The organism is Rhodococcus sp. DK176 (genome assembly GCF_038447315.2).
In the GTDB taxonomy this organism is placed as follows: Bacteria; Actinomycetota; Actinomycetes; order Mycobacteriales; family Mycobacteriaceae; genus Rhodococcus_F; species Rhodococcus_F jostii_A.
Genome location: NZ_CP118321.2, coordinates 2,342,541 through 2,457,883, shown reverse-complemented (window position 1 = coordinate 2,457,883; position 115,343 = coordinate 2,342,541). Strand labels below are relative to the sequence as shown.

General features: G+C 68.7%; 104 protein-coding genes, 1 tRNA gene and 2 riboswitches (2 of these 107 cut by a window edge). Of the genes, 68 read left to right on the top strand and 37 right to left on the bottom strand.

Annotated features, from left to right (window positions below):
* The 3 genes from PSR88_RS11655 to PSR88_RS11645 all read left to right on the top strand — a co-directional run.
* Positions 1-60 carry the final stretch of an enoyl-CoA hydratase gene (locus PSR88_RS11655; RefSeq protein ID WP_011595083.1) on the top strand. It extends 723 nt beyond the left edge of the window, so only the last 60 of its 783 coding nucleotides appear in the window; the start codon falls outside the window, past its left edge; the stop codon is at positions 58-60.
* A gap of 162 nt (positions 61-222) precedes the next feature.
* The gene (locus tag PSR88_RS11650) at positions 223-831 is read left to right on the top strand and encodes a hypothetical protein (RefSeq protein WP_009474975.1); all 609 of its coding nucleotides are present in this window, start codon (positions 223-225) and stop codon (positions 829-831) included.
* Between the two features lie 46 nt (positions 832-877).
* Positions 878-2,401 (top strand): acyl-CoA synthetase, encoded by a 1,524-nt coding sequence (locus PSR88_RS11645; protein ID WP_011595082.1) that lies wholly within the window; start codon positions 878-880, stop codon positions 2,399-2,401.
* On the opposite strand, the gene PSR88_RS11640 is transcribed toward PSR88_RS11645, so the two are convergent.
* Complete coding sequence (locus tag PSR88_RS11640; RefSeq protein ID WP_016882653.1) at positions 2,402-3,436, bottom strand: LacI family DNA-binding transcriptional regulator; 1,035 nt, start codon at positions 3,434-3,436, stop codon at positions 2,402-2,404.
* Positions 3,437-3,582: 146 nt separating this feature from the next.
* On the opposite strand from PSR88_RS11640, the gene PSR88_RS11635 reads away from it, so the two are divergent.
* The 6 genes from PSR88_RS11635 (at position 3,583) to PSR88_RS11610 (ending at position 10,442) form a co-directional block, all read left to right on the top strand.
* Entirely contained in the window at positions 3,583-4,755 is a 1,173-nt protein-coding gene (locus PSR88_RS11635; RefSeq protein ID WP_016882654.1) for an acyl-CoA dehydrogenase family protein, read from the top strand.
* A complete protein-coding gene (locus tag PSR88_RS11630; protein WP_009474971.1) occupies positions 4,752-5,906 on the top strand; it encodes a CaiB/BaiF CoA transferase family protein in 1,155 nt (384 codons plus the stop codon). The genes PSR88_RS11635 and PSR88_RS11630 overlap by 4 nt, the downstream gene beginning before the upstream one ends.
* A gap of 138 nt (positions 5,907-6,044) precedes the next feature.
* Entirely contained in the window at positions 6,045-7,412 is a 1,368-nt protein-coding gene (locus tag PSR88_RS11625; RefSeq protein WP_011595079.1) for an MFS transporter, read from the top strand.
* Positions 7,413-7,427: 15 nt separating this feature from the next.
* A complete protein-coding gene (locus PSR88_RS11620) occupies positions 7,428-8,087 on the top strand; it encodes a response regulator transcription factor (protein WP_016882655.1) in 660 nt (219 codons plus the stop codon).
* A 1-nt stretch (position 8,088) separates the two neighbouring features.
* Entirely contained in the window at positions 8,089-9,504 is a 1,416-nt protein-coding gene (locus tag PSR88_RS11615; RefSeq protein ID WP_016882656.1) for a sensor histidine kinase, read from the top strand.
* The gene (locus PSR88_RS11610; protein ID WP_011595077.1) at positions 9,501-10,442 is read left to right on the top strand and encodes a TAXI family TRAP transporter solute-binding subunit; all 942 of its coding nucleotides are present in this window, start codon (positions 9,501-9,503) and stop codon (positions 10,440-10,442) included. The genes PSR88_RS11615 and PSR88_RS11610 overlap by 4 nt, the downstream gene beginning before the upstream one ends.
* 43 nt (positions 10,443-10,485) lie before the next feature.
* On the opposite strand, the gene PSR88_RS11605 is transcribed toward PSR88_RS11610, so the two are convergent.
* Positions 10,486-11,250 carry a trans-aconitate 2-methyltransferase gene (locus PSR88_RS11605; protein ID WP_016882657.1) on the bottom strand — a complete coding sequence of 255 codons (765 nt, stop codon included), beginning with the start codon at positions 11,248-11,250 and terminating at the stop codon, positions 10,486-10,488.
* A gap of 49 nt (positions 11,251-11,299) precedes the next feature.
* Complete coding sequence (locus PSR88_RS11600) at positions 11,300-12,457, bottom strand: acyl-CoA dehydrogenase family protein (protein WP_011595075.1); 1,158 nt, start codon at positions 12,455-12,457, stop codon at positions 11,300-11,302.
* 331 nt (positions 12,458-12,788) lie between these two features.
* On the opposite strand from PSR88_RS11600, the gene PSR88_RS11595 reads away from it, so the two are divergent.
* From PSR88_RS11595 to PSR88_RS11570, 6 genes are all read left to right on the top strand, one after another.
* Positions 12,789-14,117 carry an MFS transporter gene (locus PSR88_RS11595; protein ID WP_009474963.1) on the top strand — a complete coding sequence of 443 codons (1,329 nt, stop codon included), beginning with the start codon at positions 12,789-12,791 and terminating at the stop codon, positions 14,115-14,117.
* Between the two features lie 84 nt (positions 14,118-14,201).
* The gene (locus tag PSR88_RS11590) at positions 14,202-15,335 is read left to right on the top strand and encodes a thiolase family protein (RefSeq protein WP_016882658.1); all 1,134 of its coding nucleotides are present in this window, start codon (positions 14,202-14,204) and stop codon (positions 15,333-15,335) included.
* Between the two features lie 34 nt (positions 15,336-15,369).
* Positions 15,370-16,134, top strand: a complete 765-nt coding sequence (locus PSR88_RS11585) for an SDR family NAD(P)-dependent oxidoreductase (RefSeq protein WP_016882659.1) — start codon at positions 15,370-15,372, stop codon at positions 16,132-16,134.
* Positions 16,135-16,151: 17 nt separating this feature from the next.
* Entirely contained in the window at positions 16,152-17,801 is a 1,650-nt protein-coding gene (locus tag PSR88_RS11580; protein ID WP_016882660.1) for a class I adenylate-forming enzyme family protein, read from the top strand.
* An 87-nt stretch (positions 17,802-17,888) separates the two neighbouring features.
* Positions 17,889-18,242, top strand: coding sequence for a hypothetical protein (locus tag PSR88_RS11575; RefSeq protein WP_016882661.1), 354 nt, complete (start codon positions 17,889-17,891; stop codon positions 18,240-18,242).
* A complete protein-coding gene (locus PSR88_RS11570) occupies positions 18,235-18,894 on the top strand; it encodes a Dabb family protein (RefSeq protein ID WP_029539253.1) in 660 nt (219 codons plus the stop codon). Before PSR88_RS11575 ends, PSR88_RS11570 begins: the two co-directional genes overlap by 8 nt.
* Here PSR88_RS11570 and PSR88_RS11565 read toward each other — a convergent pair.
* From PSR88_RS11565 to PSR88_RS11540, 6 genes are all read right to left on the bottom strand, one after another.
* On the bottom strand, positions 18,860-19,687 hold the full coding sequence (locus PSR88_RS11565) for an enoyl-CoA hydratase/isomerase family protein (protein WP_016882663.1): 828 nt from the start codon (positions 19,685-19,687) through the stop codon (positions 18,860-18,862). The genes PSR88_RS11570 and PSR88_RS11565 overlap by 35 nt on opposite strands.
* 141 nt (positions 19,688-19,828) lie before the next feature.
* Positions 19,829-20,707 (bottom strand): LysR family transcriptional regulator, encoded by an 879-nt coding sequence (locus PSR88_RS11560; protein ID WP_009474956.1) that lies wholly within the window; start codon positions 20,705-20,707, stop codon positions 19,829-19,831.
* A 12-nt stretch (positions 20,708-20,719) separates the two neighbouring features.
* Entirely contained in the window at positions 20,720-21,598 is an 879-nt protein-coding gene (locus PSR88_RS11555) for a LysR family transcriptional regulator (protein ID WP_009474955.1), read from the bottom strand.
* A 47-nt stretch (positions 21,599-21,645) separates the two neighbouring features.
* Positions 21,646-22,407: a crotonase/enoyl-CoA hydratase family protein gene (locus PSR88_RS11550; protein ID WP_009474954.1), complete on the bottom strand. Its 762-nt coding sequence runs from the start codon at positions 22,405-22,407 to the stop codon at positions 21,646-21,648.
* Between the two features lie 12 nt (positions 22,408-22,419).
* Complete coding sequence (locus PSR88_RS11545; protein WP_016882664.1) at positions 22,420-23,463, bottom strand: MBL fold metallo-hydrolase; 1,044 nt, start codon at positions 23,461-23,463, stop codon at positions 22,420-22,422.
* Positions 23,460-25,028 (bottom strand): long-chain-fatty-acid--CoA ligase, encoded by a 1,569-nt coding sequence (locus PSR88_RS11540; protein ID WP_016882665.1) that lies wholly within the window; start codon positions 25,026-25,028, stop codon positions 23,460-23,462. The genes PSR88_RS11545 and PSR88_RS11540 overlap by 4 nt, the downstream gene beginning before the upstream one ends.
* Before the next feature lie 168 nt (positions 25,029-25,196).
* Between PSR88_RS11540 and PSR88_RS11535 the strand changes: the two genes are divergently transcribed.
* Positions 25,197-25,562 (top strand): ArsR/SmtB family transcription factor, encoded by a 366-nt coding sequence (locus tag PSR88_RS11535; RefSeq protein WP_005251569.1) that lies wholly within the window; start codon positions 25,197-25,199, stop codon positions 25,560-25,562.
* Between the two features lie 8 nt (positions 25,563-25,570).
* Positions 25,571-26,767 (top strand): CaiB/BaiF CoA transferase family protein, encoded by a 1,197-nt coding sequence (locus tag PSR88_RS11530; RefSeq protein WP_037197026.1) that lies wholly within the window; start codon positions 25,571-25,573, stop codon positions 26,765-26,767.
* A gap of 54 nt (positions 26,768-26,821) precedes the next feature.
* Here the strand turns inward: PSR88_RS11530 and PSR88_RS11525 are convergent, their stop codons facing one another.
* The 8 genes from PSR88_RS11525 to PSR88_RS11490 form a co-directional block, all read right to left on the bottom strand.
* Entirely contained in the window at positions 26,822-27,250 is a 429-nt protein-coding gene (locus PSR88_RS11525; RefSeq protein ID WP_011595064.1) for a hypothetical protein, read from the bottom strand.
* A gap of 191 nt (positions 27,251-27,441) precedes the next feature.
* Positions 27,442-28,044, bottom strand: a complete 603-nt coding sequence (locus tag PSR88_RS11520; RefSeq protein WP_009474949.1) for a hypothetical protein — start codon at positions 28,042-28,044, stop codon at positions 27,442-27,444.
* Between the two features lie 182 nt (positions 28,045-28,226).
* A complete protein-coding gene (locus PSR88_RS11515; protein WP_009474948.1) occupies positions 28,227-29,297 on the bottom strand; it encodes a methyltransferase domain-containing protein in 1,071 nt (356 codons plus the stop codon).
* A gap of 51 nt (positions 29,298-29,348) precedes the next feature.
* Entirely contained in the window at positions 29,349-30,143 is a 795-nt protein-coding gene (locus tag PSR88_RS11510) for an energy-coupling factor ABC transporter ATP-binding protein (RefSeq protein ID WP_029539254.1), read from the bottom strand.
* Positions 30,140-30,904: a cobalt ECF transporter T component CbiQ gene (cbiQ, locus tag PSR88_RS11505; RefSeq protein WP_016882669.1), complete on the bottom strand. Its 765-nt coding sequence runs from the start codon at positions 30,902-30,904 to the stop codon at positions 30,140-30,142. The genes PSR88_RS11510 and cbiQ overlap by 4 nt, the downstream gene beginning before the upstream one ends.
* Positions 30,905-30,906: 2 nt before the next feature.
* A complete protein-coding gene (locus PSR88_RS11500; protein ID WP_016882670.1) occupies positions 30,907-31,269 on the bottom strand; it encodes a PDGLE domain-containing protein in 363 nt (120 codons plus the stop codon).
* Positions 31,266-31,961, bottom strand: a complete 696-nt coding sequence (locus PSR88_RS11495; protein WP_037197029.1) for an energy-coupling factor ABC transporter permease — start codon at positions 31,959-31,961, stop codon at positions 31,266-31,268. Before PSR88_RS11495 ends, PSR88_RS11500 begins: the two co-directional genes overlap by 4 nt.
* A gap of 129 nt (positions 31,962-32,090) precedes the next feature.
* On the bottom strand, positions 32,091-33,017 hold the full coding sequence (locus PSR88_RS11490) for a DNA-3-methyladenine glycosylase family protein (protein ID WP_011595060.1): 927 nt from the start codon (positions 33,015-33,017) through the stop codon (positions 32,091-32,093).
* Between the two features lie 72 nt (positions 33,018-33,089).
* On the opposite strand from PSR88_RS11490, the gene PSR88_RS11485 reads away from it, so the two are divergent.
* Together PSR88_RS11485 and PSR88_RS11480 are read left to right on the top strand one after the other, a co-directional pair.
* Positions 33,090-33,623, top strand: a complete 534-nt coding sequence (locus PSR88_RS11485; protein WP_016882671.1) for a ribonuclease H — start codon at positions 33,090-33,092, stop codon at positions 33,621-33,623.
* A gap of 61 nt (positions 33,624-33,684) precedes the next feature.
* Complete coding sequence (locus PSR88_RS11480; protein ID WP_016882672.1) at positions 33,685-34,560, top strand: amidohydrolase family protein; 876 nt, start codon at positions 33,685-33,687, stop codon at positions 34,558-34,560.
* 767 nt (positions 34,561-35,327) lie between these two features.
* Here PSR88_RS11480 and PSR88_RS11475 read toward each other — a convergent pair.
* Positions 35,328-35,400, bottom strand: a tRNA-Arg gene (locus tag PSR88_RS11475).
* A gap of 71 nt (positions 35,401-35,471) precedes the next feature.
* On the opposite strand from PSR88_RS11475, the gene PSR88_RS11470 reads away from it, so the two are divergent.
* Entirely contained in the window at positions 35,472-36,242 is a 771-nt protein-coding gene (locus tag PSR88_RS11470) for a dienelactone hydrolase family protein (RefSeq protein ID WP_011595057.1), read from the top strand.
* Here the strand turns inward: PSR88_RS11470 and PSR88_RS11465 are convergent, their stop codons facing one another.
* Entirely contained in the window at positions 36,243-36,500 is a 258-nt protein-coding gene (locus PSR88_RS11465) for a hypothetical protein (protein ID WP_016882675.1), read from the bottom strand.
* A 176-nt stretch (positions 36,501-36,676) separates the two neighbouring features.
* Here PSR88_RS11465 and cycA point away from each other — a divergent pair, with 176 nt between their 5' ends.
* Together cycA and PSR88_RS11455 are read left to right on the top strand one after the other, a co-directional pair.
* Complete coding sequence (gene cycA, locus PSR88_RS11460; protein WP_016882676.1) at positions 36,677-38,155, top strand: D-serine/D-alanine/glycine transporter; 1,479 nt, start codon at positions 36,677-36,679, stop codon at positions 38,153-38,155.
* A gap of 113 nt (positions 38,156-38,268) precedes the next feature.
* On the top strand, positions 38,269-39,057 hold the full coding sequence (locus PSR88_RS11455) for a M23 family metallopeptidase (protein WP_011595054.1): 789 nt from the start codon (positions 38,269-38,271) through the stop codon (positions 39,055-39,057).
* Between the two features lie 4 nt (positions 39,058-39,061).
* Here the strand turns inward: PSR88_RS11455 and PSR88_RS11450 are convergent, their stop codons facing one another.
* Positions 39,062-39,322, bottom strand: coding sequence for a hypothetical protein (locus PSR88_RS11450; protein ID WP_005251602.1), 261 nt, complete (start codon positions 39,320-39,322; stop codon positions 39,062-39,064).
* A gap of 118 nt (positions 39,323-39,440) precedes the next feature.
* On the opposite strand from PSR88_RS11450, the gene PSR88_RS11445 reads away from it, so the two are divergent.
* Positions 39,441-40,949 carry a glutamate-cysteine ligase family protein gene (locus tag PSR88_RS11445; RefSeq protein ID WP_016882677.1) on the top strand — a complete coding sequence of 503 codons (1,509 nt, stop codon included), beginning with the start codon at positions 39,441-39,443 and terminating at the stop codon, positions 40,947-40,949.
* A gap of 18 nt (positions 40,950-40,967) precedes the next feature.
* Here the strand turns inward: PSR88_RS11445 and PSR88_RS11440 are convergent, their stop codons facing one another.
* Both PSR88_RS11440 and PSR88_RS11435 read right to left on the bottom strand, forming a co-directional pair.
* Complete coding sequence (locus PSR88_RS11440; protein WP_011595052.1) at positions 40,968-42,149, bottom strand: globin domain-containing protein; 1,182 nt, start codon at positions 42,147-42,149, stop codon at positions 40,968-40,970.
* A gap of 1 nt (position 42,150) precedes the next feature.
* On the bottom strand, positions 42,151-42,627 hold the full coding sequence (locus PSR88_RS11435; protein WP_011595051.1) for an RrF2 family transcriptional regulator: 477 nt from the start codon (positions 42,625-42,627) through the stop codon (positions 42,151-42,153).
* Positions 42,628-42,876: 249 nt separating this feature from the next.
* Here PSR88_RS11435 and PSR88_RS11430 point away from each other — a divergent pair, with 249 nt between their 5' ends.
* The 5 genes from PSR88_RS11430 to PSR88_RS11410 all read left to right on the top strand — a co-directional run bounded on the left by PSR88_RS11430 (position 42,877) and on the right by PSR88_RS11410 (position 48,085).
* Positions 42,877-43,761 carry a universal stress protein gene (locus PSR88_RS11430; RefSeq protein ID WP_016882678.1) on the top strand — a complete coding sequence of 295 codons (885 nt, stop codon included), beginning with the start codon at positions 42,877-42,879 and terminating at the stop codon, positions 43,759-43,761.
* Between the two features lie 72 nt (positions 43,762-43,833).
* Complete coding sequence (locus PSR88_RS11425) at positions 43,834-44,874, top strand: LLM class F420-dependent oxidoreductase (RefSeq protein ID WP_011595049.1); 1,041 nt, start codon at positions 43,834-43,836, stop codon at positions 44,872-44,874.
* A gap of 48 nt (positions 44,875-44,922) precedes the next feature.
* Positions 44,923-45,813 carry a universal stress protein gene (locus PSR88_RS11420; protein ID WP_009474929.1) on the top strand — a complete coding sequence of 297 codons (891 nt, stop codon included), beginning with the start codon at positions 44,923-44,925 and terminating at the stop codon, positions 45,811-45,813.
* A 120-nt stretch (positions 45,814-45,933) separates the two neighbouring features.
* Positions 45,934-47,328, top strand: a complete 1,395-nt coding sequence (locus PSR88_RS11415) for an IS1380 family transposase (RefSeq protein WP_342338071.1) — start codon at positions 45,934-45,936, stop codon at positions 47,326-47,328.
* A gap of 589 nt (positions 47,329-47,917) precedes the next feature.
* Entirely contained in the window at positions 47,918-48,085 is a 168-nt protein-coding gene (locus PSR88_RS11410; RefSeq protein WP_016882679.1) for a hypothetical protein, read from the top strand.
* Here the strand turns inward: PSR88_RS11410 and PSR88_RS11405 are convergent.
* The gene (locus PSR88_RS11405) at positions 48,082-49,032 is read right to left on the bottom strand and encodes an acyl-ACP desaturase (RefSeq protein WP_016882680.1); all 951 of its coding nucleotides are present in this window, start codon (positions 49,030-49,032) and stop codon (positions 48,082-48,084) included. The genes PSR88_RS11410 and PSR88_RS11405 overlap by 4 nt on opposite strands.
* A gap of 23 nt (positions 49,033-49,055) precedes the next feature.
* The gene (locus tag PSR88_RS11400) at positions 49,056-49,919 is read right to left on the bottom strand and encodes a nitroreductase family protein (RefSeq protein WP_037197031.1); all 864 of its coding nucleotides are present in this window, start codon (positions 49,917-49,919) and stop codon (positions 49,056-49,058) included.
* Between the two features lie 172 nt (positions 49,920-50,091).
* Between PSR88_RS11400 and PSR88_RS11395 the strand changes: the two genes are divergently transcribed.
* Positions 50,092-50,727, top strand: coding sequence for a response regulator transcription factor (locus tag PSR88_RS11395; RefSeq protein WP_009474923.1), 636 nt, complete (start codon positions 50,092-50,094; stop codon positions 50,725-50,727).
* 8 nt (positions 50,728-50,735) lie between these two features.
* Here the strand turns inward: PSR88_RS11395 and PSR88_RS11390 are convergent, their stop codons facing one another.
* A complete protein-coding gene (locus tag PSR88_RS11390) occupies positions 50,736-52,382 on the bottom strand; it encodes a GAF domain-containing sensor histidine kinase (RefSeq protein WP_016882682.1) in 1,647 nt (548 codons plus the stop codon).
* Positions 52,383-52,499: 117 nt separating this feature from the next.
* Here PSR88_RS11390 and PSR88_RS11385 point away from each other — a divergent pair, with 117 nt between their 5' ends.
* Complete coding sequence (locus PSR88_RS11385; protein WP_011595042.1) at positions 52,500-53,123, top strand: hypothetical protein; 624 nt, start codon at positions 52,500-52,502, stop codon at positions 53,121-53,123.
* 13 nt (positions 53,124-53,136) lie between these two features.
* Here the strand turns inward: PSR88_RS11385 and PSR88_RS11380 are convergent, their stop codons facing one another.
* The 7 genes from PSR88_RS11380 to PSR88_RS11350 all read right to left on the bottom strand — a co-directional run bounded on the left by PSR88_RS11380 (position 53,137) and on the right by PSR88_RS11350 (position 56,386).
* Positions 53,137-53,862 (bottom strand): SRPBCC domain-containing protein, encoded by a 726-nt coding sequence (locus tag PSR88_RS11380; protein WP_016882683.1) that lies wholly within the window; start codon positions 53,860-53,862, stop codon positions 53,137-53,139.
* Positions 53,859-54,125, bottom strand: coding sequence for a C4-dicarboxylate ABC transporter (locus tag PSR88_RS11375; RefSeq protein WP_029539259.1), 267 nt, complete (start codon positions 54,123-54,125; stop codon positions 53,859-53,861). Before PSR88_RS11375 ends, PSR88_RS11380 begins: the two co-directional genes overlap by 4 nt.
* The gene (locus PSR88_RS11370) at positions 54,122-54,253 is read right to left on the bottom strand and encodes a hypothetical protein (protein WP_272942755.1); all 132 of its coding nucleotides are present in this window, start codon (positions 54,251-54,253) and stop codon (positions 54,122-54,124) included. The genes PSR88_RS11375 and PSR88_RS11370 overlap by 4 nt, the downstream gene beginning before the upstream one ends.
* Entirely contained in the window at positions 54,250-54,576 is a 327-nt protein-coding gene (locus tag PSR88_RS11365) for a cupin domain-containing protein (protein WP_005254209.1), read from the bottom strand. The genes PSR88_RS11370 and PSR88_RS11365 overlap by 4 nt, the downstream gene beginning before the upstream one ends.
* Positions 54,577-54,650: 74 nt before the next feature.
* Positions 54,651-55,049 carry a hypothetical protein gene (locus PSR88_RS11360; RefSeq protein WP_011595039.1) on the bottom strand — a complete coding sequence of 133 codons (399 nt, stop codon included), beginning with the start codon at positions 55,047-55,049 and terminating at the stop codon, positions 54,651-54,653.
* Positions 55,050-55,121: 72 nt separating this feature from the next.
* Positions 55,122-55,628, bottom strand: a complete 507-nt coding sequence (locus PSR88_RS11355) for a dihydrofolate reductase (protein WP_009474916.1) — start codon at positions 55,626-55,628, stop codon at positions 55,122-55,124.
* Positions 55,628-56,386: a thymidylate synthase gene (locus PSR88_RS11350; RefSeq protein ID WP_237724091.1), complete on the bottom strand. Its 759-nt coding sequence runs from the start codon at positions 56,384-56,386 to the stop codon at positions 55,628-55,630. The genes PSR88_RS11355 and PSR88_RS11350 overlap by 1 nt, the downstream gene beginning before the upstream one ends.
* Positions 56,387-56,515: 129 nt before the next feature.
* Between PSR88_RS11350 and cobF the strand changes: the two genes are divergently transcribed.
* The 5 genes from cobF (at position 56,516) to PSR88_RS11325 (ending at position 60,767) form a co-directional block, all read left to right on the top strand.
* Positions 56,516-57,256, top strand: coding sequence for a precorrin-6A synthase (deacetylating) (gene cobF, locus PSR88_RS11345; protein ID WP_011595037.1), 741 nt, complete (start codon positions 56,516-56,518; stop codon positions 57,254-57,256).
* A 55-nt stretch (positions 57,257-57,311) separates the two neighbouring features.
* Positions 57,312-58,178: an Fpg/Nei family DNA glycosylase gene (locus PSR88_RS11340; RefSeq protein ID WP_009474913.1), complete on the top strand. Its 867-nt coding sequence runs from the start codon at positions 57,312-57,314 to the stop codon at positions 58,176-58,178.
* A gap of 38 nt (positions 58,179-58,216) precedes the next feature.
* On the top strand, positions 58,217-59,428 hold the full coding sequence (gene purT / locus PSR88_RS11335) for a formate-dependent phosphoribosylglycinamide formyltransferase (RefSeq protein ID WP_011595036.1): 1,212 nt from the start codon (positions 58,217-58,219) through the stop codon (positions 59,426-59,428).
* Positions 59,425-59,907 carry a DUF456 domain-containing protein gene (locus PSR88_RS11330; protein ID WP_016882686.1) on the top strand — a complete coding sequence of 161 codons (483 nt, stop codon included), beginning with the start codon at positions 59,425-59,427 and terminating at the stop codon, positions 59,905-59,907. Before purT ends, PSR88_RS11330 begins: the two co-directional genes overlap by 4 nt.
* A 98-nt stretch (positions 59,908-60,005) precedes the next feature.
* Positions 60,006-60,767, top strand: a complete 762-nt coding sequence (locus PSR88_RS11325) for a hypothetical protein (RefSeq protein WP_016882687.1) — start codon at positions 60,006-60,008, stop codon at positions 60,765-60,767.
* A 15-nt stretch (positions 60,768-60,782) separates the two neighbouring features.
* Here PSR88_RS11325 and PSR88_RS11320 read toward each other — a convergent pair whose 3' ends face one another.
* A complete protein-coding gene (locus PSR88_RS11320; protein WP_011595033.1) occupies positions 60,783-61,538 on the bottom strand; it encodes an amidohydrolase family protein in 756 nt (251 codons plus the stop codon).
* 106 nt (positions 61,539-61,644) lie between these two features.
* Here PSR88_RS11320 and PSR88_RS11315 point away from each other — a divergent pair, with 106 nt between their 5' ends.
* Complete coding sequence (locus PSR88_RS11315) at positions 61,645-62,214, top strand: TetR/AcrR family transcriptional regulator (RefSeq protein WP_016882688.1); 570 nt, start codon at positions 61,645-61,647, stop codon at positions 62,212-62,214.
* Between the two features lie 52 nt (positions 62,215-62,266).
* Here PSR88_RS11315 and PSR88_RS11310 read toward each other — a convergent pair whose 3' ends face one another.
* Positions 62,267-63,658, bottom strand: coding sequence for an FAD-dependent oxidoreductase (locus PSR88_RS11310; RefSeq protein ID WP_009474907.1), 1,392 nt, complete (start codon positions 63,656-63,658; stop codon positions 62,267-62,269).
* Between the two features lie 214 nt (positions 63,659-63,872).
* Here PSR88_RS11310 and PSR88_RS11305 point away from each other — a divergent pair, with 214 nt between their 5' ends.
* Genes PSR88_RS11305 through PSR88_RS11295 form a run of 3 tightly spaced genes read left to right on the top strand, consistent with a single transcriptional unit; the run spans position 63,873 to position 66,013 of the window.
* Positions 63,873-64,325 carry a hypothetical protein gene (locus PSR88_RS11305; RefSeq protein ID WP_009474906.1) on the top strand — a complete coding sequence of 151 codons (453 nt, stop codon included), beginning with the start codon at positions 63,873-63,875 and terminating at the stop codon, positions 64,323-64,325.
* A gap of 48 nt (positions 64,326-64,373) precedes the next feature.
* Complete coding sequence (locus PSR88_RS11300; RefSeq protein ID WP_005562410.1) at positions 64,374-64,793, top strand: rhodanese-like domain-containing protein; 420 nt, start codon at positions 64,374-64,376, stop codon at positions 64,791-64,793.
* A complete protein-coding gene (locus tag PSR88_RS11295; protein ID WP_009474904.1) occupies positions 64,790-66,013 on the top strand; it encodes an O-succinylhomoserine sulfhydrylase in 1,224 nt (407 codons plus the stop codon). Before PSR88_RS11300 ends, PSR88_RS11295 begins: the two co-directional genes overlap by 4 nt.
* 5 nt (positions 66,014-66,018) lie before the next feature.
* Here the strand turns inward: PSR88_RS11295 and PSR88_RS11290 are convergent, their stop codons facing one another.
* Positions 66,019-66,339: a type VII secretion target gene (locus PSR88_RS11290; protein ID WP_011595030.1), complete on the bottom strand. Its 321-nt coding sequence runs from the start codon at positions 66,337-66,339 to the stop codon at positions 66,019-66,021.
* 93 nt (positions 66,340-66,432) lie between these two features.
* On the opposite strand from PSR88_RS11290, the gene PSR88_RS11285 reads away from it, so the two are divergent.
* Both PSR88_RS11285 and PSR88_RS11280 read left to right on the top strand, forming a co-directional pair.
* On the top strand, positions 66,433-68,100 hold the full coding sequence (locus tag PSR88_RS11285; RefSeq protein ID WP_016882689.1) for an alpha/beta hydrolase: 1,668 nt from the start codon (positions 66,433-66,435) through the stop codon (positions 68,098-68,100).
* The gene (locus PSR88_RS11280) at positions 68,097-68,636 is read left to right on the top strand and encodes an LppA family lipoprotein (RefSeq protein ID WP_016882690.1); all 540 of its coding nucleotides are present in this window, start codon (positions 68,097-68,099) and stop codon (positions 68,634-68,636) included. Before PSR88_RS11285 ends, PSR88_RS11280 begins: the two co-directional genes overlap by 4 nt.
* Before the next feature lie 21 nt (positions 68,637-68,657).
* Here the strand turns inward: PSR88_RS11280 and PSR88_RS11275 are convergent, their stop codons facing one another.
* Entirely contained in the window at positions 68,658-69,449 is a 792-nt protein-coding gene (locus tag PSR88_RS11275) for an HAD-IIA family hydrolase (protein ID WP_051004170.1), read from the bottom strand.
* 76 nt (positions 69,450-69,525) lie between these two features.
* The gene (locus PSR88_RS11270; protein ID WP_009474899.1) at positions 69,526-70,293 is read right to left on the bottom strand and encodes a sulfite exporter TauE/SafE family protein; all 768 of its coding nucleotides are present in this window, start codon (positions 70,291-70,293) and stop codon (positions 69,526-69,528) included.
* 212 nt (positions 70,294-70,505) lie between these two features.
* Positions 70,506-70,602, top strand: a riboswitch (SAM riboswitch).
* Positions 70,603-70,609: 7 nt separating this feature from the next.
* Between PSR88_RS11270 and PSR88_RS11265 the strand changes: the two genes are divergently transcribed.
* From PSR88_RS11265 to PSR88_RS11135, 27 genes are all read left to right on the top strand, one after another.
* Complete coding sequence (locus PSR88_RS11265; RefSeq protein WP_368681154.1) at positions 70,610-70,684, top strand: putative leader peptide; 75 nt, start codon at positions 70,610-70,612, stop codon at positions 70,682-70,684.
* A 146-nt stretch (positions 70,685-70,830) separates the two neighbouring features.
* Positions 70,831-71,811: an amino acid ABC transporter permease gene (locus PSR88_RS11260; protein WP_029539262.1), complete on the top strand. Its 981-nt coding sequence runs from the start codon at positions 70,831-70,833 to the stop codon at positions 71,809-71,811.
* Positions 71,808-72,590: an amino acid ABC transporter ATP-binding protein gene (locus PSR88_RS11255; RefSeq protein ID WP_011595024.1), complete on the top strand. Its 783-nt coding sequence runs from the start codon at positions 71,808-71,810 to the stop codon at positions 72,588-72,590. The genes PSR88_RS11260 and PSR88_RS11255 overlap by 4 nt, the downstream gene beginning before the upstream one ends.
* A 37-nt stretch (positions 72,591-72,627) precedes the next feature.
* Positions 72,628-73,599: an ABC transporter substrate-binding protein gene (locus PSR88_RS11250; RefSeq protein WP_009474896.1), complete on the top strand. Its 972-nt coding sequence runs from the start codon at positions 72,628-72,630 to the stop codon at positions 73,597-73,599.
* 11 nt (positions 73,600-73,610) lie between these two features.
* Positions 73,611-74,153 carry a GNAT family N-acetyltransferase gene (locus tag PSR88_RS11245; protein WP_009474895.1) on the top strand — a complete coding sequence of 181 codons (543 nt, stop codon included), beginning with the start codon at positions 73,611-73,613 and terminating at the stop codon, positions 74,151-74,153.
* Entirely contained in the window at positions 74,150-75,211 is a 1,062-nt protein-coding gene (locus PSR88_RS11240) for an LLM class flavin-dependent oxidoreductase (protein ID WP_011595021.1), read from the top strand. The genes PSR88_RS11245 and PSR88_RS11240 overlap by 4 nt, the downstream gene beginning before the upstream one ends.
* A complete protein-coding gene (locus tag PSR88_RS11235) occupies positions 75,208-76,266 on the top strand; it encodes an LLM class flavin-dependent oxidoreductase (RefSeq protein WP_011595020.1) in 1,059 nt (352 codons plus the stop codon). The genes PSR88_RS11240 and PSR88_RS11235 overlap by 4 nt, the downstream gene beginning before the upstream one ends.
* 15 nt (positions 76,267-76,281) lie before the next feature.
* Positions 76,282-77,676: an NtaA/DmoA family FMN-dependent monooxygenase gene (locus PSR88_RS11230; protein WP_011595019.1), complete on the top strand. Its 1,395-nt coding sequence runs from the start codon at positions 76,282-76,284 to the stop codon at positions 77,674-77,676.
* Positions 77,677-77,723: 47 nt separating this feature from the next.
* Positions 77,724-77,817, top strand: a riboswitch (SAM riboswitch).
* 4 nt (positions 77,818-77,821) lie between these two features.
* Positions 77,822-77,905, top strand: a complete 84-nt coding sequence (locus PSR88_RS11225; protein WP_310794466.1) for a putative leader peptide — start codon at positions 77,822-77,824, stop codon at positions 77,903-77,905.
* A gap of 152 nt (positions 77,906-78,057) precedes the next feature.
* Positions 78,058-79,692: an ABC transporter substrate-binding protein gene (locus tag PSR88_RS11220; RefSeq protein WP_011595018.1), complete on the top strand. Its 1,635-nt coding sequence runs from the start codon at positions 78,058-78,060 to the stop codon at positions 79,690-79,692.
* A 3-nt stretch (positions 79,693-79,695) separates the two neighbouring features.
* Positions 79,696-80,688, top strand: coding sequence for an ABC transporter permease (locus tag PSR88_RS11215; protein WP_016882692.1), 993 nt, complete (start codon positions 79,696-79,698; stop codon positions 80,686-80,688).
* Positions 80,681-81,601 carry an ABC transporter permease gene (locus PSR88_RS11210; protein ID WP_011595016.1) on the top strand — a complete coding sequence of 307 codons (921 nt, stop codon included), beginning with the start codon at positions 80,681-80,683 and terminating at the stop codon, positions 81,599-81,601. Before PSR88_RS11215 ends, PSR88_RS11210 begins: the two co-directional genes overlap by 8 nt.
* The gene (locus PSR88_RS11205) at positions 81,598-83,274 is read left to right on the top strand and encodes a dipeptide ABC transporter ATP-binding protein (protein WP_011595015.1); all 1,677 of its coding nucleotides are present in this window, start codon (positions 81,598-81,600) and stop codon (positions 83,272-83,274) included. The genes PSR88_RS11210 and PSR88_RS11205 overlap by 4 nt, the downstream gene beginning before the upstream one ends.
* On the top strand, positions 83,267-84,403 hold the full coding sequence (locus PSR88_RS11200; RefSeq protein WP_016882693.1) for an LLM class flavin-dependent oxidoreductase: 1,137 nt from the start codon (positions 83,267-83,269) through the stop codon (positions 84,401-84,403). The genes PSR88_RS11205 and PSR88_RS11200 overlap by 8 nt, the downstream gene beginning before the upstream one ends.
* A 4-nt stretch (positions 84,404-84,407) precedes the next feature.
* Positions 84,408-85,772: an NtaA/DmoA family FMN-dependent monooxygenase gene (locus tag PSR88_RS11195; RefSeq protein ID WP_009474885.1), complete on the top strand. Its 1,365-nt coding sequence runs from the start codon at positions 84,408-84,410 to the stop codon at positions 85,770-85,772.
* Entirely contained in the window at positions 85,769-86,566 is a 798-nt protein-coding gene (locus tag PSR88_RS11190; protein WP_009474884.1) for a DUF1684 domain-containing protein, read from the top strand. The genes PSR88_RS11195 and PSR88_RS11190 overlap by 4 nt, the downstream gene beginning before the upstream one ends.
* A 2-nt stretch (positions 86,567-86,568) precedes the next feature.
* Positions 86,569-87,483, top strand: a complete 915-nt coding sequence (locus PSR88_RS11185) for an LLM class flavin-dependent oxidoreductase (RefSeq protein ID WP_016882694.1) — start codon at positions 86,569-86,571, stop codon at positions 87,481-87,483.
* Positions 87,480-88,622 (top strand): LLM class flavin-dependent oxidoreductase, encoded by a 1,143-nt coding sequence (locus PSR88_RS11180; protein ID WP_009474882.1) that lies wholly within the window; start codon positions 87,480-87,482, stop codon positions 88,620-88,622. The genes PSR88_RS11185 and PSR88_RS11180 overlap by 4 nt, the downstream gene beginning before the upstream one ends.
* A gap of 44 nt (positions 88,623-88,666) precedes the next feature.
* On the top strand, positions 88,667-88,966 hold the full coding sequence (locus PSR88_RS11175) for an acyl carrier protein (RefSeq protein WP_009474881.1): 300 nt from the start codon (positions 88,667-88,669) through the stop codon (positions 88,964-88,966).
* Complete coding sequence (locus tag PSR88_RS11170; RefSeq protein WP_009474880.1) at positions 88,963-90,060, top strand: acyl-CoA dehydrogenase family protein; 1,098 nt, start codon at positions 88,963-88,965, stop codon at positions 90,058-90,060. Before PSR88_RS11175 ends, PSR88_RS11170 begins: the two co-directional genes overlap by 4 nt.
* Positions 90,057-91,067, top strand: coding sequence for a 3-oxoacyl-ACP synthase (locus tag PSR88_RS11165; RefSeq protein WP_016882695.1), 1,011 nt, complete (start codon positions 90,057-90,059; stop codon positions 91,065-91,067). The genes PSR88_RS11170 and PSR88_RS11165 overlap by 4 nt, the downstream gene beginning before the upstream one ends.
* On the top strand, positions 91,064-92,116 hold the full coding sequence (locus PSR88_RS11160) for an HAD-IIIC family phosphatase (RefSeq protein ID WP_016882696.1): 1,053 nt from the start codon (positions 91,064-91,066) through the stop codon (positions 92,114-92,116). Before PSR88_RS11165 ends, PSR88_RS11160 begins: the two co-directional genes overlap by 4 nt.
* Positions 92,113-93,684, top strand: a complete 1,572-nt coding sequence (locus tag PSR88_RS11155; RefSeq protein WP_016882697.1) for an amino acid adenylation domain-containing protein — start codon at positions 92,113-92,115, stop codon at positions 93,682-93,684. Before PSR88_RS11160 ends, PSR88_RS11155 begins: the two co-directional genes overlap by 4 nt.
* Complete coding sequence (locus PSR88_RS11150; RefSeq protein ID WP_037197033.1) at positions 93,671-102,817, top strand: non-ribosomal peptide synthetase; 9,147 nt, start codon at positions 93,671-93,673, stop codon at positions 102,815-102,817. The genes PSR88_RS11155 and PSR88_RS11150 overlap by 14 nt, the downstream gene beginning before the upstream one ends.
* Positions 102,818-102,837: 20 nt before the next feature.
* Positions 102,838-107,268, top strand: a complete 4,431-nt coding sequence (locus tag PSR88_RS11145; protein WP_016882698.1) for a condensation domain-containing protein — start codon at positions 102,838-102,840, stop codon at positions 107,266-107,268.
* A complete protein-coding gene (locus tag PSR88_RS11140; RefSeq protein ID WP_016882699.1) occupies positions 107,265-108,125 on the top strand; it encodes a 3-hydroxyacyl-CoA dehydrogenase family protein in 861 nt (286 codons plus the stop codon). The genes PSR88_RS11145 and PSR88_RS11140 overlap by 4 nt, the downstream gene beginning before the upstream one ends.
* A protein-coding gene (locus tag PSR88_RS11135) for an amino acid adenylation domain-containing protein (RefSeq protein WP_342338134.1) crosses the window boundary here: on the top strand, positions 108,112-115,343 show its 5' portion. 4,306 nt of this gene lie beyond the right edge of the window; 7,232 of the gene's 11,538 nt are visible here — the first part of the coding sequence; the start codon lies at positions 108,112-108,114; its stop codon lies beyond the right edge, outside the window. The genes PSR88_RS11140 and PSR88_RS11135 overlap by 14 nt, the downstream gene beginning before the upstream one ends.

Here is a 115,343-nt window from a genome sequence, read left to right as displayed (position 1 = left end):
GCCCAGGAGGGCATGCAGGCGTTCGTCGAGAAGCGCACTCCGCAATGGCAGGGAAAATAGCGCACGCTGTCTGCATTGCGCGGTCCAGCGAACCGGCGAAGGATCAAGTGTGCAGTGGCTGCGGCCGCGGGCCGTCGGTGCCCGCTGACGGTGGACCGCGACGGGTCGGTCACCGAGATCGTTCTCACTGCGGGGCGACCGTCCCGCGGGAGGTGACTATCGATGTTCATCCAGGTTATTCAAGGAAAGGTGTCCGACGAGGCCGGCCTACGCCGGTGCATGGACCGCTGGACGGAGGACGTGCGCCCGGGAGCGACCGGCTTCCTGGGCTGCACCCAGGGATTGTGCGACGACGGAACGTTCATCGCACTCGCGCGGTTCGAATCGGCCGAAGCCGCCCGGCGTAACAGCGAGCGTCCGGAGCAGGGCGCGTGGTGGGCGGAAACCGAGAGGTGCTTCGAGGGAGCCGTGTCGTTCATGGACTGCCCGGACGTGATGGAGTGGATGGGTGGCGGCTCGGACGACGCGACATTCGTTCAGGTCATGGAGGGGCACACCGCCGACGCGAGTCGGATGCGGGAGCTGCTGGAACAGGCCGAACCCCAGGTTCATCAGCTGCGCCCGGAGATCCTCGGTGGAACGTTGTGCACGTACGGCGACGGCGGGTATGTCGAGGCGGTGTACTTCACCTCGGAATCGGAGGCCCGCGAGCACGAGAAGGTCGAGATCCCGGACGACCTGAGGTCGTTGTTCGAGGAAGAGGGGCGGTTGATGGGGGACGTGGCGTACTACGACTTGCATTCGCCGATGCTGGTGCCTGCAGGGCGGTAGCACGAAACCTCTGGCAAGGTACTTGGACGTCCTATAACCTTCGTGCATGAGTCTGGATGCGCGTACCGACACCGTCGACGGAGTGCTGCGGCGCTCGGCCGCCAAGTTCCCCGACCGCAGGGCGCTGACCTTCGAGGACCGCGCGTGGACGTACCGTGAACTCGACGACGCGGTGAGCCGGGCGGCCGCCTACCTGCGGTCGCTCGGACTGTCGGCCGGTGAGCGCGTCGCCGCGTACGGCACCAACTCGGACGCGTACACGATCGGGTTCCTGGCCTGCGCGCGTGCGGGTCTCGTGCACGTGCCCGTCAACTATGCGCTCGAGGGCGACGAGCTGACCTATCTGGTGTCGCAGTCCGGGAGCGCCGCCGTGCTGGTCGATCCGGCGCTGACGGGCACGCTCGACTCGGTCCGCGGCGCCCTCGATCTGCGCCACGTGGTTCCCCTGCGCGACGCCGAGGATTCGCTGCTCGCCCACAGCGGCTCCGGCGACGTCCCCGTGCTCGCGGAGCCGGTCGCAGCCACCGACCTGGCACAGTTGCTGTACACGTCCGGGACGACGTCGAAGCCGAAGGGCGCCATGATGACTCACGGCGGGCTCGTGCACGAGTACGTGTCTTCCGTGATCGCCCTCGCACTGAGCGACGGCGACAATCCGCTGATCTGCATGCCCCTGTACCACTCGGCGGGCATGCACGTCTTCATGATGCCGTACCTGTCGGTGGGCGCCTCGGTGAATCTGATGCAGACCCCGGACATTCCGGAGATTCTGCGCCGCATCGAGGCGGATCGCATCGGCTCGCTGTTCCTGGCGCCGACGGTGTGGGTGCCGCTCGCCGGACATCCGGATCTCGAGACCCGCGACCTGTCGTCGCTGAAGAAGGCGCAGTACGGCGCGTCGATCATGCCGGTGACGGTGCTGAACAGGTTGCGCGAACGCTACCCCGACCTCGGCTTCTACAACTGCTTCGGACAGTCCGAGATCGGTCCGCTCGCGACGGTGCTGCAGCCCGAGGAACACGAGGACCGGCCGTCGTCGTGTGGCAAGGCCGTGTTCTTCGTCGAGACGCGGGTGGTGGACCCGGACGGCAACGACGTTCCGGACGGCACGCCCGGTGAGGTGCTCTACCGTTCACCCCAGCTGTGCCTGGGGTACTGGGACAATCCCGACGCCACCGCGGAGGCGTTCCGCGACGGGTGGTTCCACTCGGGTGATCTGGTGACGCGGGACCCGGAGGGGTACATCACCGTCGTCGACCGCATCAAGGACGTCATCAACACCGGCGGCATCCTGGTGGCGTCGCGCGAGGTCGAGGACGCGGTCTACACGCATCCGGACGTGGCCGAGGTCGCGGTCATCGGGACGCCGGACGACAAGTGGATCGAGGCGATCACCGCCGTGGTGGTGCTGCGGGAGGACGCGGCCGGCGTGACACCGGACGGGTTGATCGCCCACGTCAAGGAGCGCATCGCGCCGTTCAAGGTGCCCAAGCAGGTGGTGTTCGTGGACGAACTGCCCCGCAACCAGAGCGGGAAACTGCTCAAACGGGAACTGCGGGCAACGCTCTGATTACTTTCCGGTCGATGCCCGCTCGATCAGCTCGACCGGGAGCTTCACCGATTCCACGTCGTTGCCCGCGATGATCGACAGGAGATGACGCACACCCGTCGCGCCGATCAGGCGCGCGGGTGACCGGACGGTCGTCAGCGGCACCGGAAGTTGGGCGACCACCGGAATGTCGTTGTATCCGACGAGTGCGAGGTCGTCGGGGATCCGCAGTCCGAGGTCCCGGGCGACGCCGAGGACGCCGATCGCGATGGTGTCGCTGACGGTGAAGATCGCCTCGGGAGGCGAATCCGACTCGAGGAGAACGGTTGCCGCGGCGACACCGCCGGACACGTCGAAGTCGGAGCGGACGACGCGATCCGGGCGGAGTTCGATGCCGTTCTCGGCCAGTGCGGCGCGGAATCCGGCGAGGCGGTCGCGGGAGGTGCTCGCATGGTCGGGCCCTGTGATGACGGCGAGCTCGGTGAACCCGTGGTCGAGGAGATGGCGTCCGGCGAGGTAGCCGCCCCGGTGGTCGTCGCCCGACACGAACGGCAGACCGACGTCGGCGTGCCGGTTGAGCTGCAGCATCGGCAAAGCCCCCACCGACAGTGAGTCGACGAATTCGCGGCCGGGACTGTGCAGGCTGCTGAGCAGCAGGCCGTCCACCTGCCTGCTGACGAGGAACTCGATGGCGCGGCGCTGGGCGTCGAGGTCGTCGGGTGGGCTCGACAGCAGCACCGAGTAGCCGGCCTGCGTGGCCGTCTCCTCGATGCCCTGGAACATCGTCGCGACCACGCCGTCGGTGAGTCGCGGCATTACCACGCCGAGGGTGGTGGTCTTGCGTGTCCGCAGGCTCGCGGCCCACAGGTTGGGCTGGTAGCCGAGTTCCACCGCCACCTCGCGCACCCGCAGCGCGGCCTCGGACCAGCCGTCGGCGGGTTCGGGCTGGCGGAGCACCCGGGATGCCGTCGACACGTGGACGCCGGCGCGTTCGGCGATCTCGCGGAGGGTAGGCGGACGCCCGGAGGTGCGTGTCGGGCGGTCCGGCTGGTTCACGGGCAATCCTCGCGCTCGGGGACGGGGGCCGGTGGTGTCGTGGTTGACGGCCGCCGGAATGCGCCTTAGTCTACGTGACGAAATCGTTCGTGCAATCGTTCTCGCGAACGTTTGCACACCAGCCCCACCGGCCTCGTGGAGGAACAATGTCCGACCCGCAGTCCCTGACCCAGCTGTTCGCCCTCGACTCGCTGCTCGACACCGAGGAGATCGCGATCCGCGACACCGTGCGCCGATTCTCGGACGAGAAGATCCGGCCCCACATCGGCGAATGGTTCGAAGCAGCGGCACTGCCGGTGCGTGAGCTGGCGGAAGGACTGGGCGAACTCGGCGTGCTCGGCATGCACCTCGAGGGATACGGCTGCGCCGGCATGAGCGCCACCGCCTACGGCCTGGCCTGCCTCGAACTCGAGGCCGTCGACTCCGGAATCCGCAGCCTCGTGTCCGTCCAGGGTTCGCTGGCCATGTACGCGATCCACCACTACGGCAGCGAAGACCAGAAGCAGGAATGGCTGCCCCGCATGGCCGCCGGCAAGGCGATCGGCTGCTTCGGACTGACCGAGCCCGACTTCGGCTCCAACCCCGCAGGCATGCGCACGGGCGCCAAGCGGGACGGTGACGACTGGATCCTCAACGGCACCAAGATGTGGATCACCAACGGATCCGTCGCCGACGTCGCGGTCGTGTGGGCCCGCACCGACGACGGCATCCGCGGATTCGTCGTGCCCACCGCCACCCCCGGCTTCTCGGCGCCCGAGATCAAGCACAAGATGTCGCTGCGGGCGTCCGTCACCTCGGAGCTCGTGCTCGAGGACGTGAGGCTGCCCGAATCCGCGATGCTGCCGGAGGCCAAGGGACTGTCCGGTCCGCTCGGCTGCCTCAACGAGGCCCGGTTCGGCATCATCTTCGGTGCGATGGGCGCCGCCCGCGACTGCCTGGAATCCGCAATCTCCTACGCGCAGGACCGTCAGGTCTTCGACAAGTCGCTCGCCGCCTACCAGATCACGCAGGTCAAGATCGCCGACATGGCCCTCGAGGTCGGCAAGGGCCACCTGCTGGCGTACCACCTCGGACGTCTCAAGGATCGCGGCGTGGCACGTCCCGAGCAGGTCAGCACGGGCAAGCTGAACAACGTCCGCGAGGCCATCGCCATCGCCCGCGAGTGCCGCACCATCCTCGGTGCCAACGGAATCACGCTGGAATACCCCGTGATCCGCCACGCCAACAACCTCGAGTCCGTGCTCACCTACGAGGGAACGTCCGAGGTCCACCAGCTCGTGATCGGCAAGGCGCTGACGGGCGAGGCAGCATTCCGGTGAGCAGGTCACTCGAGTCGGCCGGGAGTGCATCCCTGGACGGCCTGCTGATCGCCGACTTCGGACGGGTGCTCGCCGGGCCGTACGCCACGATGCTGCTCGCCGACCTCGGTGCCGACGTCGTCAAGATCGAGCGCGCCGGCGTCGGCGACGACACCCGGCAGTGGGGGCCGCCGTGGGTGGGCGACGAATCCACCTACTTCCAGTCCGTCAACCGCAACAAGCGGTCCTTCGCCTGGGATCTGCGCGACCCCGCCGACCTGCAGCAGGCGCGGGAACTGGCCGCCCGGGCGGACGTGGTGGTGGAGAACTTCCTTCCCGGCACGATGGACCGGCTCGGGCTCGGCTACGACGCCGTGCGGGAGATCAATCCCGACGTCGTCTACTGCTCCGTGACCGGGTTCGGCGGCGAGAACAACCTGCCCGGGTACGACCTGCTCATCCAGGCCGTCGGCGGGTTGATGAGCATCACCGGTCCCGAACCCGGCGTTCCGACGAAGGTCGGGGTGGCCGTCGTCGACATCATCACCGGACTGCACGCCGCGGTCGGGATCCTGGCGGCGCTGCGCCACCGCGATCGCACCGGGGAGGGGCAGCGGGTCGAGGTGAACCTGCTGTCGTCGCTGCTGTCCGCCCTCGCGAACCAGACGTCGGGGTACGTGGGCGCCGGTGTCGTCCCGCAGGCGATGGGCAACCGGCACCCCAGCATCGCGCCGTACGAGGTCTTCCGGACCGGCGACCGGCCGCTGGTGCTGGCGGTGGGCAACAACCGTCAGTTCGCCTCTCTCGTCGAGGTTCTCGGTGTGCCCGAACTCGCCGACGACGAGCGGTACGCGACCAACACGCAACGGGTGGCGCACCGCGAGCAACTGGTCCGGGACATCACCGCGGCGCTGTCCGCGGGCTCGGCGGACGAGTGGTTCGAGAAGCTGACCGCACAGGGTGTCCCGTGCGGTCCGCTCAACGACATCGCCGACGCGGTGGCGCTCGCCGAGCGCCTCGGGCTGAATCCGGTGGTCGAGATCGACGATCCCCGCAGGGACCGGCCCGTGCGTCAGGTGGCGAATCCGATCCGGCTCAGCGCCACCCCGGCGAGCTACCGCAGCGCGCCGCCGCGGCTCGGCGAGGACACCCCAGCCGTGAGTACTTGTTAACCGCCCGAGGTTGACAAGTACTCACGGGGGCTCTTCCCTAAGGGAGTGTTAGGAAGGCTCCGCGGCCCTTCCGTATCGATGTGACGTGACCCACTGTGGTGTGAACGCAGAGATCCAGGGCATCGAGAGGAGTCCCGCGTGAGCACGACATCGACGGGTGAGCGCCGAGTCATCGGCAATGTTTTGAAAGGTTCGGTCGGCAACCTGATCGAATGGTACGACTGGTACGTCTACGCGGCGTTCAGTGTGTACTTCGCGAAGGAGTTCTTCCCGGAAGGCGACACCACCGCCCAGCTGCTTTCCACGGCAGCCGTTTTCGCGGTCGGATTCCTCATGCGGCCGATCGGCGGTTGGATCATGGGACGGTACGCCGACCGCCGCGGTCGCCGATCGGCGCTCACCCTGTCGGTGACCGTGATGGCGGCGGGTTCGCTCGTCATCGCGGTCACGCCGTCCTACGCGAGCATCGGGCTAGTGGCACCGGTCCTGCTGGTGATCGCCCGGATGCTGCAGGGACTGTCGGTCGGCGGCGAGTACGCCACCAGCGCCACGTACCTGGCCGAGGTCGCGTCGCCGGGCAGGCGCGGGTTCTACTCGAGCTTCCAGTACGTCACGCTCGTCGCCGGACAGCTGATTGCACTGGGTGTGCAGATCATCCTGCAGCTGACGCTGCCTGCGGAGGCCATGCAGGCGTGGGGCTGGCGGATTCCGTTCCTGATCGGCGCGGCCGGTGCCGTCGCGGTGATGTGGCTCCGTCGCACGATGGACGAGTCGGAGGCGTTCACCGACGAGGTGGAGGCGAAGCGTGACGCAGACACTTCGGACGGTGGGCCGAAGGAAGGTTCGCTCCGGATGCTGCTGCAGTACCCCCGCGAGTGCCTGCTGGTGTGCGCCCTGACGCTCGGTGGTTGCGTGGCGTTCTACACGTACACCACGTACATGCAGAAGTACATGATCAATACGTCCGGCATCTCCAAGGACACGGTGGCGTGGATCAACTTCGCGGCCCTGCTGGTGTTCATCGTGTTGCAGCCGATCGGCGGCGCACTGTCCGACCGCATCGGTCGCCGGAAGCTGCTCATCTTCTTCGGGATCGGCGGAACCGTCCTCACCGTGCCCCTGATGACGGTGCTCGGGACCACGACGAACCCCCTGGTGGCCTTCGCGCTGATGATGCTGGGACTGATCGTCGTCACCGGGTACACGTCGGTGAACGCGATCGTGAAGACCGAGCTGTTCCCGACGAAGGTTCGCGCACTCGGCGTCGGGCTGCCGTACGCCCTCACGCTGGCGATCTTCGGCGGAACGGTCGAGACCGTCGCCCTCGCCCTGAAGCGGGCCGGCCACGAATCGCTATTCTTCTACTACGTGACCGGATGTATCGCCATCTCGCTCGTCGTCTACTTCTTCATGCGTGAGACGTCGGACGGTTCGCCGCTCGACCGGACGACCAGCCGGGAGGACACCCCGGACGACGACGTCGAACTGGTCGACTCACGGAGCTGATCGAAGGGAAGAGAAGTGCAGATCGCGGTGGTCGAGGACGACGACGGAGTCGGCGACGCACTCGTGGAAGCACTGGCCACCCACGGCCACGAGGCGGTGCGCATGCGGCGCGGTTCCGATCTCCTTCTCGGCCATCGCGGTATGGACGCGGTGATCCTCGACCTCGGTCTCCCCGACGCGGACGGCCTGCAGGTGCTCCGGCAGCTGCGGGCCGTCAGCGACGTTCCGGTGGTGATCCTCACCGCCCGCGACGACGAACGGTCGGTGGTGCGGGGACTGCGGGGCGGGGCGGATGACTACCTCGTCAAGCCGGCGCGGCTCGCGGAATTGCTGGCGCGGCTCGACGTCGTGACCCAGCGTCGCCGCGCGACCGCGGCCTCGGCCACGCAGACGGTCACCGAAGGTGATGTGGTGGTCGATCTGGCGGCACGCGAAGTGGAGGTCGGCGGAGCTCCAGTGGCGTTGACAGCCAAGGAGTTCGAGCTTCTCGAGGTGCTCGTCACCCGTCCCGGCGCCGCCGTGAGTCGCCAGCAACTGATGGATGCCGTGTGGGGTGACGCGTACGTGGCCATCTCACGCACCCTCGACGTCCATATGACCGGGTTGCGCGCGAAACTCGGCCGGCCGGGGCTCATCTCGACCATCCGCGGGTACGGCTACCGCTGGGGCACTTGACGTGCGCCGCCGTGTGCTCGCCGTTCTGCTGGTGTTCGCGGCCGTCGCGGTGGTGGCCTTCGCCGTCCCGCTGGCGCTGGCCACCAGCGCCGGGAGAACCCAGGCTCTGCGGCTGAGCCGGGAGGCGGATGCGACGCATTTCGCCAGCCTCGCCGGACAGACCCAGGCCCCGGGAAGTACCACGCTGCTGCGGGAGGAGGTGGCCCGCTACCACGAGTTGTACGGCGAGGGCGTCCTCATCGTCGACGCACGAGGCAACCTCCGCGCGGGCGCCGGACTGTCGCCGGACGACGCCGACGTGGCCGCGGCGATCACGGCGGGACTGCGCAACCAGAAGCAGGGGATCAGCGGTTCGCTGACACCGTGGTCGGCGGACCGTGTCCTGTCGGCCGTACCCGTCGGCACCGGAGCGCAGGTGGACGGTGCCGTGGTCCTGGACGTGTCCACCCGCGCCGCACGGGAATCCATCCGGACGTCGTGGCTGGTGATCGTCGCGGGGGCGCTCGTCGCGCTGGCGGCGGTCACTGCGGTCGCGATCGCGCTGTCCCGGTGGACCGTTCGTCCGCTCGGGGCGCTCACCGCCAGGGTCGGCGCACTCACCGACGCCGTCCCGTCGCCGCGTCCGCGGGTGCGTCGCAGCACCGGTCGGCCGTCCGGCAGCTACAGCGGGCCACCGGAGGTCCAGGAACTCGCGAAAGCGTTCGACACCATGTCGGGCGCAGTCCAGGCGTCCGGTCAGGCGCAGCGGCAGCTGATCGCCGACACTGCCCATCAGCTCCGAAACCCTCTCGCGGCCCTGCACATCCGGTTGGACTCCCTCGGCCCACACGTCTCCGAAACCGGGGCCGAAACCTACCGCCGCACGGGGATGGAGGTCGATCGGCTCGGCGGGATCCTCGACGGACTGCTGGCGCTGGCCGTCGCCGAATCGCCCGCGGACTCCGCCGACGACGAGACCGCGCACGGCGGATGCGACGTCGGTGCCGTCCTCGCGGACCGTGCCGACGCCTGGACGGAGGCTCTCGCGGAATCGGGGATGGACCTCGTGCTCCGGGAACCGGCCGAACCGCTGGTCGCCGACTTCCGGTCCAGTCACCTGGCGCAGGTCCTGGACGTCCTGCTCAGCAACGCGCACGCGTACGCCGGTCGAGGTTCGACGGTCCGGATCGACTCGGGACGGTCGGCCGCGGGAATCGAGATCCGGGTGAGCGACGACGGGGCCGGGGTGGGTGAGGACGAGATCGGCAAACTGTCGTCGCGTTTCTTCCGCGGGTCCGGGGCGGCGCAGCAGGGCACCGGGCTCGGGTTGTCCATCGCGACCGCGCTCGTCGAGGGCGGCGGTGGGGCGCTGACGATCGCTGCGGAGCAGCCACACGGGCTGCGGGTGACGCTGACACTTCCGACGGTGGCGCCGTGATCACCCGACGTGCACTTCTGCGCGGCGTCGTCGCCGCCGGGGCGACCGCGGCCACGGGTTCGGTGCTCGCCGCGTGCTCGGACAGCGGCCGCGATCCGCTGCGGCTCGCGGCCGGTGAGGAGGGCGGATTCTTCTGGGAGTTCGCCCAATTGACGGCCCAGGCGGCGGAGCGTGCCGCACTGCCGGTGAGCATCGTCCCGGTCCGCACCGCGGGGTCGGTGGACAATCTGGCGGCGCTGGCGTCCGGAGACGCGGAACTGGCACTGAGTCTCGCCGACGCCGCCGTATCGGCTCTGGGGGCCGGCGCCGGGTTCACCGCCATCGGCAAGGTGTACGAGAACTACATGCAACTCGCGGTGCGCGCCGATTCCGGGATCGCGGACACCTCGCAACTGAGAGGCACCCGAATCAGCTTGGGTGCCACAGGCTCCGGTGCGGAACTGACGGGCGAACGGATCCTCGAGGTGCTCGGTCTGGCGGGTCCGGGAGCCGTGACGCGTCTGCACCTGTCGATGACCGATGCGGGGCAGGCGCTGCGTGACGGCACCGTCGACGCGGTTCTGTGGGCAGGCGGAGTGCCCACCCCGTCGTTCGCGGATCTCGGGATCCCGCTGCGTCTACTCGACCTGTCCGCCGAACTGGAATTGCTGCGGGAGCGGTTCGGCCCCCGCTACGAGCCGGTGCTGATTCCGCCCGGCACGTACGGACAGCAGACGTCGGTCGCGACGATCGGTCTCGCGAACCTGCTGCTCGCCGACCCCGCCGTCTCGGACAGCGCCGCCGGCGCCCTCGTCGAGGTGCTCATCGACCACGCGGCGGAACTGGTGCCGGATCAGGCGACCGGCAGCCAGTTCCTGGACCGGCAGTCGCTGATCGTCACCGCGGGGGTGCCGCTGCATCCCGGCGCGGCCGCGGCGTACCGGAGACACCACGGCTGAGCCGGTCGATCACTCCAGCCGGTCGATCACTCCAGCCGGTCGATCACTGCACCTGGGCGACGACGAAGATGCGCCGGAACGGGAAGAACGTGCTGCCGTCCGGTCGCCGGGGGTACGCCTCGTCGAGGAGCGGGGCGAGTTCTTCGCGGAACAGGTCCCACTCCGGCGCCGAGAGGGCGTCCTTGACCGGGCGGAGCGCGGTGCCGGTGATCCACTCCAGAACCGGGTTCTCCCCGGTCAGCCGCTGCACGTACGTGGTCTCCCAGGCATCGACGGCGCACCCGGCGTCGGCGAGGAGCCCGGCGTAGTCGGTGGGATCGTCGACGACCGTGCTCGCACGGAACGGCACGTCCGGCAGCGACCGCGACCACCGTTCGCTCGAGGCGAGGTCACGGACGATCGTGTGCGACGGCGCGTCGAAGTTGCCGGGAACCTGCACCGCGATCCACGCCCCCGACGGCAGTTGGGTCGGCCAGCGACGCAACAACTCCCGGTGCTCGGGCACCCACTGCAGAGCGGCGTTGGAGACGACGACGTCCGTGTCGGGCTTCGGCGTCCACTCGCGCACGTCCTGCCTGCCGGCGTCGAGGCCGCGTTCACGCGCGGCCTCGACCATCTCGGGTGAGCTGTCGGAGGCCTCGAGGACGGCGTCCGGCCATCGTTCGGCCAGGCTGACGGTCAGGTTTCCCGGGCCGCAACCGAGGTCGACGACGCGGCGCGGTGACCGCGCGTCGACTCGCGACAGCAACTCGTAGAACGGGCGCCCGCGATGGTCCGCGAAGGCGAGGTACTTGTTCGGATCCCACATGTAGTCCTCCTCGCCTGAAACAGTACGCCCATACTGTTGGCGTGTGGGGTCAGAGGCCGAGATCCTTCGCGATGATCGTCTTCATGACCTCGCTCGTGCCGCCGTAGATGCGGGAGACACGGGTGTCCGCGTACAACCGCGCGATGGGGTACTCGAGGATGTAGCCGTATCCGCCGTGCAATTGCAGGCACTTGTCGATGACCCGGCCCGCGGCCTCGGTGCAGAACAACTTCGCCTTCGCGGCATCCGGGACCGTGAGTTCGCCGGCGTCGTGCAGTTCGAGCGCGCGGTCGGCCATCAGCTGGATCGCCTCGACCTCGGTCGCGCACTCGGCGAGCACGAACTTGGTGTTCTGGAATGCCGCGACGGGTTTGCCGAACACCTTGCGCTCCTTGACGTACGCGATCGCGTGCTGCAGCGCCGCGGCCGCGGTCGCCGACCCGCCGAGCGCGATGGAGAGGCGTTCCTGGGCGAGGTTGTGGGTGAGGTAGCTGAAACCGGCACCTTCGTCGCCGAGGCGGTCCGCCACGGGCACCGTGACGTCGGTGAAGGACAGTTCGGCGGTGTCCGAGGCCTTCAGGCCGATCTTCTCGATCTTGCGACCCACCGCGAAACCCTCGGAGGTGGTGTCGACGACGAGGATGGTCAGACCGGCCCGGCGGTCCTCGGGGGTGCTGGGCGCGGTGCGGCACACCACGAGGATCCGGTCGGCGAGCGCGCCCCCGGTGATGAACGTCTTCGCGCCGTTCAGGACGTAGTGCGACCCGTCGTCGGACAGCTTGGCCGACGTCGCGATGTTGGCGAGGTCCGAACCGGTGCCCGGCTCGGTCATCGCGATGGCGAACATGATGTCACCCGACGCGAATCCGGGGAGCCACCGCTGCTTCTGCTCGTCGTTCGCGTATTCGAGCAGGTACGGCAGGATCAGGTTGGTGTGCACGGAGTAGCTGCCGAACGTGACTCCGGCGGCCGCCGTCTCCTCGCCGACCACCGCCGCGAACTTGAAACTCTTCTCACCGCCGCCGCCGAACTCCTCCGGCACCTGGATGCCGAGTACGCCGAGCTCCCCGAGACGACGGTAGAAGTCGCGCGGGGGATGCCCTTCGCCCTCCCACTCGTGGTGGACGGGGGCGACTTCCTTGGCGATGAAGTCGCGGATCGTCTTCCGGAACGCGTCGTGATCTTCGTTGAACACCGTACGCTGCACGGGCTTTCTCCTTCGAATTACAGTGCGTAACTGCGTAGTACGACCTTGCCGATGATTATCTTCCGAACCTCGGAGTGTTCGTCGGATCGAGAGTCCGGGCGGGGGCGGCTCATGTGATGAGAATGCCCGATCCGCGGGGGCCCGGCTAGGGCCGTTCGGCTATCGGTCGGATAGCGCAGTCCAATGCACGCGAGGCACCTCGAATCTGCCGACACATAGGCAGACGTAGCCGGTGCCTTCGCCGAGTGCGTATTGATCGCGGGCACCCCGGTACGTTGAATGAACCGTGACACTGTGACCCACGCCACCACGCTTCCGAAGGGATCACCACGTGACCCGCTCCACTGCCATCCTCGACCGGACCGTCGCCATCGGTTCCGAGTCCCGCAGCCGCGCTTGGGGCCTGACCGGGCTCCTCGTGCTGCTCTACGTCGTCAACTACGCGGACAAGGCCGTCCTCGGCATCATCGCCCAACCCCTCGCCCACGAGCTGGGACTGAGCGCCTCGCAGATCGGGCTGGTGGGCAGCCTCTTCTTCCTGACCTTCACCGTCGGCGGGTTCTTCGCCGGCGCGCTGAACCGCTGGATGTCGCTGCGGTGGGCGCTGCTGCTGCTCGCGATCGCCTGGTCCGTCGCGATACTCCCGCTCGTGGTCGTCGCGTCTTTCGCGGTGTTGCTGGTCAGCCGCCTGCTGCTCGGGCTCGCCGAGGGCCCGAGTTCCGCGCTGCTCCACACGGCGGCGTACTCGTGGCACGCACCCGCCAAGCGCGGACTGCCGAGCGCTCTGCTCGCCGGTGCCGCGTCCATCGCCAAGATCGCCGTCGCGCCTGCTCTCGCATTCGTGACCGTCACGTTCGGATGGCGCTACGCGCTGGTCGCGCTGGCGGTCATCGGCGTCCTGTGGTGCGTCGTGTGGCTGACCGTCTGGAGCGAGGGCCCGTACATTCGCAGCGGCAAGGGCGCCGATTCCGCGGCCCCCGGTGACGCGGGCGAACCGGCGGTGCCGTGGGGTCGCATCTTCCGGACCCGGACGTTCATCAGCGGCGCGTTTCTCGTCATGAGCGTGTATGCACTGGTTGCCGTGGTTCTGACGTGGCTGCCCTCGTACTTCGAGGTGGGCCTCGGATACAGCCGCCTCCAGGCCGGCTCCATGTTCGCGTTCCCGAGCATCGCCGGGCTGATCCTGATGCTGCTCTCGTCCGTGATCGGCGACCGTCTGCTCGCACGCGGCTCGACGTCCCGCGTCGTCCGCGTCATCGTCCCCGCCGTCGGGGTGCTGATCTGCGGCGCGATTCTGCTGGCGCTGCCGTCCATCACCGCACCCGCCGTCGCCGTCCTCGTCGTCTCCGTCGGCTACGGCTTCGCCGCATCGGTGTTCCCGCTGCTCAACGCGGCGATCTCGGAGATCTGCCCGCCCCGTCAGACCGCGGGCACCCTGGGCGTCTTTCTCGCCGTCATGGCGATCGGTGGCCTCGTCGCCCCCTACGCGACAGGTCTGATCGTCGACGCGGCGGCCTCGCCCGCCGCGGGCTATGCCACCGCGTTCCAGGCGCTCGGACTCGTCGCCGCCGTGTGCGCCGTCGGCGCGCTGGTCTTCGCGAACCCCGAGCGCGACAAGAAGCTGGTCCGGGGCGACGCTGCGGACATAGGCACGAACTAACCCTGCGTTCGGCCGAAAGTCGTTGTGCCGACGACATCGCCCGTGATTGATTCGAGTGACCCCCTCAGATCGAAGGAACACACCATGCGCGATGCAGTGATCGTCGACGCCGTCCGCACGCCCATCGGGCGGCGTGGCGGTTCCCTGTCCGGAATCCACCCCGCCAATCTGTCGGCGCACGTCCTCGAAGCCCTCGCGGCGCGTACCCGTCTCTCCCCGGAGGAGATCGGCGACGTCGTGTGGGGCTGCGTCAGCCAGGTGGGGGAGCAGGCAGGCAACGTCGCCCGCACCGCCGTCCTCGCCGCCGGCTGGCCGGAGACGGTTCCTGGCACCACACTCACCCGGGCGTGCGGATCGAGCCAGCAGGCCGTGAGCTTCGCCGCCGCCGCCGTGATCGCCGGCCACGAGGACGTCGTCGTCGCCGGTGGTGTGGAGTCCATGAGCCGGGTTCCCATGGGCAGCGCCAGCAAGAATGGCGAGCACTTCCCGGCGGCCGTCCTCGACCGGTACGGCGTCGACGGGTTCAGCCAGGGCACCGGCGCCGAGATGATGGCCGCGAAGTGGGGGCTCTCCCGTCAGGTGCTCGACGAGTACGCGCTGCGATCCCACGAACTCGCGGCGCACGCCGCGGACCGGGGAGCATTCGATGGGCAACTCGCACCGCTCTCCGACGTCCTCGCCGGGGACGAGGGGATCCGCCGCGGCGGCACACTCGACTCTCTCGGCAGGCTGAAGACCGTGTTCAAGGAGGACGGCGTGATCCACGCGGGCAACTCCTCGCAGATCTCCGACGGCGCCGGCGCACTGCTCGTCACGACGAGCGAGAAGGCCGCGCAACTCGGTCTGACCCCGATGGCCCGCATCCACACCTGCGCCGTCGCCGGCGACGACCCGGTGATCATGCTGACCGGACCCATCGCCGCGACGGAGAAGGCACTGACCCGGTCCGGACTGAAGATCGACGACATCGGCGCATTCGAGGTGAACGAGGCCTTCGCCCCCGTCCCGCTGGCGTGGCAGGCGGAGACCGGCGCCGCAACGGACCGGCTGAACCCGCTCGGCGGCGCCATCGCCGTCGGTCACCCGCTCGGCGGTTCCGGCGCGATCCTCATGACCCGACTCGTCCACCACATGCGGGACAACGGCATCCGGTACGGACTGCAGACCATGTGTGAGGCGGGCGGCCTCGCCAACGCCACCATTCTCGAACTTCTCTGATCCGACAACACTTTTCGAAGGGAACACCCGCACGATGGAACTCGAGGGAATCTCGACCGCGGTCACCGGCGGTGCGTCCGGTCTCGGACTCGCGACGGCACGCCGCCTCGTCGACGCAGGCGCTCAGGTCACGCTCATCGACCTCCCGAACTCCAACGGTGAGGCGGCAGCGAAGGAATTGGGCAGCGCAGCGCAGTTCGCCCCCGCCGACGTCACCAGTTCCGAGCAGTTCGCGGCCGCACTCGACGTCGCCGACGACCGCGGTGGCCTGCGCGGCATCGTGCACTGCGCCGGGGCCGGCCGTCGGATGCGCATCCTCGACTCCGACGGCAAGGCAGGCTCCGTCGAGGACTTCGAGTTCGTGATCCGGCTCAACCTCGTCGGCTCGTTCAACGCCCTGCGCCTCGGGGCGGAACGGATCGCGCGGCAGGAGGAGATCGACGGCGAGCGCGGCGCGGTCGTGCTGACGGCGTCCGTCGCCGCATTCGAAGGTCAGATCGGGCAGATCAACTACACCGCATCGAAGGCCGGCATCGTGGGCATGACGGTCACCGCGGCCCGTGACCTCGCCAGCCGCAACATCCGGGTGTGCACCATCGCCCCGGGAATCATGGACACTCCGCTCCTCGCCCGGCTACGCGACGACGTGCGTGCGTCGCTGGAGAAGTCCGTGCCGGGCCCGTCGCGTCTGGGCAAGCCCAGCGAGTTCGGGCAGCTCGCCTGCCAGATCCTCGAGAACGGCTACCTCAACGGTGAGACCATCCGCCTGGACGGTGCCATCCGCATGGCACCTCGCTGACGAGTAAGGGACCGAACGTGAATTCTGCTGCACCGGTACTGCATTACCCCGACCTGACGTTGGCGGCGTTTCCGTCCGCCATGGCGGACCTGTACGGAGACAAGGCCGCAGTGGTCGACGGCGACACGGTGTGCACCTACCGCGAGCTCGACCAGCGGTCGAGCGCGTTCGCCGCCGCCCTGCGGGACTCGGGGGTGGCCGAACGCGACGTGGTGCTCCTGCACCTCGGCAACTGCATCGAATTCGTCGCGGCATACTACGGCGCACTGCGGGCCGGCGCGACCGTCACCCTGGTCAACCCGCTGCAACCCGGCCCCGGCCTGCGCTCGCAGATCGTCGACACGGCGGCGGTCGCCGCCGTCACCCAGCCCGCACAACTGGACACCCTCACCGAGGCGGCGAGCGGCACCACCGTCCGCACCATCGTGGTGGCAGGCCTCCCCGCGGGCGTAGGTCGGGGTCAATTCGGGTTCGAGGAGTTCGTCCGCGGGTACGCCACCGCACCGTTCACCCCGAAGGTGTCCGGGGACGACGTCGCCCACCTCGCCTACACGGGCGGCACCACCGGATTGTCCAAAGGTGTACGGGTGCTGCACCGCAACGTCCTCGCCAACGTGACCCAGATGATCGCCTGGCGTGCGGGTCACGAGGTGCGCGCCACCGCCGACGGCGGAATCGAACTGCGACCCGTCGAAAGTCTCGGGGACAGCGGTGTGGTGCCCGGCGCAGGCGCAACCGTCGTCGTGTCGCCGCTGTTCCACGCCCACGCGCTGATCAACATGTCGTTCCTCCTGCTGTCCGGGGCGACGCAGGTGTTCGCCGGACGATTCGAGCCGGGCCGCATGCTGGAGTTGATCGAGACGCACCGCGCCACGTACATCACCGGCAGTCCGGCGATGTGGCATGCCGTCGCCACCCACCCCGACGCCGTCGTTCGAGACACCGACTCGGTGCGGGTCGTGTCGTCGGGTGCGGCGCCGATCGATCACGTGACGCTCGAGGCGCTGGGCCGGGCGTTCCCGTCGGCGAGCGTGGTCGAGGGGTACGGGCTGACCGAGGGCACCTGCCTCGTCGCCTCCGCGCCGTTGACCGGCTCCGTCGCGTACAAGCTCGGCAGCGTGGGGTTGCCGGTGTTCGACACCGAGGTGCAGATCCGTGCCCAGGACGACTCCGGCGCCGTACTGGAAGCCGGCACCCGCGGCAAGTTGTGGGTCCGCGGCCCGCAGGTCACGGACGGCTACCTGAACCATCCGGAAATCACGGCGCAGCAGTACGTCGACGGCTGGCTCGACACCGGCGACATCGCCTACCTGGACGAGGACGGGTACCTGTTCATCTGCGACCGCACCAAGGACATGCTGATCTACAAGGGCTACAACGTGTATCCGCGTGAGCTCGAGGAGATTCTGGTCTCGCATCCGGACGTGTCCTCGGCTGCCGTCGTCGGCAGGGAGGCCGGCAGCGTCGGTCAGGAACCGGTGGCGTTCGTGGTGCCGATGCCGGACGTGACGATCGATCCCGATGCGGTGTCCGCGTTCGTCGCCGAGCGGGTGCTGCCGTACAAGAAGGTACGCGACGTCGTGGTGGTCGAGCAGCTGCCGACGTCGGCGGCCGGGAAGATCCTCAAGACGAAGCTGCGCGAGCAACTCGCCGCCGCGACGACCTGACATCGTCCTCCCGCTGGGTGGAAGCAACTCTGTGAGGCGCTCCCTTCTTCCCCCTACCGTCCTGGTGGGGGGAAGAAGGGAGCGCAGATGGTATCGGCCGAGTCGATCGTGTACATCGTCGACGAGATGGTGGTCGAGCCCGGGCAGGCTCGCGCGTTTCTCGCCGACTACCTGGAGCGCTACGTGCCCGGCGCGATTGCGCGTGGCCTGACGCTCGATCGCGTGCTCGTCTCGCCGCCGGTGTGGCTGGAGGACCAGTCGAACACCCTGACCGTCAGCTGGACTCTGCGGGGCGCTCGCGCATGGTGGCAGCAAAGCCTCCTCGCACGCCACGATGCGGAGGTGCTTCGCTGGTGGGCCGACGCCGACGAGTTTCTCACCACCCGGCGACGCACCGTCTCCTGCTCGCCCGCGGACGTGGAGGCGATGACCGATGTTTAAGGTGACCACACTCGTTCACCTCGTCCCCGACGCGGATGCCTCCACCGGTACGGCGTTGGCCGGCAGGCTGCGCGAGGTCGCTGCGCCCACGGCCCGGCGCGTTCTCGTGACACCGACCCTGCCCGGCGGAATCGACGGGGGCGACGTGATCGCGCACCTCCACTTCGACGACGAATCCCACTGGCATGCTGTCGAACCAGGTATCACCGCACAGCTACGCATCCCCGAGATCAGGCACATCGACAGCGTCGGCTACGCGGGCGTGCCCACTCCCGGCCCAAGGCATTTCGAACCGACCGTCTACCGGACGCTGTTTGTCGCCGTGGACGATTCGGTCGACCCGGCGGTGGTGGAGCGCTTCGAATCCGAGACGCGGGCGATGCCGAACCATATCCGCACGATCGGGACCTCACAGCTGAGCCGGGTGCGCGAATCGTCCGGTTCCGCGCGGTGGACCCACGTGTGGGAGCAGGAGTACGCGAACCTGGACGGGCTGCTCGGGCCGTATATGACACACCCGTATCACTGGGCGCACATAGATCGGTGGTTCGATCCCGAACGCGGGCCGCGGATCGTCACTCGGCTGTGCCACAGCTTCTGTGCGATCGACGGCGCGATTATCGCGGTTGCGGCACCTGCCACTCCCCGCTGAACGCAGGGGGACGCTTCTCGATGAATGCGCGGAGCGCGGCCGGAGCGTCGGTGGCAAAGTTGACCGCTTGCGAACGCGCCTCGTTCTCGAGTGCCTCCCGCAACGACGACGTCGTGCTGTCCTCGATCAGTCGCGTCGACTGCATGACGGCCACCGTCGGCGCGGCCGCGAGACGGGTGGCGAACCGGGCGACCGTGGCGTCCAATTCGTCCGGCTCGACGAGCTCGCTGACCAGTCCCAGCGCATCCGCCTGCTCGGCGTCGATCATCTCGGCGAGCATGACCAGACGTTTCGCGCGGTGCAGTCCCACCATGCGCGGCAGGAGCCACGAGCCGCCGAAATCCACCGACAGGCCACGCTTGGCGAAGATCTGACTGAACTGCGCGTCGCGCGAGGCGATGAGCAGGTCGCACAGCAACGCCAGGTTCCAGCCGGCTCCCACGGCGTAGCCGCGAACCTTCGCGATCAGCGGCTTGGGGAACTCGTCGACTGCCAGCGCCGTCGCGTTGATCTGGCGCATGCGGTTCAGCGGGTGCATGGGTGTGCGCTTGTCGAGATCAGCGCCGGTACAGAAGTCGTCGCCCGCTCCGGTGAGAACCACGACCCGGGTGGCGTCGTCGAGGGCGAGTTCGCCGAGCGCCTCGCGCAAGGCGATCCACGAGTCGAGGGTCATGGCATTGCGTCGCGTGGGCCGGTTCAGGGTGATCGTCGCGACCGCGCCGTCCCGGCTGATCAGAACGTCGTGTTCAGCGGATTCGGTGTCTGTGGTCGAGGTGACGGTCTCGATGCTCATACGCGGCTCCCGATGTCGGCGCGGCTCTCGGCGGCGCCCGGGTGGCCGGCGCCGTGCCGCTCCGCCAGTCGATCACCGGAGACGTCCTGCCACAAAGTCGTTCTGGGACACGCAGGATGAGGCGAAACCTATGAGCTGTGTTCAGGTCTGCGAGGTGTGCGCCTGCACGAGTTCGACGAACGCGTGCCCGACGGGGGAGAGCATGTCCGGATCGAATGCGATCCCGAAGGTGCGGGCAATCGTCGGCTCCGCGCGGCGGACCACCGCACGGTCCTGGGCCGCCTCCGCGATCGACCGTTCCAGCAGGGTTCCGCCTATACCCGCGAGTACCAGGGGAAGTCGCGCCTCGCGGTGATCGGACAGCGCCGCGAGAGTGGGGCGTGCCCCGGCGTGACGGATCGATTCCTCGATCTCGTTGGCGACGGAGTGGCCGCGGGGGACGAAGACCATCGGGATGTCGGGGAGCGCGGCGAGCGGAACGGGACCTTCCGGCAGGTCGGTGCCCGGGGGGTACACGAGCCAGTACTCCTGTTCGCCGAGTTCGACGACGTCCAGGCGGGCGTCGTCGAGCGGCAGGTGCGCCACCACGAATTCGCAGTGGCCGTCCTCTATCAGCGATCCGGCCTGCGCCTCGTCTTTCAATTCACCCAACCGGACCATCACATTCGGGTGGGTCCGCCGGAATTCGGTGACCAGGCCGACGAGGGGCCCGATCGCCAACGCCGGAAACGCCATGATGTCCAGTCGGCCGGCGAGTGCCCCGTCGGAGGTCGCGAGGAGGTCCTCGACGGCGGTGACGTCGCGCAGGATCTGCCTGCTCGGCCCGACCATGCTGCGCCCTGCGGCGCTGAGCACCATGCCCCGGCCGATGCGGTGGAACAGCTGCACACCCAGTTCCCGCTCGAGCCCGCGCAATGCCTGCGAGATGGTGGGCTGTGCGACGCCGAGCGACGCGGCGGCCCCGTTGATGCCTTCGTGTTCCACGACGGCGAGAAAGTACTCGACCTGACGCAACTCCATGTGCTCAGTTCCTCACTCGGGTGCCGGTGTTCGGGTGGCCTGTGCGATCGCGACGAACGCCGAGGCCGCCGGTGATCCCGGCCCGGACCGCTGGACGAGACCGACGGGGCGGGTCAGCTTCGGCGTCATCGACCGGATCGAGACCCCGCGCAACTGTTCCTCGGCGACGAGGCGGGGGAGGACGGTGGCCCCCGCGCCGCGCATCACCAGCTCCCACGTGGCGCCCGGGTGCGTGCAGTCGATGACGACGTTCGCGGGCTCGCCGACGAGGTCGGTGATCAGCGCCGCGTCGCTCTTGTCCCCGAGATCCTGAACGAGCGGAATGTCGCGGACGGCCGAGCGGGGCACCGGATCGGGGAGGGTCTCGGCGAGTGCATCGGGCAGGGCGAGTACCAGCTCCTGGTCGCCGATGGGGACCGAGCGCAGCGCGCTGTGGTCGACGGACAGGTCGATCACCCCGAGTTCGGCCTCGCCGCGGCGCAGGGCGCCGAGGACGCCGGTGGGGCCGTCGGCGTCGATGATGCGGACCGTCACGCGGGGGTACTGCTCCCGGAACCGGCGCACCAGGTCGACGATCGGATCGATCGAGAACGCCGCGTACGTGACGACGTCGACACGGCCGGACACGAGTTCGCGCACGGCGGCGACCTTGGCCTTGGCCCGCTCGACGTCGGCGAGGATTCGGCGGGCGGCGACGTCGAGGGTGCGGCCGTCCTCGGTCAGCTCGAGACGCCGCCCGGTGCGGTCGAACAGGGTGACACCGAGGCGGCGTTCGAGTGTGCGGATCGCCTGCGAAAGCGACGGTTGCGAGATGTAGAGGGACTGCGCGGCCCTGGTGATCCCGCCGTGATCGACTACCGCGACGAAGTAGGTGACGAGATGCAGGTCCACGCGGTCATCGTACGGAAGCCGTGATGCGGGCTGTGCCGATCATGCGACTAGCGGCCACGCCATACCGGCGGGCGCTTCTCCGCGAAGGCGCGCGCACCCTCCTGGGCGTCCTCCGAAGCGAACACCGGATCGAGGAAGCGGCGTTGCCCGGTGAACGCGTCGGGGTCGGTGTAGTTGGCGGACATCGCGACGACCTGCTTGGTGGCGCGCACCGCGAGGGGACCGTTGGCGGCGACCCGTGCCGCCAGTGCACGGGCGGTGTCGAGGGCCTGCCCGGGTTCGGTGAGCCGGTTGACGAGTCCGTGCGCGTGCGCCACCTCGGCGGTGAGGGGGTCGCCGGTGATCGCCATCTCCATCGCGATCGGGTACGGCAGCACCTTCGGCAGTCGCAGCAGGCCACCTGCGGCGGCGGCGAGCCCCCGCTTGACCTCGGGGATGCCGAACTTGGCGTCGCGGGCGGCGACGATCAGATCGGCCGACAGCGCCAATTCGCAGCCGCCGGCCAGGGCCCAGCCCTCCACCGCGGCGATGAGCGGCTTCGTCGGCGGGGCCTCCGTGATCCCGCCGAAGCCGCGGCCGGGCAGCGACGGCCGCTCCCCGCGGGTGAACGCCTTCAGATCCATCCCCGCACAGAACGTTCCCCCGGCGCCGGTGAGGATCGCGATCGTCAGGTCGGGCCGCGCCTCGAACTCGTCGATCGCGGCGGCGAGTGCCTTGGCGACCTCGAGGTCGACGGCGTTCTTCGCCTCCGGCCGGTTCAGGGTGATGACGGCGACGCCGTCGGAGAACTCGGTGAGAACCACGCTCATGGGGTGTCTTCCTTACGGTGTCGGGGTCCAGCGTTCGGGGTGCCCGCCGAGTGAGCGGATGCTCCCGCGGTCGGCCAGAACGAGCAGGTGGGCATGGGTTTCGCGGACCGCGAGGCGGAGCAGGCGGTCGGACATGGATTCGAACGGCCGCGACCACGAGATGTGTTGCGAGATCTCCCACGCCGTCGATTCGGGGTGCACGCCCAGGGCGTCGACGATTTCGGCGAAGCGTTCCTCGTGATGACCCATCAGTTGCCGGGCGCGGTCGGCGATGCCCCGGAAGCGGTACTCGTGGGCCGGCAGCACCTCGCCGTCGGGCATGGCGGTGGTGGCGTGCAGCGACAGCAGGTAGCGGTGCAGCGGGTTCGTCAGTTCGCCGGGGACCGTGGAGATGTTGGGACTGATGCGGGGCAGCATGTGGTCGCCGCTGAACATCAGCCCGTGGGTGTCGTCGACGAAGGTCAGATGACCGGGAGTGTGCCCCGGGGTCCAGACCGCCCGCAGATCCCAGCCCGGCAGGTCGAGCGGAGTGCCGTCACCGAGCACGACGTCCATGGACTCGCCCGCTCCCAGGCGAACGAGGTCGACGCGGGCGGCCGCGAGGATGTCGGTGGGGGCCCCGAGTTGGGCGAGCTGGGTGTTCCACAGTTGTTCGTCGCCGGCGGCGTCCTCCGGCGAATGATGGCCGAGCAGTGCGGCATCCGCGCCGTGCATCGCGAGCGCGGCCCCGCTGACCTCCCGCAGCCGCGGCGCGAGACCGAAGTGGTCGGGATGGAGATGGGTGACGGCGGCGTACCGGACGTCGGTCACGTGGTGCCCGGTCTCGGCGATACCGCCGACGAGGGCCCGCCAGGATTCCTCGGAATCCCAGCCGACGTCGATCAGGGCGAGACCGTCGGGCAGCGCGAGCGCGTAGATCAGGACGTAGCGCAACGGGTTTCGCGGCATCGGAACCGGGATCGACCACAATCCCGGTCGTACCTGTTCGACCGGTGGCAGGACGCCGCGGGCCCAGGCCTCGCGCTGGACGGTACCGACGTCTTCGGTGACGATCACGACGGCACCTCCGTGGCGCGGAGCCCTTCGCGCAGGGTGCGTTTGAGGATCTTGCCGCTCGCTCCGCGCGGAAGTTCGGCGACGTAGACGATCTCCCGCGGCTTCTTGTACGACGCGAGCCGGGCGGCGGTGAACGCGATCAGGTCCTGCTCGTCCGGTGGATCCGCCGGATCGACGGGCCGGACGACCGCCGTCACGGACTCACCCCACGTCCGGTGCGGCACGCCGACCACTGCCACCTCGGCGACAGCCGGATGCTCGGCGAGCACCGATTCGACTTCGATGGGGTACACGTTCTCGCCTCCCGTGATGATCATGTCCTTCACCCGGTCGGTGACGAACAGGTAGCCCTCCTCGTCGATGTGCCCGGCGTCGCCGGTGCGCAGGAAACCGTCGTGGGTGAGCAGTTGCGCGGTCTCGTCGGGCCGCCGCCAGTAGCCCGCGACGTTGTTGCGTGAGCGGCACACGATCTCCCCGGATTCGCCCACCGGGAGCCGGGCGCCGGTGACCACGTCCCGGATCTCGATCTCCACACCGGGCATGGGTTTGCCGGCGGAGCGCAGCAGGTGCGCGCGTTGCCCGGACGGGTCGTGGTCCTCGACGGCGAGGGCGGTGACCGAGCCCGTCGTCTCCGTCATTCCGTAGCGCTGCACGAATCCACAGCCGAGGCGATCGATCGCTCGCCGGAGCAGAGTGATGGTGATCGGCGCCGACCCGTAGGCCACCAGTTCGAGGCTCGACACGTCGTAGCGGTCGAGGTCGGGCACGTCGAGGAGCATCTGAATGGTCGACGGAACCAGGAAGGCGTGGGTGATCCGGTGCCGTTCGACGAGTGCGGCGACCTGCCGGGCGTCGAACGCGCCGAGCAGCACCACGTGGACGCCGGCCGACAAACATGTGCTCAACCAGCCGGCACCCGCGATGTGGAACAGAGGCATGGCGTCGAGTGCCACCGAGCCGGGCTTCCAGCGATAGATCAGCAGGCCCTCCGGCTCGTTGTGCAGGTTGCGATGCGTCGCGACCACGCCCTTCGGGAAGCCCGTCGTGCCCGATGTGTAGAGCTGCAGCACCTCGGCGTCGGGGTCGTCCCCGAGACCCGGATCGGTGGCGGTGCCCGACATGACCAGCCGGTCCCACGTCCAGGTGCCGGGCCGAAGAACGTCGCTGTCGGCGGCGTCGACGATCACCACGACCACACTCGGGAGCGCGTCGCGAACGGCGTCCGCGGCGGCAGCGAATTCGGATTCGACGATGAGCACCTGGAGCTGGGCATCGACCGCGATCGCGGCGGCCTCGGCGGCCGGGAGTCGCCAGTTGAGCGGGACGAACACCAGCCCCGACTTGGCGGCGGCCACGAACGTCTCGACCCCCTCGGTGCGCATCCGCAGCAGTGCCCCGACCCGGCCGCCGCCGGATGTCAACGCCGACAGCGCGGTTGCGATCCGATTGGTCCGCCAGTCGAGCTCCGCGTACGTCAGCGTGGTGTCACCACACGTGACCGCCGGTGCTCCGGGCCGTTCTGCGGCATGGTGCCGCACGCGCTGGGGAAGATGCAGACCGCTCACATCACGCTCCTCGATGACTCGTCGACGCCGCCGGGGAACCGGGTGACGCGTGCTGCCAGTCGACCACCCGTGTGAGGCCGGAAACAAAGTCACAGAGCCGAACGGACAGTGAGGAATCGCCTATGGATGCCGGGCCGAGCGGCCTCTCGGCGTTTGTAGACTGGCGTGATGGCCGCCACCCCCGCCCTGAACCCCGAGGATGTTCAGCGTGCTGCGGCGGCACTGCACACTCCCGACATCGACGGGTGGGCCAATCGGTTCGAACTGCTGTCCGACGGCAACCGCCTCCGACTGCTGCTGTGCCTGCACCACGCCCCCGACATCTGCGTCGGCGACCTGGCGGCAGCACTCGACATGACCGGCACCGCCGTCTCGCACGCGCTGCGACTGCTCCGCAACCAGGGGTGGGTGTCGGCGACGCGGGACGGTCGCTCGATGCGGTACCGGCTCACCGACGACACCGTGCACGAACTGCTGCACACGATCGGGGCCACGCACTATCACAATCACACGGGTGCCGAAGAGGAAAGGTGAATCCCGACATGGAGAACGACCCCGGACTGCTGCCGCTCGACGGCATCACCGTCGTGGCACTCGAGCAGGCCGTGGCCGCTCCGCTCGCCACCCGCCATCTCGCGGACATGGGTGCGCGGGTCATCAAGATCGAGCGCGTCGGAGAGGGAGACTTCGCCCGCAACTACGACGACGCGGTGTTCGGGCAGGCCTCGCATTTCGTGTGGCTGAACCGGTCGAAGGAGTCGCTCGGCGTCGACCTGAAGTCCGAGGTGGGTCGGGACACCGTCGCGAAGCTGATCGCGAAGGCCGACGTCTTCATCCAGAATCTCGCCCCCGACGCCGCCGACCGTCTGGGGTTCGGCGCCGACGAGTTGCGCGCCGACCACGAAGAACTGATCGTCGTGAACATGTCGGGCTACGGATCGGCGGGGCCGCGGCGCGAACGCAAGGCGTACGACATGCTGGTCCAGGCCGAAACGGGGATGATCTCGGTGACCGGCACCCCCGACACCGCAACCAAGACGGGTGTTCCGGTCTCCGACATCGCGGCGGGAATGTACGCGATGACGTCAGTCCTCGGAGCCCTGTTCCGACGGTCACGAACCGGGGTGGGGGCGCGGATCGACGTGTCGATGTTCGACGCGACCGCCGAGTGGCTGGGCCACCCGATGTACATGAAGATGTACGGCGACAAGCAGATCCCGCGCGTCGGGCTCGGTCATGCGGCGATCGTCCCGTACGACTCGTACCCCACCCTCGACGGGCAGATCCTCATCGGTGTCCAGAACGACCGCGGGTGGCGGCAACTGGTGACCGACGTGTTCAAACGACCCGAACTCGCCGACCATCCCCGGTTCGCGACCAACATGCTGCGCGTGCAGCACCGCGCCGAGGTGGACGCCCTCGTCGCCGAGGAGACTCAACGCTTCACGAGCGCGGCTCTCGACCAGGCGCTCGCGGACTCCGGGATCCCGGCGGCGGAGCTCAACGACATGGGCGGGCTGATCGAGCATCCGCAGCTGGGTCTGCGCGACCGCTGGCGTGACATCGGCACCGAGGGCGGACCGATCAGGGCGATGCTGCCCCCGATGACGTTCTCCGACGTGGAGATGCGGATGGGCGACGTGCCCGCGCTCGGCGCGCACACCGATCGGATCCTCGGTGAACTGGGCTGGTCGGCCGAAGATATCGCGACGATGCGCGACCAGGGCGTCGTCGGCTGACGACGCGCCGCAGCCCCGGCCCGAGTGAGGCCGGGGCTGCAGCTCGCTCTTCGCTCAGGGTGTGGCGAAGAACTGCTCTACGGCCGGCTGTGCGTTGGGATTACCCACACCGATGCCGATGACGGCGCCGGCGATGGTGCCGACCACTGCGCCGACGATGCAGCCGGCAATGAAGTTCGGGAAGATCGACACGCACCCGATGGCCATGCCCACGTTGGAACCGATCGCCATGCCCTGCAGGCCCGCGTTGTTCCAGCCGGTATTGATCTCGTTGGTCATCTTGTCGAAGGCGTCCTGCTTCACTTCGTTCTCCGGGAAGAACTGTTCGGCCACCTGGCTGCTGCTGCCGTCGGCTGCCGGGGTCATCAGCGGCTGCGACCAGTCGATTCCCTGAGGTGCGGGATCGGCATACGCAGTGCCCGCCCCGACGGCCATCGCGGAGACGACGAATATGGACAATGCCAGAGTTTTCAAGAGTTTCATGGAAATTCCCACCATGTCGTAGGACGAACACGGCCCCCACCTGAGTGCACCGAACATCGTTGTGCGTGGACCATATTCGCTGGAAAACCGGAACGGCTACATGCATATGTGGGTGCGCGGTGATGCTCCCCGTGTGCGAACTAACCCATAGCCCTCCCGAAATCGTCTTCGGAGTCGGACGGAAAGCCCCGCTACGGGGTTCCGAGGAATTCGTAAACCGCTGGTGGCGCAGCGGGGTTCGCGTTGCTGATACCCGTGACGGCGCCGATCGCTGCGCCCACCGCGGCACCGGGGAGGCACCCGCCGAGGATGAGGAAGATGCACCCGACGACGAATCCGATACCTGCGCCGATCGCGGTCGCGGTCCCGCCGCCGTTGTCCCAGCCGATCTGCAGCTGCTCGACCATGTTGTTGTACGCCGAATCCTTGTCGACCGGGGTGAGGGCCAGTGTTCCCGCGACAGGGGTCGTCGTGGGTGTCAGGTTCAGGAACCGGCCGGCGTCGGTGATGAGCGGATCGATCGCGAACTGCACACCGGCGATCGAATAGCGCAGGGGGATCGTGCCCACCGGGGTACCCGAATCGTTGACGATGTCGACGGCGGCGGCCGTCCGCGACAGGGTGAAGTGCCCGGCGTCGAGTGCCGTGCCGACCGATCGGCCGTCGGCGCTCAGGCTGGTGTGCGAGATGACGGCCTGGTCGGCGGGAGTGGGGGCGGCATACGCGGTACCCATTCCGACACACAGGGTGGCGATCAGCAGCGCTGCCGGTGCTGTCACTCTATGCAGTTTCATGGTGTTTCCCATGCGTAGTAGCGGATGACAAACGACAAATCTGGTTCGACCTGGCGCTTCACAGTTGCCCCGACCGGCGAAAGCGTCCGTAACCTGCCTACTGCAGACATCTTCCCCCTTCGGATGCCCCAGTTTTCGGCCTTTCCGCAAAATACGTGCGTATCGGGGTGCCGGTGCAGGGATTACACCGTGAGCCGGTAGAACCGGAAGAACGCGAAATCCTCGATCGGGAGGACGTCCATGGTGCCGAAACCGGCCGCCTCGGCGTAGCCGCGCAATGTGCTCGGGCGCATGACCGTTCCGGTGCCCGCGCTGGGTGTGTGGTTCATGCCGTCCGGAAGGCACACGGTGAGGCTGAATCCGTACATCAGCCGCTCGACGTCGCTGCCCGGCGCGGAGAACTCGTCGTCCACCGCCTCGTCCATCACGATCATCGCGCCACCGGGAACCAGTGCCTTGCGGACCGCGGACAGCACGTCGACGGGCGCGGGCATGTCGTGGATGCACTCGAACGCGAACGCCGCGGTGTAGCTGCTCTCGGGGATCCCGGCCGCATCCGATTCGGTGATCGTGATCCGATCGGCGACATCCGGCCGCTCGCGCACATTGGACCTCGCGAGTTCGACGGTCGCGGTGTCGATGTCGTAGCCGTGGAGCCGGGCGTCCGGGTAGGCACGCGCGAGTGCGATCGTGGACCAGGCGCCACCGCATCCGACGTCGGCGATGGTGGCACCGGGCGTCCGGAGCAGTGCGTCCACCTCGGGAACCGATGCCAGCGCGCCGGGAAGAACCTGCTCGTACCACGGCCGATTCATGTCGGCTTGCGACTCACGGGCATCCGCGCCGTACTGTGCCCAACCCACACCGCCGCCCGTGCGGTACGCCTCCAGCAACGCGGGCATCTGCGTGGTCGCGGCGACGAAGATCCGCGCCAGCGGTGCAAGATAGTTGAGACTCTGCTCGTCGGTGAGCACTTCGGCGGCGCCGGCCGGAAGCGTGAACGTCGGTGGCTCCGAATCGTCGAGGGTGAGAAGTCCCGACACGGCCTGCTGTTCGAGCCATTCCCGCGCGTACCGCGGATGGGTGGAGGTGCGTTCCGCCAGTTGGTCCGCGGTCGCCGGACCGTCCGACGCGAGACTGCGGTACCAGCCGAGACGGTCGCCCAGATGGACGGCGAGGAGGTCGATCGCCCCGAGCGATGCGTCGAAAATGCGCTGGGACACGGCCCCGGCGTCGGCTTCGGGTATGGACATCGCTGACCTCCGGTGGGGAGTGCGGGCGAAGCTTCGTCTCCCCATCGTGGGCTACCCGATCGGCGGTGTCACGGATCGTTCGCCGGGCGAATGAGGGTCGGTCGCGGGAAGCCGGAAACCCCAGGGCAACTCGAGACGATGCTCGGCGAGCAGCGCGGGGTCGCCCAGCAGTTGCAGGACCGGACCGTCCGCCACCAGGTGTCCCTCGTCGAGGATCACCGCGCGCGTGCACAACTGGGCGGCATACGGCAGGTCGTGCGTGACGAGCAGGTGCGTGGTGTCGATACCCAGGAGGACGTCGGCAAGTTCGCGTCGGGCGACGGGGTCGAGATTGCTCGACGGCTCGTCCAGTACGAGGACGTCCGGGGCGCACGCGAGGACCGTCGCCAGCGCGACGCGGCGACGCTGACCCACCGACAGGTGCGCGGGATTGCGATCCGAATGGGCCGTCATGTCCACGGCCGCCAGCGCGTCGTGCACCCGCTCGTCGAGCGCGGTCCCGGTGACCCCGAAATTGACCGGACCGAACGCGACGTCCTGCGCGACGGTCGGCATGAACAACTGGTCGTCGGGGTCCTGGAAGACGATGCCGACGCGGCGCCGGACCTCCCGCACCGTGTCCCGGGACGCCCCCCGCGACAGCTCCAGCCCGCCCACGGTGACACTGCCCTCGGTGGCCGTCAGAATGCCGTTGAGGTGCAACATCAGTGTGGTCTTCCCCGCCCCGTTCGGACCGAGGACGGCCACCCGCTCGCCGGCCTCCACCGTGAGGTCGATCCGGTGCAGCGCGGCCCTGCCGTCCGGGTACGCGAACGAGACGCCCTCGAGATGCACGGCCGCGGTCATCGGAGCACCCACGCCGTGACACAGATCCCCACCGCGCACACGGCGGGCACCAGCCCCGCCCGCCACATCGCAGCGGTCGCCGGGGGCGCGCCGATCGTGGGAACGGAACCCGTGAATCCCCGCGACAGCATGGCGAGGTGGACGCGCTCGCCGCGCTCGTAGGACCGCACGAACAAGCCCCCGACGCCCCGGGCGGTGGCACCGATCTGCCGGAACGTCCGGGGGTCGTCGCCGCGGGCGAGCCGGGCGGTGCGCATCCGCTCGGCCTCGGCGGTCAGTAGGTCGAGGTAGCGCAGCATCAGCACCAGGATCGTGGTGAGCATCGCGGGCACGCGCAGCCGCGCCAGACCCAACGGCAGGTCCCGGGCCGGCGTCGTCGCGGCGAGTGTCAGGGAGATCAGGACGCCGAGCGTGCCCTTCGCGAGAATGCCCCAGGCGGCGTAGAGGCCCGCGACCGACAGCGACAGCCCGAGGACGGTGACGCGCCCACCGCCCTCGGCGAACGGCAGGAGCAGCGCGAGCGTCACGAACGGCAACTCGATCAGCATCCGCGGCCCGATCCACGTGAGCGCAATGCCGGCGATCCGCCAGATCACGATCAGGATCGCGAGATGCCCGGCGAACGCCCAGAACGCCTCGCGGGGTGTCGCGACCACCGCGAAGACGAAGACGACGGCGCAGACGATCCCGACCTCGGCCGGCAGCCGGTGCACGGGGGACGTGCCGTCGAGGTAGAGCGGATGGGCGTGGCCGGCTCCCACGGTCAGGGGCTCGTTCGGTTCCGGCGCACGCGGGCGAGCAGCCAGAACAGGCCACCCGCGACGACGAACGTGGCGGTCGCGCCGATCACGCCCGCGACCCCGGTGAGATGCGACCGGCCGCCCACCGTGTAGTCGGCGAGCGGCGAGTCCGACAACGGATGGGCGGATGCGTTCTGGGCGATGCAGTCACCCACGAGTGTATCCCCGGTATCGGTTTCCACGGTCTCGCACCCGCGCGTGGTCGCGGCATCCAGACCGTCCGGACTCGAGCTGGCGAGGTACGAGACCGCGCCGGCGACGAGCAACGCCACCAGCGCGAACCCGAGGAGGAATCGGCGCAGCGAGACCGGCGACGACGTGCTCATGCCCGCACCTCGACTCGGCGGGGCGCCGTCCGCAGCAGGTACACGAGGTCGGGGCGCGCCTTCGCGACCGCCGTCACCGTGACGGCGGTGATGAGGCCTTCGCCGATGCCGATCAGCACGTGCGCCCCGAGGATGTAGGCCGCCACCGCGCCCAGCGACGTCGAATCTCCGGACGTCGCATGACCGCCGATCGCGTATTCGAGGACGAAGCCCATCGACGCCGCCACCGTTCCGCACAGTGCCGCGGCGAACGCGAGCCCACCGAGGATCCGGAAGTGCAGTCGCTGCTGTCGCATCACGAGCGGGCGCAGGGCGACCGCGACGCCGTAGCCGACGACCACCCCGATGATCGCCATGTTGGTGATGTTCGCTCCGAGCGCCGTCAGCCCACCGTCGGCGAACAGCAGGGCCTGCACGATCAGCACGATCGAGACGCAGAGCATGCCGGTGTAGGGGCCGACGAGGATGGCGGCGAGCGCGCCGCCGAGGAGGTGCCCGCTCACACCGGGAAGGATCGGGAAGTTGACCATCTGGACCGCGAAGATGAAGGCCGCCACGAGACCGGCCATCGGGGCGGTGCGTTCGTCGAGTTCCGAGCGCGCACGCCACGCGGCGATCGAGAGTCCCGCCACCGCCACCACGACGAACAGCAGGGAGGTCGGCGCATTGATCAGGCCGTCGCTCATGTGCATTGCCACGGGTTCCACGGCGTCTCCTCCGGCCGGCAGCTGATCCTTCGAAGTCTAGTTTCTCGTATGAACACTTGAACAGGTGTTCATGGGTACCGGTAGACGCGCTCGGGGGTCTCCGCGGAGCCCGGGTCAGTGCCAGGTGTGGTCGACGAGTGCCGTGCGGGGCCCGAACTTGGGTTTGACGGCCTGTCCGCTCACCACCAGCAGGCGTACCGCGCGATGGCGGTGCGGCTGCAGCGGAGCCAGGTACTCCACCATCTCGGCGTCGTCGAGGGGCTTGCCGAGCAGCGACCACCCCACCATCGCGGCGAGATGATAGTCGCCGACCGACAGGGCGTCGGGGTCGCCGAGCGCACGCTGCGACACCTCGGCGGCCGTCCAGATCCCGACGCCGGGGACGGACATCAGCCGGCGATTCGCTTCCTCGCGGGGGAGGTCGACGATCTTCTCGAGCCGGTCGGCGACCTGCGCGCAGCGGACGATCGTCCGGGACCGGTTGGGGTCGACGTTGGCCCGGTGGAACTCCCACGACGGAACCCGCCGCCACACATCCGCGGTCGGGGGCAGTCGCATCCCGTCCGGGGCGGGACCGGGCGCGGGTTCGCCGAACTTCCACACGAGCCGCCGCCACGACGCGAACGCGGCGAGGCCGTGCACACGCTGCTCGAGGATCGCGGGAACGAGGGCCTCCATCACCCGGTCGGTGCGGCCGAGACGCAGGTGCGGGAATCGGCGGTGGGCCTCGACGAGGATCGGATGGTCGGGGGCGAAGTCCGCGCAGTCGTCGTGGTCGCCGACGAGGCGGCCCAGTCCGGCGGACAACTCGTGGGCGCCCGCACCCCACGCCTGACAGCGCACCGAGTGGCGGTCGACCTGGGTGAGGCGATACGTGACCGGGCCCGACTTCTGCACCGACGTCCGCCAGATCGAGCCGTCGGCCGTCCGGCGGTGGCAGGGGTCGCCCTTGCCGCGTTGCAGTGGCTGCAACGACATGGCGACGTCCAGGGGACGTCGCGCGGTCACGGTGGTCTCGACCACCTCCAGCGAAACCGTCATCGAATGCAGCGTATCCACTCCGAAGGCGACCGCTACCGGCGGATGTCGGAGCGCGCACGTAAAGTCCCAGCCATGATCATCGTGAGTACCGACGGATCCTGTCTCCGCAACCCCGGTGGGGCGATCGGCTGGGCATGGGTCAATCACGAGGGTCCCAGCCAATCGGGTGGCGAACCCTCCGGGACCAATCAGATCGCCGAGCTGCGGGCCTTGCTCGAAGCGATCACCGCGCATCCCGGGGAAGATCCGTTGCTGATCGAGTCCGATTCCCAGTACGCCATCAAGTGCGCGTCGGAGTGGCTGCCCGGTTGGAAGCGCAAGGGCTGGAAGACGGCGGGTGGTGCTCCCGTCAAGAACCTCACACTGGTGCAGTCCATCGACCGGGCCATCAGCGAACGGCCCGGGCCCGTGCGTTTCCGCTGGGTTCGCGGGCACGTCGGCAACCACTACAACGAGATGGCCGACGTCCTCGCCGGCGAGGCGGCCCGCGCCGTCGCGTCCGGTGCGCTCGCGCCGGCGCCGGTCTCTGTCCCTGCCCCCGCGCCTGCACCGGCAGCCGTCGCGCCGTCCACCCCCGAAGCCGAGGACGCGTTCACGCTGTTCTGAGGCGGCCCCTGTTCTGATCTGCCGGGGTTCTGCGTCCGGCACTGTGTCGAGGAGAAGACTGTTGTCCGAGGATCTGCGGGTGCAGGAGTTCTGGCGTGCGCTGGGGCTGCCCGGCATCATCGACGTCCACACCCACTTCATGCCCGCGAACGTGATGGAGAAGGTGTGGAGCTACTTCGACGCAGTCGGTCCCCTCACCGGACGTGAGTGGCCCATCCACTACCGGCACGAAGAGGATGTCCGCGTCGAACACCTCCGTGGGTTCGGGGTCAGGCGGTTCACGTCGATGATCTACCCGCACAAGCCGGAGATGGCCGCGTGGCTGAACCAGTGGTCGGTCGAGTTCGCCGAACAGACCCCCGACTGTCTGCGGACGTCGACGTTCTACCCGGAGGAGTCCGCGGCCACGTATGTCGCCGAGGCGGTCGAGTCGGGGACGCGCGTCTTCAAGTCACACATCCAGGTGGGCGACTACTCGCCGAACGATCCGCTCCTCGACCCCGTGTGGGGTGTACTGGAGGAGTCGGGTGTCCCGGTGGTCATTCATTGCGGGTCGGGGCCGGCGCCCGGCACCTACACGGGCCCCGGCCCGATCGCCGAGTTGCTGTCGCGGTACCCGAGGCTGCACCTGATCATCGCCCACATGGGTCTGCCGGAGTACCGGGAATTCCTGGACTTGGCCGACCGGTACGGCAACGTGTATCTCGACACGACGATGACGTTCACGGACTACACCGAAGCGGCCACACCGTTTCCGCGCGACCAGGTGTACCGGTTGGCGGATCTGCAGGAACGCATCGTGTTCGGCAGCGACTTCCCCAACATCCCGTATCCCTACCTCGACGCACTCGAGGGGCTCACCCGATTCGACCTCGGCGAGCCGTGGCTGCGAGCGGTGTGCCACGACAACGCGGCGCGGCTCTTCGCGATCGACTGACGACCGGGAGTGCCGCGTCGATCCGTTTCCGTGTCACCGTCATTACCGAGGTGGCGCGGCCTCGATCGCAGTGGCATAGACCTCGTCGACTTCGCTGTCGCTGCCGACGCTGAGATACGTACCGTGCCCGACGGTCTCGCCGGGAGCGCCGGCCGGTCGTAATCGCCGTCGTCGCTGAAGACCATGATGGCCGCGTCGCCTCGTCGCAATTCGGAATGCATGATCCAGCCGTTGTCGTCCGGGAATTCGAGGGTGGTCTCGAAACCGAACGCGCGCTCGAGCCAGCGCAGAGCGGCCGGGGCGTCACGGTAGGCGAAATAGGAGTGCAGGGCGGCCGGGCGGTTCTCTGTCGTGGTCATGCGGCGACGATACGAACTATCGCGGTCAGCCACGGTCCGCAATAACCGGCTTCCCGGAATGTCGGTCGGCGCGGATCCCGCTGACCGAGCTACCGTGCGCTAGAAAGGATTCCACCAATTGATGAAGGCGATGTACAGATTGGTCGGGAAGAAGAACTCCCAATCCAATCCCATGTACGGCAGGTCAGGCAGCATGCCGATCATGATCCCGTCCCGTTGTTCGTCAGCGCGGCCAACGGGTGCAGCAGGTTGGCGATCGGCGGTGGGAAAATGCCGATGTCCACCCAGTTCATGAGACTCTCCTCGGGTCGTCCCGACCTACCCGGCGTATCGGCCGCGGCGTGATCTGCGTTACCGCAGCGGCGGCGCGACAACAGTGTGCAGTGCGGACTGCCGCAGGCAGGAGAGTGCCCTCGGCAGGATTCGAACCTGCGACCTACCCTTTAGGAGAGGGTTGCTCTATCCCCTGAGCTACGAAGGCGCGGTGCACGCGCGGGGCGCACACCGAGGTGAGTGTAGCGGGAATGGTGGTGCGCTCGCGATGGGGAGGGCATGGTTGTCGCAGATGTTCTGGAAGTGACGACGGAACGGGAGACGCACATGTCCGAGATCGACTTGACCGACCTCGCTGCGCGGCACGACGGTTCGCTGAACTTGCACGGTTATCTGGCGAGGCCGTCCGGTGAGGGTCCGTGGCCGGGGGTGGTGATGGTGCACGAGGCGTTCGGCTTGGACGAGGTGATGCGCCGGCAGGCGGACAGGCTGGCGGCTGCGGGGTTTCTGACTTTGGCACCGGATCTGTTCAGTGCGGGCGGTGCGCGACGCTGTCTGGTGTCGACGATGCGGGCGATGCTCTCGGGGAAGGGCCGGGCGTATGGCGACATCGAGGCTGCCCGTCAGTGGTTGTCCGGCTCGTCGGACTGCACGGGGAAGATCGGTGTCATCGGATTCTGCATGGGCGGCGGGTTCGCCCTGATGACCCTGCGCACGGGGTTCGATGCGGCGGCACCGAACTACGGGGTCCTGCCGCGCGACCTCGACGCGGCCGTGGCGGGTGCGTGCCCGGTGGTCGCCAGTTACGGCGGCAAGGACTTCGCTCTGCGGAATGCGGCGGCCAAGTTGGAGTCGGCGCTGACGAAGGCCGGCGTGGCTCACGATGTGAAGGAGTACCCCACTGCCGGCCACGCGTTCTTGAACGACGAGGTGGCCGGACCGAAGGTGCTGCGCCCCCTGGTGAAGGTCGCGGGGATGGTGCCCGACCCGGAAGCCGCCGCCGACGCGTGGAAGAGGATCGACGGCTTCTTCGGGGAGCACCTGGGTTGATCAGTGGATGTACTGGCGGGCGCTCGACGAGGCGTGCCGGTAGTCGAGTCCGCATGCCCGGACAACCTGCCCGAGACTGAGGTAGCCCTCGACGCTCGTGGCCTTCGCGAATTTGCCGTCGGCCCGCACCGTGACCGTGACGCTGGACGCGGCCGAATCGACCCGGGCGAGTTCGTACTCGTCGACGCCGTCGGCGGCCTGAGCCACGCAGGTGACTGCGCCCTGGGCGTACGCGATCTCGATCAGGTCCTCGATCATGTGCAGGCTCCTCGCCTCGAAGTAACGAACTGAGGTTAGCCTTAGCTACTCGGCTTCTGTCAAGTCCCTCGACGCGGAATGCCGTCCTCGATCGTGGTTCGCGAGCGGTCCCGGCGTAACGTGACCCACGCTTTCGGACGGTGACAGCAAGGACTGAGAAGGGTTGCAGGTGTTCCATGGCTGACCGCACTTCCTCGACGGGCTCGATCGGATCGGAACCGGGTGATAGCTCAGGGACGGGACCGGCCGGTGAGCCGCATCTCTCCAGGCAGCTCGCCAACCGGCACATCCAGCTGATCGCGATCGGCGGAGCAATCGGCACGGGTCTCTTCATGGGATCCGGGAAGACGATCTCGCTGGCCGGACCGTCGGTGATCTTCGTCTACATGATCATCGGCTTCATGCTGTTCTTCGTGATGCGGGCGATGGGTGAGCTCCTGCTCTCCAACCTGCATTACAAGTCGTTCTCCGACTTCACCGCCGACCTGCTCGGCCCCTGGGCCGGGTTCTTCACCGGGTGGACGTACTGGTTCTGCTGGATCGTCACCGGCATCGCCGACATCATCGCGATCTCCGGTTACGTGCAGTACTGGTGGCCCGACCTCCAGCTGTGGATCCCGGCGCTGGTCGCCATCGCGGCGCTGCTGCTGCTGAACCTGCCGACCGTGCGGGCGTTCGGTGAGACCGAGTTCTGGTTCGCGCTGATCAAGATCATCGCCATCGTCAGCCTCATCGTCGTCGGACTCGTGATGGTGTTCACGCACTTCACGTCGCCCAACGGGTCCGAGGCCGGCTTCGACAACCTGTGGAACGACGGCGGCATGTTCCCGACCGGGGCGATGGGCTTCGTGGCTGGATTCCAGATCGCGGTCTTCGCGTTCGTCGGTATCGAGCTCGTCGGCACCACCGCGGCCGAGGCGAAGGACCCGGAGAAGAACCTGCCGAAGGCCATCAACTCCATCCCGATCCGCATCCTGCTGTTCTATGTGGTCTCGCTGATCGTGATCATCTCGGTCACGCCGTGGCGTGAGGTCGTGCCCGGCGAGAGCCCGTTCACCGCGATGTTCACTCTCGCCGGTCTGGGGATCGCGGCCGGAGTCATCCAGTTCGTGGTGCTGACGTCCGCGGCGTCCTCGGCGAACTCGGGAATCTATTCGACGTCCCGGATGGTCTACGGCCTCGCACAGGAGGGTGACGCGCCGGGCCGGCTCGGCAGGCTCTCCTCCCGCAAGGTCCCGGCCAATGCGCTGATGTTTTCGTGCGCCTTCCTGCTGTCGGCGATCGCGTTGCTGTTCTCCGGCGACTCGGTCATCGAGGCGTTCACGACTGTGACGACGATCTCATCGGTGCTGTTCATGTTCGTGTGGACGATGATCCTGGCCAGCTACATCGTGTACCGGAAGCGGCGGCCCGAACTGCACGAGGCGTCGAAGTTCAAGATGCCCGGCGGTGTGGTGATGTGCTGGGTTGTCCTGGCGTTCTTCGTGTTCCTCATCTGGGCGTTGACCCAGGAGGCCGACACTCTCGAGGCTCTCCTCGTCACCCCGGTATGGTTCGTCGTGCTCGGGATCGCGTGGGCGGTGATCCGCAGGCGCGCCCCGCACCGCGCCCGCTACGCCGCATTCAAGGCCGAACTCGAGGACCGCCGAACATAAACGTTCGGTAACGGTGGCGCGGACCTATATCGTTTTGTTACATTCGTCGCCAGACAGAGGAGCCCACCCCGGACGGGGAGAGCTGCAATCCGACGACTGACGAGGTATTTACTGTGGGTTCCCACCACCGGGCGAACGGGTCTTCCATTCGCTTCGAGATCGATCCGGACTCGGCGCGCGGACGCCATCGCAACCAGCAGACCGGAGCGGGTGTGGGCATCAAGGCCGCGACTGTTGCGGCCGCCACCGGAGCCATCGTGGTCGGCGCAGCCCAGCTGGGCGCCGGAAACGCTGCTGCCGCCCCCGTCGACTCCCACGAGACGAGCGGCGCGCAGACCCTGCCGGGTCTGCCGTTCGAGATCCCGGCCGGTGTCCTTCCCGCCGGCTTCGAACTGCCCGCAGACCTCGGTGCTGCCGCCCAGAACCTCGGCGGCCCGGACCTCGGCGCTCAGGCGCAACAGTGGCTGTCCAACGTCAACCCGGTCAAGCCGCACGCGGTTCAGCCGGTGTCGGGCAAGCTGACCTCCAACTTCGGTTCCCGCTGGGGAGCACACCACGGCGGCATCGACATCGCGGCGCCCATCGGCACCTCGGTGCTCGCGGCGGCCGACGGTCAGGTCATCGACGCCGGCGCGGCATCCGGTTTCGGACTGTGGGTGCGTCTGCTGCACGACGACGGCACCGTCACCGTCTACGGACACGTCAACGACTACACCGTGAGTGTGGGGCAGCGCGTCACCGCCGGGCAGGAAATCGCCCACGTCGGCAACCGCGGCCAGTCCACCGGACCGCACCTGCACTTCGAGGTACACGACGCGAACGGAAACAAGGTCGATCCGGGGCGCTGGCTGCAGGACCGCGGCGTGGCCGTCACCTGGGGCGACGCAGGCGCCAACGCGTAAGGGCCTATTCCGGCTCGAGGTCGTCGTCGTTGCGGAACACGAGTGGTCCGCTGTCGAGGGCGATCGCCCAGCGTCGTGAGACGGCCCAGTCCCGGCCGTACGAATCGTTGCTGATGTCCTGGACGCCGGCGAAGTCGTCGACGATGACGCCGGCCTCCAGGGGCCACTTCTTCTCGGCCAGTTCGTGATCGGCCGAATGCCGCGTTTTCACGCGGGTGCCCACGGAGAACTCCGGCTTCTTCTTGGAGTCGGTGTCAGGCGTCATCTCAAGTCCTTCCGCTCACCAGCGTCTGGTTCGAGGTTAGTCCGCCATCCCGCATTCGCGCGGGATGAACGGATATGCTCCCCCGTGAGCGCAGTTCGACGCGCAGTTGGGGAGTGGTATGGGTCGCGAAGTGACGTCTCGGACATTCACCCGAGCAGACCGGCGCCTGTTCCGGCAGAAGGTGCTCATGTGCGTCGACGCGCTCGAGAGGATGCTGCGGGAGGGAGCGTTCGCCGACGACGTCGACCCGCCGCGACCCATGCTGGGCATGGAGATCGAGTTCAATCTCGTTCACGCCGACATGACACCCGCGATGTCCAATCTCGCGGTCCTCGAGTCGATCGACGACGACGCCGTGTTCCAGACCGAACTCGGTCAGTTCAACGTCGAGATGAACGTTCGGCCGGGTCCTCTGATCGGTGAGGGGACGTTCGAACTCGAACGCACCCTGCGGGCGTCGCTGCACGTCGCCGACGCGCGAATCCACGGGCACGACGCCCAGCTGGTGATGGTGGGCATGCTGCCGACGCTGCAACTCGAGCACCTCGGCCGGGAGTGGATCACCGCGAATCCCCGCTACGAGCAGCTCAACGATCAGATCTTCGCCGCGCGCGGGGAGGACATCGAACTCGACCTCGAGGGTGTGCCGCTCGAGGGCCGGCTCGCCGAACAGCTGAAGGTGGACGCCAATTCGGTGCTCCCGGAAGCCGCGTGCACGTCGCTGCAGCTGCACCTGCGCGTCGCGCCCGACGAATTCGCCGCACACTGGAACGCCGCGCAGTGCCTGGCCGGTGCCCAGGTGGCCCTCGCCGCGAATGCGCCGTTCATGGCCGGCAAGGCGCTGTGGCACGAATCCCGAATCCCGATCTTCGAGCAGGCCACCGACACCCGTCCGCTGGAGCTGAAGAACCAGGGTGTGCGGCCCCGCGTGTGGTTCGGGGAGCGATGGATCACGTCGGTCTTCGACCTGTTCGAGGAGAACTCCCGATACTTCCCGGCGCTGTTGCCGGAGGTCTCCGACATCGACCCGGCGGCCGAGCTCGACGCGGGCCGGGTGCCGGACCTCAGCGAACTGCAGATGCACAACGGCACCATCTACCGGTGGAACCGCCCGGTGTACGACAGCGACGACGGCAAGCCGCACCTGCGGATCGAGAACCGGGTGCTGCCCGCGGGCCCGACCGTGCTCGACACGATGGCGAACGCCGCGTTCTACTACGGCGCGCTGCGCGGACTCGTCGAATCGGATCGGCCCGTCTGGTCGCAGATGTCGTTCAATGCGGCCGAGGAGAACCTGCACGCGGGCGCGAAGTACGGCATGGACGCCGAGTTGTACTGGCCCGGCGTCGGGTTCGCGGGCGCCGACGAGCTCGTCCTGCGGCGGCTGCTGCCGATCGCCGACGAGGGGCTCGCCGCGTTCGGGCTGTCCGCGAAGGCCCGCGACCGCTACCTCAGCGTCATCGAGGGCCGGTGCGTCACTCGGCAGACGGGGGCGTCGTGGCAGCGTGCGCAGGTGGTCCGGCACGAGAACGCCGGTCTGAGCCGCCCGGAAGCCCTGGCCGCCATGTTGCGTCAGTACGTGGAGAACATGCGTGAGGGCAGCCCCGTCCACACCTGGCCGGTGTGAACGGCGCCGCCGTGGCTCTCACACGGTGGCCGACCAGCTGTCGGGGCCGAACACCTCGTAGTGGATGTTCTCGGCGGGCACGTCCTTCGCGAGGAGCTCCTCCCGCATTCCGAGCATGAACGGCAACGGACCGCACAGGTAGGCACGCGTGCCGGGCGCGATCGCGACCTCGCCGAGGTCCGCGCGTCCCTCCCGCAGGCTGCCCTCGGGACGCCGGGCGCCCAGGTCTTCGTACCAGCGGTGCATCACCGCGAACGGCAGACGTTCCACCAGTTCGGTCAGCTCCGCGCGGTGCGCGTGACTGCTCGCGGACCGGTCGGCGTGGAGCACCGAGATCGGTCGGCTGTCCTCGGTGTCGGCGAGGTGGCTGAGCATCCCGATCATCGGCGTGCACCCGATTCCCGCGGACACGAGCAGCAGCGGCGCGTCGTCGTCCTGCAGGACGAGATCGCCGAACGGCGTCGACACCGTCACGATGTCGTCTTCGAAGACGTTCTGGTACAAGAAGTTCGACACTTCGCCCGCTCGTTTCACCGAGATCCTCCAGTCGCCGCGTGACGGGGCCGACGACAGGCTGTACTGGCGGATTTGACGCGCGCCGTCCGGCAGGTGCACCGCCACGGACAGGTACTGCCCCGGAGCGAACGACGGAAGCGGCGAGCCGTCGAGGGACGTGAGCACGAACGACACCGTGTCGGCGGACTCGTGGCGGCGCTCGCGGACCCGCACGTCCCGCCACACGTCACCGACCGCCACTCCCGCCGAGGCGTAGAGGCCGGCCTCCATCGCGATCAGGGTCTCCGCCATCAGCCAGTACACCTCGTCCCAGGCCGCAGCGACCTCGGGAGTGACGGCGTCCCCGAGGACCTCGACGATGGCCGCGAACAGGTGCGTGTGCACGATCGCGTACTGCGTGGGCTCGATCCCCAGTGAGGCGTGCTTGTTCGCGATTCTCGACAGGATGAGGTCGACTCGCGCCTGATCGGGCTCGAGCTGGAGTGCCGCGAACGCGGCGATCGCTCCGGCCAGCGCTTTCTGCTGCTCGCCCTGTTTCTGATTTCCGCGGTTGAACAGGTCACGTTCGAGTTCGGGGTGCGCGTCGAACATCTTGCGGTAGAACAGCGTCGTGATGTCCGAGATCGCGGCGCCGACCACGGGCAGGGTGGCGCGGATGACGTCCGTCGAGGTGGGCGAGAGCATGTCATTCTCCGATCGTTCGGGAAATCTGGGAAGTTGTGGCGGCGGTTACGCGCGGGAGGGCGAGCAGCACGGTTCCGGTGGGGGACCGGGTGAGGTCTTCGATGGTGAGCGCGTCCAGCGACTCGAAGAACGCGTTCTGCGCGCGTCGCAGCGCCGACCGCAGCAGACACCCCGATCGCAGCGGGCACGGTTGGGCGCCGTCGCAGTCGACGACCTCCGCATCGCCTTCGAGTCGGCGGGCGAGCCAGCCGACGGACGCGGTGCGCCCGAGTTCGGTGATGGCCAGGCCGCCCGCGCGTCCCCGGCGTGCGTCGACGATGCCGAGCTCACTCAGCCGGGTAATGACCTTGGCGGCGTGGGCGTACGACACCGACAGTTCCTCGGCGATCGCCCGGCTCCCCGGTCGTTCGCCGTCCCCGGCGACGGCCAGTCGCATGACGACCCGCAGTCCGAGGTCGGTGAACTGTGTGAGTTGCATGACCCGAACGTAGTTTAATTCTCATCCTGGATACCACATTTGTGACCGACGTCGCTCCGATGGAACTTGATCGAAAAATGCAGTGGCCCAGTATTATTCGTGTTGGGCATACGACCCCACCTTCTCATCATCGCCGAAGTCGGGCGCCGCGGCTACGGGCGGAGAGCCCGAGATGGTGGGGACTTAAGTCCCTCGTCGAAAGGCGAAGGGCGGCAGACGCGAAGCGGAAGCCGGGGATAGTGTGAAGTCATGAGCACACGGGACCGCAACAGCGTCGTCGTCGGTGTCGACGGATCGGACACCTCGAAGTCCGCTGTTCGGGTGGCCGCCGAACTGGCCACCGAACGTGGACTGAACCTGAAGATCATCCACGCACTCGATTTCGCTCCGTACGGGTTCGGCGGTCCCTACATGGATTCGGGCGGCGTGTACGAGTGGGTGGAAGCGAGCGGCAAGGCGATTCTCACCGAAGCGCAGGAGCAGGCGTTCGCGGTCAATCCCATCATCGACGTCCACACCGAACTGTCGATCGGCAGCAGCGCCCAGTGGCTCGTCGAACTGTCCGAGAACGCCCGGATCGTGGTCGTCGGCGCGTCCGGGTCCGGAGCGGCCGCCACCGCACTGCTCGGGAACACGGCGATCAACGTCACCAGCCACGCGCACTGCCCGGTCGTCGTGGTCCGCGGCGACGCCCATGCCGGCGGGCCCGTCGTGGTCGGCGTCGACGGCAGCCCCACCAGTGAGCGGGCGATCTCCGTGGCCTTCCAGGAGGCGTCGCTGCGGAATGCGCCGTTGGTGGCGGTCCACGTCTGGAGCGATCTCGGACCGAAAGCGTTCGAGGACCCGCGGGCCGCGGCTCTGGTGCCGCAGGGACTCGAGGAGGACGAACATGCCGTTCTCGCCGAGAGCCTCGCCGGCTGGCAGGAGAAGTACCCCGACGTGCAGGTCACCCGGGAGGTGTACATCGACAATCCGCGGGCGCGATTGCTCGAGTGGTCGAAGAAGGCGCAACTGCTGGTGGTCGGCAGCCGGGGGCGCGGAGGATTCAAGGGGATGCTGCTCGGATCGACCAGTAACAGCCTGGTCGGTGGTGCGCATTGCCCGGTAGTCGTCGTGAGGCCTGCACGTCCCTGATGCGGTTGTTCGCAGTAGTGTCTGGGTTGAAGCAGGAACAGGTTGCAGATAACGCCAGGATTGGGGAACGACGTGCGCATTGGTATGGGCTTGAATTACAGCGGCGGTTTCGCCGAGACGGTCGACGAGGTCGCCGACCTGGAGAAAGCCGGGCTCGACATCGCGTTCGTGCCCGAGGCCTACTCGTTCGACGCGGTGAGCCAGATCGGCTACCTCGCCGCCAAGACCACGACACTCGAACTCGCGTCGGGCATCTTCCAGATCTACACCCGCACGCCCAGCCTGACCGCCATGACGGCCGCCGGCCTCGACTTCGTGTCGGACGGACGCTTCGTGATGGGCCTCGGCGCTTCCGGCCCGCAGGTGATCGAGGGCTTTCACGGGGTCAAGTACGACGCCCCGCTCGGGCGCACCCGCGAGGTCGTCGAGATCTGCCGCAAGGTGTGGCGCCGCGAGAAGGTCGAGTTCCAGGGCAAGTACTACCAGATTCCGCTGCCCGCGGAGAAGGGCACCGGGCTGGGCAAGCCGCTGAAGATCATCAACCACCCTGTGCGTGATCGCATCCCGATCGTCATCGCCTCGCTCGGACCGAAGAACGTGGAGCTCACCGCCGAGATCGCCGAGGGCTGGGAACCCATCTTCTACCACCCGGAGAAGGCGGCGAGCGTGTGGGGCGAGCCCCTGGCCAAGGGCAAGGCGAAGCGCGACCCGAGCCTCGGTGAGCTGCAGGTCTTCGCGTCGCCCGCCCTCGCCATCGGCGACGACGTCGAGCACATGCTCGACTGGGTCCGCCCGGGCCTGGCGCTGTACATCGGCGGCATGGGCGCGAAGGGCAAGAATTTCTACAACGACCTCGCGGTCCGGTACGGCTACGAGAAGGAAGCCGAGACCATCCAGGACCTCTACTTGTCGGGCAAGAAGGACGAGGCCGCCGCCGCGGTGCCGGACGATCTGGTGCGGGCCGTGTCGCTGATCGGTCCGGAGAGCTACGTCGCGGAGCGGGTGGCCGCCTTCGCCGAGTCCGGGGTCACCACGCTCACCGTCACCCCGCTCGCCGCGGATCGTGCGGGACGCGTCGCGTTGGTCGAGAAGCTCCGCAAGATCTGCGGGTAGCCCCCTAAACCCAGCAGTGCCCAGCCGGAAGAATCAGGAAAGGTGACCATGACCGGAATCAAGCCGATCGTCGTGGGTGTGGACGGATCCGAGGCGGCCTCGGCCGCAGTGGCGTGGGCCGCGCGCGCCGCCGCCGCCCTGTCGCTCCCGCTGCACATCGTGACAGTGGTGCACATTCCTGCCTTCTATTACACCGAGCCGTACCTGGCCGAGAGTTTCAAGGAAGAACTCGAGGACACGGCGAAGGCCCGGTTGGGCAGTGCGCGGGTGCACGCCAAGCAGACGGTGGACGAGCCGCTCGACATCACCACCGAACAGCACGAGGGCAAGGTGAGTCAGACACTCATCGAGCTCTCCGCGCACGCGCACATGGTGGTGCTCGGTTCGCGCGGGCACGGTGAGTTCACCGGTCTGCTGGTCGGATCCACCACCTCCGCGGTCGCCGCGCACGGCCATTGCCCGCTGGTGGTCGTGCGGGGGCGGACCATGGACGGGCAGCCGCCCACGGAGGGGCCGATCGTGGTCGGCGTCGACGGCTCGGAAAGCAGCAAGGCGGCGGTGGAAGTGGCGTTCGAGCAGGCCGCCGCCCGCGGTGCGAGCCTGGTCGCGGTCAATGTGTGGAGCGATGTCAGTGTGCAGCCGTCGCTCGGCGCCAGCCCGGAGGACCCGCTGTGGAGCAGCATCCAGACGGGTGAAGAGGTGGTGCTGTCGGAGCGTCTCGCCGGATACCAGGAGCGGTATCCCGACGTGACAGTCGAACGCGTCGTGGCGCGGGATCGTCCGGTGCGGGTGCTCAGCGAGTTCGCCGAGAAGGCGCAGCTGATCGTCGTGGGCAGCCGCGGCCGGGGTGGATTCAAGGGAATGCTGCTGGGCTCCACCAGCAATGCGTTGCTCCACACCGCGGATTGCCCGGTGATGATCGTCCGGCCGGAAAGCTAGCCTGAACTTTTCGTGCAGGAGCGCGGATCAGGGTGGGTAGATAAGCGAAAGTGCCTGTCCTGCACGGCATAATGGGACTTCTCTACGGTTCCACAATGCCAACGGGAAGGCACTTCGCAGGTGAAGAGTATCGCAGCGGGTTCACGGGTGAAAGTATCGGCCGACGGACGGGGTGTGGTGTCGCATGCCGGTGTGGGGATGCTGCGGGAAATGGCGGACCTGACTGGGCTGTCCGCGCAGGTCACGGCAGTGCTGGCCGATACCTACCGCGGGCAATGGGCGCATGCCCCGGGTGCGGTGTTCGCCGACCTAGCCGCCGCGGTCGCCGACGGTGCCGACTGTGTGGACGTTGCCGCACGTGGTTGTGGTGGCCGCGAGCATGTGTTCGGTCCGTCGGCGTCGACGACCACGATGTGGCGGCTGGTTGACGAGCGGATCGATGCCGCGCACCTGCCCGGGATACGCGCCGCGCGTGCCCGGGCCCGGGAGCAGGCGTGGGCGGCAGGGGCCGCTCCGAAGGCGGAGTGGCTGCGGATCGACATCGATGCCACCATCACCCTCGACCATTCCGATAACAAGGAGAACGCAGCTGCGACCTGGAAGAAGACCTACGGATTCCACCCGCTGCTGGCCTTTCTGGACCGGCCCGACATCGCCGGCGGTGAGGCGTTGGCCGGGTTGCTCCGTCCGGGGAATGCGGGAAGCAACACCGCAGCCGACCACGTCACCGTCCTCGGGTGGGCACTGGACTCGCTGCCACCGGCGTATCGGCCCGATCCGACCGACCCTGCCGGGCAGAAGATTCTGGTGCGCAGCGACTCGGCCGGGGCGACCCACGGATTCGCCGACGCCTGCCGAACCGCGGGGGTGGGGTTTTCCTTCGGATTCGCCGTCGACGACCGTGTCCGTGCTGCCACCGAAACACTCAACGCGAAGGCCACCTGGGTGCCGGCGATCGACTCCGACGGCGAGGTCCGCGACGGCGCCTGGGTCGCCGAGGCCACCGATCTGGTCGATCTCGACGCCTGGCCGGAGGGAACCCGGTTGGTGCTGCGCAAGGAACGCCCGCACCCGGGGGCGCAGCTACGGTTCACCGATTCCGACGGGCACCGGATCACCGCGTTCATCACCGACACGCCGAAAGGAGTGGTGCCCGGTGGACTGGCCGGACTCGAACTGCGGCATCGGCAGCACGCCCGGGTCGAGGACCGGATCCGGCAGGCCAAGGCGACCGGGCTGCGGAATCTGCCGTGTCAGCGATTCGACGCGAACGCCGCCTGGCTCGAGACCGTCCTGGCCGCCACCGACCTGGTCGCCTGGGCGAAGCTGATCGGCTTCGGCGACCACCCGGACCTGGCCCGCTGCGAGATCGACACCTTCCGCTACCGGGTCTTGCACGTCGCGGCCCGCATCACCCGCGGCGCCCGGGCGGTCCGGGTTCGGATCGATTCGAGTTGGCAATGGGCCCAAGCGATCGCCGCAGCGTGGTATCGCATCCGCGCCGCCTTCACCTGACCGCGGCCTCCTGCTCCTACGACTCACGAAAGCCAACCCGGCCAGTGGAACCGGGCACCACCCGAGCGACATCGGGCGCGCCCTTATACCCACACACCAATATCTGTCCCGCACCAGCACATCCCAGCCGAAATCCACACCTCAGGCACACGGCACGAAAAATTGAGGCTAGCGCCCCCGATCACGACGACTGTGCGGTAGCCTTCGCGCGACTTCGCAGAGGAGGTTCGAGTGCCGACACGGGAACTTTTCTGCGCCTGCCTGCGCGCGATTCGAACGTCGGTGTCAGCACACTCGAACTGGTGGATCGCGATCGCGACCATCCATGAACGCCCGGCCGTGCGCGATCCATCCGGGTGACGGTCACCTATCCTGCCGGATTCGCCGCGGGCGAAACCCGCTCCCTTCCCGTCGTCAACGTCGACGGAGCGCTCCTGTACGCGAACACGGCGAGCCCGATCGTCTCCCAGGATCCCGGCACCCCACTGCTCAGCGTGCTCAACTCGCGTCACGCCGAGAGCCCCGAAGGCCGTGACAGGTTCTGGGGGCAGAGCATTACGCCCCGCAGGCGATCCCCGATCCCCCCGGAATGGACGTGCCCGCCGGCTTCAGCCTCGGCACGGCTCCCCGCCAGGAGGTGGTCGACACGACCGACGACCTCGTGGCAGGGATGTTCGACCGCTTCCTGAAGGGGGCTCCGGCGCCCGAACTCGACGACGCCGCGTCGCGGTACCCGCCGGTCTTCGAGGTGCGTTAACGGGCCGCGACGCGTTCGCCGCGGCGTGCCTCGCGGGCGAGCGCGCGATCCCGGGACTCCTCGAACCGGGCGGCCTTGCCTTCCAGGTTCTGCAGGAACGCCGCGAGTTCGTCGCGGCAGCGTTCACCGTCCGGTCCGAAATCGTTACGCTCGAACATGTTCCACTTGCGGAGCACGGGCAGGACGACGTCGTCGAGGTGCTGGCGGAGGTCGTAGATGCCGCCCTTCGCGATCAGGACCGCGTTGCGGCGGAAGTTGTGCATGCCCGCGCCGGGCATCTGGAAGTTGGTCACCACCTTGTGGATCGCGGCAATCGCCTGATCGGGTGCGACGTCCAGGGCGGCACCGACGATGTTGCGGTAGAACATCATGTGCAGGTTCTCGTCGGCCGCCACCCGGGCGAGCATCCGGTCCGCGATCGGATCACCGCACGCCTTACCCGTGTTCCGGTGCGACACCCGGGTGGCCAATTCCTGGAACGTCACGTACGACACCGAATCCAGCATGGACCCGCCGCCGGGATCGAAGCCCTGGGTCATGTGGTCCATTCGGGCCTGCTCGAGCGCTACCGGGTCGACCCCTCGCGTCACGACCAGATAGTCCCGCATCACGATCGAGTGCTTGTTCTCCTCGGCGGTCCACCTGCCCACCCACGTGCCCCAGGCGCCGTCGAGTGAGAAGTGCTGGGCGATCTCGCGGTGGTAGGACGGCAGATTGTCCTCGGTCAGCAGATTGGTGATCATCGCCGCCCGCGCGGTGTCGCTGAGCTGGGACTGCTCCGGATTCCAGTCGTCGCCGCCCAGCGCCGCGAAGTTGCGGCCGTCGTCCCACGGGACGTAGTCGTGGGGATGCCAGTCCTTGGCCATGACGAGGTGCCGGTTGACGTTGTCTTCGGCGACGTCCTCGAGTTCGTGCAGCAGTTCGCGGTCCGTGAGTACGCGGCTCACAAGGGCACTCCGTTTCTGTTCTGTCAGTATCCGATTCGCAAGATCAGTTGTGGATGGCCAGGCACGTCGAGTCGACGTGCCAGCCGGCGCGCCGAATCGTCGACGCGAAGCGGGTGGGAGAGAATGGAGGCGCCCAGCCGGGCGTCGACGGCGGTCAGCCACGCACGTTCGACCGCGATGCCGGTGCGGACCAGGTCGATCGACTCCTGTGTGTCCGATACGAACACGAGGACGGTCTCGCTCTCGATGGCTGCGGCGAGCCGTGCGGAGTCGTGGACGCCGCGGGTGACGACGGTGTGGATCGCGTCGACCGACTCGTGACCGCCCTGCGGCAGCCAGTGCGACGTCCACGGAAAGAGGTCGCGCTGGTGGCAGGGATCCTGCCGAACCCGGTCGGCGGAATAGAGAAGGACGTCGGCGAGCGCGGGCGCCTCGTCCGCGGCGAGTAGCCGAGCGCGGACGCCCTCCGTCTCCGCCGCGGCGACGATGTCGGCGATGGTTGCCGCGGGAACCGGTATGTCGGCGAACGCTTCTCGATGGCTCCGGCGGCGGGCCATCGCGGAGAACAGCCTCAGATCGGTGCTCGACGGGGAAGCTGTGCCCACGGCCCGAACGGACGCAACGAGGTCGGGCCTGCGTGGATCGGGCAGCAGGTCGGTCTCGATTTTCTTGCCGAGCGCCCGCAACGCGAGTTCCACGTTCGCGACACCTGCACCGCACGAGATCAGGCGGTCGGCGCGTGGTGTGTCCGTGAATCCACGACGCTCCGTGACCTCCGCGCACCTGCCGTCGAGCCGCAGATCCCATGGCTGCGTGTCGTGGACCGACGGGGCCGAGACGATGGCGCGGGAGACCACCTCGATGTCACTGAGCGACCAGCTGTTCATCGCGACCTCCACTTGTGGTGTCCGGGTGTTCCCCCGCAACCTCAGCTTTCCGCGCGCCGCGGCGCCTGCGCTTGGGTCGAAGGTCCCGAATGCGTGAGGGAGAGGTCCCGGAGGGGTGGGCACCGGTCGCCGGCGCGGTACGGTTCGAGGAGAAGACGGTGGAGGTGCAAATATGACCACGCGGGTGTTCCTGGTCGACGACCACGAGATCGTGCGACGAGGCCTGGTCGATCTACTCGGCAGCGTGCCCGACCTCGAGGTGGTCGGCGAGGCTGCGTCCGTCGGCGAGGCGATGGCACGGATCCCGGGCAGCGGCGCCGACGTCGCCGTGCTCGACGTCCGGTTGCCCGACGGGAACGGCGTCGAACTGTGCCGGGACCTCCGCACGGCCCTGCCCGAACTGCGGTGCCTGATGCTCACGTCGTACTCCGACGACGAGGCGCTGTTCGACGCCATCATGGCAGGCGCGTCCGGATTCGTCCTCAAACAGATCCTCGGCACCGACCTGGTTGCCGCCGTGCGGACGGTGGGGGAGGGCGGTTCGCTGCTCGACAGCAGGGCGACGTCGGCGCTGATGAACCGGATCAGGTCCGCGCGCCGGGAAGACCCCCTGGCGGAACTGTCCGAGCAGGAACGCGCCGTGTTCGAGTTGATCGGCGAGGGGCTCACCAACCGGGAGATCGCCGAGCGGCTCTTCCTCGCCGAGAAGACGATCAAGAACTATGTGTCGCGGCTGTTGTCCAAACTCGGGATGCAACGACGCACGCAGGCCGCCGTGCTGGCCACCGAATTACGCAACCAGCGCTGAATTCTTTCTCACGTCAACGGAACCCGCCAGGTGACGACGGTTCCGCCACCCTCGGCGTCGACGGTGCAGACGCCGCCGCAGTGCTCGGCGCGCCGATCGAGGTTGTCCAGTCCGCTGCGCCGGGCGCCGTCGGCGATCCCGATGCCGTCGTCCGCGACCGTGACGGTGAGGTCGTCCCCAGCGACCACCGAGATGTCGATGGTGGTGGCCCGCGCGTGCCGCAGCGCATTGCTCAGGGCTTCCCGCAGCACCGCCTCCGCGTGCTGGTGAATGCGGCTGGGCACGAGAGTGTCGATGGCGCCGGAGAACTGGACGTTCGGCGCGATCGGTGACTGGGAGGTGAGGTCGCCGATCACGTCGAGGAGGCGACGGCGCAGACTGGTCGCGGACGCGATGCCGGTGGCCTGCAGATCGAAGATGGTGGTGCGGATCTCGCGCACCGTCCGATCGAGTTGCTCGACCGCGGTGGCCACGATGGAGCGCACGCCGTCCGGAACGTCCCCGACCGCGTGCGTGCTCTGCAGGCTCATGCCGGTGGCGAACAATCGCTGAATGACGTTGTCGTGCAAGTCGCGCGCGATACGGTCGCGGTCGGCGAGCACCGACAGCAGGCGTTGCTTGCTCTGCTGATCGGAGAATTCCACCGCGACAGCAGCCAGGTCGGCCACCGATTCGAGTCGGGCGACCTCGTCCGGATCCCACGCGGTGTTGCCGCGCGCCGTGACCACCAGGACCCCGCCGACCCCCGACGCCGTCGACAACGGCAGCACCGCGGCCCGGCCCGCCTCGGCGGAGAACGGCTCGAGACCGTCGAGACCCGTCAGCAGTGCGGGAGTGCGGGAGCGCAGCACCTCGGCGAACGGCTCGGCCTGGGTGGCGATTCGGAAGCTGTTGCGAAGCGGCCGCACCGTGCTGTCCGCGCCGACCACCGCGCCCTCGCCGAGCGTGACGACGATGAAGACCTCGTCGCCGCTGGACAGTTCGCGTACCTCGGCGGCGAGTGTGTGGAGTGTTTCGTCGAGTGATCCGCCGACCATCAGCCGGGACGTGATCGCCGCGACGGCCGTCAACCACCGCTCCCGCGTCCGCGATTCCTCGAACAGCCGCGAATTCTCCACCGCCACGCCTGCCGAGGTCGCGAGCGCACGAAGGATCACCTCGTCCTCGTCGGTGAACTCGGGTCCGCTGAGTTTCTCGGTGAGATAGATACTTCCGAAAACCTTGCCCCGCATCATGATCGGCATGCCCAGAAAGCTCTTCATCGGTGGATGATCGGGCGGGAAGCCGATCGACCCCGGGTGATCGGCCAGGTTGGCGAGGCGCACCGGGCGGGGGTCGTGGATCAGCAGTCCCAGCAGACCGAGGCCTTCGGGCAGATGGCCCATGTGCGCGCGCTCTTCCGGCGTGATGCCCTCGTAGACGAACTCCGAAAGCCCCCCGTCGGGGGCGTGGACGCCGAGCGCGCCGTACCGGGCGTCGAGGAGGGACGTGGCGGAAGTGACGATGCGTTGAAGGGTGGAATCCAGTTCGAGTCCCGACCCGACCACGAGGACCGCCTCGAACAGTCGCTGCAGACTTCGGCGGGTGGGGATCACGTCGGCGAGCCCCTCCCGAAACTCACTGATCCTCGCCTGGTGCCCACCGTCCGATCCCATGTCTGCAGCATAGGTCGGGGGACGGCGTAACGCCGCGAACCGCGGCGTCGATAAGGGCTCGAGTGTTTACTCATTCGAACTAATGCTTACCCATTGACGTGACGAGGGAGAAGAAGAATGAATCGACGGCACTTCGGACGACGGGTCGCGGCAGGTCTGACCGCTGCAGTGGCAGCGACGATGATGTTCACCGGTGTCGTGTCGGCGCAGCCCGCAGATTCCGCCCCCGTCGTCGATCCGGCCACCGCGATCGCGACGCTGCGCACCGTCGCCGCCGGTAACCCCGAGGCCGAAGCCGCCCTCGAGCGACTCGCCGCGTCGCCGACCGACACCGCGGCAACGAACATCGCCCTCCCGGGCCAGATCTTCCAGATCCCCGCGTACTCCGACACCGGGCAGGGCGGTCCGGTCCTCGGACAGCTGTACGGCGCGGGCGTGGCGACCAACATGAGCAACCAGTTCCGCTTCGGATTCTTCGGCGGACCGGGCGTCATCGCGAACGACCAGACCGGCGCCGAACTCGACGTCGTCTACTACAGCTTCGCCACCGGTGCCAGCGGCATCGTGAAGCTGGACCAGAACAACGTCGCGGTTCCCACGGTCGTCTCCTCGCCGCCGGTCGCCGGGCTCGGCAGCGGTCTGGTCGTGGCGGCGGTGTACGGCTCGCTGAACCATCAGGTGGGACCGAACGTCGTCAAGAGCACGATCTGGTGGCCCACGCTGGGCACCGTGCTCGCCTGACCGTTTCGAGAACTCAGGTGGCAGGTCCGGCTCCCGGCCGGGCCTGCCACCACTCTCTCCAGCGCTCTTCGAGTTCGGCCCACTCCTCGTCGTCCAGGTCGTAGGCCGCCAGCAGGATCTGCGCACCGCCGTTGGGGCGTGCCGCGTTGACGGGCTGCTCGCCGAACTGCAACAGTCCCGGGCCGAGGTCGTCGACACTCACCGCTGTCTGGTGTTCGCCCACGAAACACACGACCCCGTGCAGCAGATCGCCCGTCTCGGCGACCACGGTGAAATGATCGCCGACCGCCATGCCCTCGAGTTTGTCGAGGCCGAGCAGGTGCCGCGCCGAATCACCCTCCGCGACCGGGCCTTCGAGGAACAGCGTGCGACGCTCGTCGAGTCCGTGCCGCTCGATGCCGAACTTGAGGAACTGCAGGAACGTGGTCCAGCCCTCGGTGACGTCGTCGTACCAGTCGTCGGCGGCGGGGTCGCCGCTTCGGGGCGGGCGGGTGATCCGCACCAGCGTGGTGCCCTCGTGCTCGTGGAGGCTGAACCTGTCGGCGCCGTTGAGGGCCAGAGTGAAGGCGGCGGCGTCCTCTTTCACGTCGTCGAAGTAAATTTCCCTGATCTCGTCGGCCAGGCCGGCGTAGTCCCAGCCGTGCCAGCGCCGGATCAGCTCCGGGTCGCGCAGGGCAGGCCACACCACCGACGGCGCCGCGGCGACGGACACCTCGATCACGGGCTGGGATTCGGTCACGCGTTCTCCTGCGTCTTCGCTGTTGCCGGTCCGACATGCACCACCGACCGCCGGAGATGCACCACCATGACGACGAACGCCACGCACCACACGGTGAATGCACACCACAGTTCGGCACTACCGACGATACCGACGAGTGGAAGATGGTCCGCACGCCCCAGGTAGATGCCGGCGACCGCGGACATGCCGAGTGGGAAGACGATGCTCCACACGGTGGCGTCGTAGCGCACCGGAACCTTGTTCGCGACGTGACGCCCGATCACCCAGATATCAGGTCGAACCCGCCCAGCTTCATGCCCACCGAGATGATGCCGCTGGCCATCACGATCGCGAAGTAACCCGGGTTCAGGCTTCGAACGGACTCCTCGACACGATCGAGCACGACCGTCACATGGCGACGGTGAGCAGGAACGCGACGTCCTCGATCGCCTCGACGCTGTGCCGATCGGTCGGAAGGACCAGCAGGTCGCCGGTGGAACCCTTCCACGAGTCCTCGCCGGACACGAGGTTCAGTTTGCCGCTGAGAATGAACAGCGTGGCCTCGCCCGGGCTCTCGTGTTCGGCCATCTTCTGACCCGCGGCCAAGGCGATGACGGTCTGTCGGAGGCTGCGCCGATGCCCGCCGTACACGGTCTGCGAACTACGGCCGCTGGACGTCCCGCCTGCCAACTTCAGTTGCTGACGGGCAAGGGCGGTCAGTGACTTCTTGTCCATGAGGTGAGTATGAACCACTGCGCGCACCGTCACCCGTCGAATGGGGTAACGGTGCGGCGGCAAAGGGGGGCCGGTCAGCGCCGGGTGACGGCCCAGCCCTGGGCTGCCGCGAACGCGCCGACCACCACTGCCTGCAGCAGCACCCAGACGACGCCGACGGTGGTGAGGTGCTGCCACTCCGTGAGCACCAGGGCCACGCTCGCGCCCACCCAGACGACGTTCGCGACGACGACGGCCTCCACCGCGGCCCGCGAGGGACGGTCGGGCACGCTCACCGCCCACACCCCGGCGGTGAAGACGAGCAGGAAGACGCCGATGGCACGCAGGAAGCCGGCGGTCGGGCCGAGGACGTCGTCGAGCACGGTGGCGGCGGCGAGGTAGGCGACGCCGTTGGCGCCGGTGACGACGGCGTCGACGCGGAGGGCGAGGCGCAGTGGGGAGAGAGCGGTGCGGGTTTCGAGTGCGGCGATCATGTCGGCGGTCCTCACGTGAGACGAGTGAACGGGTACGTCACTCAGACTCGCGCCGAAGCCGAATGCTCTCAATTACCTCGCAGGTAATGCTCGCGTGTAGGTGATCCACCGGTACCGGGTGCCGTTCTTCGCCGACGTGAGCCACTCACCGGTGTCCTGCGCGTGCCAGGAGTCGTCGATCGGGGGTGCCCAGGCGTCGCCGTCGATCGTGACGTCGATCTCGGAGACCAGCAGTTGGGTGGCGAACGGCATTGCCGCCGTGTAGATCTGGGCGCCGCCGATGACGCAGACGTCCTCGTCGGTGAGCGCGAGCGCGGAGCCGAGCCCGTCGGCGGACTCGGCGCCCTCCGCAGTCCAGTCGGGCTGACGGCTGATCACGATGTTGCGCCGCCCGGGCAGGGGCCGGAACCTCGGCGGCAGCGAGTCCCACGTCCTGCGGCCCATGATCACCGGGTGACCCTGCGTCACCTGCTTGAAATACGCCATGTCCTCGGGGACGTGCCACGGGATCGTGTTGTCGAGGCCGATGACGCCGCCGACGCCCTGGGCCCAGACCAGCTTGACCTGCCGCGCCGCCACTAGACGGCCACCGGCGCCTTGATGGCGGGGTGGTGCCGGTAGTCGACGATCTCCACGTCCTCGAAGGTGTAGTCGAAGATCGACTCCCGCTTGTTCAACTTCAGCGTGGGGTACGGCAACGGCTCCCGGCTCAACTGCTCGGTGACCTGGTCGACGTGATTGTCGTAGATGTGGCAGTCGCCGCCCGTCCAGATGAAGTCGCCCGGTTCGAGCCCGGCCTGCTGCGCCACCATGTGGGTGAGGAGCGCGTAGCTCGCGATGTTGAACGGCACCCCCAGGAACAGGTCGGCGCTGCGCTGGTACAGCTGGCACGACAGCTTGCCGTCCGCGACGTAGAACTGGAAGAACGCATGGCACGGCGCCAGCGCCATCTGCGGGATGTCGCCGACGTTCCACGCCGACACGATGATGCGACGCGAGTCCGGGTTCGACTTCAGCGTCTCGATGGTCTGGGCGATCTGATCGATGTGCTCGCCCGACGGGGTCGGCCAGCTGCGCCACTGCACGCCGTACACCGGGCCCAGTTCGCCGTCCGCGTCCGCCCACTCGTCCCAGATCGTGACACCGTTGTCCTGGAGCCACTTCACGTTGGAATCGCCGCGCAGGAACCACAACAGTTCGTAGACGATCGACTTGAGGTGCACCTTCTTCGTGGTGATCAGCGGAAACCCGTCCGCGAGGTTCCAGCGCATCTGATGACCGAAGACGCTCTTCGTGCCGGTCCCGGTGCGGTCTGCCTTCGGGGTACCCGTGTCCATGACGAGTCGGAGCAGGTCTTCGTACGGGGTCGGCACAGTCACGGCGTCCAGTTTAGGCGGCTCCGCCGCCCGTGAGTGGTTTGCGGGTCCCTGGACTCCTTGCGCACTCACGAGCGCTAGCCTTCGCCCATGCGTGAACTCTTCGTGATCGGCATCGGCGCCGGCGACCCCGACCAGGTGACGGTCCAGGCGATCAAGGCGATGAACAAGGCCGATGTGTTCTTCGTCATCGGCAAGGGCGACGAGAAGCAGGACCTCGTCGATCTCCGCACCACGATCCTCGAGGAGCACGTCGCCGGCCCGTACCGCGTCGTGGACGTCGTCGATCCGCCCCGCGACCGCACGCCGTCCGACTACGAGGGCGTGGTGGACGACTGGCACGAGCGCCGGGCGGCGCTGTTCGAGGCCGAGTTCGCGTCCGAGCCGGGGGTCGGGGCGATCCTGGTGTGGGGTGATCCCTCTCTCTACGACAGCACGCTGCGGATCGTCGAGCGGGTGCTCGCCCGGGGCAACGTGTCGTTCGACTACTCGGTGATTCCGGGCGTCACCAGCGTGCAGTCGCTGGCCGCGCAGCACCGCATCGTGCTCAACCGGATCGGCGAACCGGTGCACATCACGACCGGCAGGCGACTGGCCGAGGGTCTGCCCGACGGCGTCGACAACGCGGTGGTCATGCTCGACGCCCATTGCACGTTCACCCAGGTCGCCGGCGACGACGTCCTGATCTGGTGGGGCGCCTACCTCGGCACACCCGACGAGGTGCTGATCTCCGGTCGACTGCGCGACGTCGAGGACGAGATCCAGCGGGTTCGCGCCGAATTGCGCGAACGCAAGGGCTGGATCATGGACACCTATCTCCTCCGCAGGTGAGTGAGAAAGCGTGGAGGACCACACTTCGGCGCTCCGCTACCGTTAGCCTGGGACCATGCCCGAGCTGCCCGAGGTGGAGGCGTTAGCCGAGTTCCTGCGTGAACATGCCGTGGGAGCGGTCGTCGGCCGAGTGGACGTGGCGGCCCTGAGCGTGCTCAAGACGTTCGACCCCCCGATCACCGGCCTGCAGGGCCGCGACGTGACGGGTGCGGCCCGGTTCGGCAAGCACCTCGCGCTCGACTGTTCCGGGTTGTGGCTCGTCACCCACCTCTCGCGTGGGGGCTGGTTGCGCTGGACCGACAACCCGTCGGCGGCGCCGCCGAAACCGGGGAAGGGTCCGCTGGCGCTGCGGGTGCACTTCTTCACCCCGGAGGGCGCGACGCCGGCGTTCGACCTCACCGAGGCGGGCACCAAGAAACGGCTCGCGGTGTGGGTGGTGCACGACCCGCAGGAGGTGGAGGGGATTGCCCGGCTCGGACCCGACGCCCTCGCCGTCACCGAACCCGAGTTCGCCGCACTGCTGTCCACCACGTCGGCGCGTATCAAGAATGCGCTCGTCGACCAGTCGCTGCTCGCCGGCGTCGGTAACGCGTACTCCGACGAAATCCTGCACACCGCAAAGATTTCCCCGTTCGCCACGTCCCGCACCCTGCCGGAAGACCAGGTGCACGTGCTGTACGACGCGATGCGGTCCGTGTTGAGCGACGCCGTCCAGAGGTCGCTCGGCCAGGACGCGGCGCGGCTGAAGGGGGAGAAGCGATCCGGGATGCGGGTGCACGCCCGGACCGGCCTCCCCTGTCCCGTCTGCGGCGACACCATCCGGGAAGTGTCGTTCGCGGAGAAGTCTTTTCAGTACTGCGCGACGTGTCAGACCGGAGGCAAGGTGCTCGCCGACCGCCGGATGTCGCGACTGCTGAAGTAGGCGTCGGCGCGAAACGGTGCCCGCATATAGTTGTGACCATGCGTGAACAGGCACCCGTACGGTTCGGTACACCTCTGACGGCAGGCGCGACGCGCGTGATGCTGCTCGGGTCGGGTGAGCTGGGCAAGGAAGTGATCATCGCCCTCCAACGGCTGGGGGTCGAGGTGATCGCCGTCGACCGCTACGACAACGCGCCGGGCCACCAGGTGGCGCACCGCGCGCACACGATCGACATGAGCGACCCGGAGGCGCTGTTGCGTCTCGTCGAGGAGGAGCGACCCCACTTCGTGGTCCCCGAGATCGAGGCGATCGCCACCGATGCGCTGGCCACGGTCGAGGAGCGCGGCACCGCGGTGGTCATCCCCACCGCACGGGCGACGCAGCTGACCATGAACCGCGAGGGGATCCGGCGCCTCGCGGCGGAGGAGCTGGGGCTGCCGACGTCGCCCTACGAGTTCGCCGAATCGCTCGAGGAGGTCCGGGCGGCCACCGAGCGGATCGGCTTTCCCTGCGTGATCAAGCCGGTGATGTCGTCGTCCGGAAAGGGGCAGTCCACGGTGCGCGACACCGGCGGCGTCGAGACGGCCTGGGAGTACGCGCTCGCGGGCGGCCGCATCAATTACGGCCGCGTCATCGTGGAGGGGTTCGTCGACTTCGACTACGAAATCACCCAGCTCACCGTCCGGGCAATCGGCGCCGACGGCGAGGTGGGCACCTTCTTCTGCGAGCCCATCGGGCATCTGCAGGACTCGGGCGATTACGTGGAGTCGTGGCAGCCGCAACCGATGAGCGACGCGGCACTCGCCCGGTCGCGGGAGGTGGCCGAGAAGGTGACCGCAGCGCTGGGTGGGCGCGGGATCTTCGGTGTGGAACTGTTCGTGAAGGGCGACGACGTCTACTTCTCGGAGGTCAGTCCGCGACCGCACGACACTGGGTTGGTCACCCTTCGGACACAACGACTCTCGGAATTCGAACTGCATGCCCGCGCCATTCTCGGCCTGCCCGTCGACACCACCCTCACGACACCCGGTGCGTCCGCGGTGATCTACGGCGGCGTCGACGCCACCGGTATCGGCTTCGACGGCGTCGCCGACGCGATGGCGGTCCCCGAGACGGACCTCCGCCTGTTCGGCAAGCCCGAGAGCTTCGTGCGCAGGCGGATGGGTGTCGCCGTGTCCACGGGACCGGACGTCGAGACCGCGCGCAGCCGTGCGCGGGAGGCGGCGTCCCGCGTCGAGCCCGTCGCGTGAGTCCGGGCGCCGAACTCCTCGTCGGCCTGGCCGTCGTCATCGGGCTCGTCGGAATCGTCATCCCGATCCTGCCCGGCACGATCCTCATCTTCGCGGCAATCCTGGTGTGGGCCATCATGACCGGTGGCGCGACGGCGTGGACGGTGTTCGCGGTCGCAACGGTGTTCCTCGTGATCAGCGGCGTCGTCAAATACACCTGGCCCGGTAAACGGATGCGCACCGCCGGGGTTACCGGCAGGTCGTTGATCGTCGGCGGACTGGCCGGGATCGTGGGGTTCTTCGTCGTTCCCGTGGTGGGGTTGTTCCTCGGTTTCATCGCGGGAACGTATGTGGCCGAGCTCTACCGGTTGCGCGCGCACAACCGGGCGTGGGTGTCGACGTGGCACGCCTGCAAGGCCGTCGGACTGTCGATGCTGATCGAACTGCTCGGCGCCCTGATCGCCTCGGGTGTGTGGCTGGCAGCGGTGGTCGCGACGTAGGTCGTTCGAAATCGTCGCGGAGGGGTATCCAGAAGCGCCCTCCACCTGCGATGATGAAATGCGGATGTTGATCTTCCCGGCCAGCGGAGGAATACGCCGTGAACAAGAAGACGACCTGGATCCTGGTGCCCCTCGCTGCCGTGGCCCTCTCCCTGAGCGGCTGCGGCGACGACTCGTCCGACTCGGCGGCGCCGAGCACGACCAGCGCGGCCGCCACGAGCAGCGGCGAAGCGGCGCCCGCGTCGAACATGATGGAGAAGGTTCCGTCACCTTTCGTGATGACCCCGCAGATGGAGCCGACCTACGTCGGTGCGGTCGACGGATCCGACGCGTACGTCGCGCTGGCCCGGTCCGGGGACGACATGATCGCCTTCCTGTGCGACGGTGATCAGATGTGGAGGTGGATGACCGGCACCATGGACGGCGACAAGGCGACGTTGTCTTCGCCGGACGGAGCCACACTCACCGCGTCGATGAGTGACGGCACCGTGACGGGGCAGGTCAGCGCGCCGGGCATGCCCGACAAGGCGTTCGTGGCCCACCCGGCCGCTGCGGAGGAAGGCATGTTCCGCGCAACCACCAACCACGACGGCGCCGATTACACCCTCGGCTGGATCATGACCGCCGATGGCGTCCGGGGGCTCGAACGGCAGGCCAACGGATCGAGCACCGGTGCCATCGCGGTCGACCGGAACGACGACCAGATGGACGATCGGCAGCGTGAGCGGCGGCAGGAACGCCGCGAACAGCTGGACTGCGACGAGATGCAGAACTACAACACGTGGCTGGTGGCGCAGCCACAGACGCCGCCGGTGGCCGACATGGTGTCGATGAACGGCGTGCAGATGGAAGGCTGTTGACGCGGGTCCTGCGTGCTAGCAGGTTCCTCCGGGAGCGTCGCAGCGGTACCAGGCGCGTGCGTTGCCGCCCATGACGGCGTCGAAGTCGTCGCCCACCGCATCCGCGACGATGTCGATGTCGCTGTCCTGGAACACTCTTCGGGAACGACTACCCGGAAGGTCGGTGCCGAACATCAGCGCCTCGGGGTTGACGGCATGGATCTTGCGCAGCACGTCGCCGACGTCCTCGATGGTGGTCCGCCCGAACCCGGTGGCCTTCACCCGAACTCCGCGGTCGACCAGGTCGAGCAGGTACGGCAGACCCCGTGTCGACATCCCCAGGTGGTCGATGCACACGGCGGGGAGCTTCGCGAACACCGGCTCGAGCGACAGCAGCAGCGTGGCGTCCACGTAGAACTCGGCGTGCCAGCCGGCCAGCTCGTATGCGCGCAGGGCCTGTTTGGTGAGGAGCTTCACGTCGGTCGCGCTGCGCCGGAGATTGAATCGGAGGGCCCGCACCCCGGCGCTGTCGAGTTCGAGGATGCTCTCGTCGGTGGCGTCGGGCTCCATCTGGGTGACGCCCACCCAGCTGGGGCCGAGTTCCTCGAGCGCCGCCTTCAGGTAGTTCTGATCGGTGCCCTGATACGAGGCCGTGACGACGGCGCCGCCGTCCACACCGAAGCCTTCCGTGCGCGCCCGGTAGTCGGCGATGGTGAACGGCTCCGGCAAGTAGCCGTGGTTCTCGACCACCGGGAACCGGGGGTCGATGATGTGAACATGGGCGTCAAACACGACTTATATCCTGCCTTGTGCGGGGGACACGCTGCGTGGCGGAGCGGTGCGCGAGTGCTGGTACAAGCGTCCTACACATACGTCTCAGACTCTTTAGGGTGAGGTCATGGGAAATCGCGAAGACCTGATCGACGGTGCCGCGCGCAGCCTGTACGACAAGGGCTACTCGCGGACGACTGCCCGGGACATCGCGTCGGCCTCCGGGGTGAGCCTCGCGGCGATCGGCTATCACTTCGGCACCAAGGAGGCGCTGCTCCACGCCGCCCTGTACCGGGAGATGGAGCGCTGGGGTGACGACCTCGCGACGGCCGCCGCGAAGAAGATCGAACCCGGCATGAGTCCGACCGAACGATTCGAAGCCATCTGGACCGGTGTCATCGAGTCGTTCACCGCCCATCGTCGGTTGTGGATGCTGCAGTTCGAACTGCTCGGGCACCTGGACTCCCTGCCGGAGTTGAGAAAGAACCTGGTGGCGTCGACCGCCGACGCCCGCGAAGGGCTGGTCGAACTCTTCGGTGACGCGGGCATCGAGCCCGGCCGGGCACACACTCTGGGCGCTCTCTACCAGGCGCTGCTGCTCGGCGTCGCGGAGCAGTGGCTGGTCGACCCCGACCACGCGATGTCCGCCGGGGAACTGCTCACGGCGTTGCGGGCGCTGTCGTCACACCTGGCCTGAGACGACGGAAGGGAACCCCCGCAGGAGGTTCCCTTCACACCGATTCGGAAGATCAGGCCTTGTCGGGCTCGCTGGCCTTGAGCATGTCCTCGCGCTCGACGACCTTGATCCGCTCACGGCCCTCGGGCTCGCCGAGGCTGCGCTCGTGCGCATCGAGGCGGTACCAGCCCTGCCATGTGGTGTACGGGACCTGCTTGCCCTCGAGGAACTCGATGATCGCGTCCTCGGACGGGTTGGCGGGCTCGGCGAAGCCGGACCGGTCCTCGAGCAGGTTCGCGACGGTCTCGTTCGCGTCGCCCTTGGTGTGGCCGATCAGGCCGACCGGGCCGCGCTTGATCCAGCCGGTGACGTAGGTGGCGGGCATGAACCGGTCGTTGCCCTCGGCGGTGTCGTCGGCGATGACGCGTCCGGCCTCGTTCGGGACGGTGCCTGCCTGCTCGTCGAACGGGAGCTTGGCGATGTTCTGCGACAGGTAGCCCACCGCGCGGTACACGGCCTGCACGTCCCAGTCGTTGAACTTGCCGGTGCCCTTGACGTTGCCGGTGCCGTCGAGCTGGGTGCGCTCGGTGCGCAGGCCGACGACCTTGCCGTCTTCGCCGAGCACCTCGGTGGGCGATTCGAAGAAGTGCAGGAACAGCTTGTGCGGACGGTTGCCCACGTCGCGGATGGCCCAGTCCTGCAGGGTGTTGGCGACCATGTCGACCTGCTTGGAGTTGCGGCGCGCCTGCTCGGAGCCCTCGTCGTAGTCGATGTCCTCGGGATCGACGATGACCTCGATCGTCGGGGAGTGGTCGAGTTCACGCAGCTCGAGGGGGGTGAACTTGGCCTGCGCCGGTCCGCGGCGGCCGAACACGTGGACCTCGACGGCCTTGTTGGCCTTGAGTCCCTCGTAGACGTTGGCGGGGATCTCCGTGGGCAGCAGTTCGTCGCCGGTCTTGGCGAGGACGCGGGCGATGTCGAGGGCGACGTTGCCGACACCGAGGACGGCGACCTTCTCGGCCTCGAGGGGCCAGGTGCGCGGGACGTCGGGGTGGCCGTCGTACCAGGAGACGAAGTCGGCGGCGCCGTAGCTGCCGTCGAGTTCGATGCCCGGGATGTTCAGGGCACGGTCGGCGTTGGCGCCGGTGGAGAAGATCACCGCGTCGTAGAAATTGTGCAGGTCTTCGAGGGTGATGTCGCTGCCGTAGTCGATGTTGCCCAGCAGGCGCACCGACGGCTTGTCGAGCACCTTGTGCAGGGCGGTGATGATGCCCTTGATGCGCGGGTGGTCGGGTGCGACGCCGTACCGGATCAGACCGAAGGGGGCAGGCATCCGCTCGAAGAGGTCGATGCTGATCCCGCCGTCAGACGCGGCATCGGATTTCATGAGAGCGTCGGCTGCGTAGATACCGGCGGGGCCGGCACCCACGATCGCAACGCGCAACGGACGTGTCTGATCAGTCATCTGGAGGGAACTACCTTCTGATGGGCGGACAACGAAACCTCAGCTTAAATTAAGCCCAGCCTAATCGGGTGGCCGAGGTGCGGCAGACAGGGCAGAGCCCATTCTCGGGACGCACCCCTGTAGAGGGTAGTCGTCTTCGCGTTGGGGGGTCACAAAGAAGATTTGTAGGGGCTGCTCTATACACTCGTGGCCACGCCGAGATCGAAGGGAAGTCATGTCCGGTTCGAGCGAATCGCCCCAGCGCGACGCGGGAGGCACCGAAGATCCGGTGGATCCCCGCCGCACCACGGCGGTGCCGTTCATCGCCGCCGTCACCGTCATCGTTGTCATCCTGGTTGCCATCGTCGTGTCCAGCAGGCTCTCGCCCGCCGACGAGAACGTCACGGAAGCGGACCGCATCAACCGCTCGGTCGCCGACTTCATCCAGGCCCACAACCACGACGACGCCGATCTGCAGAAGACGCTGGTCTGCTCGTCGTGGTCCGACGACCGGTCGGTGCTCCGCGACCGGGAAGGCGAGATCACACTGAAGGGCGTCGAATCGTCCGAGGTCAACGGGGATCGTGCCCGGGCGGAGGTCCGGGTCAGCGCCGACGACGGCAAGGGCGAGACGACGGATACCTGGCAATTGACACGGGACGGCGAGACATGGGTCGTCTGCAACTGACCGTTGCCCGGAAGGGCATACCGAACAGGGTTGTGAAAAGCTGACATGGTGAGTTACGCAGGCGACATAACGCCGGAGCATGCCTGGGAGCTGCTCCGCGAGAATCCCGACGCTGTGCTCGTGGATGTGCGGACGGACGCCGAGTGGAAGTACGTCGGAGTCCCCGACACCACCTCGCTCGGGCGGAAGACCGTGCTGATCGAATGGGTCAGCTACCCGACGGGCACTCGTAACGACAACTTCGTGGACCAGCTGAAGGAGGCCGGGATCGCGGGCGGCGAGAACGCCCCGGTGATCTTCCTGTGTCGCTCCGGCCAGCGGTCCATCGGTGCGGCGGAAGCCGCGACAGCGGCGGGCATCGGCCCGTCGTACAACGTGCTCGACGGTTTCGAAGGCGGCCTGGACGCCGAAGGTCATCGTGGGGCGGTCGGCTGGCGGGCGCTGGGCCTGCCGTGGAGGCAGTGGTGAGTGCAATTCCCCGAGGCGGTGCGTTCGACAAGGCGCTGCCGGACGACATCGGTCAGGGCACGATCAGCGTGCGCGGAGGAACCCTCCGTTCCGGTTTCGAAGAGACGTCCGAAGCGATCTTCCTGAACTCCGGCTTCGTGTTCGAGAGCGCGGGAGCGGCCGAGGCGTCGTTCACCGGCGAGATCGACCACTTCGTCTACTCCCGGTACGGCAACCCGACCGTGAAGATGTTCGAGGAGCGGCTACGCCTCATCGAGGGCGCAGAAGCGTGTTTCGGCACCGCCAGCGGCATGTCCGCGGTGTTCACCGCACTGGGCGCGCTCCTGAAGGCCGGCGACCGGCTGGTCGCGGCGCGCAGCCTGTTCGGCTCCTGCTTCGTGGTGTGCAACGAGATCCTGCCCCGCTGGGGCGTGGAGACGGTGTTCGTCGACGGTGAAGACCTCGACCAGTGGGAGAAGGCTCTGTCCGAGCCGACCACCGCGGTATTCTTCGAGACGCCGTCGAACCCGATGCAGACGCTCGTCGACGTGCCCCGGGTGGCGGAGCTCGCGCACGCCGCCGGCGCAAAGGTCGTGCTGGACAACGTGTTCGCGACGCCTCTGCTGCAGCACAGCCTGGAACTCGGTGCCGACATCGTCGTCTACTCCGGCACCAAGCACATCGACGGCCAGGGCCGTGTGCTCGGCGGGGCGATCCTCGGACCGCAGGACTACATCGAAGGTCCCGTCCAGAACCTCATGCGCCACACCGGGCCGGCGCTCAGCCCCTTCAACGCGTGGACGCTCCTCAAGGGACTCGAGACGATGCCGATCCGGGTGCGGCACTCCGTCGGCTCCGCACTGGAGATCGCCCAGTTCCTCGAGGGCCACTCCGCGGTCGACTGGGTCAAGTACCCGTACCTCGAATCACACCCCCAGCACGAACTCGCCAAGCGGCAGATGAGCGGCGGCGGCACCGTCGTCACCTTCGCGCTGAACGCATCCGAGAGCGAAGCGAAGAAGCGGGCATTCGAACTCCTCGACGCCCTGCGGCTGGTCAACATCTCCAACAACCTCGGCGACTCCAAGTCGCTCATCACCCACCCGGCCACCACCACCCACCGGGCGATGGGCCCGGAAGGTCGTGCAGCCGTGGGCATCACCGACGGCGTCGTCCGGCTGTCCGTGGGACTCGAAGACACCGCCGACCTGCTGACGGATCTGGAGCAAGCGCTGGGATAGGCGCCCTACAGGTCTAGGCTCGTCGCCGGCGCGACCGCGTCGAGGCGTTCGGCGGTGGCTCCGTCCTGGGTGTCGTACCGGCGTGCGCACTCGGCGAGGTTCGTCGACATCTCGGCCACAGTCCGCTGCAACAACTCCCGCCGATCGTCCAGGTAGGACGTGAACCGGCCGAACGCGGCGCCGGCCGCCCCCGGCCACGCGGCACCCGAGTCGGCGAGGGCCGCGTCGGTGGTGTTCAGCTGTGAGGACGCATCGTCGAACAGGACGTCGAGCTGACCGGCCGCCGCTCGTAGGGCCGCCGTGTCGACGTGGATGGAACCGCTCATTTTCGATCCTTCGTGTCGGTCGAGACGAGATCGGACTCCCGCGGACGCGATCGATCCGTTAGGGTACGGGCATTATGCATCCTGGGGGGGATCGTGAATCTGAGGGACATTGCCCAGTGGGACACCCGCGCGCTGCAGGCCGTGCAACGGTCGCTGTCGGTGCGGGCGGCGACGATCCGTTTCGTGCAGGACGGTCTCGCCGACATCGGCCGGTTGCCGGCGTGGCACGACGACGCCGCGAACGCCGCACGTCGGCGGTTCCGGATCGTCGCGGAGGATCTGAGCGGTGAGGCCGCGGCGATCACCGTCGTCGAGAAGTTGACCCGCGACCTGGTCGACGCGGTCACGCACCTGAAATCCGAACTCGACGGCCTCCGCGAAGCGGCCGCCGCCCACGGTATGGCTCTGCCGGACAGCGGGGACATCGCCGAGACGCCGGGACCGCCCGGCGACACCTCGGGGACAGCGCGGCGCGACGAACTCCGGGCCGCGGCCCGGGCGCTGATTCTGCAGGCGGAAGACCTCGTCGCCGACGCGGCCGCGGTCCTGACGCGGGCCGCGGACGGCGTGGCCGAACCCGGTGAGGCGGATCGCCCGGGCACCGGACTGTCCGCCCCGGCGCCCCCGCGGGACGGCTCACCTCTGGACAACCGCGAGTACTGGGACGCCCTGCCGGCAGCCCAGCGCCGCAAGGTGATCGAGCAGCATCCCGAATGGGTGGGTGATCGCGACGGCATCCCGTCCGCGGTGCGGCACGAGGCGAACGTGAGCCGGTTCGACGACGAGCGGTCGCGGTGGGAGAGGGAACGGGACCGGCTCCGGGAAAGGCTGGACCGCAGCATGTTCGGTGGAGCGTTCACCGACGACGACGCCGAGTTGTGGTACGCCGAGCAGAAGTTGCGGGACCTCGACGACCTCGAGAAACTCGTGCGCGATCACCCGGACGGCAGGCTGATGCTGCTGGACCTGCAGTCGGGTGACCGGACGATGGCCGCGTTCGCGCTCGGCGACCCGGACACCGCCGACCACATCGCCGTCACCACGCCGGGCATCGACACGACCGCCGCTTCGCTGCGCGGGATGACCGAGGAGGCGGCGGCGCTGAGCGCCGAGACCGAACGGCAATTGGACCTGGCAGGCCGCACGAGCGACACGGTGTCGACGATTGCGTGGCTGGGGTATCAGCCGCCGACAACCACCGGTCCGGGCAATTACGACGTGCCGTTCATCGACCAGAATCTCGGGCGCGGGTGGCTCCTCGATTCCTGGCAGTCCGACCGCGCGACCGCCGGTGCCCCGAAGCTCGCCTCGTTCTACGAGGGTCTCGACGTCGCCTCGCAGACGCCCGATCCGCACATCACCGCGCTCGGCCATTCGTACGGTTCGTACACCCAGGGCCTGGCCCTGCAGCATGCGGGACCGCGGCAACCGGTCGACGACGCCGTGTTCTACGGTTCGCCCGGGTTCGACGCGAACGACGAATCGGATCTCGGGTTGGCGCCCCGGCACGGGTTCGTGATGCGCGCGCACGACGACCCCATCACCGTGGCAGACGGGTTCGGCAGGCTCGGCCCCGATCCGGTGCAGACGGACCTCGAGCAACTGTCGGTGCGCGAGGCGGCGACCCCGGACGGCGTGCGGCGGGAGGATGCCAGCGGGCACAGCGAGTATCCGCGGCCGAGTGGCAATGGGGAGCTACGGACGTCCGGCTACAACATGGCGGTGATCGTCGCCGGCATGCCGGACCTGGCTGTCCGGTGACGGTCCGCGGCGAATGGGCAAGGAAGGCGGTCGCCGTGATCGGCGCGGCGATCCTGACGAGCGGATGTGGTGGCGTGACGGACAACCCGTACAACTTCAGCGACCAGGAGGTTGCGGCGGCGGCAGCGAGACTGAGCGACCGGCCGACACTCGCGGTCACCGAGCGGCAGGTCACCGACGCGCTGATGCGGATCAGCGAGGCCGTCGCAGCGATTGCACCGGATGTCCGGTGGCGGTGGCATCGCGAACGCAGCCAGGGCGGCGGATGCCCGGGACCGTATGCGTACACGGAGGGGCAATCCGTCACCACGCCGGTATTGCTGTCCGACACCCCGATCCGCGACGCCGACTGGCCCGCCGTGCTGGCCGCGGCCCGTGCGATCACCGCCGACGCCGGAATGGACCGGCTCGACGTGCAGGCCGACCGACCCGGACATCACGACGTGACGTTCGCCGGTGGGGACGGGAACCGGATCACGTTCGGGACGTACAGGGCAGCGACGATCAGGGGCAGCACCGGCTGCCGCCACCCGTGAGTACTTGTTAACGTCCCGCGGTTAAGAAGTACTCACGGGCGGCGGAGCCGCATCGCCGAACGGATCCGACGTGCGGCCGACCAGATCGCCGACCGATTTGAGCACCGCGGTGGGACGGTACGGGAACAGTTCCACCGAATCCCGCGTCGAAATTCCGGTGAGGACGAGGATGGTCTGCAGCCCGGCCTCGAGCCCGCAGACGATGTCGGTGTCCATGCGGTCGCCGATCATCAGCGTGTTCGCGGAGTGCGCGCCGATGGCCCGCAGCGCCGAGCGCATCATCAGAGCATTCGGCTTGCCCACGTAGTACGGGTCGCGACCGGTGGCCCTGCTGATCAGTGCGGCAACGGATCCGGTGGCCGGAAGGGAACCCTCCCGGGACGGGCCGGTGGGGTCGGGGTTGGTGGCGATGAAGCGAGCGCCCCTCTCCACCAACCGAATTGCGGTGGTGATCGCCTCGAAGGAGTAGGTGCGGGTCTCGCCGAGGACCACGTAGTCGGGATCGTTGTCGGTGAGGACGTACCCGATGTCGTGCAGTGCGGTGGTGAGCCCGGATTCGCCGACGACGTAGGCGCTGCCACCGGGTCGCTGGCTCGCCAGGAACGTCGCGGTGGCCAGGGCGGACGTCCAGATCGATTCCTCGGGAATGTCCAGGCCGGTGCGGAGCAGACGGGCGCGGAGATCGCGCGGAGTCCTGATCGAATTGTTGGTGAGGACGATGAACGGGGTACCCGACTCCCGGAGTTCGGCCAGGAACAGGTCGGCCCCGGGGACCAGGTGCTCTTCGTGGACGAGAACGCCGTCCATGTCCATCAGATAGGTCCAGCCCGGGTGCTCTACGTCTTTGCTCACCGACTCAGTATGAGGGAGCGGGAGGGTGCGTGCGCGACTATGCGAGCAGCCGGAACAGACCGATGAGGCCGACGACGACGATGGTTCCCCGCAATGCGGTCGGCGACAGCCTGCGGCCGTAACGGGCGCCGAGGACGCCTCCGAGCAGCGAGCCCACCGCGATCAGGCCGGCGGCCGCCCAGCTGATCCGGTCGAAGGCCACGAGCGTGTACGCGGTCGCGGCGACGACGTTGACGATGAGCGAGAGCAGGTTCTTCGCGCCGTTCATCCGTTGCAGGCTCTCCGGCAGGATCGCGCCCATCACACCCATCAGCAGGATGCCCTGCGCGGCGGTGAAGTATCCGCCGTACACTCCCACGGCGAACGTCCCGACGGTCAGCAGGGTGAGGCGCGCCGGGCTCAGCCCCGCCTCGTGGCTGCCGCGCTGCTTCGCCCAGGCCTGAATCTTCGGCTGCAACACCACCAGGATCAGGGCGAGGATCAGCAGCACCGGGACGACGAGTTCGAACACAGTTTCGGGTAGGTGGAGCAGTAGCCACGAGCCGAGAACCGCACCGCACAGTGACGCCGGGATCTGCCACCGCAGCCGCGGCCCCTGCCCGGCCAGTTCCCGCCGGTACCCCCACGTGCCGGACACGCCACCGGCGACCAGGCCGATCGCGTTCGACATCGTGGCAGTCACCGGAGGGAACCCGAACGCCACCAGGGTGGGGAAGGTGATGAGCGTGCCGCTGCCGACGATGGCGTTGATCGCGCCCGCGCCTACACCGGCTACCAGGATCGCGATGACTTCGAGTGGTGTCACCGAGGCGACGTTACAAGGGCCTCGGAAGGCCCGGCAGCCGGGTCGCACGACCACGGAGATACAGGGCTGCACGCATCATCCAACCGCATGGATCTCCGTCTGTCAGTACTTCTGCGCACGGTGATTCTTGCGGGCGATCGGCACCATTTCCCCTGTGTTGCAGGGAAATACCCCGTGTTGACGGGGTTCGGGAATGCGGCTAGTGTTCGCTTCAACCATCCAGAGCGACCGAGAGACCTGGCTCGTTGACGTCGCAGCAACCCTTCCGAATTTTTCGGGTGCGGGTGCTACCGCCGGGATCGATGGAAGGCAGCACATGAACTACCTCGCGCGCCCTGCGTGGCGCAGACGGCACATCGACCTGTGCCGGACCACCTCCTGCCACTGTTGACGAGGTCTCACAGCACGCTCACCGGGCATTTCGCCCCGGTGAGTGCCTGACGCGCGCCCGCATCCCGCGGAAGACGCGCCCTCCTGCAGTCCCGTTTCCAGGTGAAAGGCCGCCTCAGTGATGTCTGTCGTAAGTGGTGAGGGAGCGTGAGCGCCCCCGTCCGGGCGCGTTCGGCCGCGCCCCTCGATTCAGTGCCCTCCGGCGACGGGGACGCCGCGCTGGAAGTGGCGCGGAGGTGGCATCCGTGGCGGTGGGTCGTCAGCGCCGCCGTGCTGGTACTGCTCGCCCAGTTCGTCCACGGCCTCGCGACCAACCCGGGATGGGACTGGGCGACGTTCGCCAAGTACTTCACCGCCGGCTCCGTGCTGCAGGCCCTGTGGATGACCGTGAAGCTGACACTGTGGGGGACGATCCTCGGATTCGCACTCGGTGTGGTGCTGGCGGTCAGCCGCTTGTCGCACAACCCGGTGCTGCAGGTGATCGCCTGGGTGTACATCTGGGCGTTCCGGTCGATTCCGCTGATCGTGCAGCTTCTGTTCTGGTTCAACATCACGTACCTGTATCAGACTCTGTCGCTGGGCATTCCGTTCGGTCCGGGCTTCTTCACGTTCGAGGTCAACGGTGTCATCAGCGGCTTCACCGCCGCCGTCATCGGTCTGGCCCTGCACCAGGCCGCGTACTCCGCCGAGATCATCCGCTCCGGCATCATCTCGGTGGACCACGGGCAGATCGAAGCGGCGCAGTCGCTGGGCATCCCGCGCCGACGTCAGTTCTTCAAGATCGTTCTGCCCCAGGCGATGCGCGGCATCCTGCCGAACGCCGCGAACGAGGTGATCAGCCTGTTCAAGGGCACCTCGATCGTGTCGACGATGGCAATTGCCGAATTGTTCTACCAGGTTCAGGTGATCTTCGGCCGCAACGGCCGCGTCGTGCCACTGCTGATGGTCGCGACGATCTGGTACATCATCCTGACCACGCTGTTGTCGATCGGCCAGTACTACGTCGAGCGGCACTACGCACGTGGATCGGCACGGGCGCTGCCGCCGACTCCGTGGCAGAAGCTCACCCGAAAGTTTGCCGAGATCCGTGACGCCGGCGTCTCCGTACCGAGAGGTGCCACGAAATGACAACCGAAGCCCATCCGGCGGAGTACGCGGTGGAAGTTCGCGGAGTCCACAAGTCCTTCGGCGCACTCGAAGTCCTGCGGGGTGTGGACCTGCTGGTCCGCAAGGGCGAGGTGACGGTGATCCTGGGGCCGTCGGGTTCCGGCAAGTCCACGCTGTTGCGCACGCTCAACCACCTGGAGAAGGTCGACCGCGGCACCATTCGCATCGACGGCGACCTCATCGGTTACCGGCGCAAGGGCAGCAAACTGCACGAACTGCGTGAACGCGACATCCTGAAGCAGCGTTCCCGGATCGGATTCGTCTTCCAGAACTTCAATCTGTTCCCCCACCTCACGGTGCTGGAGAACGTGATCGAGGCGCCGGTGTCGGCGCAGGGCCGCGACCGGGCCGAGGTCGAGGCCGAGGCGATTGCGCTGCTCGAACGGGTGGGCGTGGGTGACAAGGCTCACGAGTACCCGCGACAACTGTCCGGCGGCCAGCAACAGCGGGTCGCGATCGCCAGGGCCCTCGCACTGCGCCCGGCGGTGATCCTGTTCGACGAGCCCACGTCGGCCCTCGACCCCGAACTGGTGGGCGAGGTCCTCGCCGTGATCAAGCAATTGGCACGGGACGGCGCGACCCTCGTGATCGTCACCCACGAGGTGGGCTTCGCGCGGGAGGTCGCCGACACGGCGGTCTTCATGGATGCCGGCGTCGTGGTGGAACAGGGCCCGCCCTCGCAGGTCATCGACAACCCGCAGCACGACCGCACCACAGCATTCCTCTCCCGAGTTCTCTGATTCTCCACACCTCGGTGTGGAAACCCGAAAGGCACACATGTCCACCGCACGGTTCCGTACGAAAATTCTGGCCTCGGCCCTCACCACCGTCGCGCTGCTCGCCGCCGCGTGCGGGGGCGGCGACGTCGAGGACGAGGGATCGGGGCCGACCTCGGCTGCCGGATACAACCTCACCGCCGACCAGAATCGCATCACCACCGACGAGGTCGAGTCGATCGCCGCGAAGGTCCCCCAGCAGATCCGCGACCGCGGCACCCTCATCGTGACGGGCAGCGCCGGTTCCGCCCCGCCCCTGCGTTTCTACGCCGACGACGACAAGACGCTCATCGGCTCGGAGACCGACTTTGCGTACCTGATCGGCGACGTTCTCGGGTTGAAGGTCGATCTCCAGGCCGCGGACTGGGCGCAGAACTTCGTTCGCATCGATTCGGGGGAGGCCGACGCTTTCATCTCCAACGTCACCGTCACCGAGGAGCGGAAGGAGAAGTACGACTTCTCGACGTACCGCCTCGACACGGTCGCGTTCGAGACGAAGAAGGGCAGCGGCATCCAGATCAAGGAGCCCAAGGACGTCGCGGGTCTGAAGATCGCGGTCTCCTCCGGAACCAATCAGGAAGCGCTGCTGGTGAAGTGGAGTGAGCAGAACGTCGCGGCGGGGCTCGAACCGACCGACATCACGTACTACCAGAACGTCACCGACTACTACCTGCCCCTCGCGTCGGGCCGGATCGACGCCTACTTCGGGCCCAACCCGTCCTCGTCGTTCCACGTGGCGCAGGCCGGGGAGAGCGAGATCGCCGGAACGTTCTCGGGGGCGGGCGACGCCCTCCAGGGTGAGATCGCCGTGCTCACCAAGAAGGACAACGGACTGGTGACCGCCGTCAACGAGGCCATCAACCACATCATCGAGAACGGTACGTACGCACAGGTTCTCGACCGTTGGAACATCGCGAGCGAGGCCGTCGACACGTCGGTCGTCAACCCGCCCGGACTCCCGAAGACCAGCTGACAGGAGGACCGGTGACCGAGAGGACCGAATCCGTGCAGACCGTGTTCGTCGATCAGGCCGATCCGCTGGCCGCGCCGCTGCTCGAAGAACTGGCGATCGAGTACAGCACCCGGTACGGGCGCACCCGCGACGAGATCTACGACGATCTCAGCACGTATCCGGCGGAGGAGTTCGCCGCACCGGGTGGCGCGTTGCTCGTTCTGGTCGAGGACGGGACATCCGTGGCGGGCGGGGCGTTCCGCCGCTACGACGACACGACGGCCGAACTCAAACGGATCTGGACCTCGTCGGCGCACCGCCGTCGCGGCCTCGGACGAATCGTGCTGCGGGAGCTCGAGGCCGCGATCACCCGAGCAGGGTATTCCCGCATCTTCCTCACCACGGGGCCGCGGCAGCCCGAGGCGGTGGCCCTGTACCTGGCTGCGGGGTACACGGCGCTGTTCGACCGCTCCCTCCCACCGCAGGACGTCGGAATCCACGGATTCGAGAAGATCCTGCACACCCCTACCGCTCTGCCTTCCGCCTGGGCCGCAAAGGAGTACGAGTCTGTATGAAGTTTCTGTTGATGAGCCTGATCACCCACCACCCGGACCCGGTGACCGGGGAGAGGATCGGCACCGCGGCCAGGCTGCAGGAGGTTGTGGACTCAGCCGTCCTCGCCGAGCAACTGGGGTACGACGGGTTCGCGGTGGGCGAGCGCCACGAGCATCCTTTCCTGTCGTCGTCCCCGCCCGTGGTGCTCAGCGCCATCGCGGCGCGCACCAGCACGCTGCAGTTGTGGACGGCGGTGACCACGCTGAGCCTGCTCGACCCGGTCCGCGCGTTCGAGGACTACTCGACGCTGGACAACCTGTCGGGCGGCCGGTTGCAGCTCATCATCGGCAAGGGCAACGGCACCGCGCAGGCGGAGCTGTTCCACGTCACCCCGGACGACCAGTGGGACCGCAACCGCGAGGGCTACGAACTGTTCCGGCAGTTGTGGGAGAGCGAGGACGTCACGTGGGAAGGCACGTTCCGGCCGTCTCTCGAGCACGCTGTCGCCCTTCCGCGCCCGCTGCAGCGGCGGATCCGGATCTGGCACGGCAGCGCGACGAGCAAGGAGTCGGTGGATCTCGCCGCCCGCTACGGTGATCCGATCTTCTCGGCGAACGTCACGTATCCCATCGACTCGTACGCCGAACTCGTCCGGCACTACCGCGAACGGTGGGCGCACTACGGTCACGATCCCGCCGACGCCCTCGTCGGCGCTGGAACGGCCGGGTTCTACGTGACGGCGAACTCGCAGGATGCGCTGGACGTGTGGCGGCCGATTCACGCGGCTCGCCTCGACTTCGCCCGCAGGGCAGGGCTTCCGGTGGTGTTCGAGACCGTGGAGGACTTCGTCGAACGCAGCTCCGCACTGATCGGCAGCCCGCAGCAGGTGATCGACAAGGTGCAGCGTTACCACGAGCAGTTCGGCCACGAGGTGATCCACCTGAGCGCCGACCGCGTCGGCAGCGACAAGCAGCACCGCGAAAGCCTGGAGCTGTTCCAGGCCGAGGTGGCACCCACGCTGCGCGAGACCATTCCGAGCCGCCCCCTCGCGGCCGGCACCGAGGAGGAAGACGCATGAGCCTGTTTCTGGGCATCGAACTCGATGGCGAGGGTGCGCATCCCGAAGCCTGGCGGCGCGCCGCGCACACACCCGACCGGTTGCTGACCGGGCGAACGGTGGCGGACCGCGTCGCGGCAGCCGAGAACGCCGGCTTCACGTTCGCCTCCTTCGACGATTCCCTGCTGCCGCCCGGCGCCCACGGGGGACCCGTCGGCCGGATCGACGCGGTGAACCGCGCGGCGTTCGTTGCCGCGACCACCAGCACGATCGGACTCGTACCGGTCGTCGGCACGACGTACGCCGAGCCGTTCCACACGTCCTCCCAACTCGCGACGCTCGACTACGCGTCGCGTGGTCGCGGCGGCTGGATCCCGGCACGCGACACCGACCCGCGGGTCGCGAGCGCACTGGGCCGGGCCGAGGTCACCGCACCCGCCGACCTCGCGCGGGAGGAACGGGACGCGATCACCGTGGTCCGGGACCTGTGGGATTCGTGGGGGGACGACGCGGTGATCCGCGACTACGCCACCGGGCGTTTCGTCGACCGCGACCGATTGCACTACATCGACTTCCGGGGCGAGACGTACTCGGTGAAGGGTCCGGCCATCGTGCCCCGGCCACCGCAGGGGCAATTGGTGGTGTTCGGCGTCGAGGGGGACACCGATCCGTCGCTGGTCGACGTGGTGCTGGTGTCCGGACCGACACTCGAGGACACCGTCGAGGCCGCCGGGCGCGCGAAGGTCGGCGGCGCACCGCTGGTGGTCGCCGAACTGGATGTCGCGCTCGGCTCGTCGACGCCTGCCCCGCCGAGCGGACGGTTGTCGTTCGCCGGCGATGCCAGCGGGCTGGTGGAACTGTTCCGCGCCCTGGATGCGCACGTCGAGGGTGTGCGCCTGCATCCCGCCGTCGTCGACGAGGATCTTCCGGTGCTCGCGCGGTACGTGGTCCCGGCACTTCTCCGTGCCGGCATCGCCCACCGTCCCGTCCCCGGTTCGACCCTGCGCAGCACGCTGGGCCTCGACCGTCCCGTCACCCGATTCCAGGCCGAGCGCCTCGAAGACTCTTCTCGCTGAAAGGTTGTGGAGAACATGACCGACAACTCGTACGCCAGACCCGGCGCCCAGGTGCACTTCGGTGTCTTCTTCCAGGGCGTCAACCACACGACGATCTGGTCCGATCCGTCGAGCGGATCGCAGATCGACTTCGAAACGTTCCGGCGGGTGGCACTGACCGCCGAGCGTGGCCTGTTCGACGCCTTCTTCCTCGGTGAGGGCCTGCGCCTGCGGGAACAGGGAGGGAAGATTCTCGATCTCGACATCGTGGGCAGGCCCGACGCGATCACCCAGCTCTCGGCGCTGGCCGGCATCACCCGGCACATCGGGTTGGTGGCCACCCAGAACACCACCTACAACGAGCCGGCCGACCTCGCCCGGCGGCTGTCCGGGCTGGACCTGCTGTCCGGTGGCCGTGCCGGCTGGAACGCCGTCACCACGGACAACGCGTGGACCGGTGAGAACTTCCGGCGCGGCGGCTTCCTCGATCACGCGGACAGGTACGAGCGGGCCGGGCAGTTCCTCGACACCGCCCGGGCGATCTGGGATGCGTGGGCCGACGGCGCGGTCGCGACGAGCACCGACGCACCGTCGTGGTCGACCCCGGACGGGGTGCGGGAGGTGTCCCGGCGCACGTCGCAGTTCGACGTCACGATCACTCCGACGCTGCCGCGCAGCGCCCAGGGGCATCCCGTCATCTTCCAGGCCGGCGACTCACCGGCGGGCCGGGACTTCGCGGCCGCGCACACCGACGTGATCTTCTCCCGGCACGGAACGCATTTCGACGAGGCGCTCGCTTTCGCCGAGGACATCAGGGCGAGATTGCGTCGTGCCGGGCGTCCCGAGGACGACGTCAAGATTCTGCCGGGCACGCAGATCGTGCTCGCGGAGAACGCGTCCGAGGTGGAGGAGAAGGTGCGCTGGGTTCTCGAGGGCCAGTACACCGGGCAGACGGCGTTGTCGCTGGTGGGTCAGGTGTGGGGCCGCGATCTGTCCGATCGCGACCCGGACGGCCCACTGCCCGAATTCGATCCGGTGCCCGCGCCGATCTCCGTCACCCGTGGGGCGGCGCGTGACGGAAAGGATCCGCTCGCCATCGCCCGGGAATGGCGGGCCCTGGCAGAGGCGCAGAGCCTGTCGCTGCGTCAGGTTGCGATCGCGACCACCCAGCGCTCCGGTTTCGCCGGTACTCCCGGGCAGGTCGCCGACGAACTCACCCGGTGGGTTCGCAGTGGCGCCACGGACGGGTTCAACATTTCGCCGTATCTGGTGCCCACCGGACTCGACGAGATCGTCGACCTGCTGGTGCCCGAATTGCAGGAGCGAGGTTCGTACCGAACGGAATACGAAGGCTCCACCCTGCGTGAGCACCTCGGGCTCCGGCCCGCCCTGTCGCGGCGGGAGGTCGAGTCCCGGCAGGTGGTCGGGTAGCGGGGGTCCGTGTGGCGCCACGACCGGCGATCTCTTACACTCGGTAACGACCATCCAGAGCGACCGAGAGACCTGGCTCGTTGACGTCGCAGCAACCCCCCGCCCTGCGGGTGCGGGTGCTACCGCCGGGATCGATGGAGGAACGATGTTGACCGAAGGTTTCGTGAGCGCCTGGGGGCGCCTGCACGTCGATCTCTGCCGGCTGTCCACCTCGATCTGTCACAGCTGACCTGCCACCCCGATCCCTCGGGGTTCCGGCTCTTCACACCGCATCCGCGTCGGATCCGGTGTCCTTCACCTTCCTGTGCGCGTGAGCGCTGCCGATACGACGGGCAGCGCGCACGGCACTTCTTCGAGATCACGGAGTTCTCGGTGCCATCAGTGCTTTTGTCCTCGCCCCACCGCGGTGCCCGCATCGCAGCAGGTATCGGCGCCGCCGCCGTGCTGGCCACGGCGCTCACCGCCTGCGGTGGCGGTTCCAGCAGTTCCTCCGCGGATGCGGGCCCCGCACAGCCGGGCGGAACACTCCGCTACGGCCTCTCCCAGGCACCGACGTGCGCCGACCCCGCGCAGTCGGGCACGAATCAGACGATCTACGTGGCTCGTCAGGTGGTGGACTCGCTCACCGACCAGGACCCGGAGACGGGCGAACTCAAACCGTGGCTCGCCGAGAACTGGGAAACCGACGCCGACGCGTCCTCCTTCACATTCCACCTGAAGGAGGGGGTCACGTTCAGTGACGGAACACCTTTCACCGCGGAGTCGGTGAAGAAGAATCTCGACGCCATCGTGAAGACCCTCTCCGGCGCCAAGGCCCCGCTCGGTGCCAGCTACCTCGCCGGTTACACCGGTACCACCGTGATCGACCCGTTGACCGCGCAGGTCGACTTCGCCGCACCCAACGCGCAGTTCCTGCAGGCGTCGTCCACCCCGCAGCTGGGCATCCTGTCCGATGCGTCCGTCGCGAAGTCCGCCGAAGAGCGGTGCACCGGCAACATCTCGGGCACCGGGCCGTTCACGTACGCCGACTACCAGCAGGACAAGTCGGTGACCCTCGCCAAGCGCGCCGGATACAACTGGGGTTCGGACGTGTTCGGCCACGACGGCGAGGCGTACCTCGACACCATCGAGTTCAGTGTCGTGCCCGAATCCGGTGTCCGCACGGGCAGCCTGTCCTCGGGACAGCTGGACGCGATCAGTGACGCGTTGCCGCAGGACGCCCCGCAGATCGAAGGCGCGGGCGGGCAGGTGCTCACCACGTCGAACCCCGGGACCCCGTTCGGCTTCCAGCCCAACGTGACTCGCGGACCGCTCGTCGACCCCGTCGTGCGCAGCGCGCTGGTCCCGGCGATCAACCGGCAGGAACTGGTCGACACCGTACTCGGGCCCAACTTCAAACCCGCCACCAGCACGCTGGCCAGCCGCACCCCGGGCTACGTGGCGCTGCCGGACGTGACGTACGACCCGGAGAAGGCGAAGTCGATCCTGGATCAGGCGGGCTGGGTTCCCGGTGCCGACGGCATCCGCGAGAAGGGCGGTCAGAAGCTGAGCTTCCCCGTTCTGTTCAGCTCCGTGTTCGCCGGCAACCAGGCCATCCTCGAACTGGTGCAGCAGCAGCTCAAAGAGGTGGGAGTGGATCTGCAGCTCAATCTCGTGTCCACTCCGGAGGCCACCGCCCGCCAGAATTCCAAGGACTTCGACGCCACCTACTACAACAGCACCCGCGCCGACGGTGACATCCTCCGCACCCAGTTCGGCCTCGACGGCCGCAACCTGAACAACCGCGGACCCATTCCCGCGCTCGACGACGTGCTCGCGAAGCAACTCGCCGCCACCGACACCACCGAGCGGAGCGCGCTCGTCGCCGACGCCCAGCAGCAGGTGCTCGACAACGGCCTGTGGATCCCCACGGTGGAGTTGTCGCAGGCGATCGGCGCCGGCCCCAACGTGCAGGACCTGAAGTTCGAGGCCTCGGCCCGGCTCCAGTTCTTCGACACCTGGATCAGCGGACGCTGAGCCATGATTCGCTACCTCGGACTCCGCGTGCTGCAGGCGATCGCCGTCCTGTGGGCGACGTTCACCGTGTCGTTCGCCGTGCTGTTCCTGCTGCCGTCCGACCCGGTGAGCATCGCCGTCGACTCGGCGTCCACCGGAACGACGGTCGACGCGGCCGCTGTCGCGGAGCTGCAGGCGCGGTACGGCCTCGACCAGCCCGTGTGGGTGCAGTACTGGAACTCGCTGAGCCACGCCGTCCGCGGTGACTTCGGGTACTCGATCGCCACCGGGCAATCGGTGACCGAGGCGATCGGGAACGCGGTCCCCAGCACGCTCGCGCTGGCGTCGGCGGCGCTGGTTCTCGCGGTCGTGGTCGGGGCAGCGGTCGCGTTCCTCGCCACCTACACCAGGGTCCACTGGGTGCGGAATCTGCTGTTCTCACTGCCTCCGCTCGGTGTCGCGGTGCCGACGTTCTGGGTGGGATTGATTCTGCTGCAGCTGTTCTCGTTCCGGCTGAAGGCGTTCCCGGCGTTCGGTGACCAGGGGGTCGCGACGCTGGTGCTCCCCGCGGTGACGCTCGCGCTGCCGACCGGCGCCGTGATCGCGCAGGTGCTCGCGGCGAGTCTGCAGACCACGTGGCGGCAGCCGTTCATCGAAGCCGCGCGGGCGAAGGGTGCGTCCCGCTGGCAGATTCAGACCCGGCACGCGCTGCGCCTGTCGAGCATTCCGGCGTTCACCATCGCCGGTGTGCTCGTGGGGAATCTGCTGGCCGGATCGGTCGTCGTCGAGACGGTGTTCTCGCGCGCCGGCGTGGGGCGGCTCACCCAGACGTCCGTGATGGCGCAGGACATTCCGGTGGTCCAGGGAATCGTGGTGCTGAGCTCGGTCGTCTACGTACTCGTCAATCTCGCCGTCGATCTGCTCTATCCGCTGATCGATCCCAGGATCGTCGAGGGCAGACGCAGTTCCGGCTGGAGCACAGACTCCGCGGATGTGGAGGAGAAGGTTCATGTCTGACATCCTCACCAGGGAACTGATCGACGAGGCCGAGGGGTTCGGCACTCCGCCGGTCGAACCGCCTCCCGTGATCGCGTCCGAGTCGGACAGCCGCGGACGCCGCGTGGTGACGTGGCTGCGTCGCAATCTCGTGCTGGTGGCCTCGGCCGCCGTGCTCCTCGTCGCGGTCGGATTCGCGGTGGCGCCGTCGGTGTTCGCGAGCGGCGACCCGCTGGTCGGGGTGCCCGCCCAGAAACTGCAGGCGCCGAGTGCCGCGCACTGGTTCGGCACCGACAACATCGGCCGTGACGTGTATACCCGCGTGGTCCACGGCGCCGGATTGTCGCTGACCGCAACGCTGTTGGCCGTGGGCATCGCACTGGTCGTCGGTTCGCTGATCGGCCTGCTGTCCGGTGCCGTCGGCGGTGCGCTGGACGCCGCCCTGATGCGCGTCGTCGACGTCCTCCTGTCGATCCCCGCCCTGCTGCTCTCGCTCGCTCTGGTGACCGCGCTGGGGTTCGGCACGGTCAACGTTGCCATCGCGGTGGGCGTGTCGCTGATCGCGAACTTCGCCCGCGTGATGCGTTCGGAGGTGCTGCGAGTGCGCCGGTCGCTGTACGTCGAGGCGGCGTTCGCGTCGGGTGTCCGCTGGCACACGGTGCTGCGCCGCCACGTTCTGCGGAACTCGTACGCGCCCGTCGTGGCACTCGCCGCCGTCGAGTTCGGGATGGCGGTCCTCGCGGTGTCGTCGCTGAGCTTCCTCGGGTTCGGCGCGGTGCCGCCCACCCCGGAATGGGGCTCGCTGATCTCCGAGGGCCGGAACTACCTCGCCACCGCGTGGTGGATGACCACCCTGCCCGGACTGGTGATCGTGGCCGTCGTGCTGTCGGCGCACCGACTCGGACATGCACTCGAACAGAGGGAAGTGCGATGAGTTCGACTACTAGTGCTGAGGCAGGTGCCACGGCGCCGCTCCTCCAGGTCTCCGGACTGCGGGTGGCGTACGGGAGCGTGAGCGATCCCGTCGTGGCCGTGAAGGGCGTCGACCTCACGGTCTCGCGCGGAGAAGTGGTGGCCGTGGTCGGCGAGTCCGGCTCCGGAAAGTCCACCACGGCGCACGCCATCCTCGGACTGCTCAGCGGATCCGGGCGGGCCGTGGCCGGCACCGTGACGTTCGACGGTGAGCGTCTCGACACCAAGTCGGAGCGCGCACTCGAGCGGGTCCGCGGCGCCCGGATCGGCCTGGTTCCCCAGGACCCGACGACGTCGCTCAACCCCGTCCTGCGGGTCGGCACCCAGGTGGCGGAGGTGCTCCGGATCCACGGTCTCGCCGACCGCCGGACGGCAGGCATCGAGGCGGTGCGCATTCTCGCCGAGGCCGGGATCGACAAGCCCGAGGTGCGGGCGAGGCAGTACCCGCAGGACCTGTCGGGCGGGCAACGGCAGCGCGTACTGATCGGGATCGCGCTGGCGTGCAGCCCCGAACTCGTGATCGCGGACGAGCCGACCAGCGCACTCGATGTCACCGTGCAGCGCCGGATTCTCGATCACCTCGACGCGCGGATCGCCGAGGCCGGCACCGCGGTCCTGCTGATCACGCACGATCTGGGTGTCGCCGCCGACCGTGCCGACCGGATCGTGGTGATGAGCGAGGGCGAGGTGGTGGAAGCGGGCCCCACCCGCGAGGTCCTCGAGAACCCCCGGCACGAGTACACCCGCACCCTGCTGGCCGCGGCGCCGAGTCTCGCGGTGGGACGGGGGCCCAGCCGCGCCGCGGAGACGGGAGCCGACCCTGCTGTCCTGCTGCGGGTGTCCGGGGTGTCCAAGACATTCCGGATCGACCGGCGCACTGCCATCGACGCCGTCCAGGACGTGTCGTTCGAGGTTCCCCGCGGGCGCACGCTGTCGCTGGTGGGGGAGTCCGGGTCCGGCAAGTCCACGGTGGCGCGGATTGCGATCCGGTTGGAATCTCCCACCGCAGGCCGCGTCGAGTTCGACGGCCGGGACATCACCACCCTGCGCGGCGGCGCGCTGCGAGCCCTGCGCCGCCGAGTGCAGATCGTGTACCAGAACCCCTACGCGTCCCTCGATCCGAAACTGGCGATCGCGGACATCGTGGCGGAACCGCTCGGCGCGTTCGGTGTCGGCACCCGGGCGGAACGGGCGGCACGAGTCACCGAACTGCTCGAACAGGTCGCGTTGCCGCGGATCTACCTCGAACGCAGACCGGCGGAGCTGTCCGGTGGGCAACGGCAGCGGGTCGCCATCGCCCGCGCGCTCGCGCTGCACCCGGAACTCGTCGTGCTCGACGAACCGGTGTCCGCACTGGACGTCTCGGTGCAGTCGCAGATCCTCGGGCTGCTCGAGGGCCTGCAGCGGGAACTCGGGCTCAGCTACCTATTCATCTCGCACGACCTCGCCGTGGTCCGGCAGATCAGCGACACGGTCGCGGTGATGCGGTCCGGTCGCATCGTCGAATCGGGCACCGCGGCAGAAATATTCGACAATCCCCGCCACGACTACACCCGGCAGTTGCTCGACGCCATCCCGGGACGATCCGTCGTGCGTCCACGTTCCGCACAGCTGGAGGAATCGATTCATGCCTGAGCCACACGACCCGCTCGTCGCCGTCGATCTGTACGGCACGGGGATTCACCCACAGTCCTGGCGTCGTCCGGACTCGCGCGCCGAGGACCTCTTCACCGCCGGCTACTGGACCGGCCTGCTCGGGCTGGCCGACTCGGCCGGAGTGGACCTCGCGTTCGTCGGCGATACCTTCGCGATCGCCACGACGGGACATGCCGAGCAGCGTGGGCAACTGGACGCCGTGGCGATCGCGGCACGGGCCGTCGCGTCCACCGAGCGGATCGGGCTGGTTCCCACGGTGACCGTCACCCACACCGAACCGTTCCACGTGTCCAAGGCCATCGCGAGCCTCGACCACGCGTCGCTCGGCCGCGCCGGATGGCAGGTGGACGTGTCGGCCGGTCAGGCGCAGGCGAATCTGTTCGGACGCAAGGATGCACAGGATGCCGAGAGTCTGTGGGCGGAGGCGGCCGACGCGATCGAGGTAGTGAGCCTGCTGTGGGACAGCTGGGAGGACGACGCCGAGATCCGCGACGTCGCCACCGGCCGCTTCATCGACCGGGACAAGCTGCACTACATCGACTTCGAGGGCACGCACTTCTCCGTGAAGGGTCCCTCGATCACGCCGCGGTCGCCGCAGGGGCAGTCGCTGATCGTGATCGGCGCGCGGGACGAGCACTCCACCCGGGTCGCCGCGGCGCGCGCCGACGTGATCCGCATCGGCGCACCCACCGTGGACGCAGCCCGTGACGTCGCGGACCGCGTGCGACGTGCCGCCGCCGAGGCCGGCCGGGACCCCGCTTCGCTGCGGATCCTGCTCGACGTCGAGGTGGTGATCGCCGACACCGCCGACGCCGCGGAACGCGACCTTGCCCAGCTCGAGAACTGGTCCGGCAGCCGGTACGAGCCGGCGTCGATTCTCCACCGCGGCGACGCGCCGGGCCTCTCCCGCCTGATCACCGACGTGGTGGGCGCCGGGGGCGTCGACGGCGTGACCCTCCGGCCGCTGGCGCTGGCGTCCGGCCTGAACGAGATCACCGAGCGCGTCCTGCCGCTGCTGCGGCCGGGCGACCGAGCGCCCGACAGCGGAGTGCTCCGGGAGCGGCTCGGCTTCGCCCGTCCCGTCAATCACTTCGCCGGACAGGACTGACATCATGAGCAACCAGCGCAAGCAGATTCATCTCGCCGCGCACTTTCCCGGCGTCAACAACACCACCGTGTGGAGCGACCCCGAATCGAAGAGCCAGATCGACTTCGACTCGTTCGTGCACCTCGCGGAGACCGCCGAACGCGGATTGTTCGACTTCTTCTTCCTTGCCGAGGGCCTGCGCCTGCGTGAGCACCGAGGACAGATCCACGACCTCGACGTGGTGGGCCGCCCCGACACGTTGACGGTGCTCGGCGCACTCGCCGGAGTCACCACGCATCTGGGCCTGGCGGGGACGATCAACACCACATTCAACGAACCGTACGAGCTGGCAAGGCAATTCGCCTCGCTCGACCATCTGTCCGACGGCCGGGCCGCGTGGAACATGGTGACGTCCTCGGACGCGTTCACGGGGGAGAACTTCCGGCGCGGGGGATACCTCGACAAGGCCGACCGGTACGTCCGCGCAGGCGAACTGATCGAGGGCGCCCGCAAGTTCTGGGACAGCTGGGATCAGGATGCGCTGCAGATCGACCGCGCCCGGGGAGTGTTCGCCGCGGACAACTCGATCCGCGACGTCACGCACTCCGGCTCCCAGTTCGACATCCGGGGACGGTTCACGATTCCCCGGAGCCCGCAGGGGCACCCGGTGCTGCTGCAGGCGGGCGACTCCGATCAGGGCCGCGAATTCGGCGCCGCGCAGGCGGACGCGATCTTCACGATCCACGGGTCGCTCGAGGACGGCCAGAAGTTCTACACGGACGTCAAGAGCAGGCTGGCGAAGTACGGGCGCAGCCACGGCGATCTCAAGGTGCTGCCGGCGGCGACGTTCGTGCTGGGCGACTCCGCGGCGGACGCGGCCGAGCGCGCCGTTCACATCCGGCACCAGCAGGTGGGCCCACAGACGGCGATCGCGTTTCTCGAACAGGTCTGGGGCCGAGACCTTTCCGCGTACGACCCGGACGGTCCGCTGCCGGACGTCGAACCGGCCGACGACACGAACATCACCCGCGGCCGGGTGCGGCACGCGAAGGACCCACGCGAGATCGCTGCCGCGTGGCGGGCGAAAGCGGAAGCCGAGAAGCTCAGCATCCGGGAACTGATCATCGCGGTCACCACCCGCCAGCAGTTCGTCGGCACCGCCGCCCAGGTGGCCGAGGAGATCGACCGCTACGTGCAGGCGGACGCGTGCGACGGCTTCATCCTGGTACCGCACCTCACTCCGGCCGGGCTCGACGAGTTCGTCGAGAAGGTGGTCCCGGAGTTGCAGAACCGCGGCAGTTTCCGCTCCGAGTACTCGGGGACGACCCTGCGCAGTCATCTCGGACTGCGCCATCCGCATCACCAGACAGAAGGAGTTCGGGCATCATGACCGCAGTCACGGCAGGCGCGACATTCGAGCAGGACTGGCAGGACTGGCATTCGGGGCGGGAGGAGTCTTTCCGCGATCCGCTGGGATGGCTGAGTCTCACCGCCCTGCACTGGCTCGTCGAGACCGACACCACGTTCCCCGACCTGCCCGGGAAGTGGCGGGCCGACGCGGACGGTGTGGTGATCACGGCGACCGCCGACGCCGGGCTCGAGGTCGACGGTGAACCCGTCGACGGCACGGCGACCCTCGCACCCCTGGAGGGTGCACCCGGTCTGCTCGTGCGGCACGGGAGCCGCAACATCGAGGTGATCCGGAGAACCGGTGACGTCGCCCTCCGGATCCACGACCCCGAGGCAGGCACCCTCGCCGCGTTCACCGGCATCCCGACGTTCCTGCCCGCGCGGCAGTGGGCCGTGCCGGCGACGTTCAGCCCGTTCCCGCAATCGCGCGTCGTCACGACGGGTGCGGTCGTCGAGGGGCTCGAGCACCACCACACGGCGCTGGGGACGCTGGAATTCGAGTACGACGGCGCCGCACACGAACTCGTCGCGTTCGCAGGCAAGAACGGTGGGCTGCACGTTCTGTTCACCGACGCCACCAGCGGGGTCAGCACGTACCCTGCGGCGCGGTCACTGGCCGTGGACGCTCCCGCCTCCGACGGCCGGGTGATCCTCGATTTCAACCGGGCGGCCAACCTGCCGTGCGCGTTCACCGACTACGCCACCTGCCCGGTCGCGCCCGCCGAGAACCGGCTGACGCTCGCGGTCGAGGCCGGCGAGAAGAACCCGCGGTAGGCATGGCCGAGAAGCAGGTCGTGCTCGGGGCGGCGGCACCCGCCGGCCGGACGGACTTCGCCGTCCTCGCGGATGCCGCCCGCACCGCGGAGCGGGGGAGATTCGACTTCTTCCTCGCCGACGGCGTCACCGCGGCGAACGCGCTGGCCGGGTTCACCGACACGGTGGGGCTCGCGGCGACGCTGGACACGACCTCTGCCGAACCGTACGACGTCGCCCGCCGGCTGGCCTCACTCGATCACCTGTCCGGCGGGCGGGCGGCGTGGAACACCGGGGCCTTCGGCGACGAGCGGGCCGCGGAGTTCGTCGACACCGCACGCATGCTGTGGGATTCCTGGGCCGAGGGGGTCGTGACCATCGACCGCGGCGCGGGGCGATTCGTCTCGGATCCCACCGCAGGCGCGTTCTACCACCGGGGCAGGCACTTCGACATCGGTGGACGCTTCACCGTCCCCCGGAGCCCGCAAGCGCAACCGGTGGTGATCGTGTCGGGTGACGGCCCGCAGGCCCGGGATCTCGCCGCCCGGCACGGTGACGTGATCATCGCGCCGCTCGGCACGTTCGAGGCCGGTCGCGAGTTCTACGACGACCTCGCACGCCGCACGGTCGAGGCAGGCAGGCCCGCCGGTGCGGTGAAGGTTCTGTCCGCCACGCCGTTCGCGGGTACCGCCACGTCCGTCGCGGACCGGATCGTCCGGTGGGTCCGCGAGGACGCAGCGGACGGGTTCGTCCTGCCCTCCTCTCTCACCCCGGACGAACTCGCCCTGTTCGTCGACACGGTCGTGTCGTTGCTGCAGGACCGCGGCGTCCTGCGCACCGAATACACCACCGCCACGCTGCGGCAGCACCTCGGACTCGGTGCCCCGCGCAGCCATCGCGCTGTCAATCCCCGCTCTCTCCAGAAGGTGCCCTCATGACCACTCCGTTGTCCGTCCTCGACCTGTCGCCCGTCAGCGAGGGCACCACCGCCCGCACCGCGCTGCGGAACACCGTCGACCTCGCCCGGCACGCCGAAGCGTGGGGATACAAGCGGTACTGGGTTGCCGAACACCACTTCGTGGGCGTCGCCAGTTCCTCGCCGGCCGTGCTCGTCGGGATCCTGGCCGCGGCGACCAGCACCCTCCGGGTCGGCGCCGCCGCGGTGCAGTTGGGCCACACCACCGCAGCGGCCGTGGTCGAGGCGTTCGGCACCGTCGACGCGCTGTACCCGGGTCGTCTGGACCTCGGGCTCGGACGGTCGGGTCAGCGCCGGGCCGAGGCGTTGAAAGCGGTTGCGGAACGCAACAACCTGCCGGCCCCGCCCCGCCGGGAAACGGAGATCCGCGACGGCGTCGTGATCCCCGCACCGTTCGATCCGTCCGGGCTCCTGCTGTCTCCGCGGCTCACGGCGGCGCAGTCGGTACTACAGCAGCCGGGCGCGCTGTCGCCGGCGTTCGACCAGCAGGTCGACGACATCCTGGCACTGCTCGGCGGCACGTACAGCACCCCGGACGGGATCGAACTTCACGCCAGCCCGGGCGAGGGCGCCGACGTCGAGGTATGGGTGTTCGGCAGCAGCGCAGGGCCCAGCGCCGAACTGGCCGGGCGGTTGGGGCTGCCTTTCGGGGCGAACTACCACGTGAGCCCGTCGACGACCATCGAGGCGGTCGAGGCGTACCGCGCCGCGTTCCGCCCGTCGCCGAACCTGCAGAAGCCGTACGTCGTCGTCTCCGCCGACGCGGTCGTGGCGGAGGACGACGCGACGGCGAAGGAACTGGCGTCGACGTTCGCGCACTGGACGCACAGCATCCGCAGCGGCCACGGAGCAATCCCGTATCCGGACCCGGCGCACACGGCACCGCTCGGCGAGGCGGAACGCGCGGCGGTCGAGGACCGGCTGATCACCCAGTTCGTGGGGGCGCCGGCCACCGTCGCGGACCGACTCGACAGTCTGCGAAGGCTCACCGACGCCGACGAACTGGTGATCACCAGCGTCACCCACGATCACGGCGACCGGTTGCGCTCCTACGAGCTGCTCGCAGCGGAGTGGGGACTGCCGGGCCTGCTGGCCGCCTGAGGGCACGATGATTGAACGCTGGTCCAAATGGGAATCCCACGCCCATGGACACAGCAAATGCCCCTGTGCCCGAGTCCCGTGACGAGCTGGTCGAGCAGCTACGGCAGTACCTGAGCTCGATCACGTCGACGGAACTCGGTCCCGACGACGACTACTTCACTCTGGGATTGGTGAGTTCGTTGCGGGCCCTGGAGATCGTCACGTACATCGAGGGCTCCCACGACGTCGTGGTCGAGGTGGAGGATCTCGATCTCGACAACTTCCGTACCGCAGCGCGGGTAGCGGGCTTCATTCGGAGAAAGCGGGGCGAGCAGCTTCGTGCGACGGACGGGGCGTCGCCGTGATCGGTATCGACACACTGGTCGCCTCCGCCGAGACCGACGCCGGCACCTGGGACGAGACCGGGCTGCCGGTCGACGTCATCGAGGCCGCCGCGCGGGCGGGGGTCCTCGGGCTGGACCGGACGACGGACTGCCGGGGACTCGGCCTGAACGCGGCCGAACTCGGCTCGGTCGCAGAAAGACTCGGGGCGGTCTGCACGTCGTTGCGTTCGCTGCTGACCGTGCAGGGGATGGTGAACGCCGCCCTCGACCGGTGGGGCACCGCCGAACAGCGGGCACAGTGGGTGCCGGCCCTGGCGACCGGCGAACTCCTCGCCGGATTCGCCGCCACCGAATCCGGAGCCGGCAGCGACCTCTCCTCTGTGACTACCCGTTTCGAAGCGCACGGCTCGGATCACCGGATCTCCGGACGGAAACTGTGGGTCACGTTCGGCGAGGTCGCGGACGTACTGCTCGTCCTCGGCCGGTCGCAGGCCGGGCTGACGACCGCACTGGTCGAAACGGACGCACCCGGAGTGACCGTCGAACCGATCCACGGGCAGCTGGGCATGCGCGGCGCCCGGATCGCACACATCGCGCTGGACGGCGTCGTCGTCCCCGCCGACCACCTGATCGCACCGCCGGGATTCGGACTGTCCCACGTCGTCGGCACCGCCCTGGACCACGGCCGGTACACCATCGCCTGGGGGTGCGCCGGAATGTCACGCGGGTGCCTCGCCGACGCCGTCGCGCACGCGTCCACCCGGGTGCAGGGCAGCGCCGTGCTGTCCGAGCACGACTCGGTCCGCGCGATCCTCGGTCGCAGCTGGGTCGATGCCGCCGGCGCCCGCGCACTGTGTGAACGGGCCGCCGAGCAACGCGACGCCCACGAGCCGAGCGCGCTGTTCACGACCATCGCCGCGAAGTACGCCGCGGCCCGCGTCGCCGCGTCGGTGAGCCAGCAGGCGGTCCAGGTACTCGGGGCCGTGGGATGCGCCCCCGGCAGCAGGGTGGGGCGCTTCTTCCGCGACGCCAAGGTCATGCAGATCATCGAGGGCGCGACGGAGGTCGCCGAACTCCAGATCGGTGACTACGTGCTCGGGGGAGGTGCGCCATGACGGCCGACCGACCGGTCACGATCGACTCGGTCGCGCTCTGGTTCCCGGACGACGAGGTCACCGTAGCCGGACTGCCCGAGCTCGACGAACTGCCGATCGCGCAGCGCGAGCACGCATTGGCACTGGGCATCGACACGGTGCGGATCGGAATCGGGCTCTCCGAGGTGGATCTGGCGCACGCCGCGGCGGACGAGGTACTCCGGAAGGCGGGCCTCGACGCCACCCAGCTCGATGCGCTGCTGCTCGTCCAGGGCCGGGTTCCCCAGTATCTGCTCGCGTCCGAGGCCACGCGCCTGCAGCACCGGCTCGGCGCGACCCAGGCGTTCACCACCGGTGTGGGTGACCTTGGGTGCGTGTCCGTCTCGGCGGCGTTCGCGCTCGCGTCGGCGTTGCTCCGCGGCGACCCCCGGTGCCAGAACGTCCTCGTCGTCGCAGCGGCGAAGACCCCGACCCGGTCGCGGTACCGGTCGCCGATGACGCTCCTGGGCGACGGCGCCGCCGCGGTCCTGCTGACGACGTCGGAGACCGGGCGGTACGAACTCGTCGACCAGATGATCCGCAGCGACGGAAAATACGCCGACCTGTTCCACATCGACTACCGCGACGTGCGCGAAGCCGACTGGGTCGAGGAATGCGCCGACGAACCCACGTACTCGTTCCGCCTCGCGGTCGAGAGCCGGAAGCGGTTCACGGAGATCAACGCGGACCTGCTGGCCCGGAACGGGCTGCAGCAGGACGCGATCGGCGTGTTCCTGATGCAGAACCTGTCGCTGGGCGCGTTCACGTTCTGGCAGGAGGCACTCGACGTCACCATCGATCCCGTCTGCCGCGACAACCTGGCCCACTTCGGCCACCTCGGATCCGTCGACGTCGCGGCGAACCTCGAGCGCGCGGCGTCCGCACAGGCGCCCGGCGACTACTGCGTGATCATGAACAGCAGCCCGGTCGCGGCCTGGAGCAGCGCACTGCTCCGACGCCTGCCCGATCGACCCGGGCACGGGAAGTGATCGCGATGGAGCAGACGGTCAAGTGCGTGGTCTGGGATCTCGACGACACCATCTGGGACGGCGTCGTCCTCGAACAGGACGCCCCGGTGCCGAAAGCGGACGCCCTCCGCGCCCTGGATGTGCTCGACCGCCGCGGCATCCTGCACGCCGTGGCGAGCCGCGGCGAATACGAACCCGCCGCCGCGCACCTGCGCATGCACGGCATCGAGGAACTGTTCTGCGCCGTCGACGTCGGCTGGGGCCCGAAGTCGGAGGCAGTGCGCCGCATCGCGGAGACACTGAATCTGGGTCTCGACACCATCGCGTTCGTCGACAACGATCCCGTCGAGCGGGCCGAGGTGTCCGAGGCGCTTCCGCCGGTGCGCTGCTATCCCGCCGAGCAGATCGCGTCGTTCCCCGACCTTCCCGAGTTGACGCCGCCCGCCGTCACCGAGGAGGCGAGGCAGCGGAGGTCGCTGTATCGCGCCGAACGGATCCGTCAGGTGAGCGAACAGGAATTCCACGGGTCCAACTCCGAGTTCCTGGCCTCGCTCGAACTGGTCATGACGGTCCGCCGGGCGGCCGAGGACGACCTCGAACGCGCCCACGAACTGACGGTCCGGTCTCATCAACTCAACACGACGGGACGAACTTTCGGCATCGACGAACTGCGCCAGCTGTGCGCCTCGGACGACCACGAGGTGCTCGTCGCGTCGCTCGGCGACCGATTCGGCGGGTACGGCACGATCGGTCTCGCGGTCTCGGAGATCCGCGGCGACGATTCCGTCCTGCAACTGCTGCTGATGTCGTGCCGGGTGATGTCCCGTGGGGTCGGGACGGCGCTGATCCGGCACGTCGTCGAGCGGGCACGCGCCCACGGCAGGCGGGCGCTCGCCGAGTTCGTGCCGACGGACGTCAACCGGGTGATGCTGGTGACCCTGCGATTCGCGGGCTTCGACGTCGTCGACCCGAACCCCGATCGGATGCTGCTGCTGTGCAATGACGTTCGCAGTGCGGCGGCACCGAACGCCGATCACGTCGCGGTCCTCTCGGAAGACGTGGCGCCATGACGGACGTGGTCGCGAACGGTGGGGTGATGACCGGGATCCTCCGCCAGTGCGCGCGGGTTCCCGGCCGGATCGCGATCGTGGTGGGCGACCGGGCGCTGACGTATCGCGAACTCGATTCGGCGAGCGAGGCACTGGCGCGGCAACTCGCCGCCGTGGGCGTGCGGCCGGGGCAGGTGGTGCTGATCCACCAGCGGCAGAGCGTCGAGACGGTGGTGGGGATGATCGCCGCGCTGCGGCTGGGCGCGGCGTGGTGCGTGATCGAGCCCGGGCATCCGGTGGGTCAGCTCCGCACACTCCTCGGCGACATCGACTGCGGTGCCGTCGTCTTCGGGTCCGCGGATCCGAAGACGTCGCCGGCGTGGATCCACGACCTGGCCCGCAGCGCGGTCGGACATGTTCTCGCACTGCACGACCGGGACGCCGAGCACCGGCCCGTCGCCGAACTCGCCGATCTACCCGAGGACGTGCCTGCGGGCACCGCCGCCTACGTGATCACCACGTCCGGGTCGACCGGCGTCCCCAAGGCCGTCGTCGCGAGCCGCGCCAACCTCGCGAGCATGGTCGACGGTCGCAACTACGACTTCGACGACGGCGATCTCGTCACGTTCTCCGCGTTCCGCCTCACGTGGGACGGTTCCCTGCTGAAGACCCTGTGGGCGTTGTGCACCGGCGGCACCAGCGTGCTCCCGGACTCTCGCGAATTGATGGACGCCGAGGCCGTCGCCGCGCTCGCCCGGACGTGGCAGACCACCCACCTGGTCGCGACCCCCTCGTTCTACCGGCTGCTGCTGCCGCATCTCACCCCGCTGCGCGACCGTCTGCGGTTGGTGACGCTTGCGGGAGAGGCCCTTCCGGGCACGCTCGTCGAACAACATCGTGCGGTGCTGCCCGGGGTCCCACTGAGCAACGAGTACGGTCCGACCGAGACGACCGTCAGCTGCCTGGCTCATCCGGTGCGCGACGTGCCCGCCTCGATCGCGCCGATCGGCAGACCACTGGGCGCGAGCACCGCCTACGTCCTCGACGCGAAACTGGTCGAGGTGCCGGACGGAGCGGTCGGGGACCTGTACGTCGGCGGTCCGCAGATCTCCGAGGGCTACGCGTCCCGCCCGGCCGCCACCGCGGCCCGCTTCGTCGCCGACCCCTTCGCGGTGCGGCCCGGTGCGCGTATGTATCACACAGGCGACCTCGCACGGGTCGATCCGCACGGCGACATCGAATTCTGCGGCCGGTTCGACGGACAGGTGAAAGTGCGCGGCGCCCGGGTCGAGAGACACGCGGTGGAGGCCGTGCTGGAGAGTCACCCCGCGATCCACCAGGCGGTGGTTCTCGCGACCGCCGACGAACACGGGGAGACGGTGTTGACCGCGTTCTGGGTGCCCGCGCCCGCGGCCACCGTACTGCCCACACCACGCGACCTGATCGCGCACTGCGCCGAGCGGCTCGTCGCGCAGGCGGTGCCCGACCGCTTCCTCGCGCTCGGTGCCCTTCCGCTCGCACCGAGCAGCAAGGTGGACGAGGCGGCGTTGCGCCGGTTGCTGCCCAGCGGAGGTGGTGGCGTTGCGTGAGCACCATACCGAGGCCGCCGGCAGCGCCGAAGTACCGTTCCCGCTGTCGTCGGCCCAATACGAGGCGTGGCTGGCCCAGCAACTGGCCCCCGGCGTGCCGCTGTGCATCGCCCAGTACGTCGAGGTGCACGGCGACCTGGACGTCGACCTCCTGCGCGTGGCCACCCTCGCGACCGCCGACGAATTCGGGTCGCCGTTTCTCCGGTTGATCGACAGGGACGGTCAGCCGTTCCAACTGGTCGATCCGTCGGCGGACCGGTCGATCGGCCTGAGGGACTTCCGCGGGGACGCCGAACCGGTGGAGGCCGCCCGCCGATGGATGCGCGCCGACTGCGAGACCCCACTGGATCCGACGCGCGATCGCCTCGTCGAATCGTCGATTCTTCGCGTGGGCGACGCGCACTACCTGTGGTACAGCAAGATTCACCACGTCGCTCTGGACGGCTACGGTGCGATGACGATGCTCAACCGCATCGCGGCCCGGTATACCGCAGAGGTGCTCGACCGGGAATTGCCGCCCAACGAGGCCGTGGACCCCCGGCATCTGTACGACGCCGATCAGCAGTACCGGTCGTCGTCCCGCTTCGCCGCGGACCGGCAGTTCTGGGCCGAACGGGTCGGCGGCCTCGGACCCGGATCGAGCCTGGCCCGACGGACCGGGCCCGCGGTCGCCACGAGCACCGACGTCACCGCGCCCCTGCCGGACGCGGCGGAGCGGGCGCTCGGCGACGCCGGCGCCCACGGGACCGCGAAGATCGTCGCCGCATTCGCCTGCTACCTGTCGAGAACGACCGGACACCGGGACGTGCTCGTGAAGATCCCGGTGTCGGCGCGCACCACCGCGACCCTGCGACGGTCCGGCGGAATGGTGGCGGGCGTCGTGCCGCTTTCCGTGCAGATCCGCCCCGGGGACACGGTGGCGCAGTTGGTGGAACGGGTGCAACTCGATCTGATGGGCGTGCTGCGACACCAGCGTTTCGGGCTCGGCGACATCCGGCGCGACGCGGGCGCCGATGCGGCGCAGTCGCTGTCGGGTCCGATGGTCAACGTCATGCTCTTCCACCAGGAACTGGTTCTGGGGCCGCTCGTCGGCGAATACCACATCGTCACGTCCGGGCCGGTCGAAGACCTGCTCGTCAACGTGTACCGGAGCGGCACACCGGTCCGGACCTTCGTCCACTTCCTGGCCAACCCCAACCGGTACGACGCCGACGAGGTCGGCGCGCATCACCGGCAATTCCTGGAACTGCTCGGCGACTTCGTCACGGCCGACGCGGACGCCGCGCTCACCACCGTCCACGAGGAGACGGCCCGGCTCGACTTCTGGACGCGCACACTGGCGGACGCGCCCCCGGTGCTGGACCTGCCCACCGACCGTCCGCGGCCCGCACGACCGTCCCACCGCAGCGCCGCCGTCGACGTCGCACTCGACCCGGATCTGCGGCGCGGGCTGGACGCGTTGGCCGCCGCACACCGCACGGACGCCGCCACCGTGACCCATGCGGTGCTGGCGCTGGTGCTGGCACGGTCGGCCCGTACCGACGACGTCGTCATCGGCAGGCGGACGGACACCGACCCGGTGGTGCTGCGGACCCACGTGCGCGGCTCGGATCGCGTCGACCAGTACGTCGGCACCGTCCGGGACGCCGACGCGGAGGCGCTCGCCCACCGCGGAGTGCCCGTCCGGCGAATCGTGGACGCGCTCGACCCGCTGCGGTCCGGGTCGCACGCACCGCTCTTCCAGGTGCTGCTCGAATTCTCGGCCACCGGAGGGGAACTCGGCGACCTCGATCTGCGGGTGACGGTGTCGGACACGACGGCCCGATTCACCTACGCGACAGACCTGTTCGACGCCGCCACCGTGGAGGGACTCGCTCGGCGGTTCGTGCGGACCGCCGAGGCCGCCGCCGCGGATCCGTCCGCCGTGATCGGCGACATCGACCTGGTCGAACCGGCCGAACGCGCTGTGCTGGCGGACTGGTCGGCCCGTCCGGCCGATGCCACCGACCAGACGACACTCGGTGAGCTGTTCGCCGCCCGGGCAGCGCGGACCCCCGACGCCACCGCCGTCGTGTCGGGTGGCGAGCGACTGAGTTACGGCGACCTCGACGCCCGGTCGAACCGGCTTGCACGACACCTGCTCTCGCGGGGTGTGGGTCCGGAGTTTTCGGTCGCGGTCGCGATGCCGCGCTCGGCGGCGCTCGTCGTCGCGCTCGTGGCGGTCGTCAAGGCCGGGGCCGCCTACGTCCCGATCGATGCGGACCATCCCGGTGAGCGCTCGGCGCTCGTCCTCGACGACGCCCACCCGGTGTGCATTCTGGCCACCCGCGACACCGCACACGCGCTGCCGGCGTCGGACGTCCCCGTCCTGCTCCTCGATTCGACGGACACGGATCTCGGCGGCAACTCCGCGGACCCGCTGACCGACGCGGAACGGCCACCGGTCGATCCGAACTCGTTGGCCTACGTCGTCTACACGTCGGGATCGACGGGACGACCGAAGGGCGTCGCGGTGTCGCACCGCAACGTGGTCTCGCTCTTCACGAGCACCCGGGACCTGTTCCGGTTCGGGGACACCGACGTGTGGACGATGTTCCATTCCCCGGCATTCGACTTCTCGGTCTGGGAGGTGTGGGGCGCGCTGCTGCACGGCGGGACGCTCGTCGTCGTCGACTTCGACACCACCCGGTCGCCCGCCGCGTTCCTCGCACTGCTGCGCCGCGATCGGGTGACGGTGCTGAGTCAGACCCCGACGGCGTTCTCGCAGCTGATCGAGGCCACCGATACGGAGGACGGCGCGGGCCCACCGCCGCTGCGCTACGTCGTGCTCGGCGGCGAGGCGCTCGACTTCGGGCAACTCGAACGCTGGTACTCCCGCCACGGCGAGGACGCACCCGTGCTGGTGAACATGTACGGCATCACCGAGACGACGGTGCACGTCACGCACCTCCCGCTCGGTCGCGGGCTCGCCGCCGCCGCGTGGACGAGCAAGGTCGGGCGGCCGATTCCCGGATTCCGAGTGTCGGTGCTGGACGCGCGGTTGCGTCCGGTGCCGATCGGTGTGGCCGGCGAACTGTATGTGGCGGGACCGCAGGTCGCTCGCGGCTACCTGGGCCGCGCCGGGCTCACGGCGTCCCGCTTCGTCGCGGATGGGTCGGGCGCCCGGATGTACCGGACCGGGGACGTCGTGCGGTGGCGACGCGACGGGAGTCTCGACTACCTCGGACGGGACGACCTGCAGGTCGAGATCCGCGGATTCCGGGTGGAACTCGGCGAAGTGGAATGGGTGCTGGGCCGGTGCGACGGGGTCGCGCAGGCGGTGGTGACCCTGCACGAGGATGCGGTGACCGGCCCGGCCCCGGCGGCGTACGTGGTGCCCGAGGCGGGGGCCATCGTCGACTCGGGGGCCGTGCTGGAATTCGCCGGAGGCGCGTTGCCGTCGTACATGGTCCCGGCCTCGGTGACGATCCTCGAGCGGCTGCCGCTCACCGGCAACGGGAAATTGGATCGGGCGGCGCTTCCGGCGCCCGTCACGGCTTCCCGCGCCGAATTCGTGGCACCGGGCACTCCCGTCGAGGAGTCGCTCGCGGTCATCTTCGCCGCGCTGCTCGGCGTGCCCGCGGTCGGGATCGACGACGACTTCTTCGCGCTCGGCGGCAATTCGCTGATCGCGGCGAAGGTCGTGGCGCGGATTCAGGGTGTGCTCGGTGCGGGTGTGGGAGTGCGCGACGTCTTCGAGGCGCGGACGGTGCGGTCGCTGTCGGCTCGGGTGAGCCGGGCGGCCTCGGCGGACCGGCCGCCGCTGGTGGCGACGGACCGGTCCGCGGCGGCGCCGGTGTCGCTCGCGCAGACGCGGATGTGGTTCCTCGACCAGTTCGACACGACGTCGCCCGCCTACAACATCGCGGCGGCCTTCCGGTTGCGCGGCCCTCTCGACGTCGCGGCGCTGCACGCGGCGCTGACGGACGTCGTGGATCGGCACGAGGCGTTGCGAACGGTCTTCCCGATGCGGGGTGACACGCCGGTGCAGTCCGTGATCCCGGCGTCGGCCGCGGTGCCCGGTCTCCGCGCTGTCACGGTGTCGGGGGAGAGCGACCTGCGGGACCGGCTCGCGGCGGCGCTGTCCGCGGGCTTCGAGGTGACCGCGCAGGTTCCGTTGCGGGCGCACCTGTTCGAGGTCGGGTCGCGTGATCACGCCCTGGCCCTGGTGGTGCATCACATCGCTGCGGACGCGCTGTCGCTGGGCCCGCTGGCCCGCGACATCACCTCCGCGTACACGGCCCGGGCTCGGGGAGACGCGCCGGACTGGGTGCCGCTTCCGGTGCAGTACGCCGACTACAGCATCTGGCAGCGGGCGCTGCTCGGATCGGAGGACGATCCCGGCTCCCTGATGTCCCGCCAGCTCGGGTACTGGCGTTCCGCGCTCGCCGACGCGCCGGTGGTGACGGACCTGCCGATGGATCGCGCACGTCCCGAACACCGGTCGCTCGCCGGCGCGCGGGAGTCGTTCGAGATCGGGGACCGCCTGCACCGGAAGGTGGTTGCCCTTGCCCGCGAACACGATGCGACCGTGTTCATGGTGGCGCACGCAGCGTTCGCGGTCCTGGTGTCCCGCTTGGGAAGCACCACCGACGTGGTGATCGGATCCGCGGTGGCGGGCCGCGGCGAGGCCGTCCTCGACGACGTGGTGGGGATGTTCGTCAACACCCTGGCGCTGCGCACCCCCGTGCACGGCGCCGACTCGTTCACCGCGCTGCTCGCCGCCGTGCGGGACTGCGATCTGGAGGCGTTCGCGCACGCGGAGGTGCCGTTCGAGCGGGTGGTCGAGGCGCTCGCTCTGCCGCGCACCACGGCCCACGCGCCGTTGTTCCAGGTGCTGTTCGAATTCCAGGACGTCGTGCGGCCCACTCCGAGCCTGCCGGAACTGGACGTGGAGGAGATCGACCTCGGTGTCTCCGTCTCCACGTTCGACCTGCAGCTGACCCTGGCCGAACGATTCGGAGAGGACGGGGAACCCGCCGGGATCAGCGCCGGATTCACCTATGCCACCGACATCTTCGACACCGCGACCGTCCGCAAATTCGCCGAACGATACGTGCGGCTCCTCGACGCGGTGGTCGCCGACCCCGACGTTCCACTGGCCCGCTTCGATCTGCTGTCTCCCGGCGAACGCGAGGCCCTCGTCCCGGTGCGCGGGCGGCCCACCGGCACGACCCGGCTGCTGCCGGAGATCCTCTCCGCCGCGGCCGCCCGGGACCCACACGCCGTCGCGCTGTCCTACGGCAACGCGGTGATGTCGTATCGTGAACTCGACGACTGGTCGAACCGGCTGGCCTGGGTGTTGATCCGCCGCGGAATCGGACCGGAGGACCACGTGGCGATCGGGCTCGTCCGGTCGGTGGAACTGGTGGTGTCGGTGTGGGCGGTGGCGAAATCGGGTGCGTCGTTCGTCCCGGTGGATCCCAATCTGCCGCCGGGGAGAATCGCCGACATCCTCGCCGACTGCGGGGCGGTGGCGGGACTCACGGTCGCCGAACAGCGCGACCGGATGCCCGACGGCGTGGAGTGGCTGCTCCTCGACTATCCGGGTCCGACGCGGCGATGGGAGTCCCGTCCGATCACCGACGACGACCGGGTCGTGCCGCTGCGACCGGGCCATCCGGCGTATCTGATGTACACGTCCGGGTCGACGGGGGCACCGAAGGGCGTCGTCATTCCCCATGCGGGGCTGCAGAACTTCACGATCGATCAGCGCGCCCGGTACGCGACGACGAATGCCTCGCGCGTCCTGAATCTCGCGTCACCCGGATTCGACGCAACGATGCTCGAATACCTCATGGCGTTCGGTGCCGGTGCGCGACTGGTGATCGCGGCCCCCCACGTGTACGGCGGCGCCGCACTGACGGAACTGCTCGCGGCCGAGCGGATCACACACGCGTTCGCCACCCCCGCGGTCCTGGCCACCATCGACCCGCGGGGTCTGCGCCTGCTCCGCGCGCTCGTCGTCGGCGGCGAACGCTGCCCGCCGGAGTTGCTGGCCCGCTGGGCGTCCGGGCGCACCCTGCTCGTCGGCTACGGCCCCACCGAGACGACGGTGATGTCGAACATCGGCGACCCGATGACACCCGGCGACCCCGTGCGGATCGGTCACCCGATGCGCGGTGTCCGCGAACTCGTCCTCGACGAGTGGCTGCGTCCGGTGCCGGTCGGTGTGGTGGGTGAGCTGTACGTGCTGGGGGAGGGTCTGGCGCGCGGCTACCACCGGCGGGCAGGAACCACCGCGGCCTCGTTCGTGGCGAACCCGTTCGACCGCCCGGGCTCACGCATGTATCGCACCGGCGATCTGATGCGGTGGACGAAGGAAGGCAGGCTGGAATATCTGGGCCGCAACGATTTCCAGGTCAAGTTGCGCGGCCAGCGGGTCGAACCGGGGGAGGTGGAGGCGGCGCTCACCCGCTGCCCCGGTGTCGCGCAGGCGGTGGTCGTGGTGCGCCGCACGCCCGCGGCCGAGGCGGTCCTCGCCGGATACGTCACGGCCGAGGACGGCGCGGACCTCGACACGACCGAGGTGCTGCAGTTCGCCGGATCCGTGCTCGCACCCTTCATGGTGCCGGCCTCGGTGACGGTCCTCGACCGGCTGCCGCTCGGGGCCAACGGCAAGGTCGACCGGCACGCGCTGCCGGACCCCGAATTCGCGCCCCGCATATTCCGCGCACCCGGCACACCGTTCGAGTCCGCGGTGGCCGACGTGTTCGCCGAGGTTCTCGGGACCGGCGTCGTCGGAGCAGACGACGACTTCTTCGCGTCCGGTGGCAACTCCCTGACCGCGACGCAGGTGGTCGCGCGGATCAACTCCGCGCTCGGCACCGACGTCGGTGTGCGGGACGTGTTCGAGACCCCGACCGTGCGGGCGCTCGCGGCACGGATCGCGCGCGAGAGCGCGGGCGGCGAAGCCCGGCCCGCGGTGACGGTGCCCCGGCGCCCCGACCCGGTGCCGCTCTCGTGGGCGCAGCACCGGATGTGGCTCCTCAATCAGTTCGACCCGTCCTCACCCGCGTACAACGTCGCAATGATCGTCCGGCTGTCGGGTGACCTCGACGTCGACGCACTGACCGCCGCCCTCGCCGACGTGGTGGACAGGCACGAATCTTTGCGCACCCGGTACCCGTACGGCGATTCGGGACCCACCCAGGTGATCGTCGGTGCCGGCCACGTCGCGCAACTCACCTCGTCGGCGTCCGACGATCCGGTACGCGAACAGATCTCGGAACTCGTGTCCGCGGGTTTCGACGTCGCCACCGAAGTCCCGATGCGGGCCAGGCTGTTCGAACTCGGCGACCGCGAGCACGTTCTCGTCGTCGTGGTGCATCACATCGCGGCCGACGGGTTCTCGATGGCTCCGCTCGCCCGCGACGTGATGACGGCCTACACCGCACGGTCCGAGGGCTGCACGCCGGGATGGGAGCCGCTGCCGGTGCAGTACCCCGACTACGCCGTGTGGCAGCGGGAACTCCTCGGCTCGGAGGACGACGCGGACTCCCTGCTTTCGCGGCAACTGGACTACTGGCGATCCGACCTCGCCGACGCGCCGGCCGTCGCCGATCTGCCCACGGACCGTGACCGCCCGCCGCGGCGCTCTGCCTCCGGCGACCGGGTGACGTTCGGGATCGGCGCCGACCTGCACCGGGACACGGTGGCGTTGGCGCGGACCCGGCGGTGCACCGTGTTCATGGTCGTGCACGCGGCGCTCGCCGTGTTGCTGGCCCGCTCGGGCGGTACCGGCGACGTGGTGATCGGGTCGCCGGTCGCCGGCCGCGGCGAGGCCGTCCTCGACGACGTGGTGGGAATGTTCGTCAACACCCTCGTGCTGCGGACCGACGTGTCGGGGACCTTCGACGAACTGCTCACCCGGGTCCGTGAGACCGACCTCGCGGCCTACGCCCACGCGGACGTGCCGTTCGAGAGGGTGGTGGAAGCGCTGAACCCGCCTCGGTCCCAGTCGCATTCACCCCTGTTCCAGGTGTTGCTCGAGTTCCGGAACACCGAACACCCCGATCTCGCCCTCCCGCACCTGGAGGCCGAAGTCCTCGAACCCGACGTCGAGGTGTCGCTCTTCGACCTGCAACTGACGGTGCGGGAGAAGTACGACGAGTGCGGAACACCGGAAGGGATGATCGCGGGATTCACCTACGCCACCGACCTCTTCGATGCGGCGACCGTGCAGGCCCTGGCCGACCGGTTCACCAGGATTCTCGCCGCAGTCGTTGCAGATCCGAGTGTCGCCGTCGGAGACGTCGACGTGCTGGCCCCGGACGAGCTCACCCGGATCCGTGAATGGAGTGCGGCGGCCGAGACCGTGGTGCTCGATCCCCGGTTGCAGCTCACCCCCGAAGGCGTGACCGGTGCGGTGTACCTGGCCGACACGCGGGAGCACCACACCTCGGCGCGGGCGGCGGCCACGACGTTCGTGGCAAATCCGTTCGGCGCCCCGGGCACCCGGATGGTCCGGACGGGCGCACTCGCGCGATGGCATCGGTCCGGACGACTGCTGAGCGTCGGCGCCACCGGATCCCCGGCACGGTCGGTCACCGACGTCGTGGAGAGTCACCCGGCGGTCCGCGAAGCGGTGGTCCTCACAACCGCCACCGGTGTCACCGCCTTCTGGGTCCCGGCGGCCGCGGCGGCCGTGCTCCCGATGGCAGAAGACCTGCGGGAGTTCAGCGCCGGACGGCTCGACGCCCGATCGGTCCCCACGCGGTTCGTCGCACTCGGCGCGGTCCCGCGAACGCCGGACGGCGAGGTGGACGAGAACGCGCTGCGCGCACTCGTCTCCGACACGGAGCCTGCGCGCGGCGAGTCGCGGCAACGCTGGACCGCGCTGCAACGGTCGGTCGCCGACCACTGGGCGGCGGTGCTGGGGCACGACGACTTCGGTTCCGAAGACGGGTTCTTCGACGTCGGCGGCAACTCGCATCGCGTCGTGGAACTGCAGCGTCGTCTCGACGAACAGTGGCCCGGGGCTCTGCGCGTGGGCCAGCTGTTCGACCTCGTCACCGTGGCGGCGCAGGCCGAAGCGATTGCGCAGTCCACCGACACGAGCGAGGCGCCCGCGCCCGCCACCTACGAGTTCTGACGAGCCGGGAGGAGACAACCGTGAGCGTGCGACATCCCACACCGGGTGACGACGACATCGCCGTGGTCGGCATCGCCGCGCGCTACCCCGAGGCAGCGAACCTGGCGGAGTTCCGAGCCAATCTCGCGGCGGGCCGGGACTCGGTGCGTCCGCTGTCCCGGTCACGGGCGAAGGCGACCGGGCTGGGGCCTCCCTCCCACTACCACGCGATGGGTTTCGTCGAGGACATCTCCACGTTCGACTACGCGTTCTTCACCCTGTCGAAACGGGAAGCGTCGCTGATCGACCCGCAGCAGCGTCTCGCACTGGTCCTCGCGTATCAGGCGGTCGAGGACGCCGGTTATTCGGTGGCCGAGTTCCGCGACAGCGCGACGGCGGTGGTGTTCAGCGCCGCCACCTCGACGTATCCGGCGATGTGGGCGGAACCGGGTGTGCTGAGCACCCTGGGCAACGTTCCGTTCGCGGTGCCGGCCCGGATCGCGTACCAGCTCGGCCTCACCGGACCTTGCTACGCCGTCGATTCGGGGTGCAACGGGTCGCTCATCGCGGTGCAGCACGCCTGCCGGGAGCTGCGGTCGGGTGACGCCGATTTCGCCCTCGCGGGCGGAGTCAGTCTGCGAGTGAACGGCCTCCGCGCGGACATGGCGGAGGGATCCGCGGAACTGATGTCTCCCGGCGGGCGCTGCCGCGCGTTCGACGCGAACGCGGACGGCACCGCGGTCGGGGAGGGTGGGGCGGCTCTTCTCCTCACCACCATGGCCCGCGCCCGCGCGGATCGCGTCCCGATCCACGCCGTGATCCGCGGCACCGCAACGGTATCCAGCGGGCATTCGTCCGCAACCATCAGCTCCCCGAGCGCGCGGGCGCAGGTGGCCGTCATCTCCCGGGCCTGGCAGAAGGCGGGTCTCACCCCGGACGATGCCGGGTACCTCGAGGCCCACGGATCGGGAACTCCACTGGGCGACGCGGTCGAACTCGAAGGGATCACGTCCGCGTTCCGGGACCGTCCCGGCGTCCTGCCGATCGGTTCGGTGAAGACCAACATCGGTCACCTCGACCACGCCGCCGGGGTGTCCGGTCTCGTGAAGGCGATCCTGAGTGTCGAGCACGGCGAGTTGTACCCGTCGCTGCACTTCGAACGACCCACCGGCGGAGTCGACCTCGCGGGCAACGGAATCGAGGTGGTCACCGAGGCCCGGATGTGGAGCGACGAGACCGGACCCCGGCGGGCCGGGGTGAGTTCGTTCAGCCTCGGCGGCATCAACGCACACTGCGTGGTGGAACAGCCGCCGGAGCGTGCCGCCGGATCCCGCGCCGGCACGACGACTCGGCTGGTCGGGGTGTCGGCGAAGAGCGTGGGCGCCCTGGCCGCACTGTGTGCCGAACTGGCGACGGCCGTGCGCGGGCAGGACCTCGACGATGTGGCGTTCACCCTCAACCGCGGCCGCCCGCACCACGACCACCGGGTGGCGGTGCACGCACGCAGCATTGCCGAACTCTCGCAGTCGCTCGCTGCGCGCGCCGCCGAACTCGTCGCCCGCGGCGAGGACTCCGCACCGCCCACCCGGCAACGCCCCGCCGTGGCGTTGCTGCTGTCACCCGACCGGATGCCGCCCGCATTGCGTGGCCGCAGCCTGCCGTCGGAGCTTCCCGCCACCGGCGACGAGGCGGACCTCCTCGCAGGCCAGATCGCCGTCCACCGGGAACTCCGCGCCGCCGGCGTCACCGTCGACGCCGTCCTCAGCGGTGGCGTGTCCCGGTACGCGGCCCGGTATGTGCGGGACGCACTGTCGGCGGTGGAGACCGCCGACATCACCGCCGCGGCCGCGGACCCCTCGATCGACACGGACCGGCTCGTCGCCGTCGCGAAGGGCATGCTCGCGGACGGACCCGTCGTCTTCGTGGAGCCGAGCCCGGAGGGACGCCTCGGGGCACTGCTCGCCGACGCCCTCCGCGACACGCCAGATGCCGAAATACTTCGCGCGACGGACACATCCGACGCGGTCACACACCTCCTCGCCGGGCTCTACGAGCGCGGAATCGACCTCGACTGGGCAGCCGTCGACCGCGGTGACGACTCTGCCTGGCGAGTGCGCCTACCCGGACACCCGCTGCGCGGTTCGCGGTGCTGGTTCGACCTCCCGGGCCAACCCGACTGGGCCGACGCCCCGGACAATCCGTCGGCGGAACCGAGCGCGCAATCGGCGACGGCCGCGCCGGAAGACAGCCTCGACTGGTTGCAGACGACACTGCGCGAGTTGCTTCACAGCGAAAGGGACGTGGGCGCCGACGACGACTATTTCGACCTCGGTGGAAACTCGCTCATCGGCATGCAACTCGTCGACCGGGTGTCGGACCGATACGGGGTCCGGCCCAAACTTATCGACCTGTACGAGCGGCCGAAGGTCGCAGACTTCGCCGCACTCCTCGCGGACGGCACGTCCGCGTCCGGTGGGCTGCCCCCGATCATGCCGCGGGGGCGGCACGTGATGTCTTTCGGTCAGGTACGTATGTGGTTCCATCACCAACTCGACGCCGTCACGACCATCTACAACCTGCCGATGGTCAGCGAATTACACGGGCCGATCGATGAATCCGCCGTCCGGGGTATGTGGGACGATCTCGCCGCACGGCATCGGGTGCTGCTGTCCAACTACGTCGAGGTGGACGGGGAGCCGGAACTGCGGATCCGCGAATCCCTCGGCGACTTCTTCCGCACCGCCGACGTGTCGGGCGAACCGGATCCGGTGGCCGCGGCCCGGGCACTCGTACACGAGGCCGCGGTGGCACCGTTCGACCTGGCCACCGACCCGCTCGTGCGGGCACTGCTCATCCGGATCGGCCCCGACGAGCACGTCCTGCAGGTCACCACCCACCATTCCGTCAACGACGGGGGTTCGCCGAGGATCTTCGAGCAGGAACTGCCCGCCCTGTACGCGGCACGCCGAGCCGGTCGCCGCGCCGACCTCGCCCCGCTCCCCATCGAGTACTGGGACTACGCCCTGTGGCAGCGGGAACTGATCGCGAGCGCCGCGCTCGACCCCGAACTCGAATACTGGAGAACCGTCCTGGAGGACGTTCCGCTGCTCCGGCTGCCCACCGACTTCCCACGCCCGGAGCGAAAGAACTTCACCGGCGCGTTCCACACGTTCACCGTCTCCGAGGACCTGACACGGAGCCTGCGGGCCGTGGCACGCAGGGAGTCCGTCTCGCTGTTCGTGGTGCTGCTCTCCGCGTTCTACCTCCTCATGGCGAGCCGCAGCCGCCAGCGCGACCTCGTGGTCGGCACACCGACGACCGGACGTAACCGACCGGAACTGTCCGGCATGATCGGGTACTTCAACAGCACGGTGGCGCTGCGCGCCGACCTGTCCGGGGACCCGACCGTCGCGGAATTGTGCGCACGCGTGCGTGATGTGGTGCTCGGCGCCCTCGAACACCAGGAGATCCCGTTCGACCGCGTCGTCACCGCACTCACCGGCGACCGGGACCTGAGCCGGACACCCCTGTTCGACGTCTGCCACGTCCACCAGGAACTGCCGGCGCTGCAGTCGCAGCAAGGACTCATCGAGACGCTGTTCGACCAGGAGGATCCCGCGGCCATCGCGTTCGGCGGGGTGCCATCCGGCACGGCCAAGTTCGATCTCACCCTCGTCACCACGGAGCGGGCCGGCGAGGACGGCATGGCGGCCGGGCTCGAGTTCAGCACGGAACTGTTCACCGAGCAAACTGCCGCCGCGTTGTGCGCCGAGTACGTTCGCATCCTCGACGGTGTCGCGGATTCTCCGCGTACACACCCCATTTCCGTGTTCCTGACCGACGCGGCTCCGGCGCCGGCGTCGCGACTCGTGTCGCCGCCCCTGGTCCCGGCGGATCGGCCGCGGCAGCCCTCGACCGGTGCGGAACCGCCGCGCTATTCGACCGCACGGGTGACTGCGGCGCTCGACGGAGAGCCGGGGCATCCGGAACTGCTCGCCGCCTGGCTCACCCTCCTCGCCTGGTACACGGCGCAGGACGAGGTGGCGGTGGGCACGGCCACAGGGCCGGAAGCCTCGCCGCGGCTCGTGGCCGTGGACCTGTCCGGCGACCCCACCTACCCGGAACTGGTGGAGACCGTACGCCGGGAGCTGTCCTCGGACAATCGCGCGGCCGGCACGGCGACGCAGCACTTCCCGGTGCGCTACGACGGAGAGCGCGACGACAATGCCGAGCCGGCCGACCTGTCACCCGTCGAACTCGGGCTGTCGTGGACCCGCGGCACCACGGCATTCACCCTCGAACTCGACTACGCCACCGACCTCTTCGATCGGAGCACGGCCACCGCGATGCTCACCGACCTCCGGCGGCTGCTGCCCGGACTCGAGGCTCACCCCGACCTGCCCACCCAGGAGGTGGCAATGGAGTACGTGCACCAGGACGACACCGGCTTCACCACGGAGGCAGTGCGATGACGAGTGGCAGCGTGATGAGCGTCGGTGTGGTCGGGGCGGGAACCATGGGTGCCGGGGTGGCCGAATGTCTCGCGCAGGCCGGCCACGACGTGATCGTCGTCGACCCCGACCCGCAGGCTGTCGACCAGGCCCGGTCGCGGATGCGCGACTCGCTGCGGCTGGCGATACTGCTCGGCAGGGCCGGTGGCCCGAAACCCGCCGAGGTCACCGCGCGGGTGCACTGGACCGGGGAGATGACCGATCTGCGGGACGCCGCCGTCGTCATCGAATGCGTCCCCGAGCGAATCGACCTCAAGGAGCAGGTCTTCGCCGAACTGGACCGTGTGTGCGTACCCGACGCGCTACTCGCGTCGTGCACCTCCGGCATCCCCGTCGACCGTCTCGCGGACACCACCACGAGGCCGGAACGGGTTGTCGGACTGCACTTCATGAACCCCGCCCCGCTCAAGGACACCGTGGAGGTGGTGCGGGGGCCGCGGACGTCGCCGCAGTCGCTGGACCGCGCGCTGGCGCTCCTCGCCTCCTTGAACAAGACCGGGATCGTCGTCGGCGACGGACCCGGATTCCTGCTCAACCGTGTCCTCATGCTGTGCATCGCCGAGGCGGCAGCCGCGCTCGGCGACGGAATCGCCGACGCGGAGACCACCGATGCGTTGTTCGAAGGCTGCCTCGGCCACCCGATGGGACCACTGCGGACCGCGGACCTGATCGGCCTGGACAACGTCCACGACACGATGACCTCGCTGCGCGAATTGACCGGTGACGACCACTACCGCCCGCCCGAGTCGCTCGTCGCCCTGGTCGAGGCCGGTCATCTCGGGCGTAAGACCGGGCGGGGATTCCATGAGTACCGGTGAGGTGCTGCCCCTCACCTACGACCAGCTCGCGGTGCTCCGTGCCGGGTCGCGCGACGCCTCCTTCGGTCAGTATCTCGAACTCGACGGGCCGCTCGACGAAGACCGATTCTGCCGGGCACTGCAGAAGACGTTGGCCGAATGCACCGGACTGCACAGTACTTTCGTGCTCGACGGCCCGGAACCCGGCCAGGTCACCGGCGCCGCGGTGACCGGCGCGGACGTCCTCGACGCCGCCGCGTCCGACGATCCCGGCCGACTCGTGACGACGTGGATCGACCACGAGCTGAACCGCCCCATGGACCCCGGCACCGGGCCGCTGTACGTGCACGTCCTGTTCCGGCTGCCCCACGGCAGATACGGGTGGTTCCAGCGTTACCACCGGCTGGTGAACGACGAATTGGGCATGACGGCGATCGTCCGCCGCACCGCCGAGGCCTACGAGACGGGGGCCGCCGCTCCCACCTCGCCGCCCGAGTCCCGGCCGTTCGTGTCGCCCTCCGTTCCGCTGACCGCCGATGCGCGATACCGCGAGAGCGCCGCGTGGGCGGACGACCGCCGCTACTGGGAGCACCTGCTCGCCGGAGCGTCGCGACACGAGACCCCGCCCGGACCGATCGCCGGAGGGGAGAACCTCGGCCCGTTCACCGTTCCCGCCGACGGCGCGCTCGTGCGGCTCGCACGCCGCAGCGGCGGTGGTCCCGACGCTGTCCTGCTCGCCGCGCTGGCGGTGTACTTGCACAGCCGCACCGCCGTCGACGACGTGCTGGTCGGGCACCGGTCGCACGGGTCCACCACACCCGTGAGACTTTCCCTCGCACCGCAACTCACGTTCGACACGCTGACACGGCACGTGGGTCTGCAACTCCGGCGATCCCGACGACACCGGTACCTCGCTTCCGAAGATGGCGCGGCGGACTCCTGCCCGGTGGCGGGCGGCATGCGCGAATCGCTCGGCGTCGAGTGCATCGGCGCGGGTGCCGTCGCCGTCGTGAAGCGATGGGACTCCGGCGGCGACGGGATGGTCGTGGACGTCGACGACCGCGACGGGTCCTGGACCGTCGACGTGCACGGACCCGGCGACGCGCAGCGCCTTTCCCACATCCTCGCCGCCGCGGTCGGGGCACCGGATACACCGCTCGCCGGGCTGGATGTGTTGGGTTCGGGTGAGCGGGGGGTGTTGGTGCCGGTGCGGGGTGGGGTGGGTGTGGGGGTGCGGTTGTTGCCGGAGATTTTGGCGGGGGGTGTGGGGTTGGGTGGGGGGGGGGTGGCGGTGTCGTGTGGGGGTGTGGAGTTGTCGTATGGGGAGTTGGATGAGTGGTCGAATCGGTGGGCGCGGGTGTTGATCGGGCGGGGTGTGGGTCCGGAGTTGGTGGTGGGGGTGGCGGTGCCGCGGTCGGTGGAGTTGGTGGTGGCGGTGTGGGCGGTGGTGAAGTCGGGGGCGGCGTTCGTGCCGGTGGATCCGGTGTTGCCGGAGGTGCGGGTGCGGGAGTTGTTGGTGGATTCGGGTGCGGTGGTGGGGTTGTCGGTGTCGGGGGTGGTGTTGCCGTCGGTGGTGGAGTGGTTGCGGGTTGATGATGTGTCGGTGGTGGAGGGGGTGTCGGGGGGTGTGGTGTCGGATGGGGAGCGGACGAGGCGGTTGGTGGGTGGGTGTGCGGCGTATGTGATGTATACGTCGGGGTCGACGGGGCGTCCGAAGGGGGTGGTGGTGACGCATGGGGGGTTGGCGAATTTGGTTGAGGAGGTGCGGGTTCGGTTTGGTTTGTGGTCGGGGTGTCGGGTGTCGCATGTGGCGTCGCCGAGTTTTGATGCGTCGGTGTACGAGTGGTTGATGGCGTTTTCGGTGGGGGCGCGGTTGGTGGTGGCGCCGCCGGGGGTGTTCGGGGGTGCGGCGTTGGGGGAGTGGTTGGGGGTCAATGGGGTGACGCATTGTTTTGTGACGCCGTCGGTGTTGGCGACGGTGGAGGAGGGGGCGTTGGGGTCGGTGCGGGTGTTGGTGGTGGCGGGGGAGGTGTTGGGGTCGGAGTTGGTGGCGCGGTGGGCGCCGGGGCGGGAGTTGTTCGATGCGTATGGGCCGACTGAGGTGACGGTGCAGGCGACGGTGAGTGATGCGTTGGTGGCGGGGGGTGTGGTGACGGTGGGTGGTCCGGCGGTGGGGGTGGAGGTGGTGGTGCTGGATGGGTGGTTGCGGCCGGTGCCGGTGGGTGTGGTGGGGGAGTTGTATGTGGGGGGTGCGGGGTTGGCGCGGGGGTATTTGGGGCGGGCGGGGTTGACGGCGGCGTCGTTTGTGGCGGATCCGTTCGGGGGTGTGGGTTCGCGGTTGTATCGGACGGGGGATTTGGTGCGGTGGGATGGGTTGGGGTCGTTGGTGTTTGTGGGGCGGGCTGATTTTCAGGTGAAGGTGCGGGGGCAGCGGGTGGAGTTGGGGGAGGTGGAGTCGGTGTTGGGGCGGTGTCCGGGGGTGGCGGCTGCGGTGGTGGTGGTGGGTGAGGGTGGTCGGTTGGTGGGGTATGTGGTGCCGGAGGTGGGGGTGCGGGTGGATCCGGGTGTGGTGGTGGAGTTTGCGGGGTCGGTGTTGCCGGGGGGTGTGGTGCCGTCGGTGGTGGTGGTGTTGGGGGAGTTGCCGGTGACGGCGAGTGGGAAGTTGGATCGTGCCGCACTCCCCGCACCCGTCGTTGCCCGCGGACCACACCGCGCGCCACAGACAGCAGCGGAGCACACGCTGGCGTCGGTGTTCGCCGAGGTACTGGGGCTCGACCAGGTCGGGTTGGACGAGTCGTTCTTCGCGCTGGGCGGCGACAGCATCCTGTCGATCCGGCTCGTATCCCGTGCCAAGGCACGAGGATTGGTGTTCACGCCGCAGCAGGTGTTCGAGCACCGGACCGTGGCCGCGCTCGCGGCGGAATCGGAGATCGCGGACGGTGAGACCACAATCGCCCTCGCCGAACTCGCGGGCGGCGGAATCGGCACGTTCCCGCCGACGCCGGTGGTCCGGTACCTGATCGAGCGCGGCGGGCACTTCGAGCGGTTCAGCCAGAGCGTGCTGCTCGACCTCCCGGACGGCATCGACCCCGACCGGCTCCTCGCGACGATCACGGCGGTGCTCGCACGACACGACATGCTGCGGTCGCGGCTCTACCAGGACGCGAACGGGCAGTGGCAGATGGAGACTCGTGCCGCAACCGAGATCGACACCGACACACTGGTCCGACGCATCGCCTTCGACCCGGCGACCGATCCCGGCACGCTGGCAGACCTGATCGCGACCGAACACCAGGCGGCCGTGGAGAGATTGCGCCCGTCCGACGGGGTGGTCGTCCAGTTCGTGTGGCTCGACCCGGAGCCCTCCGCCGCGCCCCCGGCCCGGACGGGACGAGTGATCGTGGTCGCGCACCACCTCGCGGTCGACGGGGTGTCGTGGCGGATTCTGCTGCCCGACTTCGCCGCCGCCTGGTACCAGGTCAGCACAGGGAGCGTGCCGTCCCTCCCGGAACCGGCGACGTCGATGCGCCGATGGGCGCACGCGCTGGCCGACGAAGCTGTCCGAAGCGAGAGAGCCGCCGAACTGGTGTGGTGGCAGAACGTCGTCGACGGACCCGACCCGCCGATCACCGAACGCCCCCTCGACCCGGGCCGGGACCTCGCGACTGCGCTGCGGGACGTGAGTGTCGAGACCGCCCCCGACGATACGTCTGTTCTGCTCACACGCCTGCCGGGGCTGTATCACGGGGGTGTCCTCGACGTCCTGCTGACGGCGCTGGTGGTGGCGTCGTCGAGGTGGCGAGCCGGGCGGGGGATCCCGGGAACGTCGATGCTGATCCGGCTGGAAGGGCACGGCCGGGAGCAGCAGGTGGTGCCGGGCGCCGACCTGTCCCGCACCGTCGGCTGGTTCACCACGGTCTTTCCGGTCCGCGTCGATCTCCAGGGTATCGACCTCGACGACGCGCTGACCGGCGGCCACGACATGGGCAGCGCCGTGAAACGCGTGAAGGAACACCTCCGGGCAGTGCCCGACATGGGGATCGGCTACGGACTGCTCCGCTACCTGAATCCGGACACGGCCGGCAGCCTGCCGAGAACCGAACCCGGGCAGATCAGCTTCAACTACCTCGGACAGGTTCCGGATTCGGCGGATCACGACACCGCGGTCGGCTGGAGCCCCGCCGACGGGTTCGGCGACCTGCGGTACGTCCCGGACCCCGACATGCCGGCGTCTGCCGCCATCGAGGTCAACGCGATCGTGATCGGCGGACGACTCCGGGTCGGGTTCGGTTTCCCGGACACCCTGCTCGCACATGCCGAGGTGGACACGCTGGCAGAACGGTGGCGGGAAGCGTTGTCCGCATTGGTGTCCCACGCTCGCGGCGGGGACGCAGGCGGACTCACACCGTCGGACGTTCCCCTCGTCGACGTGACCCAGAGCGACCTCGACACCTGGGAGGAGCGCTTCGGCGCGCTCACCGACGTGTGGCCGCCCGCACCCCTGCAGGCCGGGTTGCTGTTCCACGCCCTGCTCGCGAAACCGTCGATCGACGCGTACACGGTGCAGGTGGAACTGCACCTGAAGGGGGACGTCGACCCGGACCGGATGCGCCGCGCCGCACAGGCATTGCTGGATCGGCACGCGAATCTGCGGGTGGCGTTCGTCCCCGCCCGAGACGGAACCTTCGTCCAGGTGGTTCCCGCTGCCGTCGACCTGCCGTTCCGCGAGATCGACCTCACGGACCTGCCCGAGGCCGCGCGCACCGCCGAACTGGACCGGGCCCTCACCGCCGACCGGGCCGCGCCGTTCGACACCACCCGGGCCCCACTGGTGCGGTTCCTGCTCGTGACGACCGGCAGCCACGAATCGCGGCTCGTGTGGACCAATCACCACACCCTCCTCGACGGATGGTCGATGCCGTTGGCGATCCGCGAACTGCTCGCGCTCTACATGGCCGGAGACGATGGGTCGGCGTTGCCGCGACCCCGGCCCTACCGAGACTTCCTGTCGTGGCTGCATCGCCGGGACCCCGCGGAAGCACGAGCGGCGTGGGCGACCGCGCTCGCCGGCGTCGACGGTCCGACACTGCTGCTGGCGGACGCACGGGGACGGCCGCTGTCGGCCCCTCCCGAGAGCGCCCTGTTCACCCTGCCCGAGGATCTGACCGCCGACCTCACCACCCTGGCGCGTACCCGCAACACGACACTGAACACGGTGACACAGGTGGCGTGGGGCATCGTGCTCGGCGCTGCGACGTCCCGCCACGACGTGACGTTCGGAAGCACCGTGTCCGGGCGGTCGCCGCACCTGACCGGCGTCGAATCGATGATCGGATTGTTCGTCAACACCGTGCCCACACGCATCACGCTGAACCCCCGGGAAACGCTGGGCCGACTGCTCGACCGGACACAAGCGGAACAGGCAGCCCTCCTCGACCACCACCACCTCGGTCTCGCCGACATCCAGCGAGCAGCCGGCCCCGACATCGGGTTCGACACGGCAACCGTCTTCGAGTCGTACCCGATCGACCGGGGAGGCCTGACCGAGAACACCGACCTCGCCGGCATCCGGGTGGTCGACGTGCGCGGCGTCGACGCCACACATTATCCGCTGAGCGTCGCCTTCTCGGTGGACACGCAGCTGCGCATGACGTTTCACTACCGACCCGACCTGGTCGACAGGGCCACCGTCGACGCGATGGCAGGCCGGGTCACCCGGGTGCTCGAGGCGATGGCCTCCGATCCGGATGTCACGGTGGCTCGTGTGGATGTGTTGGGTTCGGGTGAGCGGGGGGTGTTGGTGCCGGTGCGGGGTGGGGTGGGTGTGGGGGTGCGGTTGTTGCCGGAGATTTTGGCGGGGGGTGTGGGGTTGGGTGGGGGTGGGGTGGCGGTGTCGTGTGGGGGTGTGGAGTTGTCGTATGGGGAGTTGGATGAGTGGTCGAATCGGTGGGCGCGGGTGTTGATCGGGCGGGGTGTGGGTCCGGAGTTGGTGGTGGGGGTGGCGGTGCCGCGGTCGGTGGAGTTGGTGGTGGCGGTGTGGGCGGTGGTGAAGTCGGGGGCGGCGTTCGTGCCGGTGGATCCGGTGTTGCCGGAGGTGCGGGTGCGGGAGTTGTTGGTGGATTCGGGTGCGGTGGTGGGGTTGTCGGTGTCGGGGGTGGTGTTGCCGTCGGTGGTGGAGTGGTTGCGGGTTGATGATGTGTCGGTGGTGGAGGGGGTGTCGGGGGGTGTGGTGTCGGATGGGGAGCGGACGAGGCGGTTGGTGGGTGGGTGTGCGGCGTATGTGATGTATACGTCGGGGTCGACGGGGCGTCCGAAGGGGGTGGTGGTGACGCATGGGGGGTTGGCGAATTTGGTTGAGGAGGTGCGGGTTCGGTTTGGTTTGTGGTCGGGGTGTCGGGTGTCGCATGTGGCGTCGCCGAGTTTTGATGCGTCGGTGTACGAGTGGTTGATGGCGTTTTCGGTGGGGGCGCGGTTGGTGGTGGCGCCGCCGGGGGTGTTCGGGGGTGCGGCGTTGGGGGAGTGGTTGGGGGTCAATGGGGTGACGCATTGTTTTGTGACGCCGTCGGTGTTGGCGACGGTGGAGGAGGGGGCGTTGGGGTCGGTGCGGGTGTTGGTGGTGGCGGGGGAGGTGTTGGGGTCGGAGTTGGTGGCGCGGTGGGCGCCGGGGCGGGAGTTGTTCGATGCGTATGGGCCGACTGAGGTGACGGTGCAGGCGACGGTGAGTGATGCGTTGGTGGCGGGGGGTGTGGTGACGGTGGGTGGTCCGGCGGTGGGGGTGGAGGTGGTGGTGCTGGATGGGTGGTTGCGGCCGGTGCCGGTGGGTGTGGTGGGGGAGTTGTATGTGGGGGGTGCGGGGTTGGCGCGGGGGTATTTGGGGCGGGCGGGGTTGACGGCGGCGTCGTTTGTGGCGGATCCGTTCGGGGGTGTGGGTTCGCGGTTGTATCGGACGGGGGATTTGGTGCGGTGGGATGGGTTGGGGTCGTTGGTGTTTGTGGGGCGGGCTGATTTTCAGGTGAAGGTGCGGGGGCAGCGGGTGGAGTTGGGGGAGGTGGAGTCGGTGTTGGGGCGGTGTCCGGGGGTGGCGGCTGCGGTGGTGGTGGTGGGTGAGGGTGGTCGGTTGGTGGGGTATGTGGTGCCGGAGGTGGGGGTGCGGGTGGATCCGGGTGTGGTGGTGGAGTTTGCGGGGTCGGTGTTGCCGGGGGGTGTGGTGCCGTCGGTGGTGGTGGTGTTGGGGGAGTT

Excerpts from the sequence above, each read along its gene's own strand:
- purT (WP_011595036.1), top strand. The coding sequence starts at position 58,217 with ATGCGTGAACAGGCACCCGTACGGTTCGGTACACCTCTGACGGCAGGC.
- PSR88_RS11210 (WP_011595016.1), top strand. The coding sequence starts at position 80,681 with ATGTCTGACATCCTCACCAGGGAACTGATCGACGAGGCCGAGGGGTTC.
- PSR88_RS11515 (WP_009474948.1), bottom strand. The coding sequence starts at position 29,297 with ATGTCCATACCCGAAGCCGACGCCGGGGCCGTGTCCCAGCGCATTTTC.
- PSR88_RS11215 (WP_016882692.1), top strand. The coding sequence starts at position 79,696 with ATGATTCGCTACCTCGGACTCCGCGTGCTGCAGGCGATCGCCGTCCTG.
- cycA (WP_016882676.1), top strand. The coding sequence starts at position 36,677 with ATGGCTGACCGCACTTCCTCGACGGGCTCGATCGGATCGGAACCGGGT.
- PSR88_RS11155 (WP_016882697.1), top strand. The coding sequence starts at position 92,113 with ATGACGGACGTGGTCGCGAACGGTGGGGTGATGACCGGGATCCTCCGC.
- cobF (WP_011595037.1), top strand. The coding sequence starts at position 56,516 with ATGCGTGAACTCTTCGTGATCGGCATCGGCGCCGGCGACCCCGACCAG.
- PSR88_RS11365 (WP_005254209.1), bottom strand. The coding sequence starts at position 54,576 with ATGGACAAGAAGTCACTGACCGCCCTTGCCCGTCAGCAACTGAAGTTG.
- PSR88_RS11185 (WP_016882694.1), top strand. The coding sequence starts at position 86,569 with ATGGCCGAGAAGCAGGTCGTGCTCGGGGCGGCGGCACCCGCCGGCCGG.
- PSR88_RS11175 (WP_009474881.1), top strand. The coding sequence starts at position 88,667 with ATGGACACAGCAAATGCCCCTGTGCCCGAGTCCCGTGACGAGCTGGTC.
- PSR88_RS11535 (WP_005251569.1), top strand. The coding sequence starts at position 25,197 with ATGGCCGCCACCCCCGCCCTGAACCCCGAGGATGTTCAGCGTGCTGCG.
- PSR88_RS11235 (WP_011595020.1), top strand. The coding sequence starts at position 75,208 with ATGAGCCTGTTTCTGGGCATCGAACTCGATGGCGAGGGTGCGCATCCC.
- PSR88_RS11200 (WP_016882693.1), top strand. The coding sequence starts at position 83,267 with ATGCCTGAGCCACACGACCCGCTCGTCGCCGTCGATCTGTACGGCACG.
- PSR88_RS11585 (WP_016882659.1), top strand. The coding sequence starts at position 15,370 with ATGGAACTCGAGGGAATCTCGACCGCGGTCACCGGCGGTGCGTCCGGT.
- PSR88_RS11550 (WP_009474954.1), bottom strand. The coding sequence starts at position 22,407 with ATGAGCGTGGTTCTCACCGAGTTCTCCGACGGCGTCGCCGTCATCACC.
- PSR88_RS11445 (WP_016882677.1), top strand. The coding sequence starts at position 39,441 with ATGGGTCGCGAAGTGACGTCTCGGACATTCACCCGAGCAGACCGGCGC.
- PSR88_RS11520 (WP_009474949.1), bottom strand. The coding sequence starts at position 28,044 with ATGAAACTGCATAGAGTGACAGCACCGGCAGCGCTGCTGATCGCCACC.
- PSR88_RS11390 (WP_016882682.1), bottom strand. The coding sequence starts at position 52,382 with ATGGGATCGGACGGTGGGCACCAGGCGAGGATCAGTGAGTTTCGGGAG.
- PSR88_RS11315 (WP_016882688.1), top strand. The coding sequence starts at position 61,645 with ATGGGAAATCGCGAAGACCTGATCGACGGTGCCGCGCGCAGCCTGTAC.
- PSR88_RS11255 (WP_011595024.1), top strand. The coding sequence starts at position 71,808 with ATGACAACCGAAGCCCATCCGGCGGAGTACGCGGTGGAAGTTCGCGGA.
- PSR88_RS11140 (WP_016882699.1), top strand. The coding sequence starts at position 107,265 with ATGACGAGTGGCAGCGTGATGAGCGTCGGTGTGGTCGGGGCGGGAACC.
- PSR88_RS11310 (WP_009474907.1), bottom strand. The coding sequence starts at position 63,658 with ATGACTGATCAGACACGTCCGTTGCGCGTTGCGATCGTGGGTGCCGGC.
- PSR88_RS11565 (WP_016882663.1), bottom strand. The coding sequence starts at position 19,687 with ATGAGCATCGAGACCGTCACCTCGACCACAGACACCGAATCCGCTGAA.
- PSR88_RS11195 (WP_009474885.1), top strand. The coding sequence starts at position 84,408 with ATGAGCAACCAGCGCAAGCAGATTCATCTCGCCGCGCACTTTCCCGGC.
- PSR88_RS11395 (WP_009474923.1), top strand. The coding sequence starts at position 50,092 with ATGACCACGCGGGTGTTCCTGGTCGACGACCACGAGATCGTGCGACGA.
- PSR88_RS11485 (WP_016882671.1), top strand. The coding sequence starts at position 33,090 with ATGATCATCGTGAGTACCGACGGATCCTGTCTCCGCAACCCCGGTGGG.
- PSR88_RS11490 (WP_011595060.1), bottom strand. The coding sequence starts at position 33,017 with ATGACGGTTTCGCTGGAGGTGGTCGAGACCACCGTGACCGCGCGACGT.
- PSR88_RS11430 (WP_016882678.1), top strand. The coding sequence starts at position 42,877 with ATGAGCACACGGGACCGCAACAGCGTCGTCGTCGGTGTCGACGGATCG.
- PSR88_RS11605 (WP_016882657.1), bottom strand. The coding sequence starts at position 11,250 with ATGTGGGATCCGAACAAGTACCTCGCCTTCGCGGACCATCGCGGGCGC.
- PSR88_RS11350 (WP_237724091.1), bottom strand. The coding sequence starts at position 56,386 with ATGGACACGGGTACCCCGAAGGCAGACCGCACCGGGACCGGCACGAAG.
- PSR88_RS11420 (WP_009474929.1), top strand. The coding sequence starts at position 44,923 with ATGACCGGAATCAAGCCGATCGTCGTGGGTGTGGACGGATCCGAGGCG.
- PSR88_RS11275 (WP_051004170.1), bottom strand. The coding sequence starts at position 69,449 with ATGGACATGGACGGCGTTCTCGTCCACGAAGAGCACCTGGTCCCCGGG.
- PSR88_RS11400 (WP_037197031.1), bottom strand. The coding sequence starts at position 49,919 with ATGAACAGCTGGTCGCTCAGTGACATCGAGGTGGTCTCCCGCGCCATC.
- PSR88_RS11465 (WP_016882675.1), bottom strand. The coding sequence starts at position 36,500 with ATGATCGAGGACCTGATCGAGATCGCGTACGCCCAGGGCGCAGTCACC.
- PSR88_RS11645 (WP_011595082.1), top strand. The coding sequence starts at position 878 with ATGAGTCTGGATGCGCGTACCGACACCGTCGACGGAGTGCTGCGGCGC.
- PSR88_RS11360 (WP_011595039.1), bottom strand. The coding sequence starts at position 55,049 with ATGATCGCCGCACTCGAAACCCGCACCGCTCTCTCCCCACTGCGCCTC.
- PSR88_RS11165 (WP_016882695.1), top strand. The coding sequence starts at position 90,057 with ATGACGGCCGACCGACCGGTCACGATCGACTCGGTCGCGCTCTGGTTC.
- PSR88_RS11205 (WP_011595015.1), top strand. The coding sequence starts at position 81,598 with ATGAGTTCGACTACTAGTGCTGAGGCAGGTGCCACGGCGCCGCTCCTC.
- PSR88_RS11590 (WP_016882658.1), top strand. The coding sequence starts at position 14,202 with ATGCGCGATGCAGTGATCGTCGACGCCGTCCGCACGCCCATCGGGCGG.
- PSR88_RS11290 (WP_011595030.1), bottom strand. The coding sequence starts at position 66,339 with ATGAGCGGTTCCATCCACGTCGACACGGCGGCCCTACGAGCGGCGGCC.
- PSR88_RS11385 (WP_011595042.1), top strand. The coding sequence starts at position 52,500 with ATGAATCGACGGCACTTCGGACGACGGGTCGCGGCAGGTCTGACCGCT.
- PSR88_RS11500 (WP_016882670.1), bottom strand. The coding sequence starts at position 31,269 with ATGAGCACGTCGTCGCCGGTCTCGCTGCGCCGATTCCTCCTCGGGTTC.
- PSR88_RS11180 (WP_009474882.1), top strand. The coding sequence starts at position 87,480 with ATGACCACTCCGTTGTCCGTCCTCGACCTGTCGCCCGTCAGCGAGGGC.
- PSR88_RS11440 (WP_011595052.1), bottom strand. The coding sequence starts at position 42,149 with ATGCTCTCGCCCACCTCGACGGACGTCATCCGCGCCACCCTGCCCGTG.
- PSR88_RS11570 (WP_029539253.1), top strand. The coding sequence starts at position 18,235 with ATGTTTAAGGTGACCACACTCGTTCACCTCGTCCCCGACGCGGATGCC.
- PSR88_RS11495 (WP_037197029.1), bottom strand. The coding sequence starts at position 31,961 with ATGCACATGAGCGACGGCCTGATCAATGCGCCGACCTCCCTGCTGTTC.
- PSR88_RS11650 (WP_009474975.1), top strand. The coding sequence starts at position 223 with ATGTTCATCCAGGTTATTCAAGGAAAGGTGTCCGACGAGGCCGGCCTA.
- PSR88_RS11560 (WP_009474956.1), bottom strand. The coding sequence starts at position 20,707 with ATGGAGTTGCGTCAGGTCGAGTACTTTCTCGCCGTCGTGGAACACGAA.
- PSR88_RS11470 (WP_011595057.1), top strand. The coding sequence starts at position 35,472 with ATGGTTGTCGCAGATGTTCTGGAAGTGACGACGGAACGGGAGACGCAC.
- PSR88_RS11575 (WP_016882661.1), top strand. The coding sequence starts at position 17,889 with ATGGTATCGGCCGAGTCGATCGTGTACATCGTCGACGAGATGGTGGTC.
- PSR88_RS11435 (WP_011595051.1), bottom strand. The coding sequence starts at position 42,627 with ATGCAACTCACACAGTTCACCGACCTCGGACTGCGGGTCGTCATGCGA.
- PSR88_RS11410 (WP_016882679.1), top strand. The coding sequence starts at position 47,918 with ATGGACGTGCCCGCCGGCTTCAGCCTCGGCACGGCTCCCCGCCAGGAG.
- PSR88_RS11635 (WP_016882654.1), top strand. The coding sequence starts at position 3,583 with ATGTCCGACCCGCAGTCCCTGACCCAGCTGTTCGCCCTCGACTCGCTG.
- PSR88_RS11240 (WP_011595021.1), top strand. The coding sequence starts at position 74,150 with ATGAAGTTTCTGTTGATGAGCCTGATCACCCACCACCCGGACCCGGTG.
- PSR88_RS11190 (WP_009474884.1), top strand. The coding sequence starts at position 85,769 with ATGACCGCAGTCACGGCAGGCGCGACATTCGAGCAGGACTGGCAGGAC.
- PSR88_RS11525 (WP_011595064.1), bottom strand. The coding sequence starts at position 27,250 with ATGAAACTCTTGAAAACTCTGGCATTGTCCATATTCGTCGTCTCCGCG.
- PSR88_RS11225 (WP_310794466.1), top strand. The coding sequence starts at position 77,822 with ATGTTGACCGAAGGTTTCGTGAGCGCCTGGGGGCGCCTGCACGTCGAT.
- PSR88_RS11450 (WP_005251602.1), bottom strand. The coding sequence starts at position 39,322 with ATGACGCCTGACACCGACTCCAAGAAGAAGCCGGAGTTCTCCGTGGGC.
- PSR88_RS11510 (WP_029539254.1), bottom strand. The coding sequence starts at position 30,143 with ATGACCGCGGCCGTGCATCTCGAGGGCGTCTCGTTCGCGTACCCGGAC.
- PSR88_RS11305 (WP_009474906.1), top strand. The coding sequence starts at position 63,873 with ATGTCCGGTTCGAGCGAATCGCCCCAGCGCGACGCGGGAGGCACCGAA.
- PSR88_RS11340 (WP_009474913.1), top strand. The coding sequence starts at position 57,312 with ATGCCCGAGCTGCCCGAGGTGGAGGCGTTAGCCGAGTTCCTGCGTGAA.
- PSR88_RS11530 (WP_037197026.1), top strand. The coding sequence starts at position 25,571 with ATGGAGAACGACCCCGGACTGCTGCCGCTCGACGGCATCACCGTCGTG.
- PSR88_RS11250 (WP_009474896.1), top strand. The coding sequence starts at position 72,628 with ATGTCCACCGCACGGTTCCGTACGAAAATTCTGGCCTCGGCCCTCACC.
- PSR88_RS11230 (WP_011595019.1), top strand. The coding sequence starts at position 76,282 with ATGACCGACAACTCGTACGCCAGACCCGGCGCCCAGGTGCACTTCGGT.